A 106,027-nucleotide genomic window follows, 5' to 3' on the forward strand; every position below is an offset into this window, starting at 1 on the left:
CCCACCCGTCGCTCGCGACGGCGGCATCTGCCAGACACTTCCTGGCCCTGACTCAAGGTCTCATCCGAAAGGGCGGTTGTCACCGGAGCAAAAAAGTCACCTTGCGGATGTAGTCCTGGCCTGCGTGGTCACGTGGCGGGCCGCGCGTACGGCGAGGTCGCGGGCGCGGTCCACGTCGGCGCTCACCAGGCGGCCCCCGCGCTTGACGATCCGCCCGCCGACCAGCACCGTGTCCACGGCGGCGGTGCCGGCCGCCGTGACGACCGCGGCGACCGGGTCGTGCACGGGCGCGAGGCCGGGGGCTCCGGCGTCCAGGATCACGATGTCGGCCTGCTTGCCGGGGCGCAGCGAGCCGATCCTGCGGTCCATCCCGATCGCGGCCGCGCCCTCGATCGTCGCCATGCCGAGCACGTCGGACGCGGTGAGCTCCGGCGCCGCCTGCCCGGCGCGTCCGGCGGCGAACGCCGCGCGCATCACCGAGAACATGTCGCCGGGGACGTCGGTGACCGTGTCCACGCCGAGTCCCGTCGCGATGCCGAACGAGCTCAGCCTGCCGGTCTCGGGGTGGCCGTGCCCCATCTGCGACTCCACCGCCGGGGCCACCGAGGCGGTGCCGCCGCTGCCGGCGACCAGCTTCAGCGACTCGTCCGGGATGCCGTTGCAGTGCACGAACAGCACGTCGGGGCCGAGCAGGCCGGCGTCGTGCAGCCGTTCGACCGGGCCCGCGCCGGTGGCGTGCAGACTGATGCGCAGGCCGAGGTCGCGGGCGAGTGCCCAGTCGGCCCGCGCCGCCTCGACCGAGCCGTAGACCGGGCCCCAGGCGGCCAAGGCGGGGGTGACCAGGCCGTCGTCGGACGGCAGGAGCGCCGAGCGGACCCGCCGCACCTCGTCCTCGGTGCGGTCGGCGTCGCCCGTTCCCCGATGGGCGTACCCGAAGACCGCCCGTACGCCGGACTCGCTCAAGGCCTCCACGGCCGCGTCGGTGTGGCCGGGGGTGAGCTGGATGTGCGACCAGTCGTAGACGGTGGTGACACCGGCGTCGAGCGCCTCGATCGCGCCCCAGAGGTTGGCGGCGTACACGTCCTCCGCGCGGAACGCCGGGGTGAGGGTGCCGAGGACGAGGTCGAGGTAGGCGCCGAGCGTCGCGTCGGCCGCGATGCCGCGCAGCACGCTCTGCCAGACATGACGGTGGGTGTCCACGAAGCCGGGGAGCACGATGCCGCCCCTTGCGTCGATGATCTCGGTGCCCTTCGCCGGGTCGTCCGGCCGCGGGCCCACCGACACGATGACGCCGTCCTCGACGACGACGGCCGCGTCCGGCACGACGTGCGGACGCGGTTCCGTGTCGACGACGGTGCCGTTGACGATGATCGTTTTCATGGGAGAACCTCTTTTGAGAATGCTTTTGCTAAAGCTTTTCAAAAAGCTATCAGGGTGAGGGACTAGGCTCAACCCCATGCGACAGCGGGACCGGGTCGACGAGATGATCGACGGGTGGCGGGCCGAACTGCCGGAGGCGGCCACCGTCCAGTTGGAGATCGTCAAGCGCGTCAGCCGGCTCAAGGCCCGCATCGAGGAGGTCACGCAGGCGGTGCTCGGCCGTCACGGCCTGACGTACGCGGAGTTCGACGTGCTCGCCACCCTCCGCAGGGCCGGCCGGCCGTACCGGCTCAAGCCGAGCAGGCTCGCCTCCCACCTGATGCTCACGACCGGGGGGACGAGCAACATCCTGCAGCGGCTGGTCGCCGCGGGGCTGGTGGAGCGGGAGCCCGATCCGGCGGACGGGCGCAGCTCCTGGGTCCGGCTCACGCCGCTCGGCGTCGAGAAGGCCGAGGAGCTGTCGCTGGCCACGACAGAGATGCACCGGGAACTGCTGGCCGACGTGCCGGAACCGGCCGCGCGTGCCCTGGCCGACCAGCTCAGGGACGTCCTGCTCGCGCTGGGCGACCGCGCCTGCCCCTGACCCGCCGGTGGCGTTCCCGGGCGGTACGGGCCCTCGCGATCCGGCGCACCGGAGCCGGGCCTAAGGTGCTTGTCATGCCGCGCAACCTCATCGTGTCCGGGGGAGTGGCCCACGACTTCCCGGCCACCTCGGCCGCCCTCGCGGACGTGCTCGCCGAGATCGGCGTCGAGTCGGAGATCACCGAGGACGTCTCCGGGGCCCTGGCCGCGCCTCCGCCGGACGGCCTGATCACCGTCAACGCGTTCCGATGGAGGATGGACGGCGGCGACTTCGCGGAGGAGCGGGACCGCTGGCGTTTCGAGACGCCGGACTCCGTCAGGCGGACGGTGCTCGATCACCTCGCGAGGGGCGGCGGGCTGCTGGCCGTGCACACCGCCTCGCTGTGCTTCGACGACTGGCCCGAGTGGGCCGAGATCCTGGGCGGCGCCTGGAGGTGGGGCCGGTCGTACCACCCTCCGATCGGCCCGGCCAAGATCCGGCTCGGCGACGGTCACCCGATCGTCGACGGCCTGAGCGGCTTCGAGGTGACCGACGAGGTCTACACCGACCTCGACGTCCTGCCCGGCGTGGAGCCGCTGGCGTACTGCGGAGACCAGCCGCTGTTGTGGGCGCGAACCGTGGCGGGCGGCAGAGTCGTGTACGACGCGCTCGGCCACGACACCCGGTCGTACGAGAACCCGGTGCGCCGCGCCCTGCTCCGGCGGGCGGCGCGGTGGCTCCTGGCGGACTGACTCCCTACGCGCCGGGGATGTTGCGCAGCGCCTCGCGGCGGCTCAGCCCGCTGATGCCCTGGTGCTTCACGTAACGGAGCACCTCCTGCGGGTTGGTCTTCGCGTACTCCCGCAGCGCCCAGCCGATCGCCTTACGGGCGAAGAAGTCGGTGTCCGACAGGCTCGGCTCGATGCAGGCGTAGAGCAGATGGACGTCGGTGCTGTCCTTGAAGGAGTTCTGGCACAGGATGGCGGTGCGCCGCTTCCACAGGTCAGGGTCGTGCGCCCACTCCAGCACCATGCGGCGCATGCTCTCGGGATACAGCCGCAGCAGCGTGCCGATCCGGTGCACGGCGATGTCGTCCACCAGGTCCCACCACGCCCCGGTGACGATCATCTCCTCGTACATGGGGATCGTGTAGAGCGTCTGCCAGGACCGGTAGAAGCGGTGCGCGGACAGCTCGATGGCGGCGTAGCGCTCCTCGCGGTATTCCGCCTCGCGCCACAGCGCCAGCACCGCTCTGCGCCACTCGGGGGCGCTGTCGAGCCGGTGCTCGGCGAAGACCTTGCGCAGCGCGGCCCGCCGCGGCACGGCCGTCACCCCGAGGAAGGGCATCTCCGACTTCATGTACGAACGCATGCCCTCGGCGCGCGCGGGGTCGGCCAGCTCGGTCAGCGCGAGCCGTACGGCCTTGAGTAGCGTCATGACGGCTGGCTCGCCCGCTCGCCGGTCGCCAGGCCGTCGAACAGCAGCTTGACGAAGTGGTCGGCCAGGGCGTCGGTGTCGAGCCTGCCGCCGGGGCGGAACCAGCGCACGGTCACCCAGATCGTGTCGCGGATCATCCGGTAGGTGAGCTTGGGATCGACGTCGGGGCGGAACTGGCCGGCCGCCTGGCCGCTCGTGATCTGCTCCACCCACATGCGCTCGACCTCGTCCTCGGCCCGCACCAGGTAGTCGAACCGGTCGCCGGGCAGCGAGCGCAGATAGTTCCAGTCGTTCTGCATGACGGTGATGGCCGCCCGGTGGTCCTCCAGCGTGCCGAAGCCGATGCGGACCATCTCCGCCAGGATCGAGCGCGGGTCGGGGTGCGTGCCCAGCGCCGCGCGGTAGCGGGTGATCAGATCCTCGAGGAAGGTGCGCAGCACCTCGTCGACGATCGTCTCCTTGGAGTCGAAGTGGTGGTAGAGGCTGCCGGACAGGATGCCGGCCTCCAGCGCGATCTCCCGGACGGTGGTGGCCTGGAAGCCCTTGCGTGCGAACAACTCGGCGGCGAGCTTGACGAGGTGGTCGCGCCGTTCGGACGCCGAACCCGCCGTCCCCCGCTTCGCCTTGACCGGCGCGGCCGTGCCGCCGGAGTCCTTACGCTGGTTCACGGCTCCCATTATGGCCGTCGAGCAAGAGCTTGTTCACATTCTCGCCTCGCCCGACCTTCCCGCATGGATCGGATCGGTAGGGCAGGATCGAACTCATGGCGAAAATGGGGTATCCGTTCACCTTGGGGGTGGCGTCAGGCGAGCCGTTACCCGACGGCGTGATCCTGTGGACCCGTCTGGCCCCCGAGCCACTGCATCCGACACAGCCCGGCGGCATGCCCAACCGGGCGATGAGCGTACGGTGGGAGCTCGCCGAGGACGAGGCGTTCACGAAGGTGATCCAGTCGGGCGCCGCGCCCGCGCAGCCGGATTGGGCGCACAGCGTGCACGTGCGGGTCTCCGGGCTGCGGCCCGCGGCCGACTACTTCTACCGCTTCTCCATCGAGGGGCACGTCAGCCCGGTGGGCCGCACCAGGACCGCGCCCGGCGCGGACTCGACCGCCCCCGTCCGGTTCTGCTTCGTCTCCTGCCAGCGTTACGAGCACGGCTACTTCACCGCGCTGCGCCACCTCGCCGCCGAGCGCCCCGACCTGGTCCTCCACCTCGGCGACTACATCTACGAGTACGGCAAGCCGAAGAACCCCAAGCCGGGCCGCTGGGTACGCCCGCTCGAGTCGACGGCCGAGTGCACGACGCTCGGCGCCTACCGCAACCGCTACGCCCGCTACAAGATGGACCCGGACCTGCAGGCCGCCCACGCCGCCGCGCCGTGGGTCGCCATCCCCGACGACCACGAGGTCCGCGACAACTGGGCGGGCGCGCTGCCCGGCGACGGCGGCAGCCCCGCCGCCTTCCTCAAGCGCAGGACCGCCGCGTTCAAGGCCTACTACGAGCACCAGCCGCTGCGCGTCCACCCGTCCGGCTCCGCCCTGCAGAACTACCGTCGGCGGCCGTACGGCCGGGTGGCCGACTTCATGCTCGCCGACACCCGCCAGTATCGCGAGGGGCGCGACATGCTCGGCGCCGAGCAGGAGAAGTGGCTGAAGGACCGGCTGCACGGATCGACGGCCCGGTGGAAGGTGCTCGCGCAGGCGGTCTTCTTCTCCCGGCGCACGTTCCCCCTCGAACCCGTCAGCGCCGACGCCTGGGACGGCTACCCGGACTCGCGCGCCCGCGTGCTCGCCGCCGCCCCCGACGGGCTGGTCGTGCTGAGCGGCGACGTGCACAGCGCGTACGCCTGCGACGTGCGGGCGGACTGGGCGGATCCGGCCTCCCGCGCCCTCGGGGTCGAGTTCGTCGGGCCGTCGGTGACGAGCATGCCGGGCATCACCGACGCCAGCGGAATCCTCTCGCTGAACCCACACATCGCGTTCTTCGACAGCCGCCACGGCTACGTGTCCTGCGTGGCGGACATGGAGAACTTCCGCGCGGACTACCGGGCCGTGGCCTTCGTCGACCGTCCCGGCGCGCCGCTGACGACCATCGCCGGCTTCGAGGTGAAGGAGAACAGGCTCCACCGCACGGACGTGTGATCGGGGCGACAACCGAGGTCTGCCCCCTAGCAAATAGGAAACTTTCCTATTAGATTGCGGGGCATGCCTGAGCGATGCCCTGCGGGCGCAGCATGAAGCGAAGCCCTGACCTGCTCCGTCTGGCCGACACGGTCCTGTTGCCCGGCTTCATCGGGACCACCGCTCCCGACTGGGTGCGGCGGCGGCTCGCCTGCGGGCTCGCCGGTGTGGTGCTGTTCTCCCGGAACGTCGACACCCCCGCCCAGCTCGCCGCGCTCACCTCGGCCCTGCGCGCGGACAATCCCGAGATCCTGATCGGCATCGACGAGGAGGCGGGGGAGGTGACGAGGCTGGAGGCCCGCACGGGCAGCTCGCGGCCGGGCAACTACGCCCTCGGCGTCGTGGACGACGTGGAGCTGACTGAGCGGGTGGCCCGCGACATCGGGCGCGACCTGCGGGCGGCGGGGGTGAACATCGACTTCGCCCCGGCCGCCGACGTCAACTCCAATCCGGACAACCCGGTCATCGGCCTGCGGTCCTTCGGCGCCGATCCAGTGCTCGTCGCGCGGCACACGGCCGCCTGGATCCGCGGCCTGCAGTCCACCGGCGTGGCGGCCTGCGCCAAGCACTTCCCCGGGCACGGCGACACGTCGGTCGACTCCCACCACGGCGTGCCGCGCGTCACGGCCTCCCGCGACGAGCTGGCCGAGGTCGAGCTGGAGCCGTTCCGGGTGGCCATCGGCGAGGGCGTGCGCTCGATCATGACCGGCCACCTGCTGGTCACGGCGTACGACGAGGAACTGCCCGCGACGCTCAGTCCCCGCGTCCTCACCGGCCTGCTGCGGGAGGAGCTGGGCTTCGACGGCCTCGTCGTCACCGACGGCATCGAGATGGCCGCCGTCTCGGGCCGGTACGGCCTGGGCGGCGCGAGCGCGATGGCGGTGGCGGCCGGGGCCGACGCGGTCTGCGTGGGCGGGGAGAACGCCGACGAGGCGACCTACGAGCACATCCGCGACGCGGTGGCGGACGCGGTGACCGAGGGCAGGCTGCCGGAGGAGCGGCTCGCCGACGCCGCCACGCGGGTGCGCGCACTGACCGCATGGCAGGCCCAGGCCCCGCCCGTGGACGACGTACGGGACGAGGTCGGGCTGGTCGCCGCCCGCCGGGCCGTACGGGTGACCCGGCGCGGCGCGGGCGGCCTGCTGCCGCTGGCCGCCGCCCCGCACGTGCTGGAGCTGGCGCCGGAGACCAGCCTCGCGATCGACAAGGGCATGCCGTGGGGTGCGGGGGAGCCGCTGAGCAAGCTGCTGCCCGGCACCACGGTCGCCCGGCTGCGGCAGGACGACGTCCACAACGAGGTCGCCGGCACGGTGCTGCGCCAGGCCGCCGACCGGCCGCTCGTGATCGTGGTGCGGGACGCCCACCGGCACCCGTGGCAGACGGACCTGCTGGAGCGCCTGCTGGCCGCCCGGCCGGACGGCGTCGTGGTCGAGATGGGGCTGCCGGGCCGCAGGGACCTGGGCGCGGTGCACATCGCCACGCACGGCGCCGCCCGAGTCTGCGGTCAGGCGGCGGCCGAGGTGCTCGCCGGCCTCGCCTGACACTGCCCATAGCATTGGTCACTGCTGACATGCGAACGGGAGCGTAATGAAGGTCGCCTACGTCACCACGGACCATCCTGCCGCCGAGCAGGACGACGAGCGGGAGATCGCCCTCACCGCCTGGCTCGGGGCCGGCATCGAGGGCTCGCCGGTGAACTGGAAGGATCCCCGCGTCGACTGGTCGGACTTCGACGCGGCCGTGGTCCGCTCCCCCTGGGACTACATCCTGCACCGTGACGAGTTCGTCGCCTGGGCGCACCGGGTGGAGTCGGCGACGCGGTTGTTCAACCCGGCGAGGGTGATCGAGTGGAACACCGACAAGACCTACCTGCGCACGCTCGGTGTGCCCACCGTCCCCACCCACTGGGCGGAGCCGGGCACTGACCTGCCCGAATGGGACGAGTACGTGGTGAAGCCCGCCATCTCGGCGGGGGCGCGCGACACCATCCGCACCGCGGACCGGACCGCCGCCCAGAGCCACGCGGTGACGCTGCTCGCCGCGGGCCGCACGGTCATGGTGCAGCCGTACATCCCGTCGGTCGAGCAGGAGGGGGAGCTGTCGCTGCTGTACTTCGGCGGCCAGTTCAGCCACGCCGTACGGCGGCACCCGATGCTCACCGGGGTGGCGGAGACCGCGGACAACCGCGCCACGCTGCGCGACCCGGACGACGACCAGTTCGCCCTCGCCGAGCGGGTCCTGGCCGCCGTGCCGGAGACCCTGCTGTACGCCCGGGTGGACCTGGTGCGGATGCCGGACGGCGAGCCGGTCCTGATCGAGCTGGAGCTCACCGAGCCCTACCTGTTCCTGCGGGAGGAACTGGCCGCGCCCGACCTGTTCGCCGAGACCCTCGCCGAGATGCTCAAGGGCTGAGCGGGCCCGCCCCTCCCGCGGCGTCCAGCGCCAGCCGTACGGCGTCGGCCGGATCGGCGGCGGCCACCGGACCGGGCACGGGACGGCCCTCGGCGTCGAGGACCCGCCACCCGCCAAGGGCGATCACGGGCGTGCCGCCCCGCTGGGCGAGCGCCAGCTCGGAAAGCGTGCCCCAGGAGCCGCCGACGACGACCACCGCGTCGGCGGCCCGCACGATCAGCGCGTTGCGGGCCTCGCCCAGGCCGGTGGGCAGGGCCACGGTGAGGTCCGGGCTCGCCCCGGCGCGGTCCCGGCCGGACAGGACGCCGACCACGACGCCTCCGGCCTCCCGCGCGCCCGCCGCCGCGGCGGCCATCACCCCGCCGTACCCGCCGCACAGCACGACCGCGCCGCGCTCGGCAAGCAGGCGGCCCACGGCGCGGGCCGCCTCGGCCTCCTGCGGAGTGCACTCGCCCGGCCCGCACACCGCCACCTGCCACATGCGCATGAATCTAGGCGGAGATGCCTCCGTCGACCGGGATCACGGCGCCGGTCAGGTAGGAGCCCGCGCGGGAGGCCAGGAAAACGGCCGCGCCGGCCATGTCGTCGGGCCTGCCGATGCGGCCCAGCGGGACGTTGTTCTCGATCGCGCCGCGCATCTGGGGGTCGTCGAGCGCGAAGGCCATCATCTTCGACTCGAACGGCCCGGGCGCGATCGCGTTGACCGTGATCGACTCCGGGGCGAGCTGGCGGGCCAGATGCCGGGTCAGCATGTGGACGCCCGCCTTGGCCGCCGAGTACGCGTAGTTCTCCATGAACGGCACCCGGAGCCCGTCGATCGACCCCACGTTGATCACGCGGGCCGGGTCGTCGGGCGACGCGGCGGCGCGCAGCAGGGGCAGGAAGCGGCGGGTGAGGAAGAAGACGCCCTTGACGTTGATGTTCCAGAGCTTGTCGAACGCGTGCTCCGGATACTCCTCCAGCGGCGCGCCCCAGCTCGCCCCGGCGTTGTTGACGAGCACGTCGAGCCGGCTCTCCCGCTCCGACACCGCCTGCGCCAGCGTCTCGACGCCGTCGGGGGTGGACAGGTCCGCCTGGACGGCGTGGCAGCCCAGCTCGGCGGCCGTGGCCTCCAGCTCGTCCTTCTTCCGCGAGGAGATGTAGACGGTGGCGCCCGCGTCGAGGAACCCTCGCGCGATCATCTTCCCGATGCCCCGGGACCCGCCCGTGACGACGACCGTCTTGCCTTCCACCGAGAACAGAGTCATACGGGCAGCATACCGACCGGTCGGTTCCCGCGTCAGGCCCGGAAGCCTCCGTACGCTCCGCGGAAGAACACCAGCGGGCCGCCGTCGTCGTGGCGGTCGAGCCCGGTGACCCGGGCGACGACGATCACGTGGTCGCCGGCCGGGTGCTCCGCGTCCACGGTGCAGTCGATCCAGGCGAGCGCGCCGTCCAGCACGGGCGCGCCGCCGGGGGACAGGGCCCACGACAGCCCGCCGAACTTGTCCCCGCCCTTCGCGGCGAGCTGATCGCACACCTGCCGCTGGTGGTCGGCGAGCACGTTGACGCACAGGGCGGTCGCGGCCCTCAGCCGCGGCCAGCTCGTGCTGTCCCGCGAGACGCAGAACGACACCAGCGGCGGATCGAGGCTCACGGACGTGAAGGAGTTGACGGCCAGGCCGCACGGCTCCCCGGTCTCCGGGGCGATCGCGGTGACGGCCACGACGCCGGTGGCGTACCTGCCGAGGACGTTCCTGAAGTGCTGGGGATTGACGGCCGGAATCCTCCTGGCGCCGTCAGGGCCGACCCTCCGGGACACAGGGATGCTCATCGCACGTGCCTCCTCGGTCGCCTCCCCATGAAGTCAAGGAGGGCCGGAGCCGATGCATTCCCTGTGCGTGCCTAACGGTGGCGCGTCCTGGCGGGCGTGGGGGACCCGCCAGGACGCGCTCCGCCCCGGCGCGAGACCTCGACCCCGGCGAGGGTTGGGGTCGAGACCTCGTTCATTCGCACGGAGTCCGTGGGGAGCGGCCCTTCTCGACCGGCCGCTCCGGCGTGCGGTGGTACCGCGTGCTCGGGCATGTCACGCCGTTCCCGCACAAGGCGGTCATGTCGGTGGATACCGACAGCTCTGACATGTCGTTCCCGTCGCTCTGATAGGTCTGGGTCTGGGCCGGGGGCTCGCGCCAGGGCGACTTCGGCGTTCTCGCACCGACCGCCCTCACGTGCCCACCTCCATTGGATGGATTTGTACCAACGTTTGGATAATGCGCGGCTGGGTGGGCTCTGGTCAAGGGGTTGTTTCCCAGTAGACCGAGATCCTCTAGATTTGTTGGAACAAAAGGGTGGATTGAGGAAAGATGGCACGATCGTCGCTCTACCAGCAGGTGGCCGCGGAAGTACGCAGGGCCATCTACGCGGGCGAACTCGCGCCAGGCGACCAGATTCCGACCGAGGCCGACCTCATGGAGGCGCACGGCGTCAGCCGCAACACCGTACGGCTGGCCCTGGGTGAGCTGGAGAACGAGGGTCTCATCCTGCGGATGCGCCGGCGTGGAACGTTCGTACGCGAGCGCCGTCCGCTCCTCATGCGCCCCCAGGACGAGTTCCTCCCGTACGACCAGGAGGGGCGGCGGTTCGACACGTTCGTCCACGCCGTCCGCTCCGAGGGCCGTACGGCGGACCAGAGGATCGAGGTCTCGATCGTCGAGCCGCCCGAGGACGTGGCCACCCGCCTCGCCCTCGCCGACGGCGCCCTGGCCGTCGTGCGCCGCCGGCTGCGCTTCGTGGACGGCCAGCCGTACAACACCTTGGACTCCTACTTCCCCCTGGAGATCGTGGGGGACTCCGAGATCGCCCGGCCCGGCGACATCACGCGCGGGGCCAACCGGGTGCTGGAGGAGTTGGGCCATCTCCAGGTCCGTGTGATCGACGACCTCTCGGCTCGCATGCCGACCTCTGACGAGTCGTCACGGCTCCAGCTGGAGCCCGGCACTCCGGTCGTCGTCCACACCCGGGTCGGCTACGACGCCGACGACACGCCCGTCCGCGTCGCCGTGTCCGTGCTGCCCGCCGACAAGCATCTGATCCGATACGAGCTGGAACGTCATTGACGAGGCCCGGACGCCCCCTGGCCTGAGCGGGCGTCCCCGGCCGCCGGGCCCTCCTCCGGAGGGCCGCTCCCGCGATTCCCATCCTGACCCCGCCAGGGGACCGCGCCGCACCCGCGCGCCCTAGCGTGGCCCGCCGTCTCCGGACGGACGCTGTACGGCATCCAGCCGTCACTCTTAGTGATCAAATCGCCGCCGTCGGCACGAAAGGAATCAGGCATGCCCGCGAACACCCTGGATCTTGTTACGGAACTCACGCTGCGTCGCGCCACCCCGGCCGACCTGGAGGGGGTCCTCGCCCTGCTGACGCGCACCGCCGGGTGGCTGAACGGTCTCGGCGTGCGGCAGTGGCCCGCCGGGGGCTTCCCCGCCGAGCGCATCGAACCGCTGATCGGTGAGGGCGTCATGTACCTCCTGGACGCCGGCTCCCCGCTGCCGGCCGCGACGATCGCGGTGGACGGCCATGCCGACCCGGAGTTCTGGACCCCCGCCGACCGCCCCGGCGACGCGCTCTACGTCCACAAGCTCGCTGTGAACAGGACCTGCTCTGGCCAGGGCCTGGGGGAGGTGCTGCTCGACTGGGCCGCCCTGCGGGCCGTCGCTCACGACCGGCCGTACCTGCGGCTGGACTGCGCCAAGGACAACGCCCGCCTGCAGTCGTACTACCGGAAGGCGGGCTTCCGGCACGTCCGCACAATCGACCTGCCGCACCGGGCCTCCGGCGCGCTGTTCGAGCGGGATGCCAGCGCCGTGATCCCGGCCGCGTTGTCCTATAACCGCACGCCGGCGGTGCCGGCCCAGCGCTCGGGACATGCGACGCAAGCCTGGAAAGTTCTTGACATCACCTCGCACAACGAGTTGATCGAGTGCTGAACAGGGCGGATGCCGTGAGGCGCCGCAAAGGGACCGGATACTGTTCACTTCATGACGGGATCCCTCCTTGAAGTGATCGCGCTCGACGTGCGTGACGCCGTGGCCGCCGAGGAGGGCGGAGCGGACCGCCTGGAAGTCGTGTCCGACATGGGCGCGGGCGGGCTCACCCCCTCGGCGGACCTCGTCGCCGCGATCGCGCGCGAGTGCGGGCTGCCGCAGATGGTCATGCTCCGCTGCAACGCCGGGTTCACCGTGACCCCGGAGGAGCTCGACCGGCTGCGCGGCCATGTCAAGGAACTCGCCGAGGCCGGTGCGGCGGGCTTCGTCTTCGGCTTCCTGTCCGGGGACGGGTCGGTCGACAGGGAGGCGACGGACGCGCTGATCCACGCGGTCTCGCCGCTGCCCTGGACCTTCCACCGCGCCGTGGACAACGCCGCCGACGTCCGGGCCGCCTGGCGTGCCGTACGGCTGCTGCCGAACCTGGCGACCGTCCTCACGTCCGGCTCGCCCGAGGGCGTCGGCAGCGGCCTCGGGGTGTTACGCGCGCGGGCCGAGGCGGGGGACGCCTCGCTCGTGCTCGCCGGCGGCGGTCTGCGCGAGGAGCACGTGCCGGTGCTGCTCGACTACGGCATTCGCGCCTTCCATGTGGGCACCGCCGTCCGGGGCTCGTGGCGGGAGCCGGTCGACCCGGACCTCGTCAGGCGCTGGCGCGGCATCGTGGACCGGCCCTGACCGCCCCACTCCGGCCAGCCGGCCCACGCTGAGACTCAGGCGCGGCGGCGGGCGACCAGGACGGCGTCGCGGCTCGTGACCTCGCGGCCCTCCGGGTCCACGGCGGTGCGCGGCCGGGCCTCGGCCGCCGCGACCTCCCACTCGGCCGGATCGAGCGACGCCGCGACCTCCTCGGCGGTGAACATCATCTGCGGGAAGTGCATCTGCCGGACCCTGGTCAGCAGATCGGACGGGTGGTGCCCGACGATCAGCAGGGTGCCGCCCGGGGCCACAGCGGCCGCCAGCCGGGCGAACAGCGTCCGCCTGGCCTCATCCGGCAGGTGCATGTACTGCGCGGACACCAGGTCGTACGCGCCCTCGGGAACCGCGTGGTCGCGCAGGTCCGCGCGCACCCACTCGGTGCGGTCCGCGACGTCCGCGCCCGCGTCGGCGGCGTGGGCGGCGGCCCGCTCCAGCGCCGTGGCGGAGATGTCGACTCCCGTCACCCGCCAGCCCCTTGCCGCGAGCCAGACGGCGTCGGCACCCTCGCCGCTGCCGACGTCGAGAGCCCGGCCCGCAGGCAGCGCCGCGGCCTCGGCGACGAGCTGCGGATTCGGGCGGCCGCTCCAGATCGCCGGCCGGGAACGGTAGCGCTCCTCCCAGGCGGCCTCCTCGAACAACGTGCGCATCTCGTCCCGGTAGGCCGCGACGGCCTCCCGGGTCTCCTCGGCGATGAGATCCATGTTGATCGCCGCCCCCGCCGCCAGGCCCGCGGCGGCGGACGCGATCACGACGGCGCGCACGTCCGTCACGTTCCCCGCCACATAGACACCGGGCACGGCGGTCGCGCCGGTCGGCTCCGCGGCGATCCCGGTCCCCGCCGGGTGGCCGCCGAGCTCCACCTCGACCGGCTTGAGCCCGAGCGATTCCAGCACCCCGGACCGGGCGGCGAGCGGCACGCCGACGACGAGCGCGTCGAGCGCGACGACCTCGCCGGAGGCAAGCCGCACCCCGCTGAGCGCGTCGCCGGTCACCTCGATCCCCGTGACGGGGCCGTCGGCGACCGGAATCCTGCGCGCGGCGAGCCGCTCGGCCTCCTCCTCCGACGGCGCGGGGCGGTGGTGGGTCAGGAACACCACGTCCTCGCTCCACTGCCGCCACAGCAGGGCCTGCTCGACGGCGAGCGGCCCGGTGGCCAGCACGCCGATGCGCCGGTCGCGGACCTCCCACCCGTGGCAGTACGGGCAGTGCAGCACGTCGCGGCCCCACCGCTCGGCCAGGCCCGGCACGCCGGGCAACTCGTCCACGGCCCCGGTCGCCACCAGCAGCCGGCGGGCCCGGACGGCACGGCCGCCGTCCAGCGTCACGAGGAAGTCGTCCCCGTCCCGGACGGCCGCCTCGGCCCGCCCGGCGACGACCTCGCCGCCGTAACCGATCACTTCCTCGCGCCCGGCCGCCCGCAGTTCCGCGGGCGGCGTGCCGTCCAGGCCCAGGTAGTTGTGCATGTGCGCGGCCGGCGCGTTGCGCGGCTCTCCCGCGTCCACCACCAGGACCGACCGCCGGGCCCGCGCCAGCGCCAGGGCGCCGCTGAGCCCCGCGGCGCCGCCGCCCACCACGACCACGTCGTACTTCTTCTCGTCCACCTCTGCCTCCCGTGTCGACATCTGCTGTCGGCGTCTGCTGTCGGCGTTTGCCGTCGACGTGGGGCAACAGTGCGGCACGGGCGGCGGAAGTGGCAAGGAACCTTGCCGATGTGGCAAATCTCAGCAGAGGGCGCGGTCGGCCCGCGCCAGGGCGGCGACCAGAGTCTTGATCGTCGCGGGCTCGTCCAGCACGCCCCCGGCGGCCTCGCGACGTTCCTGCCAGGCGCGCACCCGGTCGGCGTACTTCTCGTAGCAGGCGAGGTGGAACGCGTATGCGGTCGTGAAGCGGCTCACGAGGTGCGAGGGGTGCATGTCCCAGCCCTGGTAGAAGCCGTGCGCCAGCGAGTGCGACACCAGTGCCGAGTGCCTGCGCAGCAGGGCGTGCACGTCGGCCGCCGCGTCCGAGGCCGGAGCCGCGGCCAGCGAGCCGTCCGACAGCTCCACCCCCGTTCCCGACAGCGCCGTCTGCATGACGTGCCGCGCGTGGTCGCAGGCCGGGTGGTCGAGCCGCTGCTCGTCCGGCGGCAGCCCGAGCGCCGCCGTGTAGTCGAACACGCCGAAGTGGGCGGCCGCCAGCCGGCCGCCCAGCGAGGGCACCAGGCCGGCCGACCGCTGGAGCATGAGCACGGTCTGCGGGGCCTCCACCTGCATCTCGAAGCGCAGCGTGCCGGGGGCCAGGCGCAACGCGTGCTCCAGCGCCTCCAGGCAGCGGGCGAACTGCCGCAGGTAGTCCTCCATCAGGACCTTGGGGAAGGTCACCGTGAACCCGTCGGGGAGCCTGCCGGCCCGTCGTACGACCCCGGTCAGGAACCCGTCGAGCGTGCGCACCGAGCGCAGGGGGTCGCCGTCGGCGAACGACTTCACCCGCAGCCCCCACCTGCGGGGCAGCGTGCCCGCCTCGTGCATCGCGGCCACGGCCGCCGCCGCCGACTCGGCGTGCCCGTCCTCCTCCTCGGGGGAGCGCAGGCCGTAGCCGTCCTCGAAGTCGATCCGCAGGTCCTCGATCGGCTCGGCGTGCAGCTTCCTGCGTACGCGGTCGTGCACGGGCTGGGCCAGCTCGGGGTCGAGCTCGAACAGCGCGGCCAGCTCGGTGGGGGTGAACAGGAGCCGGTGGAGGAGGTCGGTGGCCGCGTGCCGCCACTGCTGGACGATCTCCGCCGTCACCCGGTCCGCGGGCACGTACACGGTGTGCACCGGCTGCCACGCGGGCTCCCGGACGGGAAACCGGGCGAGCTGCTCGTCATGGGCGCCGGCGAAGCCGTCGAGCGGCCCGTCGAACAGTCCGTCTGGGCCGGTCAGCGTCGTCTCCATGGGGACGATCCTCGCAGACGCCCCCGCCACGAAGATGTCATCACGCAACGTCGCTGCGCGACCACGTTCGGTTGGCTATTCTTTTCCTCGAACAACCGATCGAACGGGTGGGCGAATCGGTGGAGACAAAGAAACGGCCCCCTGTCGGGGGCCGTAGAGCCCGGGGACGTAGCCGCGGGCGCGGTGACTCCATGTTAGGAGATGATGGCGGTGCGCGACAACCCCGTTCCTCACGTCCTGCGTGTCGGGGTCTACGTCGACGGGTTCAACCTCTATTACGGACTGCGCTCCTTGCGGGGACGCCGCTACCTCTGGCTCGATCTCCACGCGTTGGCGTGCCGGCTGCTGAGGACCGGGCAGACGCTGACGGCCGTCCGCTACTTCACCGCCCCCATCCGGGGCGACGCTCGTGCCCTCGCCCGCCAGCAGACCTATCAGGCGGCCCTGGAGAGCCTGGGAGTCGAGGTGGTGCTCGGGCGGTTCCAGGAGCAGCGGGCCTCCTGCCGGGCCTGCGGCGTCTCCTGGCGGACCTACGAGGAGAAGCAGTCCGACGTCGCGCTGGCCGCCGCGATGGTCGGCGACGTCGCCCTCGACCGGGTCGACATGGTGCTGCTGCTGTCGGCCGACTCCGACCTGTGCGCGGCAATCGAGGCGGTGCGCCAGGTGGACGCCCGGCGCGGCGGCAAGACCCGGGTCGTCACCGTCTTCCCGCCCGGCAGACGGTCGGACGGCCTGCGCCTCGCGAGCGACGCCTGGTTTCCTCTCGGCGAGGCGCTCATCCGGCAGGCGCAACTGCCCGACCTCGTGCCCGGCCGCGACGGAGCGCGCTACCACCGGCCCGTCCACTGGTCCTGACCACGCCGTCGCTCAGAACGCGACCCTTAGGACGCGACCTCAACGAGCCGTGTCAGGACGCACCGTCCGGCCGGCCGAGCCGGCCGCACGCGCCCAGCATCGCGTCCCTGCCCACCAGCTTCACCCGCTCGCCCCTCCTGAGGCTGCCGGCCAGCGCGGCCTCCGCGGCCTCGATCGCGAGCCAGTCCTCGTACATCACGGGGCTCAGCCCGCGCGCGGCGAGCAGGTCGTCCAGCCGGGCGGTAGCCGTTCCCGGCACCGCCTCGGCGAGCAGCGTGCGCACGGTCTCGGCGGCGTCGGACTTGTTGGTCCCGATCACGCCCGTCGGCCCCCGCTTGAGCCAGCCCGCGACGTACTGCCGGTCGGTCACCTTGCCGGCGACGTTCGGCACCGTCATCGACTCCGCGTCGAACGGCACCCCGGGCAGCGCCACGCTCTGGTAGCCCACCGAGCGCATCACCATGTCCGCCGGGATCGTCTCGAAGTCGCCGGTCCCTACGACCCGCCCGTTCTCCAGCCGGGTCCGCTCCAGCCGTACCCCCTCGACCCGGGACACGCCGAGGATCTCCACGGGGCGCAGCCAGAAGCGCACCTCCAGACGACGGGGCCGGTCGGCCGGCTTGCGCTCCGACCACGACCGCAGCACGTCCACGTTGCCCCTGACCTGGCGCGACAGCGTGGTCAAATCATCGACCGCGATCTCTCCGGGGAAGGTGAGGACGTCGGCGTTCAGCAGCTCGCCGAGCTCCCGCAGCTCCTTCAGGGTGAACTTCGCGTGCTCGGGACCGCGCCGGCCGACCATGTGGATCCGCTTCACCTTGGAGGCGGCCAGCCGGTCGAGCACCTCCTCGGGCACGTCCGTGCCGCGCAGCTCGTCGGCCGTCTTGGCCATGATCCGCACCACGTCCACGGCGACGTTGCCGACGCCGATGACGACGACATCCTCCGCGTCGAGGGAGAACGCGTCCGGCGGGACGTCGGGGTGGCCGCAGTACCAGTTGACGAAGTCGGTCGCCGCGACGCTGCCCGGCAGGTCCTCACCCGGGACCCCGAGGTGCCTGTCGACCATCGCCCCCGTGCAGTAGACGACCGCGTCGTAGCAGGACAGCAGGTCGTCCGCCGAAAGATCGGCGCCCAGCTCGACGCCGCCCAGGAAGCGCACCCCGGGGGTCTCCAGCACCCTGCGCAGGTAGCCGGCGATCGACTTGATCGACGTGTGGTCGGGCGCCACGCCGTACCGGACGAGCCCGTACGGCGTCGGCAGGCGTTCGAGGACGTCCACCTCGACCGGGTCGCGCGACTGCTTGACCAGTGCCTCGGCCGTGTAGATGCCGGCCGGGCCCGACCCGACGATCGCGACGCGCAGTGTCACCATGGCCTCCAGCAGCGGCGGACTCGCGACGGGCGGCGTCCGCGGACGCTCCCTATCAGTGATTCTTTATCACCGCCGGTCGCCCTGCCAATGCAACGCCGTGCCGCGCACACCGGATTGTCATCCGTCTTGTGATGATTCGCGGGGTTGCGGCGACCAGCCGGCCACGATCAAAGTGATGCCCGTGGGCAGTGGGGCTAAAAGACGGGGAAACCCGCGGACGAGAAGGCCGGGCGGTGGCACCCTCCCTGACATGAGGGGACTCCGCGGGGGGCGGGACGAGCCCGGGGCCTCACCGGCCACGGCGCACGGCCCGCAGAACGGTCAAGAGGACGGCGACACGCCGTCACACGGCTCCGGGCCGGACGGGCTCAGGTACGAGGCGCTGGGGCGGGTCATGGCCGCCTTATCCGGTGAGGCGGAGACGTTGGAGGCGTGCCGCGACCTCACATGGTGGCGGGGCACCGACCGCTCCTGGCACATCGAGTGGCGCGACGGCCCGTACGCGGCCGAGGTGGCGGCGCTGCTCCTGGACCGGATCGGCGAGCCGGGCCAGGACGCCGTGCGGGCCGCGCCCGCGGGCCCGGCGACCACGTCGACGGCGATGCTGAACGTGATGGGCGTGACCTTCGTGCTGCGGGCCATCGACCCGTTCGGCATGGATCGGCTGCGGACAAGGCCCGGACTGTGGCGGCTGTCCGCGGCGCTGGACGGCCCGGCCGGCCCCGTCGGCACGGGCGGGAGGTCCCGTCAGCACTGGGAGGAACTGCTCGGCGGCTGATGCCGGCGGCCTGTATCGGCTCGCCCGTCGTTTACGTGAGGCGGTGGGGCCCCCGGAGTCGATAGCCTTGGGGGCACATCGTCTTCGTCTCGTCCCTCCGGTCGTCTCCGAGGGTCCGCGAGGAGATCCGCATCGCACCCCCGAGGGGACGCCGCGGACGAGACCTCTCACGAGCAAGGAGTAGCCGTGCTGCTGCGTATGTCGACCCTGTTCCTGCGCACCCTGCGTGAGGATCCGGCGGACGCGGAAGTGCCGAGCCACAAGCTGCTCGTCCGCGCCGGCTACATCCGCCGCGTCGCGCCCGGCATCTACTCCTGGCTGCCACTCGGCAAGATCGTGCTGGAGAACGTCGCGCGGGTCGTGCGCGAGGAGATGGACCGGATGGGCGCGCAGGAAGTGCTGTTCCCCGCGCTGCTGCCCCGGGACTTCTACGAGCCCACGGGCCGCTGGACCGAGTACGGCGACACGCTGTTCCGGCTGAAGGACCGCAAGGGCGCCGACTATCTCCTCGGGCCGACCCACGAGGAGATGTTCACCGACATGGTGAAGGGGGAGTACTCCTCCTACAAGGACTATCCCGTCACCCTGTACCAGATCCAGACGAAGTACCGCGACGAGGCTCGGCCCCGGGCGGGCATCCTGCGGGGCCGCGAGTTCGTCATGAAGGACTCCTACTCCTTCGACCTCGACGACGACGGCCTGAAGCGGTCCTACGAGATGCACCGCGAGGCGTACATCCGCATCTTCGAGCGTCTCGGCATCGACTACAAGATCTGCTTCGCGATGTCGGGAGCGATGGGCGGGTCGGCCTCCGAGGAGTTCCTCGCCCCCTGCCCGACCGGTGAGGACACCTTCGTGGCCTGCCACAACTGCGGATACGCGGCCAACGCCGAGGCGGTCGTCACGCCCGCGCCGCCCGCCGTGACCGCCGCGCAGCCGCCCATGAAGGTGCTCGACACGCCCGACACCCCGACGATCGAGTCGCTCGTCGCGTACGTCAACGAGAACCACGGCCTCGGCATCACCGCCGCGGACACGCTGAAGAACCTCGTCGTGAAGGTCCGCACGCCGGGCTCCGACGAGGTCAAGACGGTGATCGTCGGCGTGCCCGGCGACCGCGAGGTCGACTTCAAGCGGCTTGAGGCGGCGCTCTCACCCGGCGTGCCGGAGATCTTCGAGGCCGAGGACTTCGCCCGCCACCCCGGCCTGGTGCGCGGCTATATCGGCCCGCAGGTGCTCAGGGACCTGGGGATCACCTACCTGGTCGATCCCCGCGTGGTCGAGGGCTCCGCCTGGGTGACGGGCGCCAACGAGCCGGGCAAGCACGCCGCGCACGTGGTCGCGGGCCGCGACTTCCAGCCGGACGGCACCATCGAGGCCGCCGAGGTGCGGGCGGGCGACGCCTGCCCCCGCTGCGCGCATCCGCTGTCGATCGACCGTGGCATCGAGATCGGCCACATCTTCCAGCTCGGCCGCAAGTACGCCGACGCCGCCCAGCTCGACGCGCTCGGGCCCGACGGCAAGCCCATCCGCATCACCATGGGCTCGTACGGCGTGGGCGTGTCCCGGGCGGTGGCCGTGCTCGCCGAGCAGCGGCACGACGAGCTGGGCCTGGTGTGGCCCAGGGAGGTGGCTCCCGCGGACGTGCACATCGTCGGCACCGGCAAGGAGAACCAGATCGAGGTCGCGACCACGCTCGCCGAGACCCTTGAGGCGCGGGGGCTGCGCGTGCTCGTGGACGACCGCCCCGGCGTGTCGCCCGGCGTCAAGTTCAAGGACTCCGAGCTGCTCGGCCTGCCCACCGTGCTGATCGTCGGCCGGGGCCTGGCCAACGGCGTGGTCGAGCTGCGCGACCGGGTCACCGGGACCAAGGAGGAGATCCCGCTGGACGAGGCCGTCGAGCGGGTGCTCGCCGCCTGCCGGGCCTGATCGCCGGACACCCCGATCCACCACACGGCGCCGCCGTCCCCTCGCGCACAGCGCATATGCACAGCGCACAGCACACGCGGGGGGCGGCGGCGCCGCCTTGTCTCGCCGGACGCCGTCGCGGGCCGCGCCGCCTACTGGCCGTCCTCGCCGGACGGCTCCGGCTGGGCCTCCTGCCCGGGCGCGCCTCCGGACCCGGCCGGTCCGGAGGAGGCCGCCGGCGCGGACTCGGCCCCCTGCGCGGGGACGTCGACGTCGGCGCCGTCCCGGCCCATGCCCGGGAACGGGTCGCCGATCTTCGGCTGCCAGCCGTACGCCCGGGTCGCGCACTCCTGCGCGGCCAGCGCGGCGATCCGCCGCAGCGCCGGGTCGCGATCGGCGGCGAGCTCCAGGTAGGCGGTGGTCACCCGCTGCTCCACCAGCAAAGCGAGGCGCACCGCGTCGGCCGGTCCGCGCACCTCGAAGGGCAGGCGGTAGGTGGGGCCCGGCTCGGCGGGCGTGCCGCCCCGCTGGGAGATGAGCGCCCGGAGCTGGTCGCGCCGCGCCCGATGGGCGTCGAACCCCGCGGTGGCGCGCCTGAGCAGCGCGCCGCTCGTCTTCCCGCCGATCACCCCGTACGCGTACACGGCGGCGTGCTCGGCGGACAGGGCCCGTCCGAGCGCGTCGCCGACCGGCGCCCCGGCAGGCGCTCGGGCGGGCTCGGCTGAGGTCTCAGTCACGCACCCTCCCCAGGGCGACGACATGGACGGCCTCGCACGCGCCGATGCTCGCGAGGAGCTGGGAGAGCGCGGGGGAGGCCATGGCCATCTGCGCGGGACGCCCCGACGCCGCGTGCCGTTCGGCGTCCCTGAGCGCCTCGACCGAGGCCGCGGACGGGCTCTGCGGCGAAGGAGCGGAGGACGAGGGCGGCGGCGTGGAGATCGCGGGGAACGTTCCCGCGCCGCCCCCGGCGGGCAGGAGCGCGCGCAGGGCCTGCAGATGGGCCGCGTGACGCCGGCGGAACGGCTCCAGCGCGGCGGCCCGGGCGGGCTGGGCGGCGACCGCGCGCCCGTAGAGCGAGACCAGCTCTTCCTTGCCCGCGATGAGAGAGGTGAGCAGCACGGTCTGCGGATCCGGGGAGGCCGGAGCGGCCGGTTTCTCCGGAGTCGAGGAGCAGCCGGCCGCGGCCAGACCGGCCGCGGCGGCGGAGCCCAGCAACGCACGTCTCGTCACTCGTGCCCCGCCGCTGTGTCTCACGACACAGCATCGTACGGCGCGGCGCGCACTGGTCATCGCCCGTGACCATGATGATCGTGCACGTGTCGGACCGCCGCCCGGGTGTGGCGATGTTTCCACCTCCCGGTGTCGATAGGCTGTTGGCACATCGGGCTTGGGCACTACGGTCACAGCCACATGGTCATAGGGAGGTCGGCATGGGCAGCGACGCTCGACGCGGCCGCCTGGTTGAGCTGCTCGGCCCTGTGGTCGCCGCCGAGGGCTTCGACCTGGAGGACGTCACGGTCACCCCGGCGGGCCGCCGGCGGCTGGTGCGCGTCGTGGTGGACCGGGACGGCGGCGTGAGCCTGGACGACGTGGCCGACGTGAGCCAGTCCGTCTCCAAGCGGCTGGACGAGGTGGACGTCCTCGGCGGCAGCGCGTACGTCCTCGAGGTCACCTCTCCCGGAATCGACAGGCCGCTCACCGAGCCGCGCCACTGGCGCCGGGCGCGCGGGCGGCTGGTGAAGGCGGAGCTGCGTGACGGCACCTCCGTGGAGGGCCGGGTGGCCGAGGCCGACGAGACCGGTGTGGAGCTGGACGGCGCGCGCCGCATCGCGTACGGCGAGCTGGTGCGCGGCCGGGTGCAGGTCGAGTTCAACCGGCGCGACGCCGGGCTCGACGACGAACTTGATGAGGGCCTCGATGTCGACGAGGACATCGCCGACGCCGACGACGAGGGCTAGGGGGAGCCTTGTGGACATTGACATGAGCGTCCTGCGCAGCCTGGAGCGGGAGAAGGACATCTCCTTCGACCTGGTCGTCAAGGCGATCGAGGACGCGTTGCTGATCGCGTACTTCCGCACGGAGGGCGCGGCGCAGAAGGCGCGGGCCGAGCTGGACCGCGACACGGGCCATGTGATCATCTGGGCCGCCGAGCTGGACGAGAACGGCGAGGTCGTGCGGGAGTACGACGACACCCCGTCGAACTTCAGCAGGATCGCCGCCACCACGGCCAAGCAGGTGATCCTGCAGCAGCTGCGCGACGCCGAGGACGAGGTCAACTTCGGCGAGTTCGCCAGCCGCGAGGGCGAGCTGGTCGCGGGCGTCATCCAGCAGGGCAAGGACCCGCGGGTGGTGCTGGTCGACCTCGGCAAGATCGAGGCGATCCTGCCGCACAACGAGCAGGTCCCCGGCGAGGAGTACGCGCACGGCGAGCGCATCCGCTGCTACGTGGTGCAGGTGAAGAAGGGACCCAAGGGGCCGTCGGTCACCCTGTCGCGCACGCACCCCAACCTCGTGAAGAAGCTCTTCGCGCTGGAGGTGCCGGAGATCGCCGACGGGACCGTGGAGATCGCGGCCATCGCGCGCGAGGCCGGCCACCGCACGAAGATCGCGGTGCGGTCGCGCAAGCCCGGCGTCAACGCCAAGGGCGCCTGCATCGGCCCGATGGGCTCGCGCGTGCGCAACGTCATGACGGAGCTGCACGGCGAGAAGATCGACATCATCGACTGGTCGGAGGATCCGGCCGAGTTCGTCGGGAATGCCCTGTCGCCGGCGCGTGTTTCCCGTGTCGAGGTGGTCGACGCCGACAGCCGCACCGCGCGGGTGATCGTGCCCGACTACCAGTTGTCCCTGGCGATCGGCAAGGAGGGCCAGAACGCCCGCCTCGCCAACCGTCTGACGGGCTGGCGGATCGACATCCGGCCGGACACCGAGCAGGCACCTGCTGATCCCGCTGATGCGTCGGCAAGGTAAGCTGGAATATGGTTACCAGGCAGCCCCGCTGAGAACGTGTGTGGGCTGCCGGGTTCGCACGGTAAAGTCCGAGTTGCTCCGCCTGGTCGTGGTCGAGGGCGTGATCGTCCCCGATACGCGAGGACGGCTCCCGGGACGTGGTGCCTCGTTGCATCCGTCCCCGCGCTGTCTGGAGCTCGCTGAGCGTCGCCGGGCGTTCCCACGCGCGTTCCGCGCGGAGGGACCGCTTGACACGTCGCTCTTGCAAGCTCACTTGGAGGGGTTGACGCCGGGGCGGTCCGGGTGAATGGTTACCGCTGGCCCTCGGTATCGGCTCCGGGAGCCAGGGCACGAAATTGTCATGTAGGACGCCGAGTTGATGGGCGGAGTCAGATTGCTATGAGCGCCTGATGAGCACGCGGCGATGAGTACGTTCAGGTAGCGACGGTCCGGCGGCACTGCGAGCCTCCCGGGCCGAGTTAGGGAGTGCAGTGGCGAAGGTCCGGGTATACGAACTCGCCAAGGAGTTCGGAGTCGAGAGCAAGGTCGTCATGGCCAAGCTCACCGAAATGGGCGAGTTCGTGAGGTCGGCGTCCTCAACAATAGAGGCGCCGGTCGTCCGCAAACTGACCGAGGCGTTCAAGGGTGACGTCTCCAAGGGCGGGGGGAAGCCCGCCCGTCCGGCGCAGCCGAAGCCTGCGCCGAGGCCGGCAGAGAGCCAGGCCAACGGGGGCGCCCCTCAGGCGCCCGTTTCCCAGTCCACCGGCGCGGTGGCCAAGCCGGGCCCGAAGCCCGGACCGCGGCCCGCTCCGCGTCCGGTTCCGATGCCTCACCCGCCGGTAGCACAGCCGGACGCGGCGCGCCCCGAGGCCGCCCGTCCGCAGGCGCCTCGCCCGGAGGGGCCGCGTCCCGCGGCCGCCGGTCCGAGGCAGGGTGCCCCCGGTGCCGGTGGGCCCAAGCCGGGTCCCAGGCCGGCTCCGGCTCCGCGCCCGGGTGGCGCACCCGCCGGTCCCGGCGCGCCCACAGGCGGCGCTCCGCGTCCCGGTGGGCCGAAGCCGGGTCCGCGCGGCCCGCGTCCCGGCAACAACCCGTTCTCCTCGACCGCCAGCGGCATGGGCCAGCGCCCCGCGCGGCCCGGCGGCCGTGACGGCGGTCGTCCCGACCGCGGGGACCGTCCCGACCGTGGTGACGGCGCCCCTCGCGAGCCGCGTCGTGACGGCGCGCGCGACGGGGGCATGCCGCGTCCGCCGGGCGCGCGTTCCGGCGCTCCGGGCGCCGGCGGTCCGCGTCCCGGACCCGCGGGTCCGCGTCCCGGGCCGGGCATGGGCGGTCCGCGTCCGGGTCCCGGCGCCGGTGGTCCGCGTCCCGGTGGTCCGCGTCCGAACCCGATGATGATGCCGCAGGGCCGTCCGGCCGCGCCGGGCGGCGGTGGTCCGCGTCCCGGTGGCGGCGGCGGTCGTCCCGGTGGTCCCGGCGGCGGTGGCCGTCCGGGCGGCGGCGGCGGTCGTCCCGGTGGTTTCGGCGGTCCGCGTCCCGGCGCCACGGGTGCCGGTCGTCCCGGTGGTCCCGGCGGCGGTCCCGGTGGTGGTGGCGGCGGTGGTTTCGCCGGTCGTCCCGGTGGTGGCGGCGGTCGTGGTCGCGGTGGCGGCACGGCGGGCGCGTTCGGGCGTCCGGGCGGGCGTCCGGCCCGTGGCCGCAAGTCCAAGCGCCAGAGGCGCCAGGAGTTCGACAACATGCAGGCCCCGGCGATCGGCGGCGTGCAGGTTCCGCGTGGCGGCGGCCAGACGATCCGCCTCCCGCGTGGTGCGTCCCTGTCGGACTTCGCCGACCGGATCGGCGCCAACCCCGCCTCGCTCGTGCAGATCATGCTGCACCTCGGCGAGATGGTGACGGCGACCCAGTCGGTCAACGAGGAGACGCTTCAGCTTCTCGGCGCCGAGCTGGACTACGAAATCCAGGTCGTCAGCCCGGAGGAGGAGGACCGCGAGCTCCTCGAGTCCTTCAAGATCGAGTTCGGCGAGGACGAGGGCGACGAGGCCGACCTCGCGCCGCGCCCGCCGGTCGTGACCGTCATGGGTCACGTCGACCACGGTAAGACGAAGCTGCTCGACGCGATCCGCCACACCAACGTGGTGGCCCGCGAGGCCGGCGGCATCACCCAGCACATCGGCGCCTACCAGGTGGCGACGACGCACGAGGGCGAGCACCGGAAGATCACCTTCATCGACACCCCGGGTCACGAGGCGTTCACCGCCATGCGTGCCCGTGGTGCGCAGGCCACCGACATCGCGGTGCTGGTGGTCGCGGCCGACGACGGTGTGAAGCCGCAGACCATCGAGGCGCTGAACCACGCCCAGGCGGCGAACGTCCCGGTCGTGGTGGCGGTCAACAAGATCGACAAGGAGGGCGCGGACCCGACCAAGGTACGGGCCCAGCTCACCGAGTACGGCCTGGTGGCCGAGGAGTTCGGTGGCTCCACCCTGTTCGTGGACATCTCGGCCAAGCAGGGCATCGGCATCGAGAACCTTCTCGAGGCCATCCTGCTGACCGCGGACGCCGAGCTCGACCTGCGGGCCAACCCGGAGATGGACGCCCAGGGACTCGCGATCGAGGCGCACCTCGACAAGGGCCGCGGCCCGGTGGCGACCGTGCTCGTGCAGCGCGGCACGCTGCGGGTGGGCGACTCGATCGTCTGTGGCGAGGCCTTCGGCCGCGTCCGCGCCATGCTGGACGACAGCGGCGAGACGGTCGAGGAGGCCGACCCGTCGCGTCCGGTCCTGGTCCTCGGTCTGACGGCCGTCCCGCGTGCCGGTGACAACTTCATCGTCGTCACCGACGACCGCATGGCCCGCCAGATCGCCCAGCAGCGGGCGGCCAGGCAGCGGATCGCCGACATGGCGAAGTCCGGTCGCCGCCGCACTCTCGAGGAGCTGTTCAAGGACCTCGAGAAGGGCCAGGTCGACGAGCTCAAGCTCATCATCAAGGGTGACGTCTCCGGTTCCGTGGAGGCCCTGGAGGACGCGCTGCTCAAGATCGACGTCGGCGAGGAGGTGCGCCTGCGGGTGCTCCACCGCGCGGTCGGCGCCATCACCGAGCACGACGTCAACCTGGCGATGGGCGACGACAACGCCGTCATCATCGGCTTCAACGTGCGTCCCGAGGTGCGGGCGCGCGACCTGGCCGAGCGCGAGGGCGTGGACATCCGGTACTACTCGGTCATCTACCAGGCGATCGAGGAGATCGAGGCGGCCCTCAAGGGCATGCTCAAGCCGGAGTTCGAGGAGGTCAGGACCGGCACCGCGGAGATCCGCGAGGTCTTCAAGGTTCCGAAGATCGGCAATGTCGCCGGTTCGATCGTCCGCTCGGGCGTCATCACCCGCAACAGCAAGGCCCGGCTCATCCGCGACGGCGTCGTGGTGGCCGACAACCTCACCGTCTCGTCGCTGCGTCGCTTCAAGGACGACGCGACCGAGGTCCGCGAGGGCTTCGAGTGCGGTATCGGTATCGGCTACAGCGACATCAAGGTCGAGGACGTCATCGAGACGTTCGAGATGCAGGAGAAGCCGCGCGTCTGACGCGCCGTCCCGCCGCCCCCGCCACGCGCGGGGGCGGCGGCCGGACGTCCGTGACGTGGTGACGACCCATGTTCATCGGTGCTCTTACTCTTGACATCCTGCTCGGCGACGTCCGTTCGCTGAAGCAGAAGCGCTCGGTGGTCCGGCCGATCGTCGCCGAGATCCAGCGCAAGTATCCCGCCGTCGCCGTCGCCGAGGCGGGCCACCTCGACCTGCACCGGCGCGCCGAGATCGGCATCGCCGTGGTGTCGGCGTCCGCGGCCAACTGCGACGAGGTGCTCGACGCCTGCGAACGCCTGGTCGCCTACCATCCCGAGATCGAGCTGCTGTCCGCGCGGCGGCGGCTCTTCAACGACCACGAGGAATAGACGGCCGGGGCCCGCGCGTCAGCCGTACAGATACGAGGGAGCGTGAGCATGGACGCAGCGCGTGCCAGGAAGCTGGCCGATCGCATCCAGCAGGTGGTCGCGGAGATGCTGGAGCGGCGGATCAAGGATCCGCGGCTGGGGTTCGTGACGGTGACCGACACCCGGGTCACCGCGGACCTGAGCGACGCGACCGTCTACTACACGGTTTTCGGCTCCGAGGCGGAGCGCGCCGACACGGCCGCCGCCCTGGAGAGCGCGAAGGGCATCATCCGCTCCGAGGTCGGCCGGCAGACCGGCCTGCGGCACACCCCCGGCCTCACGTTCGTGCACGACCCGCTCCCGGACAGCGCCCGCCACATGAACGACCTGTTCGAGCTGGCGAAGGCCAAGGACGAGGAGATCGCCCGCCAGGCGGAGGGCGCGAAGTTCGCCGGGGACGCCGATCCCTACCGCTTCGAGGAGGACCTCGACGCCGAGGCGGCCGAGGAGGAGGGCGAGGACGAGCCCACCGGCCGCGCGGAACACCCCGCCCGGTGACCACCAACGAAAGCGCCGCCGGCGAGGCGGACTGGCGGCGTGCGACCGAACTGATCCGCTCCGCCGGCACGCTGGCGCTCGCCTGTCACGTGTCCCCGGACGGGGACGCCCTCGGCTCGATGCTGGGACTCGGGCTGGCGCTCGCGGGCACCGGCAGAAGGGTCGTCGCGTCCTTCGGCGACCGCGTGTTCGCCGTGCCCCGGCTGCTGCGGTTCCTGCCCGGGCAGCACCTGCTGGTGGAGCCCTCGGCCTACCCCGCCGAGCCCGATCTGATGATCACCTTCGACGCCTCCACGATGGAGCGGCTGGGCCTGCTCGCGCCCCACGCGGGCAAGGCCGGCGAACTCGTCGTGATCGACCACCACGTGTCGAACACCCGCTTCGGGACGGTCCACCTCGTGGATCCCGGCGCGGCCTCGACCACGATGGTCGTCGAGGAGCTCATCAACCGCCTCGGCCTCCCGATCGACCGGGAGGTCGCCACCTGCCTGTACGCGGGACTGGTGACCGACACCGGCTCCTTCCGGCACTCCATCACCACCCCGGCCGCGCACGCCATGGCCGGCCGGCTGCTGGCCACGGGGCTGCGCCCGGAGGAGATCGCCAGGGACCTGTGGGACCGCTCGCCCTTCGCGTACCTGCGGGTGCTCGGCACGGCGCTCGGGCGGGCCACCCTGGAACCGGACGCCGTGGGCGGCCTGGGGCTGGTGTGGACCTACGTGAGCCGCGCCGACCGCGCCGCGGAGGGCCTGCCGTACGAAGAGGTGGAAGGCATGATCGACGTCGTGCGCCGGGTCGACGAGGCGGAGGTCGCGGTCGTGCTCAAGGAGGACGACGAGGGCGGCTGGAACGTCTCGACCCGGTCGAAGGGCGCGGTGGACGTGGCCCGTGCCTGCGCCGCGCTCGGCGGCGGCGGCCACATGCGTGCCGCCGGGTTCTCCTCGGCGCTGTCCGTGGGGGACACGATGGCCGCCCTGCGTCCCCTCCTCGCTCCGGAAGGGAGCCGGTCATGAGCACGACGGCCAAGGCGAGAAGGACGCCGCCGCCGAGCGGCCTGATCATCGTGGACAAGCCGGCCGACTGGACGTCGCACGACGTGGTCGGCAAGATGCGCGGCATCGCGGGCACCCGCAAGGTCGGCCACGCGGGCACGCTCGATCCGATGGCCACCGGCGTGCTGGTGATCGGGGTGGAGAAGGCGACCCGCCTCCTCGGGCACCTCGCGCTGACCGAGAAGGTCTACGAGGCGACGATCCGCCTCGGCGTGACGACGAACACCGACGACGCCGAGGGCGAGGTGGTCGCCACCACCTCCGCCGGGCACGTGGCCGACGAACAGGTGCACAAGGGCGTCGCCGCGCTGACGGGCGAGATCATGCAGGTGCCGCCGCAGGTGAGCGCCATCAAGGTCGACGGGCAGCGGGCCTACAAGCTGGCCCGCGCCGGCGAGGAGGTGGCGCTGGCCGCCCGGCCCGTCACGATCCACGCGTTCGAGGTGGGGGAGATCCGGCGCACTCCGGAGACGGTGGACCTGGACGCCGTGATCACCTGCTCCAGCGGCACCTACATCCGGGCGCTGGCCCGGGACCTCGGCGCGTCGCTCGGCGTCGGCGGCCATCTCACCCGGCTGCGCCGCACCCGGGTCGGGCCGTACGGCATCGAGGCGGCGCGTACCATCGAGGACCTCGCCCGGGAATGCGTGATCATGTCCATGGCCGACGCGGTGTCGGCGGCCTTCCCCCGCAGGGACGTGGGCGAGGACGAGGCGCGGCTGGTCGCCCACGGCGGGCGGCTGCGCGCGGCGGGCCTCGGGCCGGGCCCGATCGGGGTCTTCGGGCCGGACGGCGCGCTGCTCGCGCTCGCCGAGGAGCGCGGCGGGACGGCGAGGCCGCTGGTGGTCTTCGTCTCCTGACGCCGGGGGCTGGTGCCCCGGCACCCCCCGGGGCATGGCAGTCTTGTCTACTGCGCGGTTCCCAGGCGAGGCGATTCAGCCGCCTCGCCGACGGCACGGCATTCGGACACAGAAGCGAGGTCGAGGTGCAGAGCTGGCACGGGCTGGACGAGGTCCCGAAAGACTGGGGCAGGTCCGTCGTCACGATCGGCGTGTTCGACGGCGTGCATCTCGGTCACCAGCAGATGGTGGCCCGCGCGGTCGGCATGGCCCGCGATCTGGGGCTGCCCGCCGTGGCGGTGACCTTCGACCCGCACCCGGACGAGGTGGTGCGGTCCGGCAACCACCCGCCGCGGCTCAGCACCACCGACCGCAGGGTCGAGCTGCTCCACGCGCTGGGCGTCGACGCGGTGTGCGTGCTGCCGTTCACGCTCGAGTTCTCCCGGATGTCGCCGGACGAGTTCGTCCAGACGGCTCTGGTCGACCGGCTGCACGCGGCGGGGGTCGTGGTGGGGGAGAACTTCCGCTTCGGTCACAAGGCGTCGGGCGACCTGGAGACCCTGCGGACGCTGGGGGAGAAGTACGACTTCACCGCCGAGGGCGTGCCCCTGGTCAGCGACGGCGACGCCATCTCCTCCACGGTGATCAGGGAGCGGCTGGCCGCGGGTGACGTCGCCGGTGCGGCCGTCCTGCTGGGCCGCCCCCACCGTGTGGAGGGCGTGGTGGTCCGCGGCCACCAGCGCGGGCGGGCGCTCGGCTTCCCCACCGCCAACGTCGAGTCGCCGCCGCACACCGCCATCCCCGCCGAGGGCGTCTACGCGGGGTGGCTGCAGTGCACCCAGAGCCCCTCGCCGTACGAGGGGGAGCGCTGGCCGGCCGCCATCTCGATCGGGACCAATCCCACGTTCGACGGGGTGGAGCGCACGGTCGAGGCGTACGCGCTGGACCGCGACGACCTGGACCTGTACGGCGCGCACGTGGCCGTGGACTTCGGCGAGCGGCTGCGCGAGACGCTCAGGTTCGACTCGATCGAGGCGCTGATCGAGCAGATGCACGACGACGTGGCCCGGGCCCGCGATTTCACCTCCTGAACCCGCCTCGCCTGAACGTGCTGCGTGGCGCGTCGTGACAGCGTGTGTCCGACGAGCTGGTAGGGTTGTATGTCAGCCATGTTCAGGTGGTGTTGAGCCACCCGGCTGTCCTGTCACGGCGACTGTGGGCACGCACGGTCGTTCGCGGGATGGGAATCGTTGCGCGTGCCATTTCACCAGAATGGAGAAGCAGTGTCGCTTGACGCCGCTACCACCAAGTCCATCATCGGCGAGTACGGCACCAGCGAGGGTGACACCGGGTCGCCGGAGGTCCAGATCGCGCTTCTGAGCAAGCGGATCAGCGACCTCACCGAGCACCTCAAGACCCACAAGCACGACCACCACAGCCGTCGTGGTCTGCTCCTGCTGGTGGGCCGCCGGCGCCGGCTGCTGAAGTACCTGCAGGCCAAGGACATCACCCGCTACCGCTCGCTCATTGAGCGGCTGGGCCTTCGCCGATAAGGTGAGGAAGGAGCGGCGATTCTTCGCCGCTCCTTTTCCATAACCGGCCACAATGGAACCGGCCCAGCGGGCCGAGTGAGACAGCCGAGTGGCCGAGACAACTGAATAGCCGAGACACAGTGCCCCGCGTCCGCAAGCAAGCCGCAGCGCGATCCCGCGGCGTGAGAGGGCCGGTCCTCGGTAGTGGCCCCCGGTAGGCACGGCGACAGCCGTGCGGACGGACCGGGCGCTTCGATCGAAGACCGGCACTGCACCTGAACGGGGAGCCCGGCGAAAGAGGACGCGGGAGACCGACCCGAAGAGGAGGTCCCCCGTGGAGGGTGTCCACAGCACAGAGGCCGTTATCGACAACGGTCCCTTTGGCACGCGCACGATCAGGTTCGAGACCGGGCGGCTGGCCCGGCAGGCGGCGGGCAGCGCCGTCGCGTACCTGGACGACGAGACGATGATCTTGTCGGCGACCACCGCGTCCAAGCATCCCAAGGAGAACCTCGACTTCTTCCCGCTGACGGTGGACGTCGAGGAGCGGATGTACGCGGCCGGCCGCATTCCCGGCTCGTTCTTCCGCCGCGAGGGCAGGCCGTCCGAGGACGCGATCCTGACCTGCCGCCTGATCGACCGGCCGCTGCGCCCGTCGTTCGTGAAGGGCCTGCGCAACGAGATCCAGATCGTCGCGACGATCATGGCCCTGCATCCCGAGCACCTGTACGACGTGGTCGCGATCAACGCCGCGAGCATGTCCACGCAGCTCGCCGGGCTGCCGTTCTCCGGCCCGATCGGCGGCGTGCGCGTCGCGCTGATCGACGGCCAGTGGGTGGCGTTCCCGACCCACACCGAGCTCGAGCGCGCCACGTTCGACATGGTCGTCGCCGGGCGCGTCCTGGCCGACGGCGACGTCGCGATCATGATGGTCGAGGCCGAGTCGACCCGCGACACGCTCAAGCTGGTCGCCGACGGCGCGGTCGCCCCGACCGAGGAGGCCGTGGCCCAGGGCCTGGAGGCCGCCAAGCCGTTCATCAAGGTGCTCTGCGAGGCCCAGTCGAAGCTGGCCGAGGTCGCCGCCAAGCCGACCGCCGAGTATCCGATCTTCCTCGACTACCAGGACGACGCCCTGGAGGCCGTGACCGCCGCCGTCAAGAGCGAGCTGGCCTCGGCGCTGACGATCGCGGGCAAGCAGGAGCGCGAGCTGGAGATCGAGCGCGTCAAGGTGCTGGCGGCGGAGAAGCTGCTGCCCGACTTCGAGGGCCGTGAGAAGGAGATCGGCGCCGCGTTCCGGTCGCTCACCAAGAAGCTGATGCGCGAGCGCGTCATCAGCGAGGGCGTCCGCATCGACGGCCGTGGCCCGAAGGACATCCGGCAGCTCAACGCCGAGGTCCACGTGGTGCCCCGGGTGCACGGGTCGGCCCTGTTCGAGCGGGGCGAGACGCAGATCCTCGGCATCACGACGCTGAACATGCTGCGCATGGAGCAGATGATCGACACGCTCAATCCCGAGCGGACCAAGCGCTACATGCACAACTACAACTTCCCGCCGTACTCCACGGGTGAGACGGGCCGCGTCGGCTCGCCGAAGCGCCGCGAGATCGGCCACGGCGCGCTGGCCGAGCGGGCGCTCATCCCCGTGCTGCCGTCGCGCGAGGAGTTCCCGTACGCCATCCGCCAGGTGTCGGAGGCGCTCGGGTCGAACGGCTCGACCTCGATGGGGTCGGTCTGCGCCTCCACGATGGCCCTGCTCGACGCGGGCGTCCCGCTCAAGGAGATGGTCGCCGGCATCGCGATGGGTCTCATCGGCGAGGGCGAGACCTTCGTCACGCTGACCGACATCCTCGGCGCCGAGGACGCCATGGGCGACATGGACTTCAAGGTCGCCGGCACCAAGGACCTGATCACCGCGCTCCAGCTCGACACCAAGCTGGACGGCATCCCGGCCCACGTGCTCGCCGCCGCGCTGAAGCAGGCGAGGGGCGCCCGGCTGGCGATCCTCGACGTGATGCAGGAGGCCATCGACTCCCCGGCGGAGATGAACCCGACCGCGCCGCGCATCATCACGATCAAGGTCCCGGTCGACAAGATCGGCGAGGTCATCGGCCCCAAGGGCAAGATGATCAACCAGATCCAGGACGACACGGGCGCCGAGATCACCATCGAGGACGACGGCACGATCTACATCGGCGCCACCGACGGCCCGTCCGCCGAGGCGGCCCGTACGCTGATCAACGGCATCGCGAACCCGCACATGCCGGAGGTCGGCGAGCGTTACCTGGGCACGGTCGTCAAGATCGCCGCCTTCGGCGCCTTCGTCTCGCTGCTGCCGGGCAAGGACGGTCTGCTGCACGTCTCGCAGATCCGCAAGCTGCACGGCGGCCGCCGGATCGAGAACGTCGAGGACGTCATGAACGTCGGCGAGAAGATCCAGGTGGAGATCGCCGAGATCGACTCGCGCGGCAAGCTCTCTCTGGTCCCGGTCGAGGTGGTCGAGAAGGAGGCCGCGGAGAAGGACGCCGCCGCCGAGAACGGCGAGGCCGCGCCCGCTCCGGCCGAGTCCGCCGCCGCGCCGGGGGATGAGGAGCAGCCGCGGGCTCCGCGCCGGAGCCGCAGCCGCACCCGGGGCGGCCGGGACGAGCGCAACTCGTGACGACCGAGACACTGTTCCCGGGCAAGGACGGCGCGGGGGTCATCCGCCGCACCGTCCTGCCCGGCGGCCTTCGGGTCGTGACCGAGACGATGCCGACCGTGCGCAGCGTGGCGGTCGGCCTGTGGGTGGGCATCGGTTCACGCGACGAGGCCCCCGAGCACATGGGGGCCACCCACTTCCTGGAGCACCTGCTCTTCAAGGGCACGCCCACGCGCGACGCCATGGAGATCTCGGCGTCCATCGAGGGCATCGGCGGTGAGATCAACGCGTTCACCGCCAAGGAGTACACCTGCTACTACGCCCGGGTGCTCGACGAGGACCTGCCGCTGGCGATCGACGTGCTCGCCGACGTGGTGACCTCTTCGCTGATCACCGAGGAGGACGTGGAGTCGGAGCGCGGCGTGATCCTGGAGGAGATCGCCATGCACGACGACGACCCCTCCGACGTGGTGCACGAGCAGTTCTCCGCCGAGCTGTACGGCGACACGCCGATCGGCCGCCCGATCCTCGGCAACGAGGACTCGATCAACGCGCTCACCCGTGACCGCATCCGCGAGTACTACCAGCGGTTCTACGTCCCCCCGCGCACCGTCGTGTCGGTGGCGGGCAACGTGGACCACGAGCGGGTGGTCGCGCTGGTCGCGGCGGCGTACGAGCGGGCGGGCGCGCTGGGCGGCTCCGCCGCGCCCGCGCTCCCGCGCATCGGGGGCCCGGGCGTGGACGTCAGGACCGGCGTCCGCGTGGTCGACCGGCCCACCGAGCAGGCCAACCTGGTCCTCGGCATGACCGCCTTCGACCGCAACGACGACCGGCGCTTCGCCCTCGGCGTCCTGAACGCGGCGCTCGGCGGCGGCATGTCGTCGCGCCTGTTCCAGGAGATCCGGGAGAAGCGCGGCCTGGCCTACAGCGCCTACAGCTACACCTCGCAGTACGCCGACACCGGCCAGTTCGGCATCTACGTGGGCTGCCTGCCCTCGAAGGTGGACGACGTGCTGAAGATCTGCCGTGACGAGGTGGCCAGGGTCGTGGCCGAGGGGATCAGCCCCGACGAGATCGCCCGTGGCAAGGGCCAGATGCGCGGCGGGCTGGTTCTCGGCCTTGAGGACACCGGCTCGCGCATGTCCAGGATCGGCAAGAGCGAGCTCGTGTACGAGCGGCTCATGACGGTCGACGAAGTGCTCGGGCGGATCGAGGCGGTCACCCCCGAGGAGATCGCCGCGGTCGCGGAGGACATCCTCAACCGGCCGCTGACTCTCGCCGTGATCGGGCCCTACTCCGACAAGGACTTCGGCTCCGCCATCGCCTGACCGTGCCGTACCAGGCCGCGCCGGTGCCCTTCCGACCGGCGCGGCCTCGTCGTTTCATCCCCTACGGCTCTCGCCCCGGGCGGCGCCTCCCGCCGCGCGGGAATCGGCCGCGTCGGACCGCTCCTCGCCGTCCCGCCTCCCGCCGTCACGTATAGCCTTGGGCGCGTGATTAAGGTCGGTGTTCTGGGCGCCCGCGGGCGCGTGGGTGTGGAAGTGTGCAAGGCCGTCGCGGCGGCCGATGACCTGGAGCTCGTGGCGGAGGTCGACAAGGACGATCCGCTCGACGCGCTGACCGGCGCCGAGGTGGTGGTGGACTTCACCCACCCCGACGTCGTGATGGGCAACCTCGAGTGGTGCATCTCCCACGGCATCCACACGGTCGTGGGCACGACCGGTTTCGACGCCGGACGACTGGAGACCCTGCGAGGCTGGCTGGCCGCCAACCCGGGCACGAACTCGCTCATCGCCCCCAACTTCGGCATCGCGGCCGTGCTGATGATGCACTTCGCCGCGCAGGCGGCCAAGCACTTCGAGTCTGTCGAGATCGTCGAACTGCACCACCCGCACAAGGCCGACGCCCCCTCGGGCACCGCCCGCCGTACGGCGGAGCTGGTGGCCCGGGCGCGGCGCGAGGCGGGGCTCGGCCCCTCTCCCGACGCGACCACCACCGCGCTCGACGGCGCCAGGGGCGCGGACGTCGACGGCGTCCACGTGCACGCCGTACGGCTCGCCGGGCTGATCGCCCACCAGGAGGTCATCCTGGGCGGTGAGGGGGAGACCCTCACGATCCGGCACGACACGATGAACCGGGCGTCGTTCACGCCGGGCGTCCTGCTGGGCGTTCGCCGTGTCCAGGAGCTCGACGGCCTCACCGTGGGCCTGGAGCGCCTTCTCGACCTGCAGTAGTCGCGCCGCCCGCCCGGCCTGTCCTCATCGGGGACAGGCCCAGGAGGCCTCTCGCCACCTCCCGCCGCCCCGCGTACGCCCGGGTCACCGGGGCGGCGGGGTGGAGCGCATTCTGATCTTGATGTCGCCGTCGCCGTGACGTGCGACGTCCTTCAGGCCCAGCCGGCGATAGAGGGCGTGGGCGCGGTGGTTGACCGTCAGCACGTCCAGGAGCAGGTCCTGACCCCGCCGATGCGCCTCGTCCAGCAGCGCGGTGATGAGGCGGGTACCGATGCCGCGGCCCTGATAGGCGGGGTCGATCTCGATACGGCCCAGGTAGATCTCGGTGGGACGATAGTCGACGCTCAACATGCCGGCATCGACGCCGTCGACGGTGACGATCCGCGTGCCGCCGGGATCGAACCCGCGCTCGTGATGGCCCCGCTGGTCCTGCTCGTCCCAACCCCAGATCGCCGCGACGTACTCGCCCAGGGCGGCCTTGTGCAGCCGGAAGCAGAACTCGCTGTCGGCCGGTGTCGCCGGCCGTAACCCTACGACGGTCATACGACCTCCCTACCGGATCGCTGGAGGCTTCGCGACCGATGCCGGCCCCGTGAGCCCAGGCGAGACCCGGCGGCAACGTCACCCCCCCGCGAAGGGTCAGCGCGGCTCGACGGTGACGTCCACCTCGGCGAACATGCCGAGCAGATCGTCCAGGGTGGTGGCCGGGCCCCAGGAGCGCAGGTCGTACGCGGGCCGGTCGTAGCCGGGGAAGCCCTCGATGTCGGTGACGAACCGCCCGTCGAGGTGATAGGCGCAACCCGGCGGCTGATCCGGCTGATCGTGGGGCCGGTGGAACAGCGCCGCACCGGCCCACTCGTGCCGCAGGCTGCGGTCGTACCGAGCCCAGAGGTTGCGCCGGGAGGGCCGCCCCGCATGCCAGAGGTCGTAGATCTCGCGGGCACCGTCGGGGAACGGCTCGTCGAAACCGCCGTCGAGGATGATGTCGAGGAGCCCGCTGTCCAGCCGGGAGGGGGTCACTCCGGTGACGACGGAGGACACCGCGCGGGCGGCCAGTGCATCTCCGGCAGGATCCGCAGGCGCCCCCGCAGCTCGACGTCCACCAGGCCGTGCCCCTCTGAAGAGGGCCGGTGGCCCAGCACCTCCACGTCGAACAGCTCCTCCGAGCAGGAGCAGCCAATGTCGTAGCGCTGACAGCCGCGGGGCGGGGGCCGCTGCGGATCGTGCACCGGATCGAGCATGACGGTCGGCAGCCAGGCCCCACCGGGTCCGTCGTGAGGAGCCGGCGCCGCGTCCAGGGCCTCCCGCAGGGGACCGGCCGGGTCGCAGCCGAGCAGCGTGAAGCGCTCCGGCTCCGGGAGCGGCTCGGGTGCGACGAACAACCCGTCGATGTCGGCGCAGACCCCCATCGCGACGTCCGGGTCGCCCGGGTCGCCCGTGTACTCGTCGACCAGCAGCCACCGCAGTGGTAGGTGCCGGTTCCAGGTCCACACGTGGTCCATCCGGGATCCGGACGTGGTCAGAACAGGGCCAGGCCGAGGGTGAACAGGGCGCCGAAGACGAGTTGCAGGCGGCCGGTCTGCTGGAGCGTCGCGATGAGCGCGGGACCGGTCGCCCCCGAACGGACCGTCCTTATCGGGCCCACCACGAGGGGGAGCGCCAGCACGGTCAGCGCAGCGAAGGGCCGCACCGGCACCAGGGCGAGCGCGAACACGAAGGGCAGCACCAGGGTCGCCGAATAGGCCAGGCGCGTGCGGCTGTCACCCAGCACGACGGCGAGCGTCCGCTTGCCGGAGGGGCCGTCGGTCACGATGTCGCGGAGGTTGTTGACCATGAGGAGCGCGCAGGCGAGCAGCCCCACGGGCACGGCGGCGGCCAGCGAGAGCCAGGTCAGCCGCTCCACCTGGACGTACGTCGTCCCGGCGACGGCCACGATGCCGAAGAACACGAAGACCGAGATCTCCCCGAGGGCGCGGTAGCCGTACGGGCGGGAGCCTCCGGTGTAGAACCAGGCCGCGAGGATGGAGGCGAGGCCGACGAGCAGCAGCCACCACGCCTGGGTCGCCACCACCAGGACGAGCCCGGCGACCGCGGCGGCGAGGAAGCAGCCGAGAGCGGCGGCGAGCACCTGTTTCGGGGCCGCGACGCCCGAGCCGACGAGCCGCAGGGGCCCCACGCGGTCCTTGTCGGTGCCCTTGACGCCGTCGCTGTAGTCGTTGGCGTAGTTGACCCCGACCTGCAGCGCCAGCGCGACGAACAGCGCGAGCAGCGCGCGCCACCAGTTCGCGCCGTCCTCCGCGACGGCGGCTCCGGTGCCGACGGCGACCGGGACGACGGCGGCGGGCAGCGTACGGGGGCGTGCGCCCGCTAACCAATGAGCTGGGGTGGCCACGTGACTCCCTTTTCCTACCTGTGCGTAGCCGGTGAAGGCGTACCTAGTTTGGCCAATCCCCCATCTTCTCGTGACAGCGGGGTTGGCGGAGGCGACGCCGCCGGGGGCGGAAGCCGTACGGACGGGCAGGAGAAGGAGGTGAGTCAGCTGATGTCGGTGGTGAGGCGGATCATCCTGATCGGGCGGCCCATGTCGAGAACGCGCTCGGCCTCGTCCTCGCCCCAGCCGGCCGACTCCAGGAAGCCGATCATCGGGTGGTTGTCGGCGAAGACCCAGGTGACGACCGTGTTGTAGCCGTCCTCGCGCAGGTGGTCGACTGTCGCGTTGAGCAGCCTGCTGCCGTGTCCGCGCCTGATGTGGTTGGGATCGACGAGCAACGTCATCAACTCGGCCGTCGTGGCCGGGTGCAGGTCGGGGTCCTCGGCGGGTCCGTGCGACGCCAGCCCCACGACCCGGTCGGAGGCACGCTGCGCCGCGGTCGCCAGGATGCCGCCGGGGCCGAGCGCGGTGAACGCGTCGGTGTCGGGCACCACCCGCTCGACGGCGACGAGCAGACGGTGGCGGGGCGTGGGCGGCGAGAGGATCGCCTCCTCCCACTGGCGGCGCCACATCTTCTCCGCCGCCGGCCCCGTCATCTGCTCCAACGGGATCGGTGGCAGGAAGTCGCGATAAACCGCCTTCCACGCCCGGATCTGGGTGCTGGTCACCGCGTCGACGTCTTCGAGGCGGGCAGCTCTAACACCCATTCGGCGGGCTCCTTTCTTAGCGTGTAACACCGTACTGGTCAGGAGGGCCTCGGCGTACCTTCCGCCTGGCGTCGTGCCCGATATGCCCGGGTTTTTGTGCGGTTTCCGCAGACGCGCATAGAGCACCAGGAGCGAGACCGGTTTTTCGAGGAGTCGATGAACGCCCATTGACAGGTGCTCTCGGCGCAGACCTTCAGCCGTGCCCAGGTGCCGTCGGCGTGGGCGGCCGGGATCAGCGCGGCCAGCCGCGCGAGCCCGCCCGCCACTCCGGACCCCACGGGCTCGAGCGCCGGCGTCCCCGCCGTAAGCGTCACGCGCACCGGCAGTCCCGCCAGGGCCGCGTCCAGTCCCTCCGGAACCTCGTACGGACCCCCGTCGTGGTTGCCGCGCAGCGCGGCCCGCAGTCCTTCGCGCAGCTGGGTCGCCGTCGCGAGGTCCTCGTCGGCGGCGCGGTCGTCGTCGCCGATCAGCCCTCGTTCGCGCAGCCAGACAGACAGCTCGGCCGGCGAGGCCAGCTCGTCGGCGTCTCCCTCGACGTCGTAGGTGTTCACGAAGTCGCGGAGCAGCTCCGCCGGGCCCGTCATGATCGATCACCCCTCGTGACCACTGTACGACAGTCGGAGGTCGTGAAATAACAACACCACCGCAAGCGTTTCACTGGTGTTTGCTATTCCGGGGAGGATCCCATGCGCGTCAGCTACCTGGCCTATCTCGCACTGCGGAACAAGGAGCGTCGCGAGCGCCTGTCGGAGGAGTACCGGCGGGAGGGGCGTCGGCGGGAGGGACACCGATGACCCCGGGGGTCTAGAGACCGAGCCGCCGCACCGCGGTCCGCCAGTTCTTGGCGATGGCCTGCTGCGCCTTGGCGAGCGGCACCTCGCCGTGGCACACGGCCCTCCACAGCGTGAGCTCGACCGCGTCCTTGGCGGCCGGGGTCCTGCCCTTGCCCGCCAGAACCGGCTGAGGCCATAGGTTCTTCGCGCTCTTGGGCGAACCGCCCAGGGACAGCGGGATGAGGTGGTCCTCCTTGTAGTGAGACGGCTTCCTGTCCGCGTAGCCGTACTGGGCGATCTGCGTGAGGCGCAGGGCGCCGGCGTAGCTCGCCGGAGGCGCGACCTTCCTGCTGTAGCCGGGGGTGCAGATCGTCGACTTGATCGTCTTCTGGGTGACGGCGGGGTTGCGCGTCCCCGGCTGGCACTTCGGGTCCGGCAGCGGCAGGTACTTCTGGGAGCACTTCTGATGCGACGGCTTCGGGGTCGGCTTGGCCGTCGGCTTCGGCGTCGGTTTCGGTGTGGTGCCGCCGGAGGAGCCGGCCGGCTTCCAGCGCCAGTAGGAGCCGTCCTGCACGCATCGGTAGGAGACGCCGCTCTGCGAGGTTCCGTTCCTGCCGTGGGCCGCCGCCGGGCAGAACGCGCCGGGCGTGACGCACTCCCAGTGGTCCCCGACCTGGCGGTAGCAGCCCGCCGACACGGAGGCTGTCCCGGCGGAGGCGGCCTCGGCGGCCAACGGGACGACGAGCAGGCCGGCTGACGCGAGCACGGCGCATAACGCGGTCAACAGAGAGCGGACGCGCACGGTGTCTCCTCTGTGAGGGGGTTGAAGGGCGACAGAGAAGAGACGGTTCAACCGGGGCAAAGGTTCACTGGTGGGACTGATGTGGCTGATGGGACAGAGCCGGGGCGAGGCGGCGGATCCCCTCTTCCAGCTCGGCCAGGCCGGTCGCGGCCGTGTGGGTCAGGCGCAGCCGCGGTCCCGGGGGCTCGGAGGGGTAGTAGATGCGCCCCGGGCTCACCAGCACGCCCCGTGCCTGCGCCGCCTCCACGACCTCCGCCTCGTCGGCGCCGGGCGGCAGCCTCACCCAGACGTGCAGGCCGCCGGACGGCACCAGGTGCACCTCGGCGGCGGGCGCGTGGCGGGCGAGCCCCGCCAGCAGCGTGGCCTGCCGCACGCCGAGCTCCTGCCGGACGGTGCCGAGGTGGCGCCGCCAGGCCGTGGAGCCCACGAACTCGGCGGCCGTCTCCTGCAGGGGCCGGGCGACGAAGAACGACTCCACCACCTGGCAGGCCCGCAGCCGGTGCGCGGCCGGGCCCCGCGCGGTCAGGCCCGCCACCCGCAGACTGGGTGAAGTGATCTTGCTCAGCGACAGGATGTGGACCACCGTGCCGTGGGTGTCCATGGTCACCATGGGCGGCGGAACGGGTCCCGTCGTCAGATATCGCGCGTAGTCGTCCTCGATCACGAACGCCCCCGCAGCCCGGGCGACCGCGAGCACCTGCTCCCTGCGCTCGCGGGTCAGCGTCGCCCCCGTGGGGTTCTGCAGCGTCGGCTGGCAGTAGAACACCCGCGCCCCCGTCATCGCGAAGGCCTCCGCCAGCAGGTCGGGCCGCACGCCGTCCCGGTCGAGCGGCACCGCGCTCGCCCGCAGCCCGGCCGCCTTGGCCGCCGCGAGCGCCCCCGGATAGGTGGGGGTCTCCATGAGGATCGGCGAGCCGGGCGCCGCCAGCGCGCGGAACGCGAGGGTGAGCGCCGACTGGCCACCGCTCACCACGAGCACGTCGTTCTGCGTCACCGCGCCGCCGACCTCGGCGGCGAACCACCGGCGCAGCTCCGGCAGGCCGTTCAGCGGGGGCATGCTCCACGCCTCCGGCCGGCGTACGGCCCTCGCGGCCGCCGCGGCCAGCGCGTTCACCGGGCGCAGTTCGGGGTTGAGATAGCCGCCCGTGAGCGGCACGACGCCGTCGGGGGGCTGGGCCAGCAGGCTCGCCGTCGCCGAGTCGTCCACCACCCGGTCGCCCAGGGCCACGGTCTGCCACGACAAGTCGGGCGTCTCGGCGACCGGCCGCCTGGCCGGGGCCACGAACACGCCCGCGCCGGGGCGGGTGACGACCCGGCCCTCCGCCGCGAGCTGGGCGATCGCCCGCGAGACGGTCACCGGGCCCACGCCGTGGCGGCGCATGATCTCCCTGCTGGACGGCAGCCGTTCGCCCGGCCGCGACCGCTCCGTCTCCTCCCGGAGCATCGCGGCGAGCCGGGCGATACTGCTATCGTCATTCATGAAAATCGACAATAGCGCTATCGACATCCTCCCGATAGCGGAGGCCCCGCACCGTTCGGCCTGGCGGGGCAGCCTCCTGGCCGGCGTGGGGGTCCTGTCGTTCTCGGGGTCGTTTCCGGGCACCGTGTTCGCGATGCGGGGATTCGATCCGTACCTCGTCGCGATCGGGCGTGCCGCGCTCGCGGCGCTCGTCGCGGTGATCTGTCTCAAGGCCGCCGGGGCTCCGCTGCTGCCGCCCCGCGCCCACCTGCGGTCGTACGCGTTGATTTCGCTGGGCGTGGTCCTCGGCTTCCCGCTGTTCAGCGGCCTGGCCCTGGACGGCGGTGCGAGCACGGCCCACTCCGCCGTCGTCATCGGCCTGCTCCCCGCCGCCACGGCCGCGTTCGCCGTGCTGAGGGCGGGGGAGCGGCCGAGACCCCTGTTCTGGGCGGCCTGCGCGGCGGGCGCGTTGTCGATCACCGTGTTCACGCTGACCCGGGGCACGGGCCGCCTCGCCGGGGCCGACGTGCTGCTCGTGCTCGCCCTGCTGTCGGCCGCCGTCGGCTACACCGAGGGCGGGCGTCTGGCCAGGGAGACACCGGGCTGGCGCGTCATCTCGTACGCCCTGGTGCTCTCGGCCCCGCTCACCGTGCCCGTGACCGCGGTGCTGGCGGTCGCCACGCCCATGGAGCCCTCGGCCGAGTCGCTGGCCGGGTTCGCGTACGTCGGGCTGGTGTCGATGTTCCTCGGCTTCATCCCGTGGTACGCCGGGCTCGCGATGGGCGGGATCGCCCGTGCCGGGCAGATCCAGCTCGCGCAGCCGCTGCTCACGCTGGTGTGGGCCTGGCTGCTGCTCGGCGAGGAGATCGGCGCCGCGACGATCGCGGCGGCCCTGGCCGTGCTCGTCTGCGTGGCGGCCACACAAGGCAGCCGGAGGGCCGCATGACACAGGCCAGCCGCCGGCGGCGCGGTGTGGGCACTTGATTGATATGACGGCTCGGCGCAGGATGGGGCTGACGGTGTTACAAGGTGAGGCGGGTCACACACACGCGGGATGGTGAGGCGATGTCGGACGTCGTGGTTCCTGAGGGTGGTTTCTGGCCGGCGCCCGAGATTCCGCAGCCCAACATCTACCCGATGGAGTGGCGGGTGGAGACCGAGAAGCTCGCGGCCATCTACGAGAAGTCCAAGCGCATGGTCTGGAACCCCGCCGACCTGCCGTGGGACACGCTCGACCCCCGGGAGTTCACGGCCGAGCAACGGCTGGGGATCATGTACTGGTTCTCCGTGCTGGCCAACTTCGACGCCTCGGGCCCGGCCGTCTTCGCCCGCGCCACGATCCAGGCCTTCGAGAAGCACGAGGAGGATCCCGTACGCAAGTGCTTCTTCTCGATCACCCGTGACGAGATGAACCACGAGGAGTGCTGCCAGCGCGCCATCGCCCGACTCTGGCCCGGCGGCCCGCTCGACTGGCAGCCCTCCACCGACCTGGAGCGGGCGGCGCACAACAACATCGGCTGGCTCTACCACAACGGCGGGCGCTACTGGAACGGCTACAACACGGCCGTGGGCAAGTATTCGCTCGCCGTGCTGTTCACGAGCTTCATGATGGGGGAGATGGCGGCCTCGACGCTGTTCCGGGGGATGGCCTCCGGCACCGACCACCCCCTGTTCTCGGACATGTTCCACAAGATCGGCCGGGACGAGTCGCGGCACCTCCAGATCTGCATGACGATCCTGGAGAACGAGTGGCCCGGGCTCACCGACGACGTACGCGGCCTGATCACGCGTCAGCTGCGTGCCGGGTTCGTGTTCCTGTCGATGATCCTGTGGGAGCCGCCCGAGGGCTTCTGGGAGCTCCCGCCGTACTTCCTGCACAACCATCGCGTGCTGATGGACCACGCGCGGGAGGGCGGCCTCGGCGTGCTGTCGTACGAGGAGCAGGCCGGCAACTGGCGGCTGGCGATGGCCCGTGTACGCGCGATCGTCGAGCGGTGGGGGATCGAGTTCCCCGCGATCCCCGAACTCGACATCGACGGCGTGGACGTCGACGTGATCGACCCGGAGGACATCATCCCGGTGTTCTGACGTGTGATGTCGCGACACGCAGCGCCGCGATCAGCGCGACGACGGCGGGGTGACCGCCGGCGCCGCGCCGGAAGGCCACGCGGGTGCGGCGGCGCATCGACAGCGCGGTCAGCGTGACGTCCTCGGGCGGGTCGGCGGCTCCCAGCTCCGGCACGAGCGCCACGCCCTGGCCGACGGCGACCATCGCCAGGACCGTGGCGAAGTCGTCGATGTGGTGGCGTACGCGAGGGGAGAATCCGGCCGCCTGGCAGGCGCGCACGGTCATCGCGTGGCAGAGCGTGCCCGGAGTGGAGGCGATCCACGGCTCCTCGCGGCAGGCGAGGAGCCTGGCCGCGTCGCCCTCTCCACTGACCGGGCGGATGGTGGCCAGGTACATGGGTTCGTCGAGGAGGGGGACGGCGTCCAGTGCGAGGTCGGGCTCGGCCGGGACGAAATCGTACTCGTGGACCAGGGCGACATCGAGTTCGCCGGCGCGCAGGCGCGGCGCGACCTCGGCCGGGTCGACCTCGTCCACCATCGGATCCAGGCCCTGGTGGCTGCGGGCGAGCGCCGCCAGTGCCGAGGGGAGGATGGCGCGGGTCGCGGTGGGAAAGGCGCCGATCCGCACGGTCCCGGACAAGTCCCCCCTGGCCGCGGCGAGCTCCGCCGCCGCCTGCTCCAGCCGTTCGAGCACGGCCTCCGCGTGCCGCACCAGCGCCACCCCGGCGGGGGTGAGCGCCACCCGGCGTCCGGTGCGCTCCAGCAGGGCGACCCCCGCTTCGCGCTCCAGCGCGGCGAGCTGCTGGGAGACGGCCGAGGGGGTGAACGTCAGCGCCTCGGCCACCGCCGCGATCGTGCCCCGGTAGGCGAGCTCACGAAGCAGGCGAAGCCTGCGGACGTCAAGCATCGGAGCGGCCGGAGCCGGTGACATCGAGCATCAGTTCACCTTAACGGTTTCGACAGAAACGCGAACTGGACCTTCACGGTTGCTCGCCGGAAGGATCGCGGTATGACTCTTTCCGGCGTTCATGTCCCATTGATCACTCCCTTCGCCGAGGACGGCGAGATCGCGTTCGACGCGCTCGAAGACCTGGCCCGCAGCGTGCTCGACGACGGCGCGTCCGGGCTCGTCGCGCTCGGCACCACCGCGGAGGTCGCCACGCTGACGGAGGAGGAGCGGCGCGCGGTGATCGAGGTCTGCTGCCGGGTCTGCCGTGAGCGGGGCGCCACGCTCACCGTCGGTGCGGGATCGGCCGACACGCGGAGCACGGCCGAGGCACTGCGCGCGCTCAAGGGGGAGGCGGACGCGGCGCTGGTGACGGTTCCGGCGTTCGTCCGCCCGTCCGAGGCCGGCGTGCTCGCCCACTTCACCGCGCTGGCCGAGCAGACCCCGGTGCCGCTGATCGTCTACAACATCCCGTATCGGACCGGGCAGCAGGTGGGCGCGGCCACGCTGCGGCGGCTGGGCGAGCTGCCCATGGTGGCCGGGGTCAAGCACGCGGTCGGCGGCGTCGACCTCGACACGGTCGCCCTGCTCGCCGACCCGCCGGCGGACTTCGCGGTGCTCGCCGGGGACGACCCGTTCCTGTCCACGCTGCTCGCGCTGGGGGCGCCCGGCGGCATCCTCGCCTCCGCCCACCTGCGCACCGGCGAGTTCGCCGAGCTCGTCCAGGCGTGGCGGGCCGGAGACGTCGAGCACGCCCGCGCCCTCGGTCACCGGCTGTCGCTCATGTCGGCGGCCATGTTCGCCGAGCCCAACCCGACCGTGCTGAAGGGCGTCCTGCACGCGCGGGGCCGCATCCCCACCGCCGCCGTACGGCTTCCGCTCGTCCCGGCGAGTCAGGCGTCGATCGAGGCGGCCCTGCGGATGCTCTGACGTCCGGTCCCTTGGAGATAATCCGCATACGGACGAATTGGTAGCCTGGACGCATGACCGCCATGGCGCCCTCGCGTGACGAGCCCGACCTGTCCTTCCTGCTCGACCACAGCAGCCACGTGCTGCGAACGCAGATGGCGGCGGCCCTCGCCGAGATCGGCCTCACGGCGCGTATGCACTGCGTGCTCGTCCATGCTCTGCAGGAGGAGCGCACGCAGATCCAGCTCGCCGAGCTGGGCGACATGGACAAGACCACGATGGTGGTCACCCTCGACGCCCTGGAGCAGGCCGGTCTCGCCGAGCGCCGCCCGTCCAGCACCGACCGGCGCGCCCGGATCGTCGCGGTCACAGAGAAGGGCGCGCAGGTGGCGAAGCGGAGCCAGGAGATCGTCGACGGGGTCCACCGGGCCGCCCTCGGATCGCTGCCCGAGGAGGAGGCGGAGGTGCTCGTGCGCGCGCTCAACCGGCTGGTCACGGGGCACCTGGCCACGGCGGTCGAGGCGCCGCAGCCGGTGAGGCGGGCGCGTCAGCGCGGATGATCGATCCATAGGGGATCGTCTACAAAAAAACTATCTGCTACGGTTCTTCTGTTCCTATGAACAGGAGGCGACCCCATGTCGCGGATATCCCGATCCCGTCTGCTCGTGCTGGGCGTGCTGTCCGCCACGATGCTGATGACGGTGCTCGACGGCAGCATCGTGACCGTGGCCATGCCCGCTATCCAGCGGGACCTCGGCTTCGCGCCCGCCGAGCTGAGCTGGACCGTCAACGCCTACCTCATCGCGTACGGCGGACTGCTCCTGCTGGCCGGCCGGCTGGGCGACCTGATCGGCCGCCGGGCCATGTTCCTGGCGGGCAACGCCGTCTTCGTCGCCGCGTCCCTGCTGGCCGGAGCCGCCACCGGCCCGGGGATGCTGATCGGCGCCCGGTTCCTCCAGGGCGTCGGCAGCGCCATGGCGTCGGCGGTCGTGCTCGGCATCCTGGTGACGACCTTCACCGACGCGGGGGAGCGGGCGAAGGCCATCGGCGTCTTCAGCTTCACCGGCGCCGCGGGAGCGTCGCTGGGCCAGGTCATCGGCGGGGTCCTCACCGACGCGCTGGGCTGGAACTACATCTTCTTCATCAACGTGCCGATCGGCGTGGTCACGATCGTGCTGGCGCTCCGGGCGCTGCCGGCCGACCGAGGGCTCGGCGTGTCGGCGGGCGCGGACGCCGTGGGCGCCCTGCTGGTCACGGCCGGACTCATGCTGGGCATCTACGCAGTGGTCCAGATCGAGCGGTATGGTCCGCGCTCCCTGTGGTTCGGCGCGGTGTCGCTCGTGCTGCTGGCCGCGTTCCTCGTCCGGCAGGCGACCGCCCGCACCCCGCTCATGCCGCTGCGGATCCTCCGCTCGCGCGCCGTCGCCGGGGCCAACCTGGTGCAGGTCCTGACGCTGGGCGCGATGTTCGCCTTCCAGGTCGTCGTGGCGCTGTTCATGCAGCAGGTGCTCCTGTATGGCGCGCTCGACACCGGGCTGGCCATGCTCCCCGCGGCGCTGTCCATCGCGGGGGTGTCGCTGTTCGCGTCCCCGCGGCTGAGCACCCGCTTCGGCGCGCGTGCCGTGCTGCTGGGGGGCCTGGTGCTGCTGATCGGCGCGATGGCCTGGCTCACCCGCGTCCCCGTCGACGCCCGTTACGTCACTGATCTGCTCCCCGTGATGGTGCTCATCATGGGCGGGGGACTGGTGCTCCCGGCGCTGACCACGCTCGGCATGTCCGACGCCCGCTCCGACGACGCGGGCCTGGTCTCGGGGGTCTTCAACACCACCCAGCAGGTCGGGATGGCGGCCGGCGTCGCGCTGCTGTCCACGGTCGCCGCCTCCCGTACGGAGGGGTTGCTGGCGGGCGGGGCGAGCGAGGCGGTCGCGCTGACGGGCGGCTACCGGCTGGCCTTCACGGTCTCTCTCGCCCTGCTGGCCGGCGCCCTCGTGGTCGCGTACGTCGTCCTGCGGCGGCGCAGCGCCCAACACCGGGCGGGCGCGGAGCAGGCGGTGGAGCCCCAGCCCGAGCGGGTCTGAGGGCCGCCGCCGCGGCCCAGGGCCCTGTGACCCCAACGAAAGGGCATCCGGCTGTCACCGGCCGCAGGCCGTGCGGCGTCCTCTCCCGTGCGACCAGTGTCCACGGAGGCGGCGATGCGTGTTCCCTCGCAGGCCATGCCCGCACCTGCGGTGCGGGTGAGGATCCGCGCCCGCCTCCGGCACTGGCTCGCCCGGCCGGTGAGTGACGGTGACCGCGCCCCCGCGCGACCGGCTTCCGCAGGCGGCGCGTTCGTCGCCGGTCCGTCCCCCGACCACGGAGCCACAGTGGATTCCCAGACCTTTCTCGTCCTCGCCGGGGCCTTCTTCGGCGTCTGGCTCGTCTTCGACTACGTACGCAACTACCTGTCCAAATGCCCCAAGTGCAAGGGAAGCGGCACGCTTAAGGCCACCTGGTGGTCCGGGCGGTACCGGCCCTGCCCGCGCTGCGGCCGCAAGGGAGAGGTCCCGCACGCCTTCGGCCCCAAGAGCTGAGCCGTAGGGCTTGGGAAACATCGCTTTCCGGATGATCTATTGTCAGGCTGTTCCTGACGTCCTAGCCTTGGGGTGGGCGTCAGGTACAGCCTGACACGTTATCCCCTTGGAGGCGACATGCCGGCTCCTTCTCTGGCGGAACAGGACATCCGCTGCTCGTTCTGCTCGAAGTCCAAGACCGAAGTGGCCAAGCTGATCGCCGGCCCCGGCGTCTACATCTGCAATGAGTGTGTCGGGCTCTGCGCCGAGATCCTGGCGGCGGAGTCCGTCGGGACTCCGGAGATCTCCTACACCGAGAGCATGACCGTCGAGCAGATCCTGGAGCTCCTTCCGCGCGTCGCCGAGGTGGGCGCGCAGGTCGAGGACAGCCTGCGGGTCTGGGTGCAGCGGGCGCGCGACCGGGGCGCCACCTGGGCCAGGATCGGCGCCGCGCTCGGCATGACCCGGCAGTCCGCCTGGGAGCGGTTCTCCGGCGAGGAGTGACGCCCGCTCAGGCGGATTGTCGGCGCTGCCTGTCATCCTGGCCCGCATGACGACGACCGACCCCTTGGCTCCGTTCCAGTGGCTGAACGTGTCCGAGTCCGACGGCGGCGGCCACGTGGGCGTCCTCGAGGCCGGCGAGTGGTGCGTGGCCATCGAACCCTTCGGCTGGATGGTCACGCTCCACGAGGTGCTGCCCAGGCTGTCGCGAGGTTGCGAGGTGGTGGCGGTCACCCGGCACGACTACGCCGCCGAGCACAGCTTCGAGTACGCGATCGACGGCACGATCGTCACCGGGTATCGACCGCGGCACCCGTATGAGCGTTACGGCTCCGATCCCGACCGGCTCAACGGCTTCATGCGCGAGTTGGGCATGGGGCCGGACAGGCCGGAGAGCGAGGCCGCGTGGGACGCCGCCTGGGAGGACAACTGCCCCACCGTCGTGCCGAGGGGTTTCGCCCTGGCGGCCAGGATCACCGGGGTGCCGTTCACACAGGACATGCTCGGCCGCCCGATGCTCGTGGGGCCCATCGTGGATCCTTTCGAGGACGTCGACGGCGCGTGACCGGCTCCCGGCCGACCGCTGGAATGTCGGAGGTACGCGTGTGCGGCGGTCCCTGCCGCGCCCGTCAGGATCCCGGCGGTGGTTCGAGGCTGATGCCGAGCTGGGAGTAGAGCTCCAGCTGGTCGTAGTAGTCCCGATCCGTGGTGATCTTTCCGTGCTCGACCGCGCAGGCACAACTGCCCCGCACCGTTATGCGACGGCCCGTCGGGGCCGCCACCCGGCCGCCCGGAAGCAGGAGCGGGCCCCTGTGCGTGCCGGTCATCGTGTACTCGGTGAAGGCGGGGTCCACGCAGGGGGCCTTGTACCAGGGGGTGTAGCAGATGTCGGGGAAGACCTTGCAGAGGCCCTCATAGATCCAGGCGATCTGCTCACGGCCTTCCGCGACGCCCGCGGGGCTGACGTACACGGCGTCGGGCGCGTAGCAGTCCAGCACGTCGTAGAGGTCGTGGTGGTTGATCGCCGTGAAGAGTCTGTCCTTGAGTTCTCGAGCGCTCGACATCGTCCAGGCCATCTCCTCGACGCTTCGGCATCAGGCGGGCGCCGGGGGGCTACCACCCAATCTAACAAGGGCTTCGTTACCGGGTCTTTCGGCTGGGTTGACGCTCGCGCTGATGGCTTAATCTGCAATGTCTGTGTCGTTGACGCCACGAAGCCCTGGTCGCAAGCATGGAGGGCATGCAGCGGCGCGTGGTCATCGTCATCTTCGACGGCTTCCAGATGTTCGACCTCGCCGGACCGGCCGACGTCTTCAGCACGGCGAACCTGCTCGTGCCCGAGGCCGGCTACCGGCTTGAGGTGACGGCCGTGCGCGCCGGAGCCGTACCGGCGCACAACGGGATCGCGACCCTCGCGGAGACCGCGCTGGGCGAGGTCGAGGGGGCGATGGACACGCTGCTGGTCGTGGGCGGGCTGTCGGTGCCGGAGCACCTGCGCGATCGTGAGCTGGTCGCGGGCATCACCCGGCTGGCCGACGGGGCCCGGCGCGTCGCCTCCGTCTGCAACGGGAGCTTCCTCCTCGCCGAGGCCGGGCTACTCGACGGCAGGCGCGCGACCACCCACTGGCTGGTCGCGGGCGAACTCGCCGACCGCTACCCGGACGTCGAGGTGGACGCCGATCCCATCTACATCCGCGACGGGAACGTCTGGACCTCGGCCGGGGTCAGCTCGGGAGTGGATCTCGCCCTGGCGCTCGTGGCCGACGACCACGGCCACACGCTCGCCCGGAACGTCGCCCGCGGGCTCGTGGTGTACCTGCACAGGCCGGGTGGGCAGAGCCAGTTCAGCGCCCCCATGCGGGCCGCCGTCCCGCGTGCCGAGCCGCTGCGCGAGATCCAGGCGTTCATCGACGCCAACCCGGCCGAGGACCTGAGCGTGCCCGCGCTCGCCCGGCGGGCCGGGATGAGCGAGCGGCACTTCTCCCGCGTCTTCACCGAGCAGACCGGGGTCTCACCCGGCAGGTACGTCGAACGCAGCAGGGCCGACGCCGCCCGGCGGCTGCTGGAGACCACCGGCCACCCCCTGGACCGGGTGGCCAGGGAGTCGGGGCTCGGCGTTCCCGGGACCCTCTATCGGGTCTTCCGCCGCCATTGGCGTGTCTCACCAGGCGACTACCGCCGCCGGTTCCGATCGAAGGAAGGCAGCAGATCATGAACATCGCGATCCCCCTCTATCCCCGGTTCACCGCGCTCGACGCCGTCGGGCCTTACACGGTGCTCGCCTTCGCGCCGGGCTGCACGGTCACGTTCGTCGCGGCCGAGCCCGGGCCCGTGCTCGACGACCGGGGGAGCCTGAGTCTCGCGGCCACCGCGTCGTACGGCGACCTGCCCGCGCCGGACGTGGTCGTCGTGCCGGGAGGACCCGGGACGATCGAGGCGCTGTCCGACACGGAGTTGCTCGGCTGGATCGCGCGGGCCCACGAGGGCGCCCGGTGGACGACCTCGGTGTGCAGCGGCTCGTTCCTGCTGGGCGCGGCGGGGCTGCTGAAGGGCCGCAGGGCGACGACCCACTGGGGATGGCTCGACCAGCTCGCCGGATTCGGCGCCGAGCCGGTCAGCGAACGCGTGGTGATCGACGGCAAGGTCGTGACGGCGGCGGGTGTGTCCTCCGGCATCGACATGGCCCTGACGCTGCTCGCCGAGATGCGCGACGAGGAGACGGCGCAGGCCGTGCAGCTCGCGATCGAGTACGACCCGCGGCCGCCCTTCGCCGCCGGCAACCCGAAGACCGCTCCGGCGGGCCTGAGCGACAAGGCGATGGCCCTCATCGGCTGAGCCGTTCCATCCGGCGGGCTTCGGACAGGCGCCTCCTGATGATGGTCTCGACCACGACCAGGTTGACGATCCAGCCCAGCGTCTGGCCGATCGGGATCAGCGAGGTCGCGAGCTCTCCCATCGATCCCGGGTCGGCTCCGCGGAAAGGGATCTGGACCAGCAGGAGCAGGGGCACGAGGACGCGCGCGGTGACGGCGAGGAACGTCAGGGCGTAGTTGCGCATCATCCAGTCGCGGTGACTGTCGAAGTCGCGCCGGCGGGCGGCCCGATACGCGAGGCCACCGGTGATCAGCCACAGGACGGCCGCGGTCGTGAGGCCGATCTGCGTCATGAGTCGGCCCGACCACAGCGCGACCGGGATCGTGGCCGCCGCGGACGGCAGCACCCCGGCGAGGAGATAGACCCGGCCGAGGGTCCGGTGGATCCGCCCGCGCGCCCGCACCGCGGGCATGAACTGCAGGGAGCCGAGTACGAGCGCCACCGCGGCGGTCCAGATATGACCGACCAGAACGTAGTAGTGCAGGCTGTCACGCACATCGAGGCGGCTGTCGTCTGCGTCAAGGCCCAGGTAGGGATAGACGAGCACCGAGGTGGCGACAACCGCCACGATCAACAGCAGCCAAGCCGTACGTCTCCGCATGACCGCAGCCTGGCAGGCGCGATCTGCCCCCGGCGTCCACCCCCGGGTGGCTGTACGCGTACGCAATTTGACGTACGGGCTGTGTCGTTGAAAGGTGCCACCGTGTGATGGGCCTCGTCAGGCGACTCCCCTCATGCCCGAGGAAGCGCGGAGGGGGATTGGGGAGTCGCCCGACGTGCGTGGCTACGCGTCGAGGCCCTCGCTCTTGGCGATCACATGAGCGACCTTGTCGGAGAACTCCTCCCGCCAGGCCTTCTGCTGCCGGACCTCGTCGAGTACGACGGAGAACGCGGAGCGGAACTCCTCCAACGTCTCGCGCATCTCCTCCTGTCCGGCCCGGAGGTCGGCTGTGGTGGTGCGGAGCTCTTCCTGCCCCGCGCGGAGGTCGGCTGTGGTGGCGCGGAGCTCTTCCTGCCCCGCGCGCAGGTCGGTCGTGATGGTGAGGAGCTCTTCCTGCCCCGCGCGCAGGTCGGTCGTGATGGTGAGGAGCTCTTCCTGCCCCTTCCGCAGCTCGTGCTGACCCGTGCGCAGATCGCTCATCTGCTCACCGCACTTGATCAGCATGGCGTTCTGCAGTCGGACATCGCTCCTGATGCCGGTGATTTCCCGCTCTATGGCGTTGATGCGTTCCTCGGTCTGTGGCATGCCCGACAGGATAGGGACGTCGGAGCGATCACGCACAGTGAAATAACGATCTCTCTGTGTCCGAGTCTTGCGGCTGTCCTTCCGATCGGTACGCGCCAGGACGTTCAGACGGATGTGAACTGCCATGAGACGGCGGTCAGGCGCGGTACGGCATCCGGGTTCGCGAACTGCGCGAAGGCGGGACGGCTCAGGTCGAGGCGGTTGGCCGCGCAGCCGGGACAGAGGTCTCTGATCGGCACCTGGATGCTCTTGCCGCCGTAAGTGATCAGCACTGCCTGCTTGCAGAGCGCCAGACACGCGCGCGGAGGACCTGAGCATCATCTATCGCTGCGACGGCGTCGGGGTAGCGCGAGCTCACGGTAGACATCGCGGCGGTTCCGCGTTCGCCTCGGCGAGCAAGCTGTGGATAGGTCAGCTTCCCGGCCAGTCCTCTTGGGGGGATACATAAGTGCCGCGATGCGGGACGGTGAACACCCATCCCTGCTTGCGAAGGAAATCCACGGCGTTGCGGGCGGTGGCCTTGGCGACGCCGTACTGCTTCATCAGTGCCTTCTCCGGCGGGATGCGCCGATTGGGCACGAGATCTCCGCTGCGGATCTGCTCCAGGATCTCGGCCGCTATGCGTTGGTAGACCGGCGTCCTTTCGGCTGACCGTGGAGTGCCCGGCTGGCCGACAAATGTTCCTTCGCCCTGGACGGTGTAGACGAGGCCCTGCTCGCGAAGTTCCCGGGTGACGCGTCGCGCCGTCAGTCGGGCGATGCCGTATTCGGCTTCCAGTTCCGTCTCACTCGGGACGGCGTCACCCGGCTCCAGCTCCCCGTGATCGATCTGCTCACGGATGATCTCGGCGATCTGTTTGTAGATCGGCACCGGACCCTCGCGATCAATCATGAGGGAATGATAGACGAAACCGGACGTCCATCTACAAAGCAGACAACATCTGCCGCAATGTATAGGAGCAGTAGACCGCTATAGCTAATATGGTCTACGGGCCGTCAAATGGGCCGTCAGGCGCGATCCGGCGCCAGGCGGTGTCGGTGACGATCACGTGGTCGAGGAAGCGGAGGCCGACGGTGTCGGCGGCCTCGTGGAGGCGGGCCGTGACCTCGACGTCGGCGGGGCTGGGGTCGAGCGATCCGCTCGGGTGGTTGTGGGCGAGGCCGAAGGCGGCCCCGCCGGAGAGGAGGACGGTCGTGACGATGTCGCGGACGGGCGCGGGGGTGTGGTCGCTGCCGCCCTCGGTGACCACGGTCCGGCGCAGCACGGCGCCGCGGCCGTCGCACACGACCACGACGAGCCGCTCGCGCGGCTGTCCGTGCAGCAGGGGAGCGGCAGCCGAAGCGATGTCGGCCGAGCAGGTGATCCGGCTTCGCTCCGGCTCCGCCTGGGCCCGCCGCACGAGGTGGAACGCGGCCGCCACGCGGGCGGCCTTGGCGGGGCCCACGCCGGGGACGGCGAGCAGCCGGTGGGCCTCGGAGCGGGCCAGCTCCCCGAGATCGCCGCAGTGGGCGATGAGCTGGGAGGCGAGTTCGACGGCGCTCACGCCCCTGCTGCCCGAGCCCAGCAGCAGGGCGAGCAACTCCCTGTCGGCGAGTGCGGCGGCTCCCGACGCCAGCAGCCGCTCACGCGGCTGGTCGGCCAGGGGCATGTCCTTGACGCGCATCGGCACCTCCGGATGGGGGATCCGGATCGGTTGTACCAGTGGGCACCGACAGTCAGAGGAGGCTGGGAATGCCGTAGACCAGCCGGAATCTGTCGCCGGGCACCACGGCGTCGCTGGTCTCGACCGGGCGCTCGCCGGCCCAGTAGGTGCGCTCGATCTGGAGCACCTGGACGCCGGCGGGCAGCTCGAGCAGGTCGCTCTCGGTCGGCTGGGGAACACGGATGAGCACGGTCTCGCTGATCTCGGTGACCGGCAGGCCGCTCGCCGCGAGCCGGAAGGCCGCGCTCCTGCGTTCGTACGTGCCCTCCTCGGGCGCCTGGCTCTGCCCGGGCTCGACCGGTTCGTACGAGGTGAGCAACTGCACCGGGCGGCCGTCCCCGCGGAAGACGTAGCGGGTTCTGATCACCGGGCTGCATTCCCCGACGCGCAGGCGGCGGGCGATGTCGGGAGGGGCGTCGGCGAGCTCGCTGCGCCAGCTCCAGCTGGGTTGTCGCCCGCCCGCCTGCATGTCGCTCGCGAAGGCGGCGTGCGGTTCGGGGAGGCGGCTGCGGTGGAGCGGGAGCAGGATCGGTTTCTCCCGCACCCGGTGCCCGGAGCCCACCCGGCCGATGATGAGGCCCTCCTGGGCGAGCACGCGCAGCGCGTGGCGGGCGGCCGTCTCTCCGACGCTGTACTTCCGGGTGATCTGGTGCCGCGAGGGGATCGGTGCGCCAGGAGGGAGCGTGCCGTCGACGATCTGGCGGCGAATGTCCTCGACTACGCGCAGGTAGACCGGATCAGAGTTTGCCATCAATCCATCCCTGAGGGGGTGACGGGTCCTCCAAATCTTGGCGTATCCGTCGGGCGACCGAGAGTGACGGGGATGGCCTGTGACTCCAACTTTGCCTGGTGAAAGGGCTGCTAATGGGTGATTGTGCCGCTAAGCGGCCAGGTGCTGATATTCCCCTCCCGGCGCCCTATCACGGTATCCATGCCAGCCCTCCGCGGGACGGGCACCAGAGGCTCAACTGGATGAAGCCCACCAACCGCAGCGATCGCGTACGGGTACGCCGCCACACGTGTGAGTGCAAGGCGACGATCTACGAGCTGTGCGCTGCGGGCGGGCTGTTGTTCATCCGGCGGACGACACGGGGCAAGGAGGTGGAGATCCGCGAGACCGAGCGGCTCGTCGCCACGCGCATGGAGGAGCTGTGGGTGAGGCTCCTCTCGGGCGAGGTCCACTGATCTACCCGCGTTTCCGCCGAGTCCTGTCATCTCCCCCCGAAGACCACCGAGGGGGTGCAGGCACCGCCGTTCGCGGCCTTCCGGAAAAAGTTCGCAGTGGTGTGTAACGTCCGCGTAAGACGCGGCGATTCTCGGTTAGAGGTCGCTGATGTGTGTACCCCCGAGCACATATCGGCGGCCTCTTCCGCTGTCGGCACCGCCTGCGGGGCGGTACTGGACATAACGGGGTGGCGAGGTCCATCACTCCTGCGGATCCGGGTACCGTTCGGTCTATGGCATCGCCTACTGGAACCTCCGACGCCCCCTTCGGCCGCACGCTGACCGCGATGGTCACACCGTTCACTTCTGACGGCGCCGTCGACTACGAGGGCGTCCAGCGGCTCGCGGCCTATCTCGTGGACGAGCAGCGCAACGACGGCCTGATCGTCAGCGGCACCACAGGGGAGTCCCCCACCACCTCCGACGAGGAGAAGGACCGGATCCTCCGCGCGGTCGTCGAGGCCGTGGGCGACCGGGCCACCGTCGTGGCCGGCGCCGGCACCAACGACACGCGGCACAGCGTCGAGCTGGCCGAGGCCGCCGAGCGCGCCGGTGCGCACGGTCTCCTGGTGGTGACCCCTTACTACAACAAACCGCCGCAGGAGGGCCTGCTCCGGCACTTCACGGCCGTCGCCGACGTGACCGGCCTGCCGGTGATGCTGTACGACATCCCGGGCCGCGCCGGGGTTCCGATCGCGATCGAGACCCTGTTCCGGCTGGCCGAGCACCCGCGCATCGCCGCCGTCAAGGACGCCAAGGGCGACCTGTTCGCGGGCTCGCAGGTGATGGCCTCCACTGACCTCGTGTTCTACTCGGGCGACGACCTGCTGAACCTGCCGTGGCTCTCCGTCGGCGCGGCCGGGTACGTCAGCGTGGTGGGCCACGTGGTGGGCGCCGAGCTGGCCTCGATGGTCGACTCCTACCGGTCCGGTGATGTCGAGAACGCACTGGCCGTCCACCGGCAGCTCCTTCCGGTGGTCTCGGCGATCATGACGCGCACCCAGGGGGCGATCATGGTCAAGGCGGCGTTGAAGCTGGTGGGTCAGGACGCGGGATACGTCCGGCCGCCGCTCGTGGACGCCACGGAGGGGCAGATCGCAGCGCTTCGTGAGGACCTCATCACGGGGGGCCTCAAGCTTGTGGATTAGATCAACAGATGGAGCCGAATGAGCGACTTGACCAGAAGGAACGAAGATAGGGAACTGCGTGTGAGCGCGCACGGCGAGCGGCTCGGGGCGGAGGGCGCGGAATGAGTCATCCGCATCCCGAACTCGGGTCCCCTCCCGCGCTGCCGGAAAACGGCCTGCGCATCGTCGCGCTGGGCGGCCTCGGCGAGATCGGCCGCAACATGGCGGTGTTCGAGTACGACGGCCGCCTGCTCGTGGTGGACTGCGGCGTGCTGTTCCCCGAGCCCGACCAGCCGGGCGTCGATCTCATCCTGCCCGACTTCGACTACATACGAGGGCGGCTCGACGACATCGAGGCGCTCGTGCTCACGCACGCCCACGAGGACCACATCGGTGCGGTGCCGTACCTGCTGCGGGAGCGGCGCGACATCCCGGTCGTCGGCTCGCGGCTGACGCTCGGGCTCATCGAGAGCAAGCTGACCGAGCACCGGATGCAGCCGGTCAAGGTCGAGGTGATCGAGGGCGAGCGGCGCACGTTCGGACCGTTCGAGTGCGAGTTCGTCTCGGTCAACCACTCGATCCCCGACGCGCTGGCCGTGGCGATCCGCACCCCGGCGGGCCTCGTCCTGCACACCGGCGACTTCAAGATGGACCAGCTCCCGCTGGACGGGCGGCTGACCGACCTCGGGGCGTTCGCCCGCCTCGGGGCCGAGGGCGTCGACCTGCTGATGTCCGACTCCACCAACTCGGAGGTGCCGGGCTTCGTCACCAGCGAGCGGGAGATCGCGCCGGTCATCGACGACGTCTTCCGCAGCGCGACCAAGCGGATCATCGTGGCGAGCTTCGCCTCGCACATCCACCGCGTCCAGCAGATCATGGACGCGGCCGAGAAGCACGGCCGCAAGGTCGCGCTCATCGGCAGGTCGATGGTGCGCAACATGGGCGTGGCACGCGAACTGGGCTACCTGAAGGTGCCCGGCGGCCTGCTCGTGGACTCCCGGGAGATCGAGGAGTGGCCGCCGGAGGACGTGGTGCTGATCTGCACCGGCTCCCAGGGCGAGCCGATGGCGGCGCTGTCGCGCATGGCCAACCGCGACCACCCGATCAGGATCGCCGAGGGCGACACCGTCCTGCTCGCCTCGTCGCTCGTGCCGGGCAACGAGACGGCGGTCAGCAAGGTCATCAACGGCCTCAACCGCTGGGGCGCGCGGGTGATCCACAAGGGCAACGCGCGGGTGCACGTCTCCGGCCACGCCGCCGCGGGCGAGCTGCTGTACGTGCTCAACCTCACCAAGCCGTCCAACTTCATGCCCGTGCACGGGGAGTGGCGGCACCTGCGGGCGCACGCCGGGCTCGCCGAGCTGACCGGCGTTCCCCGGGAGAACATCGTGATCGCCGAGGACGGCGTGGTCGTGGACCTCGTCGACGGCCAGGCGAGGATCACCGGCGCGGTCCCGTGCGGGTACGTCTTCGTCGACGGCACCTCGGTGGGCGACATCACCGATGTGGCGCTCAAGGACCGGCGGATCCTGGGCGACGAGGGGTTCATCTCCATCGTCGTCGTGGTGGACTCCACCACCGGGAAGCTCACCGGCGGACCGGAGATCACCGCGCGCGGCTCGGGTATCGACCCCGACGCGTTCGACGCGGTCGTCCCGCAGATCGAGGCCGCGCTGCAGGAGGTCGCCGCGTCCGGAGTGGCGGACGAGATGCAGATCCGCCGGACCATCAGACGCACGGTGGGGCGCTGGGTGAGCGACACCTACCGCCGCCGCCCGATGATCATCCCGGTGGTCGTCGAGGTCTGACCGGTAATCCCGTTGTACTCGGAGACGGGCGTGGCGTAGCGTCCCGCCCGTGTCCGAGGTGAGGATCATCTACCGCAAGTACGGCGGGTCGCTGCACTGGCACCAGTACGCGCGGGTGCTGGGCGAGGACGAGCACGGCGTCTGGACCGGCTGTCCCGGGGGCACCACCGGCCGCCGGGGGAGCGAGCCGCCTGTGGTCTGGCCGGACCCTTTCGTGATGCTGTTCCCCCGGAACGCGTGGTGGACGGCCACGTTCAACGCCCGGCCGAACAGGTGCGCGATCTACTGTGACGTCACCACGGTGCCCGTCTGCGGCGACGGCCGGATCACGATGGCCGACCTCGACCTCGACGTGCTGCGGATGCGCGACGGCCGGCTGATCCTGGACGACGAGGACGAGTTCGCCGTCCACCAGGTGCGGTACGCGTACCCGGAGGAGATCGTCCGCCAGGCGGAGCGGTCCGCCGCCTGGCTGATGAAGGCCGTCGGCGGCCGGACCGGCCCCTTCGGTGGTGCCCACGACCGCTGGATGTCCCTCGTGACGTGATCGGCCTCGTCCGGCGGGCGCCCACGGCGTGGGCGGGGACGCCCAAGGCGTTAGCGGCCTGCGCCTCAGCGGGCCGTGACCACGCCCTCGGCGGGCTCCTGCCCGCCGGTCTCCTCTTCCCCGGTCTCCTCTTCTCCGGTCTCAGGGATCACCTTGGGCACGCCGCGCAGCGCGAACGGCACGGCGACCGCGAGCACGAGCAGGATGGCCGCGCCGGTCAGCACGGTGACGTGGATGCCCTCGACGAACGCCTGACGGGCAGCCCGGACGACGGCCCCCGCGGCGTCGCCCGGGAGCGTGGCGGCGACCTTGAGTGCGCCCGCGAGCGTGTCGCGGGCCTCGGCCGCGGGTCCGCCGGGCAGGCCGGGCGGAAGCACCAGGCCGTTCCGGTAGACGCTGGTCAGCACGGTGCCGAGCACGGCGATGCCGAGCGCGCCGCCCATCTCGTGGGCGGTCTCCGAGATCGCGCTCGCCGCCCCGGCCCGCTCCTTGGGCACCGAGGCGAGCAGCGTGTCGCCGGTCACCGCGAACATGAAGCCCATCCCGACGCCCTGGATGATCATGGCGACCAGCATGTAGAGATAGGGCGTCTCCATATCGATCCGGCTGAACAGGATGAACCCGATCGCGGTCAGCACCAGCCCGAGGCTGACGACCGGCCCGCGGCCCCACCGGTGCACGAGCACTCCGGACAGCGCGCCGCCGACGCCCCCGGCGAGGCCGCCCGGCATGCCGGCGAGCCCGGCGGTCAGCGGCGACCAGCCCATGACGAGCTGGAAGTACTGCGCGAAGACCACCGACATGGCGAGCATCGCGAAGACCGCGATCAGCTCGGCGCCGACCGTGGCCACGAACGCGCGCCGCCGGAACAGCGCCACGTCGATCAGCGGTTCGGCCAGCCGGGTCTGCCTGCGGACGAACACGACCAGCGCGGCGACCGCGATCACCGCTGCGGCGATCACGGACGGCTGGGTGATGCCTCCGCTCGTGGCCTCCTTCATCGCGTAGATCAGGCCGAGCACGCCCACGGCGGACAGCGGGACGCTGAGGAGGTCGAGCCTGCCGGGGCGGGGGTTGCGCGACTCGGGCAGCACGACGAACCCGGCGACCAGGACGGCCGCGACGACGGGCACATTGATCAGGAAGACCGAGCCCCACCAGAAGTGGTCGAGCAGCAGGCCGCCGACGATGGGCCCGAGGGCGAACCCGACCGCGCCCACGCTGCTCCAGATGCCGACCGCGGTGGTCCGCTCCTTCGGGTCGGGGAACACGTTGCGGACCAGCGACAGCGTCGAGGGCATGATCGTCGCGCCGGCCACGCCGAGGAGCGCGCGGGCGGCGATCAGCAGCGGGGCGTTCGGCGCGTACGCCGTCAGCACCGAGGTCGCGCCGAAGGCGGCCAGGCCGACGAGCAGCAGCCGCCTGCGCCCGATCCGGTCGCCGAGGTTGCCCATGGTCACGAGCAGCGCGGCCAGCGCGAAGCCGTAGATGTCGGCGATCCACAGCAGCTGGGTGGCCGAGGGCGCCAGGTCCTCGCCGAGCTTCGGCAGGGCGAGGTGCAGCACGGTGAGGTCGAGGGACAGCAGGAGCATGGCCAGGCAGGCGACGACCAGCGTGCCCCACTTGCGGGAGGTGTCGTTCATGGCCGTCAGCGTGCGCCGGGGCGCTGACGGATCACCCACCGAGCGCTGACAGGTGCCCTTCGATGACCGTCAGCGCCGCCGTCTCCGTGCCCTCCGCGATGCCCCCTGCGAGACCCCCTGCGAGACCCTGCGTGACCGGCACTCGCTGCCGGGTGAACGCCTCGGCCTCGGCGTACGCCCGGTCGAAGGCGTCGTCGCCGAGGGCGGTCCGGCAGCGCGCCTCGATCCGGGCGACGTCCGGGTCGCGGGCGGCGGGAGCCCCGCGCAGCGCGGCGCCGACGCCCAGCAGCCAGGCGGCCCGCTCGGGGGCCTCCTCCAGCACCGCGACGCCGGCGACGCCCTCCGCGACCGCGGCGCTCATGGTGAGGCTGCGGGTGCCGAGGCCGGTGGTGAGGGCACGGCGGTGCCACGCCAGTGCCTCGGCGGCCTCGCCCGACATCTGCGCGGCCCAGCCGAGCGCGAGGTAGACGTGCGAGCGCGTCTCCTCGGCGTTGAACCACTCGGCCGTGCATTCCGCCAGGGCCGTCTCGTACCACCGCCGGGCCTCGGGCAGGTCACCGCCGAGCCGGGCGAGCTCGCCGAGCCCGAGGAGCGCCGTCGCGAGGGTCTCCGGGGCGCCCGTACGCCGGGACAGCTCGGCGGCCCGCTCGAAGTCGGCCCTCGCGGAGTCCGTGTCTCCGGAACGCATCCGGGCCCAGGCACGCCGGCAGAGGGTCTCGGCGAGGTCCGCCGTGGCGCCCAGCCGCTCGGCCAGGTCGAGCGCCTCGTTGGTCAGCGCCTCGACCCGTTCGAGATGTCCCCGCCGGTCGGCGACGTCCGCCATCGCGGACAACACCATCACCCGGAGCCACACGTCCCCGGTGGCGCGGGCGTCCCGGAGCGCGCCGGTGAGCTCCTGCTCGGCCTCGTCGAGCCGGCCGTCGAACGTCTTGAGATAGGAGAGGCTGAACCGGCTGAGTATCCGCGTCCACGAGTCGCGGTCGAGCGCCCGGAACAGGTCCTCCAGCCGGTGGAGCTCCTCCCTGGCGGGAGGACCGCTGATCATCGCGTGCAGCACGAGGAGGAACGGCTGGCGGGGCGGCATGGGCAGCGTGTAGGTCCGGCGGGCGGCCTCGGCCACCAGCGCGTCGACGACGGGGCCGCTCGTCCCGCCCCAGGCGACGAGGCAGGCGCACACGACGTGCTCCTCCTCCAGCCCCTCCGGTGGTGTGGCGCCGGTTCCGACCAGCAGTTCGGCGGCCAGCCGGGCGGCCTCGCCGCGCAGCCCGCGCAGCAGCCAGTAGCCGGCCGTGGCCGACAGCAGCCGCAGCGCGGGCGGCACGTCACCAGCGCGTACGGCGCGGCGCAGCGCGGCCTGCAGGTTGTCGCGCTCGCCGTCCAGCCGGCGCAGCCACTCGATCTGGCCGGGCCCGCGCAGGTGCGGGTCGGCCGTCACGGCCAGGTCGAGCAGGTACGCGAGGTGGGCCTGCCGCGTGGGCTCGCTCTCGCCGGCCTCGGCGAGCCGTTCGGCGCAGAACGCCCGGATCGTCGCCAGCATCCGGTAGCGGTCGTCCACCACCTCGACGAGGGACTTGTCCACCAGGGAGGCGAGCACGCCGTCGGTGTCGGGCAGGCCGCACACCCGTTCGGCCGCCTCCAGCGTCGCGCCGCCCGCGAAGACCGTCAGGCGTCGCGCGAGCGAGCGCTCCGGCTCGTCGAGCAGGTCCCAGCTCCACTCGACGACCGCGCGCAGCGTCCGGTGGCGCGGCTGCGCCGTACGGCTGCCGCGCGACAGCAGCGCGAAGCGCGGGGCGTCGCCCTCCGCCGCGGGGTCGCCGTCGTCGCTGCCCAGCCGGGCCGCGATCTGAGCCAGGGGCAGCGAACGCAGCCGCGCGGCGGCCAGCTCGACGGCGAGGGGCAGCCCGTCCAGCGCCCGGCAGATCCGCAGCACATGCTCGATGTCGCCGGGGCCGAAGGCGATGCCGGGCCGTACGGCGGCCGCCCGTTCGGCGAACAGCCGTACGGCCGGGTAGGCGAGCGCGTCCTCGACGGCGGGCTCACTGCCGGGCGGTGGGACCCGCAGCGGGGGAACCGGGCACAGGCGCTCGCCGGTGATCCCGAGCGCCTCCCGGCCCGTGGCCAGCACGCGCAGGGCGGGGCACGCCGCGAGCAGCCGGTCGGCGAGCCGGGCGGCCTCGTCCACGACGTGCTCGCAGTTGTCGAGCACGAGCAGCACCGGCCGCAGGGTGAGGGCGGACACCAGGCGGGCGACGGGATCGGCGGCGCCCTGCCGCGTCCCGGGAACGGGGATGGCCACGGCGGTCTCACGCAGCCCGAGCGCGCCGAGCACGGCCTGCGGCACGTCGGCGCCGTCGGTGAGCGGGGCCAGTTCCACGAGGCAGACCTCGCCCGGCCACCGGGCGGCCGCCTCGACCGCCAGCCGAGTCTTCCCGGTGCCGCCCGGGCCGGTGAGCGTCACCAGCCGGGCCTCGGCGAGCAGCGCGCCGATGCGCTCCAGCTCGTCGTCGCGGCCCACGAGGGAGGTGAGCGGGACGGGCCGCCCGCCGGGCGCGGCGGAGGCGGGAGCGAGGGACGGATCGGAGCGCAGCACCGCGAGGTGGATCGCCGCCAGCTCGGCCGACGGGTCGGCGCCCAGTTCGTCGGCGAGGACCCGCCGGGCGTCGTCGTAGACGGCCAGTGCCTCCGCGGGGCGGCCCGCCGCGTACAGCGCGCGCATGAGCTGCGCGCGCGAGCGCTCCCGCAGCGGGTGCGCCGCGACGCGTTCCTGCAGCTCGGGCAGCAGGTCGCGGTGCCGTCCGAGGGCGAGGCACGCATCGGCGAGGTCCTCGGCCGCCGACAGGCGCAGCTCCTCCAGCCGGGCCGCCTGGGCGGGCGCGAACGGCGCGTCGGGCACGTCCGCGAGCGCCGGGCCGCGCCACAGCGCGAGGGCCTGGTCGAGCAGGCCGGCGGCCCGGGCGGGGTCGCCCGCGTCGAGCGCGCGCCGTCCCTCGGCCGCCAGCCGTTCGAAGCGCGGCGCGTCCACCTCGTCCGGGTCCACCGCGAGCCGGTAGCCGGCCGGTTCCCGTACGATCAGGTCGCCCAGGTCGCCCAGGCTGGCGAGGTGCTGGCGCAGCCGCGACACCTGGGCCTGCAGGGCGTTGGTCGCCCCGGCGGGCGGCTCGGCGCCGTAGAGGCCGTCGATCAGGCGGTCGATGGTGACGACCCGCCCCGCGTTGAGGAGCAGCAGGCCGAGCAGCGCCCGCAGGCCCGGCCCGCCGACCGGGACCGTACGGTCGCCGCCGGGCCGCGCCTCCGTCGGGCCGAGGATGCCGAACCGCATGCCCATGATTGTCCCGCATCGTGCGGCGCTGTGTGGAGCGGTGTGTGGTGTGGAGCAGCGCCGAGCGGTGCGCTCAGCGGCGGACGGCCTCCGTGACGGCCCTCAGCCGGGCGGCTGAGGCGAGGCCGCCGTGATACCAGTGGATCTCGGCGGCGCCGGCGGCCGTGTAGGCCTCGGCCAGGAACGACAGCGCCGCGCCGTCCGCCGGGCGCGGGGGCAGGGCCAGCACGTACGCGCCCACCCGGGGACCGAGCCGGCTCAGGGCGCGCAGCCCGGCCTCGTCCACCTCGGGGGAGTTCCAGCAGTTGCCGACGAGCAGGTCGACGTCCACCCCCTCGGGCACGGTCGCGAACGGGCCGGTCGCCCACGGGTCGGCGCTGGCGTGCAGGGCGATCCTCAGGCCGGGCCGCACCGCCCTGGCCTCGGCCAGCAGCAGGTCGCGCAGTTCGCCCGCGAGCCCGGTGCGCAGGTCGCGCAGCGCTCCGGCCAGGTCGCCGAGCGCGTCCTCGACCGAGCCCGGCGCGCCGTCGACGGCCGCCCGCACCCGGGCGCGGACCTCGGCGACGTCGAGCCCGGCCGCCTCGTAGCGGCGTGCGCAGGCCGCGCAGAAGCACAGGGACAGCAGCGCTATCTGCGCGGGCGACCAGTCCGCGCCGTCGGTCTTCTCGTGGTGGCCGCCGTGCCGGAAGCCGAGCGCGCCGCACGCCTCCAGGATCAGCGCGTCGGGGTCGCCCGCCTCGACGACCTCGTGGACCAGCGTGCGGCAGTAGTCGCGCACGTCGGCCGCCGCCGGGCACAGCGCGTACGGGTAGGGCTCGCCGAAGGCGTTGGTGACGACCAGGTCGGGGTTGGCCGAGCCGAGCATCGTGTTGTGGGTCAGCACGGTCCACGCCTGGACCGGCAGGCCGGCGGCGCGCAGGGCGTCCCTCGCCTCCCCGAACGGGTCGGGGGAGTCCATCCACGACGGCGTGCCGGGCACGAGCCGTGAGCCCTTCCACGCCTCCTCGCGTACGGGCACGTAGCAGGCCGCGTGCCGTGCGTCGACCAGCCGGTGCGCCGGATGAAAAGGGGTCGCGGAGCGGGTGGTGTGGTAGGAGGCGGCGAGCGCCACCGCGTCGACGCCGAGCGCCTTGAGGCGTGCGGCGGCGCCGGGATCGCCGACGATGTCCCAGGGGTAGGCGTAGATGACGTTCACCAGCGTGGCCTCCGAGCGGAGAAGGACGGGTCGACGGACCGCATGTACGTCGTGTCGTCGCGGGAGCGGACCCCGCACTTCTCATACTGCTCGTTCATGATTGCGAGGGCGTCGCGGTCGAGTTCCACTCCGAGCCCCGGGCCTTCCGGCACCGGGACCGCCCCGTCCACGAACCGCAGCGCGCCTTCACCGCCCGAAGACGGAACGACCACGTCCTGGCCGTCCTGCCAGGGAGTGTGGGTGTCGCAGGCGTGGGTGACCGACGGGGTGGCGGCGGCCAGGTGGGTCATCGCGGCGAGGCTGATCCCGAGGTGGGAGTTGCTGTGCATGGACAGCTCGATGCCGAAGGTCTCGCACAGCGTGGCGATGTGCGACGAGCGGACCAGACCGCCCCAATAGTGGTGATCGGTCAGCAGCACCCCGATGGCGTTGCGCCGGACGGCCTCGGGCAGGTGCTCGGGGGTCACCACGCACATGTTCGTGGCGAGCGGCATGGGCACCTCGGCTGCGACCCGCGCCATGGCCTCGATGCCCTCGGCCGGGTCCTCCAGGTATTCCAGCACGCCGTCGAGCTCGCGGCCCACCCGGATCGAGGTCTCCACGCTCCAGACGGCGTTGGGGTCGAGGCGCAGCGGGTGCTCGGGGAACGCCTCACGCAGCGCATGGATCGCCTCGACCTCCTGCTCGGGCGGGAACACCCCGCCCTTGAGCTTGATCGAGCGGAAGCCGTACCGGCCGATCAGCAGCCGGGCCTGCTCGACCACCCCCTCGGGGTCGAGTGCGGCGCCGAACCCGTCCTCCGGCGCGCCCGGGTGGCCCGCCCACTTGTAGAACAGGTAGGCGCTGTACGGCACGGCGTCGCGCACCCTGCCGCCGAGCAGGTCCACGACGGGCCGGCCCACCGCCTTGCCGCGGATGTCCAGGCACGCCACCTCGAAGGGGGAGAAGATCCGGTCGACGGTCTTGGCCCGGGAGGAGGTGCCGGTCAGGCCGTGCAGGTCGGTGACGACGTCGGCGCCGACGAGGCCGGCCACGGTGGCGTACATCGCGTTGTGGCCGTAGACGTCGTGGCCGATCAGCGCCTCGGCGGCGGCACGCACCCGCACGAGGTGGTCGAGGTCGCCGTAGGTCTCCCCGAGGCCGGTCAGTCCCTCGTCGGTGAGGACCTCGACGATCGTGCGCAGCGCCCACGGCTCGTGGACGCCGGCGGCGTTGAGCAGCGGCGGGTCGCGGAAGGCGACCGGCGTGACGTTGATCTCGCGAATCCTCATCCCACGATCTCCAGACCGGCCGCGATCAGCCGCTCCAGCCGGGCCACGTGCTCGGGGGCCGCGTCGACCAGCGGCGGGCGCACCCGGCCCACGTCGAGGCCGCGCAGCGTGACGCCCGCCTTGACGAGCGAGACGGCGTAGCCGGGCACGAGGTCGCGCAGCTCGACCAGGGGGCGGTAGAAGCCGGCGAGCAGGCGCCGCACGAGGTCGTCGTCCCCCGCGGTCACGGCCTTGTGGAAGGCCAGCGCCACCTCGGGGAGGAAGCAGAACACGGCGGAGGAGTACAGGCTCACGCCGATCCCCCGGTAGGCGGGCACGGTCATCTCGGCCGTCGGCAGCCCGTTGAAGAAGGTGAAGTCACGGTCGGTCGCCTCCCTGACGGCGAGCACGATCCGCTGCATGGCGTCGATGTCGCCCAGGCCGTCCTTGAACCCCACGACGTTGGGGATCTCGGTCAGCGCCACCGCGGCGGCGGGGGTGAAGCGGGCGTTGGCCCGCTGGTAGACGATGATCGGCAGGTCGGCGGACGCCGCGACCTCGCGGACGTAGCGGACCAGCCCCTCGGCGGGGGCGCTGACCAGGTAGGGCGGCAGCAGCAGCAGGCCGTCGGCGCCCGCGTCGGCGGCCCTGCGCGCGCACTCGCGGGCGAACGGGAGCGGACCGCCGGCGCCGGACAGGACGGGAACCCGCCCGTCCGCCGACTCGACCGCGATCCGCACAACCCGCGCGTACTCGTCGATGCCCAGGGCGTTGAACTCGCCGGTGCCGCAGGCGGCGAACACCCCGCCCGCGCCCTCGGTCACCCCTCGGTTCACGTGCTTGGCCAGCACGTCCTCGGCCAGCTCACCGTCCGCGCCGAACGGTGTGACCGGAAAGAAGAGAACGCCGTCGAGATGCATCCGCCCACCCCCTCGCTGTCCATATATATGGACAAAGTTCGTCAATATGTTCACGAAGCTAGCCGGGTGATCCGACGAAAGTCAACTTCGCCCGCCTGTGGCCGCACCGCTGGTCAGCCCCCGCATGAGCTGCCGCCGGAAGGCCCGGAGCGCCATGGACGAGGGCCGCCGGCGGGCGAGTGCCGGCGGTGAGTGTGGGGCCCGCAATTGTGTGTCCTTGCTAGCAAGACCGTAGAAATTGACATCAGTTGCGTCAAGAAGAGATCTCGGGTCAGATTTGTGAACTATGCCCGTACTTGTGAACGATTGGGGTTGCTGCGAGACTGGCGCCGTTCGGCATTGACATGGTCCGTACGTCGCTTGGACGCTCACGGAGCGCCGCGCACCGGCGCGGGCACCCGATCCCCCACACCGGGGCCGCGCTCCATGCAGGGCCGATCCGACAGGAGGCACATGCGAATTCTCATGACCGGCGCGGCGGGCGGCGTCGGCACCCTGCTGCGACCACGGCTGGCCAGGGAGGGGCGCGTGCTGCGCCTGCTCGACGTCGTCCCGCTGGAGGCCGGGCCGGGCGAGGAGGCGGTGACCGCCGACATCACCGACCCCGAGGCGATGGAGGCGGCGATGGACGGCGTCGACGCGGTGCTGCATCTGGGCGGCCACAGCGTCGAACAGCCGTGGGCGGACATCCTCCAGGTCAACATCAACGGCACCTACGTGGTGCTGGAGGCCGCGAGGCGGACCGGCGTGCGCCACGTCGTGCTGGCCAGCAGCAACCACGCGGTCGGGTTCTTCCCGCGCGGCGAGGACGAGGCGCCCGACTACCTGTTCCCGCGCCCGGACACCTTCTACGGCGTGAGCAAGGTGACCAAGGAGGCGCTCGGCTCGCTCTACCACGACCGCTACGGCATGCACGTGACCTGCCTGCGCATCGGCTCGTGCTTCGAGCGGCCCAGGGACGTGCGCATGCTGTCGACCTGGCTGTCCCCGGACGACTGCGCGCGGCTGGTCGAGGCGTCGCTGGCGGCCGGCGGCTTCCACGTGGTGTGGGGCGTGTCCGCCAACACGCGCCGCTGGTGGTCGCTGGAGGAGGGCCGGGTCATCGGCTACGAGCCCAAGGACGACGCGGAAATGTACGCCGATAAGCTGATCGCCGAGTACGGCGAGCCCGATCCCGGGAAGTCGCCGCACTCGCTGGTCGGCGGGGCCTTCTGCGGTCCCCGCTACGACGTCGAGAACCTAACGACGGGGGGATGAGGTGACCGGCCAGATGAACGATTCCGTCCAGGCGGCGGTCGAGCGGGCCGCGGCGGCGGGCGAGGCGTGGCGGGCGACGCCCCCGGCCGAGCGTGCCACCGTGCTCGAAGGCGTCTCCGACGCCCTGCTCAAGCACGCCGAGGAGCTGTGGCCGGCCGCCGCGGAGGAGACCCGGCTGCCGGAGGCGCGGCTGCGCGGCGAGATCGCCCGCACGGCCGCGCAGTTCCGGCTGTTCGCCGACGTCCTGCGGGACGGCGGCTGGGTCGAGGCGGTGATCGACCACACCGACCCCGGAGCCATCCCGCCGCGGCCCGATCTGCGCCGGATGAACCACCCGCTCGGCGTCGTGGCCGTCTTCTCGGCCAGCAACTTCCCCTTCGCGTTCTCGGTGGCGGGCGGCGACACGGTGTCGGCGCTCGCGGCCGGCTGCCCGGTCGTGGTCAAGGCCCACGAGGGGCATCCCCGCACCTCCGACCTGACCGCCTCCGTCGTACGGCAGGCCCTGCCCGACCCCGACCTGCTCGGGCTCGTGCACGGGTTCGAGGCGGGGGCTCCGCTGGTGAAGCACCCGCTCGTCACGGCGGTCGGCTTCACCGGCTCGCTCGCGGGCGGCACGGCCATCCAGAAGCTGATCGACGAGCGGCCCGACCCCATCCCGTTCTACGGTGAGCTGGGCAGCGTCAATCCGGTCGTCGTGCTGCCCTCGGCCGACCCCGCCGAGGTGGCCTCCGGGTTCGCGGCCTCGCTGACCCTCGGCGTGGGGCAGTTCTGCACCAACCCCGGCCTCGTGTTCGTCCCGGCGGAGGGCGGGTTCGAGCAGGCTGTCGCCGAGGCGGTCGGCGCGACCAGCGGCGGGCCCATGCTGACCGACAAGATCCGTGAGGGCTACCTGCGCGCGTCCGGCCGGCTGGCCGAGCGGCTCACCCTGCTGGCCGGCGGGAGCGCGGTGGACGGCATCACCCCGCAGGTCTTCGCCGCCGATCTGGAGGCGTTCGCGGACGGGCTGCCCGAGCTGGGGGAGGAGTGCTTCGGTCCGTCGGCGATCGTCGTGCGCTACCGCGATGCCGCCGACCTGCCCGCCGTGCTGCGCCGGCTGCCCGGGTCGCTGACCGCGACCGTCCACGCGGCCGGGCCGGAGGAGGCCCGCGATCTCGTGCCGGCCCTGCGCCGCCTGGCGGGGCGGCTCATCTGGAACGGCTGGCCCACGGGCGTCGCCGTCTGCTGGGCGATGCACCACGGCGGCCCCTGGCCCGCCTCCACGGCTCCGGCGCACACCTCGGTCGGCGCGGCCGCGATCGGCCGCTGGACCACCCCCGTGTCCTACCAGGACTGGCCGGCGGACCTGCTGCCGCCGGAGCTGCGCGACGACAACCCCCTCGGCGTGCCGCAACGTGTGGACGGCAGCCTGCGCGTCTGACACCACCGCGCCCGTTTCCCGCGGCGCCCGTTTCCAGGGTGCCCGTTTCCGCGCCGCTCCCGTTCCCGGGGAGCGGCGCGGGCCTGTGTGATCCCGCGCGCGACCTGCCCCGGCAGCCGGGGCGTCCGCTGGACGACGTGCTCGCCCGCCTGCTCGCCCGGACGCCCGCCCGAGGTGAAGGGCCGACGCCCCGATAGCCTGGATTTTCGGTGCGAGAATCGGGGGTCTCGCCGTGGCCGACGTGGTGGACCGATATACCAGCGCGTTCAACGCCCACGATCTGGGCGCGATCATGGACTGCTACTGCTCCAAGCCCGCCATGGTGGGGCCGGGCGGCCCGGTGGAGGGACGCTCGGAGATAGCGTCCTATTACACCCGGACCTGGCAGGCGTTCCCCGACATGCACGTCACGGTGCTGCGGAAGGCCGTGGACGGCGAGGCCACGGCGGTCACCGCGGTGGCGACCGGCAGGCACACCGGGCCGTTCGCGCTCACCACGGGCGAGGTGCTCCAGGGCGCCGGGCGGTACATCAGCGTGCGGTGCTGCTGGTTCTTCGCCCTGCAGGACGGCCTGATCGTCGACCAGCAGGTCTTCTTCGACCAGCTGGAGCTGTATCTCCAGCTCGGGCTGCCGCTGTCCCGCGTCGGCCCGCCGCCATAGGGTGCGCGCGGCCCCTGTGCGCGGAGGGGCCGCGCACAGGGGCCGCGCGCCGCCGGCCGTCAGTGGATCTCGCCGGCCCCGGCGTGCCGGGAGACCTCCCTGCGCACGGTCTCGGCGGGGTCGATCCCCGTGTGCAGTGTCGGGGTCCAGCCCGCGTCGGCGCCGAGGTCGGGGTCGTTCTTCGCGTTGTAGGCGGCGACCAGGTCGATGGGCCGCTCCTTGCCGCCGACCCGCAGCAGGTTGCCCTTGGCCGTCAGCGTCGTGCCGCCCCAGTTGTAGAGCAGGTCGGCCGGGTCCACGCTCCGGCTCAGCCGGAAGTAGTTGTTCTCGGCGTGAATCTGGGACTCCACGCCCACGCCCAGCGCGTACTCGAAGGGCCCGGCGTCGGGCACCTGGTAGTAGTTGTTGTAGACGTGCACCTTGCCGAACCGCACGCGGGGCAGCCGCTGCAGGTTGCCGGAGAACGCGTTGTGGTGCACGGTGACGCTGAGCTTGCCCCGGTCGGTCGCGGGGTTGTTGGTCGAGCCGATCAGCATGGTCTTGTCGTGGTCGGAGAACGCATTCCACGACACGGTCGCGAAGTCGGAGCCGTTGGTGATGTCCGCCTGCCCGTCGTGCACCTGGTAGGGCCGGCCGAAGTAGACCGGCTGGTTCGCGTCGGGGTTGTCCCCGTCGGTGAACGTGTTGTGGTCGATCCAGACGTGGGTCGAGCCGGTGACCGAGATGTTGTCGTAGAGGGAGTTCCAGTTGCCCTCGTCGCCGTCGGTGGGGTCCCACTGGGGGAAGCAGTCGGCCGCGTCCTCGAAGCGGATGTTGCGGATGATGACGTTGTCGGCCTTATCCACGTGCAGGTTGATGTGCCGGATCGTCGCTCCCGGCAGGCCCACGATGGTGGTGCCGGACGGCACCTTCAGTTTGATGTACGCCGTCTGCGCCGCGGCGGAGGCGGCCCGCGCGTCCTCCATGGGCCCGGACGGCTCGGTGTCGCGTCCCCACACCGCCGGGTCGTACGCCGCGAGGTAACCGGCGAGCGTGTAGCCGTCGGCGGCGAAGTCCGCGCAGGTCTTGTCGACGTCGATGACGCCCTTGACGTAGATGATGCGGGGGCCGGGGGAGGCGAGCGCCGCGGCCAGGCCGGCGCGGTCGGTGACCACGTGGATGTTCGACGCGGGGGCCGCCGCGCCGCCGGTGGTTCCCGTGCCGGCCGAGGCCCAGCCGTCGCCCGCGGGCAGCGTCTGCCGCCCGAGATCGGCCGGCTTCGCGGCGGGCGGGGTGACCGCTCCCGCGGGGGCCGCTCCCAGCACGGGGACGGCGGCCGTGATCGCGAAGGCGGCCGACAGGAGTAGGGATCTTCCGGGCATGACTGTCTCCGTTCCGCGGTCGCTCCCCCGAGACGAGTCCGTACGCGGCGTTCAGGCCGGATCGGGCGACCGCTCCAGTTCTTCGAGAAGGGCGAGACCGCGGTCGATCAGCGCGGCGAGCCTGTCGAGGTGCTCGGGGCTGGGATCGGACAGCGGCCGGCGGACGGGTCCCACGTCCAGACCACGCAGGCGAACGCCCGCCTTGACGAGCGAGACGGCATACCCCGGGCCCTCGCTGCGGAGGCCGGCCAGGGGACGGTAGAAGCCCTCGATCAGACGGTTCGCGACGTCGTCGCGGCCGTCCCGCAGCGCCCGGTAGCAGGCGAGCGCGAGGCCGGGGAGGAAACAGAAGACGGCAGAGGAGTAGCGGACCACCCCGAGGTCCCGGTAGCCGGGCTGGGACAGCTCCGCCGTCGGCAGGCCGTTGAAGTAGAGCATTTCCGGCGGGGCGGCCTCGATGATCCGGCGCATGAGACCGAGGTCGCCGTAGCCGTCCTTGAGCCCGATGACGCCCGGGTGCCGCGCGAGCGCCGCGACCGTCTCCGGCTCGAAGACGGCGTTGTCCCGCTGGTAGAGGATGATCGGCAGCCGGGTGCCCTCCGCGATCGCCTCGTAGTGGCGGCGCAGGCCGTCCTGGCCCGCCTGCACGAGGTACGGCGGCAGCGCGAGCAGGGCCGAGGCCCCGCCGTCCTCGGCCGCCCTGGCGAACTCCACGGCCATCGCGGTGCCGTAGCCGGTCCCGGCGACCACCGGGACGCGCCCGGCCGCCTCCTCGACCGCCGCGGCGACGCAGGCGGCGTAGTCGCGCAGGCTGAGCGCGGGGAACTCACCGGTGCCGCAGCAGGCGAACACCGCGCCGCACCCCGCCTCGACGCCCTGACGCACATGCCGGCGGAACACCTCGAGGTCGAGCCGTTCCTCCTCGTCGCAGGGCGTGACCGGGAAGAACAGCAGGCCGTCGAACGTCACCGGCTTCCTCCGTCATCCATCTGAACGCAATTCATATTCATGAACACCGGGACCGTACGGCGCGCGGCGGCGTGCGGTCAAGACACGCACCCCGAGAGAGCGAATGTTTCGAATGTGACACGGGTCCTTGACAGGACTGCGGCCCGAATATCACCGTTGATCCGTCCACGTTTGTGAACTACGTTCAGGAATATGTCTTGAACTCGGTTCGGGGAATAGTCGCAGAGGAGATGCGCCGGTGACGACGATGCGCCGCAGGGCCGTGCCGTACCTGCTGATCTCGCCGACAGTCGCGCTCATCGCCGCGTTTCTCGTCTACCCGATCGCCAGCGTCGCGTACTACAGCCTGCAGCACCGCAACCTCACCCGGCCATGGGCGGACGGCTTCGCCGGGCTCGACAACTTCCGGCAGATGCTGTTCGAGGACGAGGTCTTCTGGCACAGCCTGGGATTCACCGCCAAATGGGTGGTCGCCGAGATCGGCCTCCAGCTGATCCTCGGGCTGGGTCTGGCCCTCATCGTCAATGAAAGTTTCATCGGCAGGGGGCTCGCCCGGTCGCTCGTCTTCTCGCCCTGGGCCGTCTCCGGGGTGCTGACGACGGGCATCTGGATCCTGCTCTACACGCCGAGCACCGGGGTGCTGCGCTTCCTCGGGCAGCCCGAGGCGGCGGTCCTCGGCAACCCCGACACGGTCTTCCCGGCCGTGGTGGTGACCGAGTTGTGGCGCGGCGTGCCGTTCTTCGCGATCCTCCTGCTCGCCGGCCTGCAGGGCATCCCCGGCGAGCTCTACGAGGCGGCGGCGGTGGACGGCGCCGGGCGGATCAGGCGCTTCCTCCACGTCACGCTGCCGCACCTGCGGGACGCGATCGTGCTGGCCACGCTGCTGCGCGGAGTCTGGGAGTTCAACAACGTCGACCTGCTCTACACGCTCACCGGCGGCGGCCCGGCGCAGGTCACGACCACGCTGCCGCTGTACGTCGCGCAGCGGGCCGTCGACTCCAAGGACTTCGGGTACGGCTCGGCGCTGACGATGGCGGGCTTCGTGATCCTGCTGTTCTGCTCCATCCTCTACCTCCGGCTCAGCCGGTTCGGCGAGGAACGATGAAGAGGCGAGGGGTTTCGCAATGAGCGCCGACGTCATGATCCGACCGGGCACGCGAGTGGTGCCCGACGGGGCCCGCCGGCGGAAGAGGCGCGATCCCGGCCGGGTGCTGAGGCTCTACGTCCCCCTCGGGATGTACCTGGTCTTCACCCTCGTGCCGTTCTACTGGATGCTCGTGTTCGCCCTGCGGCCGGCCGGATCGACCGACCCGGTGCCGTGGCCGATCACGTTCGAGCACTTCGAGACCGTCTGGAACGACATCGGCTACGCGGTGTTCTTCAAGAACAGCGTGATCGTCGGGGTCTGGTCGCTGCTGGTCACCACGGTCATCGCGGTCATGGGCGGGTACGCGCTGTCGCGCTACCGGTTCCGCGGCCGGGGCCTGTTCATGGTCGTGCTGCTGTGCACCCAGTTCATCCCCGGCGCGATGATGCTGATCCCGCTGTTCTCGATCTTCAAGTCGCTCAGCCTGATCAACAGCCTGGCCGGCCTCGTCGTCGCCGACACCGTCTTCAACCTGCCCCTGTCGATCATCTTGATGAGCGGGTTCATCTCGGCCGTGCCGTTCACGGTCGAGGAGGCCGCGATGGTCGACGGCTGCACCCGGTTCCGCGGCTTCCTCGCGATCGTGCTGCCGCAGCTGCGGCCCGGTCTGATCGCCGTGGGGTCGTTCGCCTTCATTCACACGTGGAACAACTTCCTGTTCGCGCTGATGTTCGTCAGCAAACAGGACAGCTTCACGATCCCCGTCGGGCTCAGCTACACGATCGGGGAGTACAGCGCCGACTTCGGGGCCCTGGCGGCCGGGGGCGTCGTCGCCGCCCTGCCGGTGGTCTGCGTGTTCGCAGTGGTCCAGCGCTATCTCGTGCACGGCATCAGCGCCGGCGCGGTCAAGGGATAGCACCCCCCAGAGAACTGTCGAGAGCAGCCTGTCCTAAGCAGGAGGAACCATGAAGATGAAAGTGGCCTGGGCGGCGCTCGCCGTTCTCGCCGTCACCGCTACCGGGTGTGGGTCGGACTCGGGTTCCGGCGAGGGCTCCGGCAAGACGACCATCACGTTCTGGGACAACAACGGGGGCGCCCGCACTCCGATCTACCAGGAGCTGATCAAGCGGTTCGAGGCGGCCAACCCCTCGATCCGCGTCGAGTACGTCGGCGTCCCGATCGCCTCCGTCCAGCAGAAGTACGACACCGCCGTCGCGGGCGGGGACACCCCCGACGTCGGCGGCGTCACCACGTCGTACCTGGCCAACCTGACCGGCCAGCAGGCGCTGGAGCCGGCGGACGAGTGGCTCGCCAAGAGCTCGGTGAACGGCAAGCTGGCCACCTCGATGCTCGACTCGGTCCGCGAGACCGTGCCCGACGGCAAGCTCTACCTGGTGCCGGGCACCTCCAACATGGACGTGGTGTGGTACCTGAAGGACAAGCTCCAGCAGGCGCCGGACACCTGGGACGAGTTCTTCACGGACGCCGACGAGCTGACCAAGAAGCCCGACGAGTACGGCTACACCATCCGCGGCGGCGCCGGCTCGATCTTCCAGATCCTGGCCGAGATGTACTCCTACTCGGGAGTGACCGAATTCTTCGACGCATCGGGCAAGAGCACGGTCAACGACCCGAAGAACGTCGAGTTCCTCACCAAGATGGCCGGACTGTACAAGAAGGACACCCCCGAGGCCGACGTCACCAACGACTTCCCGAAGATGGTCGCCGCGTTCGGCACCGGGAAGATCGCGATGATGCACCACAACCTGGGCTCCTACAACGACCACGTCAAGGCGCACGGCAAGGACAAGATCGGCGCCTTCGCGCTGCCGACCGGTCCCGGCGGCAAGCGGACCATCGTCGCCAACCCCGTGGACGGCTTCGCGGTGTTCAAGAGCAGCGAGCACAAGGACGCCGCCTGGAAGTTCGTGGAGTTCCTGGTCTCCCACGACAGCAACAGCTACTGGAACCAGCAGACGGGCCAGATTCCGGCCAACACCGAGGCGCAGGGCGACTCCTGGGTGCAGGGCCTGGAGCACCTGAAGACGGCCGTCGACACGCTGAACGACCCGAACACCCAGGTCGTGTCGCCGCCCTACTACCTGCCCCAGTTCTCCTCCATCACCAAGGCCGACACCGAGCCCCTCTTCCAGAAGGTGCTGCTCGGCCAGATGAAGCCCCAGGAGTTCCTCGACACCCTGGCGCAGAAGCTGACCGACGCCCAGGCCGAATGGAAGAAGGCGACCGGCGGCTGACGATCGGCGCCGCGTCCCGGGACCGGGCCGGTGCGTCCCTGACCGCGCACCGGCCCTCCGGCCCCTCCCCACCGAGAGAGAGGAAGAGTCCATGGCGGTCGTCGAACGCGTCATCGTCACGGTCTTCACCACGGTCACCCGGTCCGTGGTGGACGGGCACGGTCACCGGCATCCCGGCCCGCCCCGGGAGGTGCGGGAGGCGCTGCTGGCCGTCACCGACAGCGACGGCGCGACCGGATACTGCCTGGCGGCGCCGGACACCGTCAGGGAGGCGGTGATCACGGGCCACATCGGGCCGGCGCTGATCGGTCAGGACAGCCTCGACCGGGAGCGGTTGTGGCACCGCGTCGCCCGCCGGCAGCGGGGCGCCCAGGGCAACCTGTCCGACCGGGCGCTCAGCGCTGCCGACCAGGCTCTATGGGACCTCGCCGGGCGCAAGCTCGGCCTTCCGGTCTGGAAGCTCCTCGGCGGCGCCCGCTCCGAGGTGCCCGCCTACGCGAGCACGATGTGCGGCGACGACATCCCCGGCGGCCTGGCCACCCCCGACGACTACGCCGCCTTCGCCAAGGAACTCGTCTCCCGCGGCTACCGCGGGATCAAGGTGCACACCTGGATGCCGCCCATGCCGTACGGCGTGGACCGCGACATCGAGGCGTGCGCCGCGGTGCGGGAGGCGGTCGGCCCCGACGTCGCCCTCATGCTCGACAGCAACCACTGGTACTCCCGCTCCGAGGCCCTGGCCCTCGGCCGGGCCCTCGACGAGCTGAACTTCGCGTGGTACGAGGAGCCGATGGAGGAGGCGTCGGTGCAGTCGTACCGATGGCTCGCCGACCAGCTCAGGACGCCGATCCTCGGGCCGGAGACCTCCTGGGGCAAGCACATGGCGCGGGCGGAGTGGGTGGCCGCGGGGGCCTGCGACATCCTCAGGGTCGGCGTGGTCGGCTCCGGGGGGATCATCCCGGCGATCAAGGCGGTCCACCTGGCCGAGTCGTTCGGCATGGACTGCGAGATCCACGGCAACGGCTCCGGCGCCCTGGCCGTGATCGGCGCCACCCTCTGCGGGCGGTGGTACGAGCGGGGGCTGCTGCACCCGCACTCGGACTACGACACGCCCGCCCCGCACCTGCGGTCGATCGTCGACCCGCTCGCCGACGGGAAGGTGCGGATGCCGGACACTCCCGGACTGGGGGATGATCTGGATATGGACTACATCGCCTCCCGGACGGTCGCCTCCTGGGGAACCGGCTCACAATAGGAGGCGGACAGGCGGGTCAGGGAGGTACACATGGCGGAACCCGTGCCGCACGTGAAGTCGGCACTCCGGACGGTCGAGCTGCTCGACTTCTTCGCGCAGTATCCCGGGCTGCACAGCCTCACCGACCTACAGGGCAAGCTGGGCTACCCCAAGAGCAGCCTGCACGCGCTGCTGCGCACGCTGGTCGACCTCGGCTGGATCGAGACCGACGTCACCGGCACGCTCTACCGGATCGGGATGCGGGCTCTGCTGGTAGGGGCGACGTACATCGACGGCGACCCGGTGGTCCAGCTCGCGCACGACGCGCTGGACTGGCTGGCCGAGGTCACGGGCGAGACGGTGCACCTCGCCCGTCTCGATCATTTCGACATCGTGTATCTCGCCACGCGCGCCTCGCGGCACTACCTGCGGCCGTTCTCGCGGGTGGGCCGCCGCCTGCCGGCGAGCACCACGTCGCTCGGCAAGGCGATCCTGGCGAGCAGGGACGACGACGAGGTGCGCGCGATACTGCCCGCCGAGCTGCCCTCGCTGACGGCCCACACGATCGTGGACGCCGAGGAGCTGCTGGTCGACCTGCACCGGGTGCGCAAGCAGGGCTACGCGGTGGACCGCGAGGAGAACACCGAGGGGCTGCGATGCTTCGGCGTCGCGCTGCACATCAGCGACCCGCCGCGCGACGCCATCAGCTGCTCGGTGCCGATCCCGCGCCTCACACCCGAGCGGGAGAAGGAAATCGCCTCCTGCCTTCTGGAGGCCCGCGAGCGCATCGAGCGCTCCGCCATGCGGCAGCGCCGCGCGTACTGACGCGCCCACGGCGCCCCGCACGCATATGCGTGCGGGGCGCCCGCATATAGAACAAATCTAGAATTCGTCCGGGCGTGGCGATTCTTTGTGGCCGACCGGCTCGGCGTACCGTCCCGCACGTACTCTTCCCGGTCTTCGGCGTATTCGCCAAAAGACATTGACCGACAGCAATTCGCATTGATAAGTTCCCGGTATCGTGATCGTCTCCTCCGGCCGATGGAGGTCGGCTTGCGATTGCCGAGGGTGAAGGCCGAGCATCGGCCCTACAGAATCGGGCGGGACAGGATTCGCATCGGCGGATCCATCTATGGAATCGCCGCGGAGATATCGGATCCGCATGGTCACGCGTGGGCCGCGCTGTCGGCGATGGACGGAACCCGCGCGCCCGCCGACGTCGCCGCTCATCTGTGCGGCCTGTTTCCCGGCCTGACGAGAGTGGACGCGGCCGGCGTGGTGGACCTGCTGCTGGGATCGGGTTATCTGGAGGACGCGGCGGCCCCGCCGCCGAGCGATCTCAGCGCGGCGGAGACGGAGCGGTATTCGCGCAACAGGGCGTTCTTCCGCTGGGTGGATCTCGTTCCCCGGGCGCACGGCTGGGAGGCGCAGGTCGCGCTGAAGCGCGCCCGCGTGCTGGTCCTGGGGCTCGGCGGCACCGGCAGTCACGCCGCCTGGGCGCTGGCCGCCGCTGGGGTCGGCAGGATCCATTGCGTCGACCGCGACGTGGTCGAGTTGTCGAATCTCACCAGGCAGGCGCTGTTCACCGAGGCGGACATCGGGAAACCGAAGGCCGACGTGGTGGCGGGCCGCCTCAGGGAGATCAATTCGGACCTTGACGCGACGGGGGAGACCCGCGCCGTCAAGAGCAGGGCGGACCTGTCCGCGCTGCTGACCGGTTTCGACGCGCTCGCCCTGTGCGCCGACGAACCTCGCGGCCGGGACAGCATCCGGATCTGGGCCAACCGGGCATGCCTGATGGCCGGGGTGCCCTGGGCGGTCGGCGGCTACCGCGGTCCCCTCGTCAGCGTGGGGGTCTTCACCGCCGACGGGCCCTGTTACGAATGCCTCACCGCCGCGATCGAGGCGACGCTGACGCCGGGGGTCCGCGTCGACCTCGGCGGGCCGGGGGTGCTGGCGCCGTCCGCCGGTATTTCCGGTCACCTCACCGCGCAGGCCGTCATCTCGATGGTGGCCGGAATTCCGGTGACCCTGCGCAGTCACGTCACCGGAATAAATCTGATCGCGCCAGAACAGCATGTGTACACGCTCCATGAGGCTTCGCCGGAATGCGCCGGCTGCGCGTTGCGGCGAAAAGGAGGGCAAGAATCCGCTATTGACGCCTGATATGTCGCGGCCTACTGTCGTGAGTTATCGCGACGAAAGGGGGTGGAAATGGAGCGACAGGAGCCGGCGGTGCAGGATTCCGCCGAGACCGAGGACGTGGCCGGGAAGATTTCGTTCCGGCTGCTTGACAAGATCGAGACCACGCAGTCGTACAGCGGAAACTCGAATAGCTGACCGGCGATGGTCCGGATAGGTGATTTCCGAGTCGCCGTCCGGGCCATTGTCTTGCGAGAACGAATGACGGTGAGGAATGAAAATACCCCGACCGGAGGCCGTGCCGGGCACGACGCTGCCCATGCGGGAGTACGCGGCGGACTTCCTGGAGGTCTTCCACCACGTCGACGGTGTGATCTGGAAGCTGGAGCGCGCCCAGACGTTCGACGAGGGGGAGAACCCGAGCTGGAACGCCATGCGTGCGGGAGACTGGCGGCGGTCGCTCGAGTTGCTGGAGGCGGCACGGGAGACGATCGCCGCGGATCTTCCCGCCCGGGGGGAACTGCGCCGCCTGCGGGTCGTCGAGACACCGCTCACCGCGTACCTGCAATGGGAGCTGCACCTTCTCGCCCTGCGCATGCGCCTGGGAGAGCGCGGCAGGGTTCTGGACGCCGGTGAACTGACGGGCATCGAGAGGGACGGCCCCCTTCCGGAACTGGTCATCTTTCCCGGAAGGCACATGTACCACGTGCACTACGACGACGGGGGCGCGTGTGCCGGCGCGCGCCGGATAGACGACGCCGACGTGGTGGCCGCGTGGGGTTCGGTCGTCTCCTCGCTGTACGAGCGAGGTGAGGACCTGCTGGCCTACGTGGACAAGCGGGTCGTCCCGCTTCCGCCGCCCCGGATGGGCACAGAAGCGCGATGACGGACGTCCGGCTGCGCCCTCTCGGCTTCCGCGAGGACGAGGACGGATGGATCGTCGGCCGCGTCGAGACGGGTGTCTGCATCGCGGTTCCCCACGCGGGGAAACGGGCGATCGAACTGCTCGGCAGCGGGCGGACGATCCTCGCGACACGCGAAGAGCTCAAGGCCGAGCTCGGAGTCGAGCTCGACGTGTCCGGATTCGTGCACGACCTGGCGGCCGTGGGGATGGTGGCCTCGATCGGTGATCGGGTCTTCGCCGACACCGGCACTCCCGCACCTTCGCTTCCCTGGATCACGAAGGGGATGGTGCGATGGACCCTGAGCCCCCTGCTGCACTGCCTGATGGGCCTGCTCGTACTCGGCGGAGTCGTCGCCGCGGCGCTGCGCCCCGACGTCGTTCCCCGGTGGCGTTCCCTGCTCTGGAGCGACCACGGAACAGTGGTTCTGCTGAGTGAGATCGCCCTGGTGGCCGTGCTGGTCTCACTCCACGAGTTCGCCCACCTCCTCACCGCGCGGGCCGCGGGCGTCCCCGGCCGCATCCGGGTGGACACGCGCCTCCAGTTCCTGGCCGCGCAGACCGACGTCTCCGGCATCTGGCTCGCCGAGCGGCGGATCCGCCTGACCGTCTATCTCGCGGGGATGGCGGTGGACGCGAGCGTTCTCGCCGGCTGCCTGCTGACGATGGCGCTGTCCGGCGGCAACACGCTGCTGTCCGTCATCGCTCTCACCGAGATGACGGGGCTGGCGTTGCAGTTCTTCATCTTCATGCGCACCGACCTGTACTTCCTGGTGCAGGACCTGGCCCGCTGCCGCAACCTCTACGCCGACGCGACCGCCTTCCTCCTGCATCTGCTTCGCCGGGCCGCCCGAATGCCCACCGCGGCACCGCTCGCCGGGATCGAGCCCCGGCAGCGCCGGTTCGTCCGGATCTACAGCGTGCTTCTCGTCGCCGGAACGGGGCTCTGCCTCGGGGTCTTCCTCCTGATCTCCGTCCCGTTCACGGTCGCGCTGGTCGCCCGGTCCCTCGGCGTGCTCCTGCGCCACGACAACCACCACGACGACCACCACGACGGCCTGGTCGACGCCGTCGACGCCCTGCTGACGCTGGGGGTCGTCGTCGCCTACCAGGGTGTCTGGGTGAGGGCGTGGACCCGCCGGCACGGGCCACGCGTACGGAGTTTCATCGCGAGACTGGCGCGCCCGGCCCGTTCCGCCGGCCTTCCGGGTTTCTCCCCGCCTCGCGACTGACTCCGGCGTCCCGCCACCCGTACCGCTGCCGGACCCACCGGTCGAAAGCGAGGGTCGTCAGGCTCGGTTCGTGAGCGGGGTCAGCTGGTGGATGTCGTGCCGGGCGCGCAGCGCCGCGATCTCGGCCTGGTCCGGCGGCCCCGAGGTAAGCATCCGGGTGAGCTCCCGCAGGTATGTCTCGTGACCCGCCGGGGTCACGACGAACAGCATCCGGGCCGGCTCACTGCCGGGGTTGAAGAACGCGTGGGGGCATCCGGCCGGCACGTGCATGAAGCTCCCGGGCCCGCCCCGCAGCACCTCGGCGCCGGTCTCCGACCGCCAGGAACGCCAGTCGGGGCCGGCCTCGGCGGCCGGATGGAAGGCGAGGAGGTCGAGTTCGCCGTCGATGACGTAGAACATCTCCTCCGCCTCGTGATGCAGATGCGCCCCGACGTCGAAACCGGGGGCGACCACGGCCTCGAAGACCGACCACCCCGCCGTCTGCTCCGCGCCGACCTTCAGCGTCATCGCCTGAATCGTGTCGCCGCCTCCCGGCGGCAGCAGCCGTCCATCGGTCATGTCCGTGAACCTCACGCTTTCCAGCCGGTGGCACGCAGCCACGTCTCCAAGGTCATCAGGCCCGGGTGCTCGGAGCGAAGGGCCCGCGGATCGACCTGCGCGGGCGGCTGCTCCTCGAAGAACTCGAACATCCGGGCCACCCACTCGTCGAATGCGCGCACCTGCTCGATGGGCGTCTGTTCGAAGCGGGCCGGCAGGCCGCACACCCGGCCGAACGTGGCGGCGATCTCGAGCGGGGTGAGCTCGTCGGCGCCCAGGTCGACGGTGCGGCCGAGGAACCGGCCGGGGCGCTCGAAGGCGAGGGCGGCGAACACCCCGATGTCGTCGACGCCGATCAGCTGCATCGGCGTGCCGGGCTGCGCGGGGAGCCGCACGACCAGCGTGCCGTCCTCCAGGACCGGCCGGTTGTAGGTGCTGAAGTTCTCCATGAAGGAGACCGGGCGCAGGATCGTCGCCGGCAGCCCGAGCGCGTGGATCTCGCGCTCGATCCGTGCCTTGCTCTCGATGTGGGGGATTCCGGAAGGGTGGTCCGTGCCGGGGACCGAGCTGTACACGAGGTGTCCCGTGCCGATCTCGGCCGCCAGCCGGGCCACCGTCAGGCCCCGCCGCTCCTCGGCGGCGGCGCCCTCGACCGTGATCTTCGGGCCCTGCATCATGGTCAGCGCCAGGAAGACCCCGTCCACGCCCCGCATCGCGCGGCGCAGCGACCCCTCGTCGTCGAGGTCGCCCACGACGAGTTCCGCCCCCGACTCCTCCAGAGCCCGCGCGGCGGAACCGCCCGGGTCGCGCACCAGGGCGCGTACGCTCCGGCCCCGGGCGAGCAGTTGGCGCGCGGTCGCGCCGCCCTGCCGGCCCGTGGCGCCGACCACCAGTACGGGATCGCTCATGGCGCCTACCTCCGTGGCACACTCGCGGTGTGAAGGATCATGGACGTCACGATAACGAGACGGCGTCCGGCGGTCCTGGCACTCGTGCTGCCAGTCACGGGCCCGGCCGCCGCGCCAGGGCGTCGAGCCGCAGGGCCGAGCTCGGCGCGTTCCTCCGCGCCCGGCGGGCTCGCCTGCGTCCGGCCGACGTCGGCCTGCCGGAAGGCGATCCGGCCCTGCGCCGCACCCCCGGCCTGCGCCGTGAGGAGATCGCCGAGCTCTCGGGTGTCGGCGTCACCTGGTACACCTACCTGGAACAGGGACGGGACATCTCGGCGTCGGCGCAGGTGATCGACGCGCTGGCCCGTGCGCTGCTGCTCGATCCCGACGAACACCGCCACCTGCGGGACCTGGCCGGGCTGGCCCCGCCGGACACGCCGTCCGGGGAGGGGGAACCCCGGGACCGGTTGCGGCGCCTGGTGGACGCCGCCGCCCCGAACGCCGCCTCCGTGTACGACGCGCGCTTGGACTATCTGGCTTGGAACACCCCCTACGCCCTGCTCCGCCACGATCCGCTGACGCTGCCGCCGGGCAGGCGGAACCTGCTGTGGATGATGTTCACCGACGCCGGCAACCGCGCCCGGATGGTCCATTGGGAACCCGCCGCTCGCGCTCTGATCAGCCAGTTCCGCGCCGCGATGGGACACCGGCAGGGGGACCCCGCCTTCACGACGCTGGTGACGGAGCTGAGCGAGGTCAGCCCGGAGTTCCGGGAGTGGTGGGCGGACTACCCGGTCCGCCGGTTCAGGCCCGCGACGGTCGCGATCGACCACCCCGAGATCGGGCGGGTGGACCTGGAGATGTTCCAGCTGCGCCCGGCGGAGCACCCCGATCTCCTGCTGGTGCTGCAGGTGCCGGCGGGCGAAGACGGTCGCAGGCGGGTGAGCGCGCTCCTCGACGGACAGGGGGACCCCAGCGCCCCGGAGGGCGGAACCCCAAGAGGCGGCGCCCCGGAGACGGGTGTCTCGTCGGGCGGGCTCCCGGCGCGCCGCCCCGGTAATCGCCCGCATCCGGGGTAACTTCGGCATCATGGCCACCCGTACGTCCGGACAGGGGTCCGGCAAGCGCCCCGCGTCGCGCTCCGGATCCCGTACGGCTTCATCGAAGCGATCCCCGGCCGGTTCCCGAGGGAGGGCGGCGCCCAGGCCCGCGCCCAAGCGGCCGGTCGCCACCGGCCAGGACCCGATCAGCTGGTTCTTCCTCGTGATCGGCAAGCTCGTCATCGGCATGTGGATGCTGCTGGCGAACGGCGTGGGAGCGGCGGCCCGGGCACTCGGGCAGGGAGCCCGCGACCTCGACCCCATGCACCGCCGCGACGGCCAGGGGCTGTCGGTGCTCGCGGGCGCCATCGTGCTCGCCGCCCTGACGTGGCGGGACACCAAGACGGGGTTCGCCTCGTTCGTCGACGCCGTGGTGCGCGGCACGGTGGGATCGCTCGCCTGGGCGGTGCCCGTGCTGCTCGCGCTGCTCGCCTGGCGGTTGCTGCGCCACCCCGACCAGAACGCCGAGACCGGCAGGATGGGCATCGGCTGGACCGCGATGCTGGCCGGGATCCTCGGGATCGTGCACGTCGCCCACGGCACGCCGTACCCCTCCGGAGGGCCCAACGACGGCATGGACAACGTGTCGGCGGCGGGCGGCATGATCGGCTTCATCGTCTCGGCTCCGCCGTCGAGCATCCTCCCGGCGTTCATCACGATCCCGCTGCTGCTGATGCTGTCCGGCTTCGGCCTGCTGGTGATCACCGCGACCCCGGTCCACCGCATCCCCGAGCGTCTCGCCGAGATCCAGCACATGCTCTTCCAGCGGCCGGACGAGACCGGGGAGCCCCGCAAGGCCCCCGGGTCGGCCAAGAAGCGCACGCGCAAGCAGCAGGGCGGCGGGCGCGGGGCGCCCGAGGGTGGCGACACCGTCAAGCCGTACGACACGCCCGTGCTGTCGGAGAAGGACCACTCGCCGGAGATCGTCCCCGGCCTCATGGACGACCTCGTGGAGTCCGCCGAGCCGACCGAGCCGGAGATACCCAAACCGGCGCCCCAGCCTCCGCTGCCGACGCCCGCGCCGCGCAAGGTGGAGCAGCTCGTCCTGTCCAGCCAGGAGGGGCCGTACACGCTGCCGGACCTCACGATGCTGCGGCCGGGGAGCGCGCCCAAGCAGGAGACCAAGGGCAACCGGACGGTCGTGAACGCGCTGACCAGCGTGCTGGAGCAGTTCGCCATCGACGCGCAGGTCGTCGGCTTCACCCGGGGTCCGACGGTGACCAGGTACGAGATCGAGCTGGGCCCGGCCGTCAAGGTCGAGAAGGTCACCGCGCTCACCAAGAACATCGCCTACGCCGTCAAGTCCGCGGACGTCCGGATCCTGTCTCCCATTCCGGGCAAGTCGGCGATCGGCGTCGAGATCCCCAACGTCGACAAGGACCTCGTGTCGCTCGGCGACGTGCTGCGCTCGCAGGTGGCCCAGGCCGACCACCACCCGATGATCGTCGGGCTCGGCAAGGACGTCGAGGGCCGCACCATCGTGGCCAACCTGGCCAAGATGCCGCACATCCTCATCGCCGGCGCCACCGGCGCGGGCAAGTCGACCTGCATCAACGGCCTGATCTCCTCGATCCTCATGCGGGCCACGCCCGACGAGGTCCGCATGGTGCTCGTCGACCCCAAGCGGGTCGAGCTCAGCGCGTACGAGGGGATCCCGCACCTCATCACGCCCATCATCACCAACCCGAAGAAGGCCGCCGAGGCCCTCGAATGGGTGGTGGGCGAGATGGACCGGCGGTACGACGACCTGGCGGCCAGCGGCTTCCGGCACGTGGACGACTTCAACAAGGCCGTGCGCGCGGGCAAGCTGGTGCCGCCCCCGGGCAGCGAGCGCGTCTACCAGCCGTACCCCTACCTGCTGGTGATCGTGGACGAGCTGGCCGACCTGATGATGGTCGCGCCGCGCGACGTGGAGGACTCGATCGTCCGCATCACGCAGCTCGCCCGGGCCGCCGGCATCCACCTGGTCATCGCCACCCAGCGGCCGTCCGTGGATGTCGTGACCGGCCTGATCAAGGCGAACGTGCCCTCGCGGCTGGCGTTCGCGACCTCCTCGCTCGCCGACTCGCGGGTCATCCTCGACCAGCCCGGAGCCGAGAAGCTGGTCGGCCAGGGCGACGCGCTGTTCCTGCCGATGGGCGCGAGCAAGCCGATGCGGCTGCAGAACGCCTTCATCTCCGAGAAGGAGATCGCGGAGGTCGTCGGCCACTGCAAGGTCCAGATGCAGGCCGAGTATCGGGAGGACGTCGCCGCGCCCGCCGCCGCGAAGCGGGAGATCGACGAAGAGATCGGCGACGACCTCGACCTGCTGATCCAGGCCGCCGAGCTGATCGTGTCGACCCAGTTCGGCTCCACGTCGATGCTCCAGCGCAAGCTGCGCGTGGGCTTCGCCAAGGCCGGACGGCTGATGGACCTGCTGGAGAGCCGCAACGTGGTCGGCCCGAGCGAGGGGTCCAAGGCCCGGGAGGTGCTGGTCAAGCCCGACGACCTGCCCGGCCTGCTCGCCGACCTGCGCGGCGGCGAGTAGCCGCCGGGCCTCGCCGAGCGTCCGCACGGCCTGACCTCAGCGGCTTGCCACCCGGTGGGCGGCGGTGGCGAGCAGCAGGGCCGCGTGCGCGCCGGGATCGGTCACCGGGTGGCCCAGCAGCGTCTCGATGCGCTGCAGCCGCTGGTAGAACGTCTGCCGGCCGAGGTGCAGCGCGGCGGCCGCCCGGGTCGCGCTGCACCCGTGCAGCAGGAAGACCTCCAGCGTGCCGACGAGGTCGGTCCGGTGGGCCGTGTCCCAGTCCACCAGCGGGCCGATGGTGCGCCGTACGAGCTCGGCGGCGTGCCGGGCGTCGGCGTGGCGGGTGAGCTCCAGTTCGAGGGCGAGCGCGCGGGTGGTGACGAGCCGGGCGTCCCGCCGCAGCCCGAGCGCGGCCCGCGCGTCCCGCAGCGAACCGCCCAGCTCGGCCAGGCCGGTCGCGGCGTGCCCCACGGCGACTCTGAGCTGGGGGGTGTGCAGCCGCCGCAGCGCCTCCTCCAGCGCCTGGGCGGCCGCACCGGCGGCGTCGGCCACGGCCACCGGCACCGCGAGGGTGCCGAGCACCAGCCGGCCCACCCGCCCGCGCAGGGCGGTCGTGTGCAGGATGTGCGCGGCCCGGTCGAGCACGGCGAGCGCGGCCGCCGTCTCCAGGGCGTCCACGGCCACGCCCACCAGCAGGTGGCCGGGCCCGGTGGGCAGGCCCGCCATGACCGCCCGTACGCCGGGGTCGGCCTCGGCCGTGCCCTCGATGAGGTCCCGCAGCAGCGCGGACGTCTGGCGGTCGCGCTCGCTCGGCGGACTGCCCGTCCTGAGCATGGCGAGGGCGAGGGCGACGGCCGTCCGCTCCAGCGCGATCGCCAGGTCGTCGGCGGGCAGCGCCGAACCGGGGCCGGCCACCAGCCGCCCCCAGGGATGGCCGTGGAGGGTGACCGGTGACTCGCAGACCGCACGCTCAGCCGCGCGCCAGGCGTCCCGGTCGCTGCCCACGCCGTGGGCGGCGACCAGCGCGCCGCTGGCGGACAGCAGCATCAGCGGGGCCCCCACGACCTCGGCTCCGGTCGCCAGCACCCCGGCGACCCCGGCGCCGGCGATGAGCGCCTCGTTGAGGGCGCGGGTGGCCGAGTCGCCCACCCGCAGCCGCCGGCTCGCGTAGTCGACGATCAACGTGTTGACGTGCTCGGTGATCCGGATGAACGGGACGACCGCGTGCAGGGCGATGAACGGCAGCTCCTGCCTGCGGGCCTCCTCCACCAGCTCGCGAGGCGTCTCGGGGAACGTGCGGCCGAGTTCGAGGGCGACCCCGGCCACGCCCCTGGCGGCGATCTCCCGCAGGTAGTGCCGCCGCGCCCCCGCGTCGGTGCCGGCCAGGCCGAGCCCGGTCGTCAGCAGCAGCTCGCCGCCGGTGAGCAGTGGGCCGATCTCGTAGATCTCGCTGGAGTGCACCCATCGGACCACCCGGTCGAGCGCGGTCTCCCCGGCGAGGACCTCCGGCCGGGCCTCTCGCAGCACCTCGAAGGACAGCAGCTCGCGCAGGGTCAGAGGCATCGGTGCACCCCTATACGGATTGTCCGTTAAGGGTCGTCATAGTACGGACGTTTCGTCCGTTCCCGAAGGCCCGGCGTGGAGGGATAGTGAGCGCATGACAAGCGACGCCGCCATGCTCAGCGTGGCCCTGGAAGAGGCCAGGAAGGGGTTCGCCGAAGGCGGCGTGCCTGTCGGCGCGGCCCTGTTCGGCCCGGACGGCCGCCTGCTGGGGCGCGGGCGCAACCGCCGGGTCCAGGACGGCGACCCCTCGGTGCACGGGGAGACCGCCGCCTTCCGCGACGCGGGCCGCCAGCCCTCCTACCGCGGGACCACCATGGTGACCACCCTGTCGCCCTGCTGGTACTGCAGCGGCCTGATCCGGCAGTTCCGCATCCCGCGCCTGGTCGTCGGCGAGTGCCGCACGTTCATGGGCGCGCACGAGTGGCTCGCCGAGGCCGGGGTGGAGGTCGTCGTGCTCGACGATCCCGAGTGCGCCGGGCTCATGACGGCCTTCATCGCGGCCAACCCGGCCGTCTGGAACGAGGACATCGGAGATGAGGCATGAATTCGGTTCCCGTCGTCGACCTGACTCCCTGGTTCTCCGGTGAGGCGGACGGCCGGGCGCGGGTGGCCGCCCAGGTCGACGCCGCGCTGCGCGAGATCGGCTTCCTGCTGGTCACCGGGCACGGCGTGCCGGCCGCGCTGCGCGAGGACGTGCGCGCCGCGGCCCGGCGGTTCTTCGCCCTGCCCGCCGAGGTGAAGCAGCGGTACGCGGCCGTCGTGGGGGAGCGGGGCTGGCTGCCGCCGGGCGTCGAGGCCAACGGCTACGCCGAGGGCACGCCCACCCCGCCTGACCTCAAGGAGACCTTCGCCGTGGGCGCCGACCAGCCGATCGGCGTCCCGGAGATCGACGCCGAGTGGTTCCTCGCCAACGTCTGGCCGTCCGAGGTGCCCGAACTCCAGGTGCTGCTCACCCGCTACCTGGCGGAGATGCGCTCGCTGGCCGGCGAACTCCTGGTGGTCTGCGCGGCCGCTCTGGGGATCGAGGAGGACTTCTTCGCCTCCCGGGCCGACCACCCGTCGTACACGATGAACATCAACCGCTACCCGCCGCTGTCGCAGGTGGGCGAGCCGGAGGCGGGGCAGTTCCGGATCGGGCCGCACACCGACTTCGGCACCGTGACCGTGCTCGACCGGCAACGGGGCGTCGGCGGCCTGCAGGTCTACACGCTCGACGGCGAGTGGATCGACGCGCCGTTCGTGCCGGACTCGTTCACGATCAACATCGGCGATCTGCTGGCCCGCTGGACGGGCGACCGCTGGCGCTCCACCCGGCACCGGGTGCTCCCGCCCGACCCGTCGGCGCCGGACGAGGAGCTGATCTCGCTCATCTACTTCTACGAGTGCAATCCCCTGGCCGAGGTGGAGTCGCTCGGCCCCCCGATCGGCCGGGTCTCCTACGAGCCCGTGCGCGCGTCCGACTACCTCCTCGAGAAGCTGAGGGCGATCTCCGTATGACAGTTCTGGAACCCCCCGAAGTCGCCGTACGCGAGGGCCGGTACGGCGACAAGGTCGCCGCGATCGAGCCTGGCGGCATCGAGTTCATCCCCCTCTCCGAGCGCCACGGCAGGCCCCGGCAGCTCTTCTGGACGTGGACCTCGCCCAACCTGGAGTTCGCCACGATCTTCCTCGGGGTCCTCGCCGTGGCGGCGTTCGGGCTCGGCTTCTGGCAGGCCGTGCTCGCCGTCGTCGTGGGCAGCGGCCTCGGGGCCCTCACCCACGGCGTGCTGTCGGCCAGGGGCGTGAGCGCGGGGCTGCCGCAGATGGTGCTCGGCAGGCTGCCGTTCGGCTATTGGGGCAACGTCATCCCTTCGGCGTTCAACTCCGTCGCCGCCGGAATCGGCTGGTTCGCGGTCAACAGCGTGAGCGGCGCGCTCGCGCTGAACACGCTGACCGGTCTGCCGGGCTGGGCCTGCCTGCTGATCGTCGTCGCGGTCATGGTGGCGCTCGGTTTCTTCGGCCACAACCTCGTGCAGGCCTTCGAGAAGTACGCGTTCCCGGTCCTCGCGGTGATCTTCGCGGTCACCTCCGTGATCATCCTGTCGAAGGCCCAGCCGGGCTACGCGGGCAGCGGGGGAGGGCTGGGCGGCTTCCTGCTCACCGTGGGCGCCACGTTCGGCTACGCGGCCGGCTGGAACCCGTACGCCGCCGACTACACGCGGTACCTGCCGCAGGACGCGAGCAGGCGGGCCACCGGTCTGTCGGCGGGCCTCGGCGTGTTCGTGTCGTGCGTGCTGCTGGAGGTCGTCGGCGCGGCATCCGTGACGATCGGGGGCGGCGACGCCCTCGGGCAGCCCACCTCGGCGTTCACCGGCCACCTGCCCGCGCTCGTGGCGAACCTGACGCTGCTCGCGATCGCCCTCGGGGCCGTGTCGGCCAACGCGCTCAACGTCTACTCGGGCGCGATGTCGCTGCTCGCCCTCGGCGTACGGCTGCCGCTGACGATGCGGCGTGCCATCGTCGCGCTGGCCTGCGGCGTGATCGGCTTCGTGGTGGCGCTGTCGGGCCTGGAGGACGCCGGGCACAAGTATGAGGCGTTCCTGCTGGTCATCGCGTACTGGATCGGCCCCTGGCTGGGCGTGGTGCTGACGGACATGCTGCTGCGGCGCGGCCAGGACATCCGCGCGCTCGAACCGCTCATGTTCGACCGGCGGCACGCCAACTGGGCCGGGCCCGTCGCGATGGTCGCGGGGGTCGTCCTGTCGGTCTGGCTGTTCTCCAACCAGGAGCAGTACGTCGGCCTGGTGCCGCGGAGCGTGCCCCAGGTGGGGGACATCGCGTTCGAGGCCGGGTTCCTCATCTCCGCCGGGCTCTATCTCGCGCTGAAGCCCCTGCGGCGCTGACAGCCCCTGGCCGCTCCCGTGTGCACTCTCCGTGCACATTTGGCACACCCCCGGGTACCCATCGTAGCCAGTTACTGATTGAATGTGACTAACTACGCATTGTGGGGCGAGCTGCAAGCTCGGACAGGGGGGCCTGACCAATGAGCGTTGGTGCTGTTTTGGCCGAAGCCCGTGAGCGCGCCGGGCTGACCGTGCGTCAGCTCGGCGAGCGCACGCGGATCCGCGAGACCGTGATCGAACGCTTCGAGCGCGACGACTTCTCGGTGGGCGACTTCTACGCGCGCGGGCACATCCGGACCATCGCCTCCGACCTCGGCCTGGACCCGGACGAGATCCTGCGGCAGTACGAGCAGGAGAACGCCGACATCGCGTCACCGGTCAAGGCCTCGGCGGTGTTCAGGGGCGACGTGGGGGAGAGGGCCCGCAGGGCCCCGAGCTGGACGAAGGCCGTCGCGGTCGCCCTGGCCATCGTCGCGGTCGTCGTCATCGCGCGGATGATCGGGAGCTCCGGTGAGAAGGCGGGCCCGACGGCCGCCCAGCTCCCGGTGACCGCGCCGCACGCGCACGCGCGTCACGAGAAGGGCCACGAGAAGAAGACCGTCGAGGAGGCCCTCGCGCCCGGCGTCGTGGTGGTGAAGGTCACCGCGCGCAAGCCGTCCTACCTCAACGTGAGGGACGCCAAGGGCAAGGAGATCTTCCAGGGGACGGTGCCCGAGGGGAAGACCACGACCTATTCGGCCAAGGACCGCATGCGGGTGACCATCGGCGACGCGGGGGCGGTGCGGCTGGAGGTCAACGGAAGGGACCTCGGCACGCCCGGCAAGGACGGTCAGATGATCCGGCGGACCTTCGAGGCGGGCGGCCCGAGTCCCCGTTAATCGCCGACTGCCGATACCGTAGTTCGCATCATGTCTTCTCGCCGAACCGTATCGCTGATCACGCTGGGCTGCGCCCGCAACGAGGTCGACTCCGAGGAGCTGGCCGCGCGGCTGGAGGCCGCCGGCTGGCACACCGATGACGACGATCCCGACGTCGTCGTCGTCAACACGTGCGGCTTCATCGATTCGGCGAAGAAGGACTCCATCGACACCCTCCTCGCCGCGGCCGACTCGGGCGCGAAGGTGGTGGCGGCGGGCTGCATGGCCGAGCGGTATGGCGCGCAGCTCGCCGACGCCCTGCCCGAGGCGACCGTCATCTCCTTCGACGACTACGCCGAGATCGGGGACCGTCTCGACGACGTCATCGCGGGCCGGTCGCTGGTCCCGCACTCGCCGCGGGACCGCCGCACGCTCCTGCCGATCACGCCGGTGGAGCGCTCGGCCGCGCGTGCCCACATTCCCGGTCACGCCCAGGAGGACCCGCTGCCGGAGGGCGTCGCCCCCGCCAGCGGCCCGCGCATGCTGCGCAAGCGGCTCGGCTCGGGACCGGTGGCCTCGCTGAAGCTCGCGTCGGGCTGCGACCGGCGCTGCACGTTCTGCGCCATCCCGGCCTTCCGCGGCTCGTACGTCTCGCGCCGCCCGGAGGACCTGCTCGCCGAGGCCGCCTGGCTGGCCGGGCAGGGGGTCAGGGAGCTCGTGCTGGTCAGCGAGAACTCCACGTCGTACGGCAAGGACCTGGGCGACCTGCGCGCGCTGGAGAAGCTGCTGCCGCCGCTGGCCGCGACCGAGGGCATCGAGCGCGTGCGGGTCAGCTACCTGCAGCCCGCCGAGCTGCGGCCCGGGCTGCTCGACGTGATCGCCTCCACGGAGGGGGTCGCACCCTACTTCGACCTGTCCTTCCAGCACGCCAGCGGAACCGTGCTGCGGCGGATGCGGCGCTTCGGCGACCCCAAGCGGTTTCTCGACCTGCTCGCGCAGATCCGCGACCGCGCGCCCGAGGCGGGCGTCAGGTCCAACTTCATCGTGGGGTTCCCGGGGGAGACCCAGGAGGAGTTCGACGAGCTGGTGGACTTCCTGGAGAAGGCCAGGCTGGACGTCATCGGCGTCTTCGGCTACTCCGACGAGGAGGGCACCGACGCGTACGGCTTCGACGGCAAGCTCGACCAGGACGTGATCGACGAGCGGGTCGCGACGCTGACCGAGCTCGCCGAGGAGCTGACCGCCCAGCGGGCCGAGGAGCGCATCGGCACCGAGCTGGAGGTCCTGATCGAGGAGGACCTCGGCGACGGCGGCTACGAGGGCCGGGCGGCGCACCAGGGCCCCGAGGTGGACGGCGCCGTAACGGTGCAGGGAATCGGCCTGGTCCCCGGCCAGATCGTCCAGGCGGTCGCCGTCGACTCCGAGGGGGTCGACCTCATCGCCCGGATCAAGGCAGGCACATGACGGAGCGCGGTGAGCCGCCGATGGACGTGGCGGGGCCGGGAGGGATGACCCCGGAGCCCGCGGCGCCGCCGGTCGCCGCCGTGCCCGCCGCACCGGTGGCGACTCCGGCGCCCGTCCCGCGTGTCCCGCAGACGGGGGCCGGCCTCTCCGGGGAGCCGGGCTCCGGGGCCGTGATCGACGGTCGTACGGCGCCCGAGCCGTCGCCCGCCGGCGTGGCCGGAGAGGGCGTCAGCGCCGGAGAGGACGCCGGAGAAGGCGCCGGAGAGGGTGCGGTGCGCCGGGTCAGCACCTGGAACATCGCGAACGTCCTGACCATCGCCCGGCTGGCGATCGTCCCCGTCTTCACCGCCTTCCTGTTCGTCGAAGGGGAGGGCTGGCGCCTGGCGGCCCTCGGCGTCTTCCTGCTCGCCTCCCTCACCGACCAGCTCGACGGCTGGCTCGCCAGGAAGTACGCGCTGATCACCGACTTCGGGAAGATCGCCGACCCGATCGCGGACAAGGCGCTGATCGGCGCCGCGCTGCTCAGCCTGTCGTACCTCGGCGAGATCCCGTGGTGGATCACCGTGGTGATCATCGCCCGCGAGGCGGGGGTGACGCTGCTGCGCTTCCTCGTGATCCGGCACGGGGTTATCCCGGCCAGTTACGGGGGCAAGGTGAAGACCGTGTTGCAGATCGTGGCCATCGCGCTCTACATCGTGCCGGGGGTGCCCGGCGTCATCAGGTGGGTGGCCATGGGTCTCGCCCTGGTGGTCACGGTCGGGACCGGCGCCGACTACGTGGTGCGGGCGGTGCGGCTGCGGCAGGTGGCGAGGAGCGCGCGAAGCTGATGATGGGCGTGGCGAGCGAGGTGCTGTCCCTGCTGGTGCGCCAGGGTGCGACCGTCGCCGTGGCGGAGTCGCTCACGGGCGGCCTGATCGGGGCCGCGATGACCGGTCCGATGGGGGCCTCGGCCGCCTTCAGGGGCGGGGTGATCGCCTACGCCACGGACCTCAAGGCGAGCCTCCTCGACGTGCCGTCCGACCTCCTGGAACGAGAGGGAGCGGTGCATCCCGGCGTGGCCGCGGCCATGGCCGCCGGCGTGCGCAAGCTCGCGAACTCCGACTACGGCCTGGCGGTGACCGGGGTCGCCGGCCCCGATCCCCAGGACGGGAAGCCGGTCGGCACGGTCCACATCGCCCTGGCGGGACCGGGAGAGGGGCTCTGGCACCGCGACCTGCGCTTGACCGGAGACAGGGACGGGATCAGAACTGCCACCTGTCAGGAGGCGTTGAGGCTGCTGGAAGGTGTGCTGAAGGCAAATTTGGGGGAACATTCGTGGTGATTACCGCGTTACGTCCCCAGCGAACATGCTCGCCTCGGTCTGCCGCGGTGTCGCCCTCTACAGGTACGGTGGAGCTGTGAGTGAGGTCCGTGAGCCAACGGCGAGGAGCAAGACAGGCGCACGCCCGGCGAAGGGGCCGAGCGAACCCATGATGACGGCGAGGCGTATGTACGAAGGGCAGATGAAGAAGGGGCGACATGAGCCCACCGCGAGAGGCGTCGTGAAGGCGCCCCCCTTGGGGAGGGAGCGACAGATGATCCTGCTGCGTCAGCTGCTCGGTGACGTACTGCGGCGGCTGAGGGTGCGGCAGAATCGCACCCTTCGCGAGGTCTCCACTCTGGCGCGTGTCTCACTCGGCTATCTGTCCGAGGTCGAGCGCGGTCAGAAGGAAGCCTCCTCCGAGCTGCTCGCCTCGATCTGCGGCGCGCTCGGGGTGCCGTTGTCCCAGGTGCTGCGCGAAGTGTCCGATCAGTTCGCGCTGGCCGAACTGCAGGCCGCCCCCGTGCTGGCAGATGTGCCCGAGCACGAGCGCCTGCCCATCCCTGAGACCGTCCCCTCGGGGCCGGATTTCGAGGGTTTCCCCGAAGTCAAGGACATGGTCGCCGCCTAGGCGGCGCCTCGACGCCCCGCCGCGCCGGCGGACGGCGTCTCCGTGACTTCGCCCGACCGTCCCCGCAGGCCCCATAAGACACGGCCCGACAGGACACGCCCGGCATGAAGGCCAGGCGTGGCCCCCGCGCCCGCAGTCCGGGTCGACCCGGACCCGGGTGCCCGTCCCGATCCCACGGGTGGGCGCCTGGCCCCCGCAGGCCCGTCTCCGATTCGTGCGGCCCGTTCCTGACGCGCCGATCCGGCCCCGTTTCCGTTTCGTGCGGTCCGTTCCCCGACATACCCATCCTGGCCCGCCCGTTTCCGAATATGTGCGGCCCGTTCCTAACGCGCCCGTGCTGGCCCGCCCGTTCCCGAATATGTGCGGCCCGTCCCTGACGCGCCCGTCCGGCCCGTTTCCGTTTCGTGCGGCCCGTTCTCGACGCGCCCGTCCGGCCCGCTTTCGCCGGGGTCGCGTTCGCCACTCCGGCTCTGCGGCGCCTTCCGCCGCGCTCCCGCGGCGTCCTCACGTTCCTCGGCCTCGCGGCCTCGTTCGCGGCCGGCGTCCGCGGCGCGCCGTCGCTTCCGGCCGCATCACGAGGCCGGAATCACGAGGCTGGGATCACGACGCCTGGATCTCGACCACCCTGCCGTCCGGGTCGGTCATGAGGTGCCGGCCGGGCTCCAACGGCGGCTCGGCGGTGGCGCTGTCCACCTGGAGACCGAGCCGTACGGATCCGGTTCTGCGCTCGGCGGTCGCCGGGTACACCTCGAACACGGTGCCGTCGGCGAGGACGGCGGCGTAGTGCCGCGGGCCCTGGCCGTGCTGCTCCGGAGTGAACTCGACGCCGAGGGCGCCGTAGAACTCGCGGCACTCCTCCAGCCGATCGGTGTACAGGACGAGCAGCATGACGCGGGCGGCGGTGGGCGGCACGGGGTCCCCTTTGTGTGTGCGTACCGCCCTATTGTCGGTTCTCAGTCGCGCTGGCAGGCGGGGCACCAGTAGATCAGCCGCTCGGCGGGCTGCGGTCCCATCTCTCCGCCGCTGATCGGGCCGCCGCAGCGGCGGCACGGGCGGCGTGCCCTGCCGTAGACGAGCAGCGACCGCCCGGGGCGCGGATCGCCCGTCGTCACCGGGAGCGGCGCGTCCTTGCTCGCGTCCATCAGTCGATGGGCGACGGTCACGAGCGCCTCCAGTTCGTCCGGCGGAATCGACCCCACCGGACGCCACGGCGACATCCGCGCGGCATACAGCGTCTCGGCCCGCCAGATCGTGCCGATGCCCGCGAGGTCGCGCTGGTCGAGCAGCGCCTCCCCGATCGACCGCTGCGGGGCGCGCAGCAGGTTTCGCACGGCGAGGGCGGGGTCCCAATCCGGCCCGAGCAGGTCCGGGCCGAGATGTCCCACGACCCGCTCCTCACGGTCGGTCGGCACGAGGTCGACCATCCCCAGCCGTGTGCCGACCGCCTGCCACTGGATGTTGGCGAGGATCAGCCGGACCACGTCGCCCCTCGGCGCCGGACGTCCCGCCGGGCCCACGCGCCAGCTTCCCTCCATGCGCAGGTGGGTGTGGACCGTGAGCCCGCCCTCCACCCGGGTCAGGAGGTGCTTGCCGCGCGAGAGCGTCGTCAGCACGGTCCGGCCGCGCAGATCGGCCGTGGCGTACCGGGGCACGCGGAAGTCGCTGCGGGTCAGCCTCCGGCCGTCGAGGGCCTGCCTGAGCCGCTTGGCAGTCCGATAGACGGCGTCACCCTCCGGCACGGCTCTCCTCCCGCGAGGATCGGGTACGGGCGGCTCACACGGGCATGTGCGAGTCCCAGGCCGCCGGGTCGGCGGCGAGTTCGGTCACCCGGGGCGGCAGCTCGCCCTTGGCGATCTGCTCCAGGTTGACCGCTTCGAGGATGGCCCGCTCACTCGCCCGCAGCGCGATCCACACCTGCTGCAGCGCCTGGGCGGCGCCCTGGTATCCGACGTGCTCAGGCCGCTCGCCCCGCACGTTGGCCAGTGGCCCGTCCACCGCGCGGATCACATCGGCGAGCGAGATCTGACTGGCCGGCCGTGCCAGGACATAGCCTCCCTCTGGGCCCCGCTGCCCGCGCACCAGTCCGGCGCGGCGCATCTGCAGCAGGATGTTCTCCAGATATTTGGGGGGCATCTCCTGCTCCTTGGCCAGCTCGCCCACCGTGGTGGGTCCCTCACCCGCCGCGGCGAGTTCGGCGGCGGCACGGAGGGCGTAGTCGACACGGGCAGAAAGTCGCATGTAGTCGATTATCCCGCCTGGTTGGCATCGGTAGGACGCCCGCCCGCCCATCACGGGCCGGCCGGGCCGTGATTCGCCGGACACGGCTCAATCCAGCCGGAGCCGTACGACGAGCGGGAGGTGGTCGGAGAACGGCACCCGGGGCGCGTCGGCCGCCACCGCGGTGAGCCCGTCCGAGATCAGCACGTGGTCGATGCGCCGCACGGGGGCGTCGGCGGGGGAGGTCGGCGGGTCGCCGAGCGCCCGCAGCGGGTCGGACAGGCCCGCGGCCTCCAGTACGCGCATCTGGGGGTCGGACGGCGTCGTGTTGAGATCTCCTGCCACGATCACGGGCCGGGGAGCGGCCACACCGGTGCCGGACGTGCGGGAGGTCGCGGCGAGGCGACCGGCGATCGCCGCCACCTCGGGCGCCTGCCCGCGCGGCTCCTGGAGATGGGTGTTCACGATGCCCACCTCGTGGTCGCCGACCTTCAGCACGATCGACTGTGCCTGGGCGCCGGTCGGATATCCGTGCCGTCCCAGCCGGGTCGAACCGATCTCGGCGACGGGAAGGTTCGTGAGCAGCGCGTCGCCCCAGAGGCGGTCCGCGGCGGGGGCGAAGTAGTAGCGCATGCCCAGGCCGCGGGCGACCCTCGCCAGGTCGTCGTGCCCGCCGTTCAGCAGCCAGCCCCGGTCCACCTCGCTCATCAGCATCACGTCGGGACGCCGCGTCGCCGCCCACGCGGCGATGCGGTCGAGGTCGAGCCGCCCGCCGAGCCCGAAACCCATCCGGATGTTGTACGCCACGAGGGTGAACTCGTTCCCGGTGATCGCTTTCGTCGCGGGCGGCGACTGCCAGGTGAGGAGGCCGGTCAGGAGGGCGGGCGGCAACGCGATCAACAGCCATCGGCGCGGCGCCCGGCGCGCAGTCTGTGCGTCGATCCCGGCGGTTCGGTGCCGCCGGCCCGCGCGCACGGCCACGACGGCGACCAGGACGGCCAGGGCCACCGGGACCAGCGCATTGGGGAAGCCCAGATCCGTGTCGAAGGCCGCGTAGTAGAGGAACGCCCCGACCAGGAACACGAGCATCCCGCCCAGCGCCGCGACGCCCGCGCGCCCGCCTGTGCTCTGCGCGGCGGTGCCCGCCTGTCGTCCGGCGGCGCCGGCGCAGGCCCCGAGGGCGACCGTCGTCACGAGGGCCGGCAGGCCCTGCACGCCGATCTCGGCCGCCGCCACCCCGGCGACGAGGAAGAGCCCGGCCGCCAAGTCCCACGACGCCCACCGGCTCCGCCGCGTCCTCACGCCCCACGATGTCGTCCAGGCACAGACGACGGCGGCGCACAGCGCGACGACCTGGAGCACGACCGCCAGGGCGGTGAAGGGTGCGCCGTGCTGCCCGCTGTGCTGCCCGGTGTCCTGCGCGAGCACGGCCGGACCGCCGCAGTACATGCCCGCGAGCAGGAGCATCGGGCCGAAGGCGAACCACACGGCCGCCGGGGCGGGGACGGGCGACGCGGGCGAGAGCCGTACGGACCAGAGGAAGGCGGCGCAAAGCACGACGACGGCGATCCAGGGGAGCGGGCCGTCCCGCCAGACGAGGTCCATCCGGTCGAGGGCCAGATGGAGGATCGACGAACCGGCCAGGCCGCCGATCAGCCCGGCCGGGACCCACGTGCCGGCGGTCGTCCGCGCGCAGCCGTAGAGGAAGACCAGGCCCGCCGTGACCCCGGCGGAGGCGAGCAGGAGCTGGGGCGTGCCTCCGTCCGCCGCCTGAAGGCAGAGCCGGGCCGCGGCGAGCGCCACCGCACCCACCGCCCCGACGATCCGGGGCGACGCGAGCCGCGCCGCGGGGACGGCGGCGAACGGCAGGACGAACCACAGCGCGGCGTACATCCCCATGCTCTCGGGGGCGGTCTCGCCCGCCCTGCCGTACAGGGTGATGAGGGACGGCAGGAACACCCGCACCACGTCGAACAGGAGCATGACGCCCGTCACGAGCATGACCAGCGGCCAGGAGGGAGCGGAAAGTCCGCGGGCCGGTGGGGTGTGCGGTTGCCTGGCTGTCTCGGTCATGGCGCTCCCTTCGGACTCATATGAGCCATCCTCACGAAAGATGGGAGCGTTACCAATACGTTCGACCTGGGCCGTTCCCCGCACTTGTCGGCTCGCTAAGCTTGCTGGAAACCTTGTTGTTCATTCACGGGCGCAATGGCCGAAGCGCCGCCGGGGGCCGAGCGCACCGGAGGGGCGTGGGTGGGCGCACCGACGGCGAGCCGGAGACTTCAGACGATGGGAAGCAGGAGCATGGAGCGACGTCCTGGCGTGCCCCGGCTGCTCCGGGAGATCAACGACCGGGCCGCCCTGGAACTGCTGCTCGCTTCGGGTCCCCTGACCCGCGGCCAGATCGGGGAGCTCACCGGCCTGTCCAAGGTCACCGCGTCCCAGACGCTGGCGCGGCTGGAGGAGCGCGGCCTGGTGGAGGTCGTCGGGGAGCAGGCGGGCAACCGGGGGCCCAACGCCGCGTTGTACGGCGTGATCGCCTCCTGCGCGTACGTCGCGGGGCTCGAGGTCGGCCCCGACCGGGTGTCGGCGGCGATCGCCGACATCAACGGCGACGTGGTGGCCGAGGTGACGGCCTCCCCCGAGGGGCAGGACGACCCGGTGTCGCTGGTGCACGCGGCCGTGGTGAAGGCGTGCAGGAGCGCCAAGGTGGCGCTGTCGCGGCTGCGCGGCGTGGTCATCGGCACGCCCGGCGTCGTCGACCCCCGCACCGGGGACGTGCGGTTCTCCTTCGACCTGCCGCAATGGCACGAGGGCATCCACGAGGCGCTCGCACGCGACCTGCGCAGGGACGTCACGATCGAGAACGACGTCAACCTCGCCGCGATCGCCGAACGCGCGAAGGGGTCCGCCCAGGAGGTGGACGACTTCGTGCTCGTCTGGGTCGGCCGCGGCATCGGCCTGGCCGTCGTGCTGGGCGGACGGCTGCACCGGGGCCGGTCGGGCAGCGCGGGGGAGATCGGCTACCTCCCGGTGCCCGGGGTGCCGCTCGCCGACGACGTCAGGGCGGTGCCCGGGCGCCTGCCGTCCCTCGGTGGCGGCCTGCAGTCGCTGGTCAGCTCCGAGGCCGTCACCGAACTGGCCCGCGGGCACGGGTTCGCCGGGGACACCGCCGCCGACTGCGTGACCGCGGCCGTGGCGGCCGGGGCCGCGGGCGAGCCGCTGCTCGACGAGGTCGCCTCGCGGCTCGCCCTCGGCGTGGCGTCCGTGTGCGTGGTGCTCGACCCCGGCCTCGTGGTCCTGGCCGGGGAGGTCTGCCGGGCCGGTGGGGCGGCGCTGACCACCCGGGTGGAAGAGGCGGTCGCCCGCATCTGCCCGGTCCCTCCGCAGGTCGTCACGGGCCAGGTGGAGGGCAACCCGGTGTTGCGCGGCGCCGTCCTCGCCGCGCTCGACCAGGCCCGCGAGGAGATCTTCACGGCATAGGGACTGCTCCCAGCCGAAGCCCCGATACGGACGTGTGACGGTGTCGCCGTTACGAACCGTCCATGGAGTGGCCCGTCATCCCACTCATGCCCGACATCCCACCCATCGAATGCCCCGACATGTCGTCCATGGAGGGGTTCGGCGTCCCACTCATCGAGTGCTCCGGCATGTCGTCCATGGAGTGGCCCGGCACGTTCCCGTTCGCGTCGGCCACCATGAACATCCCGGCCATTCCCATGTCGGAGTGGCTTTGTACGTGGCAGTGGTACATCCACATTCCGGGTCCGACGAGTTCGCCGGCGATTATTTGGAAGCCGAACGATTCGGCGGGTCCTGTGGTTTTGGTGTCGATGATTCGGCTTTGGTCTTGTGGGTCTTTGAGCATGCCGGTGCGGTTGTCGGCCCAGCGGTGTCCGTGGATGTGGAAGGTGTGGAAGAGGTTGCCGTGGGCGATGACGATGAATTCGACGCGTTCGCCGAGTTTGGCGGTGTAGTCGGGGGCTTGGGTGAGGTTGTTGGTTTTCATGTCGTTGAAGACGACGGTGAAGGTTTTGTCGGGGAGGATGTCGCCGGTGCGGCGTACGACTAGTGGTCCGTAGAGTCCGAGGAGGATGCCGCCGGTGCCGTGGTCGGTGCCGACGACGTGGTCGTGGTAGTGCCAGTAGCCGGCGCTGCCGGGGGCGATGGTGCCGTCTGGGCGGGTGGTGGGGGTGTGGGTGCGCCAGGTGTAGACGTAGCGGCCTCCGGGTTCGACCACGCTGTCGTTCATTCGGGTGCCGTCGCTGGTCGTTTGGTAGTCGACTCCGTGTACGTGCAGGCTGGCGGTCACGTTGGAGTTGTTGACCAGTTCGATTTCGAGGGTTTCGCCCTCGATCATCTCGATGAGGGGGCCGGGGATCGTGGGCTTGCCGGGCTCCAGGCCGTAGCCCATCTGGCCGTCGGGCAGCTTTTCCACGTAGAGGGTGATGCGGCGCAGGTCGCCGGGCTCGCCCGCGGTTTTGGCGGTGGTGGCGGTGGTGGTGCCGCTGGGTTCTGCGGTGGCCTGGCTCGCCACGGCGAAGGGGGCGATCGCGGCGGCTGCGGCCGCGGTGGTGGTGAAGGCGCGCCGGGAGAGCAGGCGTCGCGTCACATCACTGCTTTTCTCGGTCATGGTTCCCAATCGGTGACGGCGCTCGCCCGGGGGCGGCGAGCTGGGGGTGGTCCGTGATGCCGGCGGCGAGCCGGCCATGCCGATCCGGAGATCCGCACAGGGAAGAAGGAATTTCGAAGCCGGGTCAGCCGCAGCTGATCGCGTTGTAGGAGACCTCGTAGGACGTGGTGACCTCCTTGCCGTTGATGGACGAGGTGCCCGTAACAGTGGCCTTGCCGGCGCCGATCTGCGTGGCCCGCGCGTTGAAGGACTGGTACGCCTGCTTGCCCGGGGCCACGTCCGCCACGGTCTTGGTGCCGTACGGGGTGGTCAGCGTGACGGTCGCCGGCACGTTGCCGTCGTTGACCGCCGTGACCGCGACGTACACCGACGTGCCCACGCAACGGGACGACGCGGTAACGGTCAGCGGCACCTTCTCATCCGCGGTGTCGGTCACCTTGAACACTCCGGCCATTCCCGCGTCGGAGTGGCTTTGTACGTGGCAGTGGTACATCCACATTCCGGGTCCGACGTATTCGCCGGCGATTATTTGGAAGCCGAAGGATTCGGCGGGTCCTGTGGTTTTGGTGTCGATGATTCGGCTTTGGTCTTGTGGGTCTTTGAGCATGCCGGTGCGGTTGTCGGCCCAGCGGTGTCCGTGGATGTGGAAGGTGTGGAAGAGGTTGCCGTGGGCGATGACGATGAATTCGACGCGTTCGCCGAGTTTGGCGGTGTAGTCGGGGGCTTGGGTGAGGTTGTTGGTTTTCATGTCGTTGAAGACGACGGTGAAGGTTTTGTCGGGGAGGATGTCGCCGGTGCGGCGTACGACTAGTGGTCCGTAGAGTCCGAGGAGGATGCCGCCGGTGCCGTGGTCGGTGCCGACGACGTGGTCGTGGTAGTGCCAGTAGCCGGCGCTGCCGGGGGCGATGGTGCCGTCTGGGCGGGTGGTGGGGGCGTGGGTGCGCCAGGTGTAGACGTAGCGGCCTCCGGGTTCGACCACGCTGTCGTTCATTCGGGTGCCGTCGCTGGTCGTTTGGTAGTCGACTCCGTGTACGTGCAGGCTGGCGGTCACGTTGGAGTTGTTGACCAGTTCGATTTCGAGGGTTTCGCCCTCGATCATCTCGATGAGGGGGCCGGGGATCGTGGGCTTGCCGGGCTCCAGGCCGTAGCCCATCTGGCCGTCGGGCAGCTTTTCCACGTAGAGGGTGATGCGGCGCAGGTCGCCGGGCTCGCCCGCGGTTTTGGCGGTGGTGGCGGTGGTGGTGCCGCTGGGTTCTGCGGTGGCCTGGCTCGCCGCGGCGAAGGGGGCGATCGCGGCGGCTGCGGCCGCGGTGGTGGTGAAGGCGCGCCGGGAGAGCAGGCGTCGCGTCACATCACTGCTTTTCTCGGTCATGGTTCCCAATCGGTGACGGCGCTCGCCCGGGGGCGGCGAGCTGGGGGTGGTCCGTGATGCCGGCGGCGAGCCGGCCATGCCGATCCGGAGGACTTTGTACAGGTGTGAGGGCACTTCCGTCGATGCGTAGGGGTCTTTAGCTGGTTTCTTCAGTAAGTATGGTAACGAACGAGTTAACTTTGTCATAGTTGTGGACTAAATGCGGCCAGACTGTTACGTTTCCAAGCGTCTGAGAAGTGGTCACCAGTCTCTGAAGGGATGTAGGACGTCACGGCACCGCTGCCGTCCACCTGAAACGATCGATCGGCGCAGGGACGAGGAGATCGACAAGGTCGGCGCCACGTCCGACACCGGCGAGCCCGGTGACCACTGCTGCTGATCAGTAGTTCTTCCGAAGGTTGCTGTTGCCCCCCCTACAACCGAAGGAGCGGACGATGGGCCGAAGAGACCTCTTCGCACACCCCGGCCACCCGCCTGGCACCGCGTCGTGATCATAAGGGAGACGCCGCCCTGACTCTGGGCGTGGCAACGCCGCCCGTCATGGCCGCCCGACCTACCACCGCTCCGGGGCCGGCATCGCCTGGCCGAGTTCCGCGACGCCCGTGTGCGCGAGCTCTCCCGCCCGGCACGGCTCGGAGTGACGTCGGCCGAAGCGCGATGTCCGACGGCCGAGGCATCAGATCATGAGAGGTACACGGTAAATGCGCATCAGTTCTTTCTCGGGCTTCCTCAGCTATGTGCGGAAGGCGCTCAGAAGTCCTGCCACATTCGGACGCATGGCCCTGGTGATGGTGGCAGTGGCACTGCCGACGGTGTGGCTGTCGGGAGTCGGGGCCGCGGCACAGGACCAGGGCCAGCAGGCCGGCCAGGCGGCGGAGCAGACGCTTGTCTGGACCGCGGACAACGGCTACACGGCGTACAAGTCCGCGCCGACGACGGCGACGGCCGGCCTCGTGACGATCGTCTTCGAGACCAACGCGTCGACCGGCAATACCTTCGGGATGACGCACACGCTGACGTTCGACGACGACAGCCCCGGCTACAACCACGACGTCAACATCAACATCATGGCCAGCCCCTTCGACACGAGCGGGGGCAGGCACGAGGTTCAGGTGAACCTCACCCCCGGAACGTACCGCTACTACTGCGAGATCCCCGGTCACGCGGGAATGGTCGGCGAGCTCGTGGTCACAAGCCCCGAACCCACCGACACGACGCCGCCGCAGGTGTCGGCGTCGGTGTCGGGTGAGCAGAACGCCGACGGCGACTACGTCAGTTCCGCGGCGGTGACCGTCTCGGCCACCGACGCCGAGTCCGGGGTGGACC

The 106,027-nt window shown here is 71.5% G+C and carries 105 protein-coding genes; 62 read left to right on the plus strand and 43 right to left on the minus strand.

Annotation, left to right across the window (positions count from 1 at the left end; translation table 11 throughout):
* Positions 1-96: 96 nt before the first annotated feature.
* A complete protein-coding gene (locus ACIBK1_RS27700; RefSeq protein ID WP_396738649.1) occupies positions 97-1,380 on the minus strand; it encodes an amidohydrolase family protein in 1,284 nt (427 codons plus the stop codon).
* 76 nt (positions 1,381-1,456) lie between these two features.
* Between ACIBK1_RS27700 and ACIBK1_RS27705 the strand changes: the two genes are divergently transcribed.
* Positions 1,457-1,963 carry a MarR family winged helix-turn-helix transcriptional regulator gene (locus ACIBK1_RS27705; RefSeq protein WP_396738651.1) on the plus strand — a complete coding sequence of 169 codons (507 nt, stop codon included), beginning with the start codon at positions 1,457-1,459 and terminating at the stop codon, positions 1,961-1,963.
* Positions 1,964-2,037: 74 nt separating this feature from the next.
* The gene (locus tag ACIBK1_RS27710) at positions 2,038-2,694 is read left to right on the plus strand and encodes a ThuA domain-containing protein (RefSeq protein ID WP_396738653.1); all 657 of its coding nucleotides are present in this window, start codon (positions 2,038-2,040) and stop codon (positions 2,692-2,694) included.
* Between the two features lie 4 nt (positions 2,695-2,698).
* On the opposite strand, the gene ACIBK1_RS27715 is transcribed toward ACIBK1_RS27710, so the two are convergent.
* Positions 2,699-3,379, minus strand: coding sequence for a DNA alkylation repair protein (locus ACIBK1_RS27715; protein WP_030510742.1), 681 nt, complete (start codon positions 3,377-3,379; stop codon positions 2,699-2,701).
* On the minus strand, positions 3,376-4,056 hold the full coding sequence (locus ACIBK1_RS27720; protein ID WP_036408200.1) for a TetR/AcrR family transcriptional regulator: 681 nt from the start codon (positions 4,054-4,056) through the stop codon (positions 3,376-3,378). Before ACIBK1_RS27720 ends, ACIBK1_RS27715 begins: the two co-directional genes overlap by 4 nt.
* 86 nt (positions 4,057-4,142) lie before the next feature.
* Here ACIBK1_RS27720 and ACIBK1_RS27725 point away from each other — a divergent pair, with 86 nt between their 5' ends.
* The 3 genes from ACIBK1_RS27725 (at position 4,143) to ACIBK1_RS27735 (ending at position 7,970) form a co-directional block, all read left to right on the plus strand.
* Complete coding sequence (locus ACIBK1_RS27725; protein ID WP_396720708.1) at positions 4,143-5,519, plus strand: alkaline phosphatase D family protein; 1,377 nt, start codon at positions 4,143-4,145, stop codon at positions 5,517-5,519.
* Positions 5,520-5,611: 92 nt separating this feature from the next.
* On the plus strand, positions 5,612-7,099 hold the full coding sequence (locus ACIBK1_RS27730; protein WP_396738655.1) for a glycoside hydrolase family 3 protein: 1,488 nt from the start codon (positions 5,612-5,614) through the stop codon (positions 7,097-7,099).
* A gap of 46 nt (positions 7,100-7,145) precedes the next feature.
* Positions 7,146-7,970 carry a RimK family alpha-L-glutamate ligase gene (locus ACIBK1_RS27735; protein WP_396738657.1) on the plus strand — a complete coding sequence of 275 codons (825 nt, stop codon included), beginning with the start codon at positions 7,146-7,148 and terminating at the stop codon, positions 7,968-7,970.
* Here ACIBK1_RS27735 and ACIBK1_RS27740 read toward each other — a convergent pair.
* Genes ACIBK1_RS27740 through ACIBK1_RS27750 form a run of 3 tightly spaced genes read right to left on the minus strand, consistent with a single transcriptional unit; the run spans position 7,960 to position 9,783 of the window.
* Positions 7,960-8,451 carry a TIGR00725 family protein gene (locus tag ACIBK1_RS27740; RefSeq protein WP_051762257.1) on the minus strand — a complete coding sequence of 164 codons (492 nt, stop codon included), beginning with the start codon at positions 8,449-8,451 and terminating at the stop codon, positions 7,960-7,962. The two genes, ACIBK1_RS27735 and ACIBK1_RS27740, sit on opposite strands and share 11 nt — an antisense overlap.
* A gap of 10 nt (positions 8,452-8,461) precedes the next feature.
* Positions 8,462-9,217 (minus strand): SDR family oxidoreductase, encoded by a 756-nt coding sequence (locus tag ACIBK1_RS27745; RefSeq protein WP_396738659.1) that lies wholly within the window; start codon positions 9,215-9,217, stop codon positions 8,462-8,464.
* Between the two features lie 32 nt (positions 9,218-9,249).
* Positions 9,250-9,783: a flavin reductase family protein gene (locus tag ACIBK1_RS27750; protein ID WP_030510735.1), complete on the minus strand. Its 534-nt coding sequence runs from the start codon at positions 9,781-9,783 to the stop codon at positions 9,250-9,252.
* A gap of 529 nt (positions 9,784-10,312) precedes the next feature.
* Here ACIBK1_RS27750 and ACIBK1_RS27755 point away from each other — a divergent pair.
* The 3 genes from ACIBK1_RS27755 to ACIBK1_RS27765 all read left to right on the plus strand — a co-directional run bounded on the left by ACIBK1_RS27755 (position 10,313) and on the right by ACIBK1_RS27765 (position 12,667).
* Positions 10,313-11,065, plus strand: a complete 753-nt coding sequence (locus tag ACIBK1_RS27755) for a GntR family transcriptional regulator (RefSeq protein WP_030510734.1) — start codon at positions 10,313-10,315, stop codon at positions 11,063-11,065.
* Between the two features lie 216 nt (positions 11,066-11,281).
* A complete protein-coding gene (locus ACIBK1_RS27760) occupies positions 11,282-11,935 on the plus strand; it encodes a GNAT family N-acetyltransferase (protein ID WP_396738661.1) in 654 nt (217 codons plus the stop codon).
* A gap of 51 nt (positions 11,936-11,986) precedes the next feature.
* On the plus strand, positions 11,987-12,667 hold the full coding sequence (locus ACIBK1_RS27765) for a copper homeostasis protein CutC (RefSeq protein WP_030510732.1): 681 nt from the start codon (positions 11,987-11,989) through the stop codon (positions 12,665-12,667).
* A gap of 35 nt (positions 12,668-12,702) precedes the next feature.
* Here ACIBK1_RS27765 and ACIBK1_RS27770 read toward each other — a convergent pair whose 3' ends face one another.
* A complete protein-coding gene (locus ACIBK1_RS27770; RefSeq protein ID WP_396738663.1) occupies positions 12,703-14,289 on the minus strand; it encodes an FAD-dependent oxidoreductase in 1,587 nt (528 codons plus the stop codon).
* 120 nt (positions 14,290-14,409) lie between these two features.
* Complete coding sequence (locus ACIBK1_RS27775; RefSeq protein ID WP_396738665.1) at positions 14,410-15,600, minus strand: DUF6986 family protein; 1,191 nt, start codon at positions 15,598-15,600, stop codon at positions 14,410-14,412.
* A 210-nt stretch (positions 15,601-15,810) separates the two neighbouring features.
* On the opposite strand from ACIBK1_RS27775, the gene ACIBK1_RS27780 reads away from it, so the two are divergent.
* Positions 15,811-16,455: an NYN domain-containing protein gene (locus tag ACIBK1_RS27780; protein WP_159454889.1), complete on the plus strand. Its 645-nt coding sequence runs from the start codon at positions 15,811-15,813 to the stop codon at positions 16,453-16,455.
* 52 nt (positions 16,456-16,507) lie between these two features.
* On the opposite strand, the gene ACIBK1_RS27785 is transcribed toward ACIBK1_RS27780, so the two are convergent.
* On the minus strand, positions 16,508-17,830 hold the full coding sequence (locus tag ACIBK1_RS27785; protein WP_030510728.1) for an FAD-dependent oxidoreductase: 1,323 nt from the start codon (positions 17,828-17,830) through the stop codon (positions 16,508-16,510).
* Between the two features lie 250 nt (positions 17,831-18,080).
* Between ACIBK1_RS27785 and ACIBK1_RS27790 the strand changes: the two genes are divergently transcribed.
* Together ACIBK1_RS27790 and ACIBK1_RS27795 are read left to right on the plus strand one after the other, a co-directional pair.
* Positions 18,081-18,608 (plus strand): hypothetical protein, encoded by a 528-nt coding sequence (locus tag ACIBK1_RS27790; protein WP_197042820.1) that lies wholly within the window; start codon positions 18,081-18,083, stop codon positions 18,606-18,608.
* Positions 18,609-18,794: 186 nt separating this feature from the next.
* Entirely contained in the window at positions 18,795-20,537 is a 1,743-nt protein-coding gene (locus tag ACIBK1_RS27795; protein ID WP_396738668.1) for a proline--tRNA ligase, read from the plus strand.
* A gap of 131 nt (positions 20,538-20,668) precedes the next feature.
* Here ACIBK1_RS27795 and ACIBK1_RS27800 read toward each other — a convergent pair whose 3' ends face one another.
* Both ACIBK1_RS27800 and ACIBK1_RS27805 read right to left on the minus strand, forming a co-directional pair.
* Complete coding sequence (locus tag ACIBK1_RS27800; RefSeq protein ID WP_396738670.1) at positions 20,669-21,253, minus strand: ferritin-like domain-containing protein; 585 nt, start codon at positions 21,251-21,253, stop codon at positions 20,669-20,671.
* A complete protein-coding gene (locus ACIBK1_RS27805) occupies positions 21,246-21,770 on the minus strand; it encodes a hypothetical protein (protein WP_396738672.1) in 525 nt (174 codons plus the stop codon). The genes ACIBK1_RS27800 and ACIBK1_RS27805 overlap by 8 nt, the downstream gene beginning before the upstream one ends.
* A gap of 176 nt (positions 21,771-21,946) precedes the next feature.
* On the opposite strand from ACIBK1_RS27805, the gene rimP reads away from it, so the two are divergent.
* From rimP to dapB, 13 genes are all read left to right on the plus strand, one after another.
* Complete coding sequence (rimP, locus tag ACIBK1_RS27810; protein WP_363537541.1) at positions 21,947-22,474, plus strand: ribosome maturation factor RimP; 528 nt, start codon at positions 21,947-21,949, stop codon at positions 22,472-22,474.
* A gap of 22 nt (positions 22,475-22,496) precedes the next feature.
* Positions 22,497-23,486, plus strand: a complete 990-nt coding sequence (gene nusA / locus ACIBK1_RS27815; protein ID WP_204053599.1) for a transcription termination factor NusA — start codon at positions 22,497-22,499, stop codon at positions 23,484-23,486.
* Entirely contained in the window at positions 23,470-23,772 is a 303-nt protein-coding gene (locus tag ACIBK1_RS27820) for a YlxR family protein (protein WP_076441002.1), read from the plus strand. Before nusA ends, ACIBK1_RS27820 begins: the two co-directional genes overlap by 17 nt.
* 184 nt (positions 23,773-23,956) lie before the next feature.
* Positions 23,957-27,040 (plus strand): translation initiation factor IF-2, encoded by a 3,084-nt coding sequence (gene infB / locus ACIBK1_RS27825; RefSeq protein WP_076441000.1) that lies wholly within the window; start codon positions 23,957-23,959, stop codon positions 27,038-27,040.
* A 68-nt stretch (positions 27,041-27,108) separates the two neighbouring features.
* Positions 27,109-27,408 carry a DUF503 domain-containing protein gene (locus tag ACIBK1_RS27830; RefSeq protein WP_030510720.1) on the plus strand — a complete coding sequence of 100 codons (300 nt, stop codon included), beginning with the start codon at positions 27,109-27,111 and terminating at the stop codon, positions 27,406-27,408.
* Positions 27,409-27,456: 48 nt separating this feature from the next.
* Complete coding sequence (gene rbfA, locus ACIBK1_RS27835; RefSeq protein WP_030510719.1) at positions 27,457-27,945, plus strand: 30S ribosome-binding factor RbfA; 489 nt, start codon at positions 27,457-27,459, stop codon at positions 27,943-27,945.
* Entirely contained in the window at positions 27,942-28,958 is a 1,017-nt protein-coding gene (locus tag ACIBK1_RS27840; RefSeq protein ID WP_036408190.1) for a DHH family phosphoesterase, read from the plus strand. The genes rbfA and ACIBK1_RS27840 overlap by 4 nt, the downstream gene beginning before the upstream one ends.
* Positions 28,955-29,857, plus strand: coding sequence for a tRNA pseudouridine(55) synthase TruB (gene truB / locus ACIBK1_RS27845; protein WP_396738675.1), 903 nt, complete (start codon positions 28,955-28,957; stop codon positions 29,855-29,857). Before ACIBK1_RS27840 ends, truB begins: the two co-directional genes overlap by 4 nt.
* Before the next feature lie 125 nt (positions 29,858-29,982).
* Complete coding sequence (locus ACIBK1_RS27850; RefSeq protein WP_396738677.1) at positions 29,983-30,927, plus strand: bifunctional riboflavin kinase/FAD synthetase; 945 nt, start codon at positions 29,983-29,985, stop codon at positions 30,925-30,927.
* Between the two features lie 192 nt (positions 30,928-31,119).
* The gene (gene rpsO / locus ACIBK1_RS27855; RefSeq protein WP_030510715.1) at positions 31,120-31,389 is read left to right on the plus strand and encodes a 30S ribosomal protein S15; all 270 of its coding nucleotides are present in this window, start codon (positions 31,120-31,122) and stop codon (positions 31,387-31,389) included.
* 313 nt (positions 31,390-31,702) lie between these two features.
* Complete coding sequence (locus ACIBK1_RS27860; RefSeq protein ID WP_030510714.1) at positions 31,703-34,024, plus strand: polyribonucleotide nucleotidyltransferase; 2,322 nt, start codon at positions 31,703-31,705, stop codon at positions 34,022-34,024.
* Positions 34,021-35,331 (plus strand): M16 family metallopeptidase, encoded by a 1,311-nt coding sequence (locus ACIBK1_RS27865; RefSeq protein WP_396720745.1) that lies wholly within the window; start codon positions 34,021-34,023, stop codon positions 35,329-35,331. Before ACIBK1_RS27860 ends, ACIBK1_RS27865 begins: the two co-directional genes overlap by 4 nt.
* Positions 35,332-35,496: 165 nt before the next feature.
* Positions 35,497-36,237, plus strand: a complete 741-nt coding sequence (gene dapB / locus ACIBK1_RS27870; protein ID WP_030510712.1) for a 4-hydroxy-tetrahydrodipicolinate reductase — start codon at positions 35,497-35,499, stop codon at positions 36,235-36,237.
* An 84-nt stretch (positions 36,238-36,321) separates the two neighbouring features.
* Here the strand turns inward: dapB and ACIBK1_RS27875 are convergent, their stop codons facing one another.
* From ACIBK1_RS27875 to ACIBK1_RS27910, 8 genes are all read right to left on the minus strand, one after another.
* Positions 36,322-36,780 (minus strand): GNAT family N-acetyltransferase, encoded by a 459-nt coding sequence (locus ACIBK1_RS27875; RefSeq protein ID WP_396738679.1) that lies wholly within the window; start codon positions 36,778-36,780, stop codon positions 36,322-36,324.
* Positions 36,781-36,876: 96 nt separating this feature from the next.
* On the minus strand, positions 36,877-37,257 hold the full coding sequence (locus ACIBK1_RS27880) for a hypothetical protein (protein WP_396738681.1): 381 nt from the start codon (positions 37,255-37,257) through the stop codon (positions 36,877-36,879).
* Complete coding sequence (locus ACIBK1_RS27885; protein WP_396738683.1) at positions 37,254-37,739, minus strand: hypothetical protein; 486 nt, start codon at positions 37,737-37,739, stop codon at positions 37,254-37,256. The genes ACIBK1_RS27880 and ACIBK1_RS27885 overlap by 4 nt, the downstream gene beginning before the upstream one ends.
* A gap of 17 nt (positions 37,740-37,756) precedes the next feature.
* Complete coding sequence (locus ACIBK1_RS27890) at positions 37,757-38,629, minus strand: 1,4-dihydroxy-2-naphthoate polyprenyltransferase (protein ID WP_396738685.1); 873 nt, start codon at positions 38,627-38,629, stop codon at positions 37,757-37,759.
* A 143-nt stretch (positions 38,630-38,772) separates the two neighbouring features.
* On the minus strand, positions 38,773-39,375 hold the full coding sequence (locus ACIBK1_RS27895) for a GNAT family N-acetyltransferase (protein ID WP_030510708.1): 603 nt from the start codon (positions 39,373-39,375) through the stop codon (positions 38,773-38,775).
* 38 nt (positions 39,376-39,413) lie between these two features.
* Positions 39,414-39,959, minus strand: a complete 546-nt coding sequence (locus ACIBK1_RS27900) for a CGNR zinc finger domain-containing protein (protein ID WP_030510707.1) — start codon at positions 39,957-39,959, stop codon at positions 39,414-39,416.
* Between the two features lie 220 nt (positions 39,960-40,179).
* Positions 40,180-40,950 (minus strand): hypothetical protein, encoded by a 771-nt coding sequence (locus tag ACIBK1_RS27905; protein ID WP_396738687.1) that lies wholly within the window; start codon positions 40,948-40,950, stop codon positions 40,180-40,182.
* Positions 40,951-41,014: 64 nt separating this feature from the next.
* Positions 41,015-42,430 (minus strand): PLP-dependent aminotransferase family protein, encoded by a 1,416-nt coding sequence (locus ACIBK1_RS27910; RefSeq protein WP_396738689.1) that lies wholly within the window; start codon positions 42,428-42,430, stop codon positions 41,015-41,017.
* Between ACIBK1_RS27910 and ACIBK1_RS27915 the strand changes: the two genes are divergently transcribed.
* Both ACIBK1_RS27915 and ACIBK1_RS27920 read left to right on the plus strand, forming a co-directional pair.
* Complete coding sequence (locus tag ACIBK1_RS27915; protein WP_357317043.1) at positions 42,429-43,355, plus strand: DMT family transporter; 927 nt, start codon at positions 42,429-42,431, stop codon at positions 43,353-43,355. The genes ACIBK1_RS27910 and ACIBK1_RS27915 overlap by 2 nt on opposite strands.
* A gap of 119 nt (positions 43,356-43,474) precedes the next feature.
* Positions 43,475-44,497, plus strand: a complete 1,023-nt coding sequence (locus ACIBK1_RS27920) for a hypothetical protein (RefSeq protein WP_357317046.1) — start codon at positions 43,475-43,477, stop codon at positions 44,495-44,497.
* Here the strand turns inward: ACIBK1_RS27920 and ACIBK1_RS27925 are convergent.
* Positions 44,481-45,407, minus strand: a complete 927-nt coding sequence (locus ACIBK1_RS27925) for a LysR family transcriptional regulator (protein ID WP_357317049.1) — start codon at positions 45,405-45,407, stop codon at positions 44,481-44,483. The two genes, ACIBK1_RS27920 and ACIBK1_RS27925, sit on opposite strands and share 17 nt — an antisense overlap.
* A 78-nt stretch (positions 45,408-45,485) precedes the next feature.
* On the opposite strand from ACIBK1_RS27925, the gene dapA (ACIBK1_RS27930) reads away from it, so the two are divergent.
* The 6 genes from dapA (ACIBK1_RS27930) to ACIBK1_RS27955 all read left to right on the plus strand — a co-directional run bounded on the left by dapA (ACIBK1_RS27930) (position 45,486) and on the right by ACIBK1_RS27955 (position 49,946).
* Positions 45,486-46,352: a 4-hydroxy-tetrahydrodipicolinate synthase gene (gene dapA, locus ACIBK1_RS27930; RefSeq protein WP_396738692.1), complete on the plus strand. Its 867-nt coding sequence runs from the start codon at positions 45,486-45,488 to the stop codon at positions 46,350-46,352.
* A gap of 53 nt (positions 46,353-46,405) precedes the next feature.
* Entirely contained in the window at positions 46,406-46,891 is a 486-nt protein-coding gene (locus ACIBK1_RS27935; RefSeq protein WP_030510700.1) for a MarR family winged helix-turn-helix transcriptional regulator, read from the plus strand.
* 75 nt (positions 46,892-46,966) lie between these two features.
* Positions 46,967-48,409, plus strand: coding sequence for an MFS transporter (locus ACIBK1_RS27940; protein ID WP_396738694.1), 1,443 nt, complete (start codon positions 46,967-46,969; stop codon positions 48,407-48,409).
* A 114-nt stretch (positions 48,410-48,523) separates the two neighbouring features.
* Positions 48,524-48,901, plus strand: a complete 378-nt coding sequence (locus ACIBK1_RS27945) for a hypothetical protein (RefSeq protein WP_156081114.1) — start codon at positions 48,524-48,526, stop codon at positions 48,899-48,901.
* A 117-nt stretch (positions 48,902-49,018) separates the two neighbouring features.
* Positions 49,019-49,384 carry a ClpX C4-type zinc finger protein gene (locus ACIBK1_RS27950; protein ID WP_030510698.1) on the plus strand — a complete coding sequence of 122 codons (366 nt, stop codon included), beginning with the start codon at positions 49,019-49,021 and terminating at the stop codon, positions 49,382-49,384.
* A gap of 46 nt (positions 49,385-49,430) precedes the next feature.
* Positions 49,431-49,946, plus strand: coding sequence for a DUF6461 domain-containing protein (locus tag ACIBK1_RS27955; protein WP_081903859.1), 516 nt, complete (start codon positions 49,431-49,433; stop codon positions 49,944-49,946).
* 64 nt (positions 49,947-50,010) lie between these two features.
* On the opposite strand, the gene ACIBK1_RS27960 is transcribed toward ACIBK1_RS27955, so the two are convergent.
* A complete protein-coding gene (locus ACIBK1_RS27960; RefSeq protein ID WP_396738697.1) occupies positions 50,011-50,445 on the minus strand; it encodes an ester cyclase in 435 nt (144 codons plus the stop codon).
* A gap of 176 nt (positions 50,446-50,621) precedes the next feature.
* On the opposite strand from ACIBK1_RS27960, the gene ACIBK1_RS27965 reads away from it, so the two are divergent.
* Together ACIBK1_RS27965 and ACIBK1_RS27970 are read left to right on the plus strand one after the other, a co-directional pair.
* Positions 50,622-51,596 (plus strand): GlxA family transcriptional regulator, encoded by a 975-nt coding sequence (locus tag ACIBK1_RS27965; RefSeq protein WP_396738699.1) that lies wholly within the window; start codon positions 50,622-50,624, stop codon positions 51,594-51,596.
* A complete protein-coding gene (locus ACIBK1_RS27970; RefSeq protein ID WP_030510694.1) occupies positions 51,593-52,216 on the plus strand; it encodes a DJ-1/PfpI family protein in 624 nt (207 codons plus the stop codon). Before ACIBK1_RS27965 ends, ACIBK1_RS27970 begins: the two co-directional genes overlap by 4 nt.
* Here the strand turns inward: ACIBK1_RS27970 and ACIBK1_RS27975 are convergent.
* The 6 genes from ACIBK1_RS27975 to ACIBK1_RS28000 form a co-directional block, all read right to left on the minus strand.
* Entirely contained in the window at positions 52,206-52,856 is a 651-nt protein-coding gene (locus ACIBK1_RS27975; RefSeq protein WP_030510693.1) for a DUF2306 domain-containing protein, read from the minus strand. The two genes, ACIBK1_RS27970 and ACIBK1_RS27975, sit on opposite strands and share 11 nt — an antisense overlap.
* A gap of 183 nt (positions 52,857-53,039) precedes the next feature.
* Entirely contained in the window at positions 53,040-53,501 is a 462-nt protein-coding gene (locus tag ACIBK1_RS27980) for a hypothetical protein (RefSeq protein ID WP_396738701.1), read from the minus strand.
* Between the two features lie 104 nt (positions 53,502-53,605).
* Positions 53,606-53,773: an RlpA-like double-psi beta-barrel domain-containing protein gene (locus ACIBK1_RS27985; RefSeq protein ID WP_197042819.1), complete on the minus strand. Its 168-nt coding sequence runs from the start codon at positions 53,771-53,773 to the stop codon at positions 53,606-53,608.
* A gap of 139 nt (positions 53,774-53,912) precedes the next feature.
* A complete protein-coding gene (locus ACIBK1_RS27990) occupies positions 53,913-54,392 on the minus strand; it encodes a GntR family transcriptional regulator (protein ID WP_030510690.1) in 480 nt (159 codons plus the stop codon).
* A 94-nt stretch (positions 54,393-54,486) separates the two neighbouring features.
* Positions 54,487-55,164 carry a JAB domain-containing protein gene (locus ACIBK1_RS27995; RefSeq protein ID WP_030510689.1) on the minus strand — a complete coding sequence of 226 codons (678 nt, stop codon included), beginning with the start codon at positions 55,162-55,164 and terminating at the stop codon, positions 54,487-54,489.
* A 52-nt stretch (positions 55,165-55,216) separates the two neighbouring features.
* Positions 55,217-55,954 carry a GntR family transcriptional regulator gene (locus ACIBK1_RS28000; RefSeq protein WP_030510688.1) on the minus strand — a complete coding sequence of 246 codons (738 nt, stop codon included), beginning with the start codon at positions 55,952-55,954 and terminating at the stop codon, positions 55,217-55,219.
* Positions 55,955-56,175: 221 nt separating this feature from the next.
* On the opposite strand from ACIBK1_RS28000, the gene ACIBK1_RS28005 reads away from it, so the two are divergent.
* The 4 genes from ACIBK1_RS28005 (at position 56,176) to ACIBK1_RS28020 (ending at position 59,909) form a co-directional block, all read left to right on the plus strand.
* Positions 56,176-56,388, plus strand: a complete 213-nt coding sequence (locus ACIBK1_RS28005; RefSeq protein WP_231514081.1) for a hypothetical protein — start codon at positions 56,176-56,178, stop codon at positions 56,386-56,388.
* Between the two features lie 272 nt (positions 56,389-56,660).
* Positions 56,661-57,575 carry a 4-hydroxy-tetrahydrodipicolinate synthase gene (gene dapA / locus ACIBK1_RS28010; protein ID WP_396738705.1) on the plus strand — a complete coding sequence of 305 codons (915 nt, stop codon included), beginning with the start codon at positions 56,661-56,663 and terminating at the stop codon, positions 57,573-57,575.
* A gap of 101 nt (positions 57,576-57,676) precedes the next feature.
* On the plus strand, positions 57,677-59,362 hold the full coding sequence (locus tag ACIBK1_RS28015) for a ribonuclease J (protein ID WP_030510685.1): 1,686 nt from the start codon (positions 57,677-57,679) through the stop codon (positions 59,360-59,362).
* A 49-nt stretch (positions 59,363-59,411) separates the two neighbouring features.
* A complete protein-coding gene (locus ACIBK1_RS28020; protein ID WP_030510684.1) occupies positions 59,412-59,909 on the plus strand; it encodes a DUF402 domain-containing protein in 498 nt (165 codons plus the stop codon).
* A 65-nt stretch (positions 59,910-59,974) separates the two neighbouring features.
* Here the strand turns inward: ACIBK1_RS28020 and ACIBK1_RS28025 are convergent, their stop codons facing one another.
* The 5 genes from ACIBK1_RS28025 to ACIBK1_RS28045 all read right to left on the minus strand — a co-directional run bounded on the left by ACIBK1_RS28025 (position 59,975) and on the right by ACIBK1_RS28045 (position 68,236).
* The gene (locus ACIBK1_RS28025) at positions 59,975-61,552 is read right to left on the minus strand and encodes a DHA2 family efflux MFS transporter permease subunit (protein WP_396738707.1); all 1,578 of its coding nucleotides are present in this window, start codon (positions 61,550-61,552) and stop codon (positions 59,975-59,977) included.
* Positions 61,553-61,583: 31 nt separating this feature from the next.
* Complete coding sequence (locus ACIBK1_RS28030; protein WP_396738709.1) at positions 61,584-64,871, minus strand: BTAD domain-containing putative transcriptional regulator; 3,288 nt, start codon at positions 64,869-64,871, stop codon at positions 61,584-61,586.
* A gap of 73 nt (positions 64,872-64,944) precedes the next feature.
* The gene (locus ACIBK1_RS28035; RefSeq protein WP_396738711.1) at positions 64,945-66,066 is read right to left on the minus strand and encodes a hypothetical protein; all 1,122 of its coding nucleotides are present in this window, start codon (positions 66,064-66,066) and stop codon (positions 64,945-64,947) included.
* Complete coding sequence (locus ACIBK1_RS28040; protein ID WP_396738713.1) at positions 66,063-67,337, minus strand: glucarate dehydratase family protein; 1,275 nt, start codon at positions 67,335-67,337, stop codon at positions 66,063-66,065. Before ACIBK1_RS28040 ends, ACIBK1_RS28035 begins: the two co-directional genes overlap by 4 nt.
* Positions 67,334-68,236 (minus strand): 5-dehydro-4-deoxyglucarate dehydratase, encoded by a 903-nt coding sequence (locus tag ACIBK1_RS28045; RefSeq protein WP_363420639.1) that lies wholly within the window; start codon positions 68,234-68,236, stop codon positions 67,334-67,336. Before ACIBK1_RS28045 ends, ACIBK1_RS28040 begins: the two co-directional genes overlap by 4 nt.
* A gap of 453 nt (positions 68,237-68,689) precedes the next feature.
* Here ACIBK1_RS28045 and ACIBK1_RS28050 point away from each other — a divergent pair, with 453 nt between their 5' ends.
* The 3 genes from ACIBK1_RS28050 to ACIBK1_RS28060 all read left to right on the plus strand — a co-directional run bounded on the left by ACIBK1_RS28050 (position 68,690) and on the right by ACIBK1_RS28060 (position 71,571).
* A complete protein-coding gene (locus ACIBK1_RS28050; protein WP_396738715.1) occupies positions 68,690-69,493 on the plus strand; it encodes an NAD-dependent epimerase/dehydratase family protein in 804 nt (267 codons plus the stop codon).
* Positions 69,494-69,506: 13 nt separating this feature from the next.
* Entirely contained in the window at positions 69,507-70,910 is a 1,404-nt protein-coding gene (locus ACIBK1_RS28055) for an aldehyde dehydrogenase (NADP(+)) (protein WP_396738717.1), read from the plus strand.
* 232 nt (positions 70,911-71,142) lie between these two features.
* Entirely contained in the window at positions 71,143-71,571 is a 429-nt protein-coding gene (locus ACIBK1_RS28060) for an ester cyclase (RefSeq protein WP_396738719.1), read from the plus strand.
* Positions 71,572-71,630: 59 nt separating this feature from the next.
* On the opposite strand, the gene ACIBK1_RS28065 is transcribed toward ACIBK1_RS28060, so the two are convergent.
* Positions 71,631-72,932: a polysaccharide lyase family 1 protein gene (locus ACIBK1_RS28065; RefSeq protein ID WP_396738721.1), complete on the minus strand. Its 1,302-nt coding sequence runs from the start codon at positions 72,930-72,932 to the stop codon at positions 71,631-71,633.
* 51 nt (positions 72,933-72,983) lie between these two features.
* Positions 72,984-73,901 (minus strand): 5-dehydro-4-deoxyglucarate dehydratase, encoded by a 918-nt coding sequence (locus tag ACIBK1_RS28070; RefSeq protein WP_396738723.1) that lies wholly within the window; start codon positions 73,899-73,901, stop codon positions 72,984-72,986.
* 247 nt (positions 73,902-74,148) lie between these two features.
* Between ACIBK1_RS28070 and ACIBK1_RS28075 the strand changes: the two genes are divergently transcribed.
* The 9 genes from ACIBK1_RS28075 to ACIBK1_RS28115 all read left to right on the plus strand — a co-directional run bounded on the left by ACIBK1_RS28075 (position 74,149) and on the right by ACIBK1_RS28115 (position 82,752).
* Positions 74,149-75,006 (plus strand): carbohydrate ABC transporter permease, encoded by an 858-nt coding sequence (locus tag ACIBK1_RS28075; RefSeq protein ID WP_030510673.1) that lies wholly within the window; start codon positions 74,149-74,151, stop codon positions 75,004-75,006.
* Positions 75,007-75,025: 19 nt separating this feature from the next.
* Positions 75,026-75,904 (plus strand): carbohydrate ABC transporter permease, encoded by an 879-nt coding sequence (locus ACIBK1_RS28080; protein WP_396738725.1) that lies wholly within the window; start codon positions 75,026-75,028, stop codon positions 75,902-75,904.
* Between the two features lie 49 nt (positions 75,905-75,953).
* Positions 75,954-77,243, plus strand: coding sequence for an ABC transporter substrate-binding protein (locus ACIBK1_RS28085; protein ID WP_396738727.1), 1,290 nt, complete (start codon positions 75,954-75,956; stop codon positions 77,241-77,243).
* 91 nt (positions 77,244-77,334) lie between these two features.
* Complete coding sequence (locus ACIBK1_RS28090) at positions 77,335-78,498, plus strand: enolase C-terminal domain-like protein (protein ID WP_396738729.1); 1,164 nt, start codon at positions 77,335-77,337, stop codon at positions 78,496-78,498.
* A gap of 30 nt (positions 78,499-78,528) precedes the next feature.
* Positions 78,529-79,302, plus strand: coding sequence for an IclR family transcriptional regulator (locus ACIBK1_RS28095; RefSeq protein WP_030510669.1), 774 nt, complete (start codon positions 78,529-78,531; stop codon positions 79,300-79,302).
* Between the two features lie 87 nt (positions 79,303-79,389).
* A complete protein-coding gene (locus ACIBK1_RS28100; protein WP_197042817.1) occupies positions 79,390-80,643 on the plus strand; it encodes a HesA/MoeB/ThiF family protein in 1,254 nt (417 codons plus the stop codon).
* A gap of 48 nt (positions 80,644-80,691) precedes the next feature.
* On the plus strand, positions 80,692-80,817 hold the full coding sequence (locus ACIBK1_RS28105) for a hypothetical protein (protein WP_269321814.1): 126 nt from the start codon (positions 80,692-80,694) through the stop codon (positions 80,815-80,817).
* A gap of 76 nt (positions 80,818-80,893) precedes the next feature.
* The gene (locus tag ACIBK1_RS28110; RefSeq protein ID WP_030510667.1) at positions 80,894-81,505 is read left to right on the plus strand and encodes a DUF6879 family protein; all 612 of its coding nucleotides are present in this window, start codon (positions 80,894-80,896) and stop codon (positions 81,503-81,505) included.
* Positions 81,502-82,752: a hypothetical protein gene (locus ACIBK1_RS28115; protein ID WP_396738732.1), complete on the plus strand. Its 1,251-nt coding sequence runs from the start codon at positions 81,502-81,504 to the stop codon at positions 82,750-82,752. Before ACIBK1_RS28110 ends, ACIBK1_RS28115 begins: the two co-directional genes overlap by 4 nt.
* 57 nt (positions 82,753-82,809) lie before the next feature.
* Here the strand turns inward: ACIBK1_RS28115 and ACIBK1_RS28120 are convergent, their stop codons facing one another.
* Both ACIBK1_RS28120 and ACIBK1_RS28125 read right to left on the minus strand, forming a co-directional pair.
* Entirely contained in the window at positions 82,810-83,310 is a 501-nt protein-coding gene (locus tag ACIBK1_RS28120; protein WP_030510665.1) for a cupin domain-containing protein, read from the minus strand.
* An 11-nt stretch (positions 83,311-83,321) separates the two neighbouring features.
* The gene (locus tag ACIBK1_RS28125) at positions 83,322-84,197 is read right to left on the minus strand and encodes an NmrA/HSCARG family protein (RefSeq protein WP_030510664.1); all 876 of its coding nucleotides are present in this window, start codon (positions 84,195-84,197) and stop codon (positions 83,322-83,324) included.
* Between the two features lie 29 nt (positions 84,198-84,226).
* Between ACIBK1_RS28125 and ACIBK1_RS28130 the strand changes: the two genes are divergently transcribed.
* Together ACIBK1_RS28130 and ACIBK1_RS28135 are read left to right on the plus strand one after the other, a co-directional pair.
* Complete coding sequence (locus tag ACIBK1_RS28130) at positions 84,227-85,255, plus strand: helix-turn-helix transcriptional regulator (protein WP_396738734.1); 1,029 nt, start codon at positions 84,227-84,229, stop codon at positions 85,253-85,255.
* Between the two features lie 10 nt (positions 85,256-85,265).
* A complete protein-coding gene (locus ACIBK1_RS28135) occupies positions 85,266-87,803 on the plus strand; it encodes a DNA translocase FtsK (RefSeq protein WP_396738736.1) in 2,538 nt (845 codons plus the stop codon).
* Between the two features lie 36 nt (positions 87,804-87,839).
* On the opposite strand, the gene ACIBK1_RS28140 is transcribed toward ACIBK1_RS28135, so the two are convergent.
* Positions 87,840-89,345: a PucR family transcriptional regulator gene (locus tag ACIBK1_RS28140; protein WP_076440916.1), complete on the minus strand. Its 1,506-nt coding sequence runs from the start codon at positions 89,343-89,345 to the stop codon at positions 87,840-87,842.
* 94 nt (positions 89,346-89,439) lie between these two features.
* On the opposite strand from ACIBK1_RS28140, the gene ACIBK1_RS28145 reads away from it, so the two are divergent.
* The 8 genes from ACIBK1_RS28145 to ACIBK1_RS28180 all read left to right on the plus strand — a co-directional run bounded on the left by ACIBK1_RS28145 (position 89,440) and on the right by ACIBK1_RS28180 (position 96,479).
* Entirely contained in the window at positions 89,440-89,889 is a 450-nt protein-coding gene (locus tag ACIBK1_RS28145; RefSeq protein ID WP_030510660.1) for a nucleoside deaminase, read from the plus strand.
* Positions 89,886-90,842, plus strand: coding sequence for an isopenicillin N synthase family dioxygenase (locus ACIBK1_RS28150; protein WP_030510659.1), 957 nt, complete (start codon positions 89,886-89,888; stop codon positions 90,840-90,842). The genes ACIBK1_RS28145 and ACIBK1_RS28150 overlap by 4 nt, the downstream gene beginning before the upstream one ends.
* Entirely contained in the window at positions 90,839-92,227 is a 1,389-nt protein-coding gene (locus ACIBK1_RS28155; RefSeq protein ID WP_030510658.1) for a purine-cytosine permease family protein, read from the plus strand. Before ACIBK1_RS28150 ends, ACIBK1_RS28155 begins: the two co-directional genes overlap by 4 nt.
* A gap of 158 nt (positions 92,228-92,385) precedes the next feature.
* Positions 92,386-93,105, plus strand: a complete 720-nt coding sequence (locus ACIBK1_RS28160) for a helix-turn-helix domain-containing protein (protein WP_051762242.1) — start codon at positions 92,386-92,388, stop codon at positions 93,103-93,105.
* Positions 93,106-93,135: 30 nt separating this feature from the next.
* Entirely contained in the window at positions 93,136-94,548 is a 1,413-nt protein-coding gene (rimO, locus tag ACIBK1_RS28165) for a 30S ribosomal protein S12 methylthiotransferase RimO (protein ID WP_030510656.1), read from the plus strand.
* On the plus strand, positions 94,545-95,375 hold the full coding sequence (gene pgsA, locus ACIBK1_RS28170; protein WP_396738739.1) for a CDP-diacylglycerol--glycerol-3-phosphate 3-phosphatidyltransferase: 831 nt from the start codon (positions 94,545-94,547) through the stop codon (positions 95,373-95,375). Before rimO ends, pgsA begins: the two co-directional genes overlap by 4 nt.
* A complete protein-coding gene (locus tag ACIBK1_RS28175; protein ID WP_030510654.1) occupies positions 95,375-95,869 on the plus strand; it encodes a CinA family protein in 495 nt (164 codons plus the stop codon). The genes pgsA and ACIBK1_RS28175 overlap by 1 nt, the downstream gene beginning before the upstream one ends.
* Before the next feature lie 253 nt (positions 95,870-96,122).
* The gene (locus tag ACIBK1_RS28180) at positions 96,123-96,479 is read left to right on the plus strand and encodes a helix-turn-helix domain-containing protein (protein ID WP_030510653.1); all 357 of its coding nucleotides are present in this window, start codon (positions 96,123-96,125) and stop codon (positions 96,477-96,479) included.
* A 600-nt stretch (positions 96,480-97,079) separates the two neighbouring features.
* Here the strand turns inward: ACIBK1_RS28180 and ACIBK1_RS28185 are convergent.
* The 4 genes from ACIBK1_RS28185 to ACIBK1_RS28200 all read right to left on the minus strand — a co-directional run bounded on the left by ACIBK1_RS28185 (position 97,080) and on the right by ACIBK1_RS28200 (position 100,769).
* Positions 97,080-97,367, minus strand: coding sequence for a VOC family protein (locus ACIBK1_RS28185; protein ID WP_030510652.1), 288 nt, complete (start codon positions 97,365-97,367; stop codon positions 97,080-97,082).
* A gap of 65 nt (positions 97,368-97,432) precedes the next feature.
* Positions 97,433-98,218: a DNA-formamidopyrimidine glycosylase family protein gene (locus ACIBK1_RS28190; RefSeq protein WP_030510651.1), complete on the minus strand. Its 786-nt coding sequence runs from the start codon at positions 98,216-98,218 to the stop codon at positions 97,433-97,435.
* A gap of 34 nt (positions 98,219-98,252) precedes the next feature.
* Positions 98,253-98,717, minus strand: coding sequence for an RrF2 family transcriptional regulator (locus ACIBK1_RS28195; protein WP_030510650.1), 465 nt, complete (start codon positions 98,715-98,717; stop codon positions 98,253-98,255).
* 87 nt (positions 98,718-98,804) lie between these two features.
* Entirely contained in the window at positions 98,805-100,769 is a 1,965-nt protein-coding gene (locus tag ACIBK1_RS28200; protein WP_396738741.1) for an endonuclease/exonuclease/phosphatase family protein, read from the minus strand.
* 231 nt (positions 100,770-101,000) lie between these two features.
* On the opposite strand from ACIBK1_RS28200, the gene ACIBK1_RS28205 reads away from it, so the two are divergent.
* Positions 101,001-102,179, plus strand: a complete 1,179-nt coding sequence (locus ACIBK1_RS28205) for an ROK family transcriptional regulator (RefSeq protein WP_030510648.1) — start codon at positions 101,001-101,003, stop codon at positions 102,177-102,179.
* Positions 102,180-102,228: 49 nt separating this feature from the next.
* Here ACIBK1_RS28205 and ACIBK1_RS28210 read toward each other — a convergent pair whose 3' ends face one another.
* Both ACIBK1_RS28210 and ACIBK1_RS28215 read right to left on the minus strand, forming a co-directional pair.
* Entirely contained in the window at positions 102,229-103,329 is a 1,101-nt protein-coding gene (locus tag ACIBK1_RS28210; RefSeq protein WP_396738744.1) for a multicopper oxidase domain-containing protein, read from the minus strand.
* Between the two features lie 124 nt (positions 103,330-103,453).
* Positions 103,454-104,701 carry a multicopper oxidase domain-containing protein gene (locus tag ACIBK1_RS28215; RefSeq protein ID WP_396738878.1) on the minus strand — a complete coding sequence of 416 codons (1,248 nt, stop codon included), beginning with the start codon at positions 104,699-104,701 and terminating at the stop codon, positions 103,454-103,456.
* A gap of 776 nt (positions 104,702-105,477) precedes the next feature.
* Here ACIBK1_RS28215 and ACIBK1_RS28220 point away from each other — a divergent pair.
* The coding region (locus ACIBK1_RS28220) for a cupredoxin domain-containing protein (protein WP_396738746.1) at positions 105,478-106,027 on the plus strand (550 nt) is incomplete at its 3' end.

The sequence above is a fragment of the Microbispora rosea genome (assembly GCF_044460045.1).
Taxonomy (GTDB): Bacteria; Actinomycetota; Actinomycetes; order Streptosporangiales; family Streptosporangiaceae; genus Microbispora; species Microbispora rosea.

Bases quoted from the DNA above. Each gene is read 5' to 3' on its own strand.
- ACIBK1_RS27700 (WP_396738649.1), bottom strand. From the start codon at position 1,380: ATGAAAACGATCATCGTCAACGGCACCGTCGTCGACACGGAACCGCGT.
- ACIBK1_RS27705 (WP_396738651.1), top strand. From the start codon at position 1,457: ATGCGACAGCGGGACCGGGTCGACGAGATGATCGACGGGTGGCGGGCC.
- ACIBK1_RS27710 (WP_396738653.1), top strand. From the start codon at position 2,038: ATGCCGCGCAACCTCATCGTGTCCGGGGGAGTGGCCCACGACTTCCCG.
- ACIBK1_RS27715 (WP_030510742.1), bottom strand. From the start codon at position 3,379: ATGACGCTACTCAAGGCCGTACGGCTCGCGCTGACCGAGCTGGCCGAC.
- ACIBK1_RS27720 (WP_036408200.1), bottom strand. From the start codon at position 4,056: ATGGGAGCCGTGAACCAGCGTAAGGACTCCGGCGGCACGGCCGCGCCG.
- ACIBK1_RS27725 (WP_396720708.1), top strand. From the start codon at position 4,143: ATGGCGAAAATGGGGTATCCGTTCACCTTGGGGGTGGCGTCAGGCGAG.
- ACIBK1_RS27730 (WP_396738655.1), top strand. From the start codon at position 5,612: ATGAAGCGAAGCCCTGACCTGCTCCGTCTGGCCGACACGGTCCTGTTG.
- ACIBK1_RS27735 (WP_396738657.1), top strand. From the start codon at position 7,146: ATGAAGGTCGCCTACGTCACCACGGACCATCCTGCCGCCGAGCAGGAC.
- ACIBK1_RS27740 (WP_051762257.1), bottom strand. From the start codon at position 8,451: ATGTGGCAGGTGGCGGTGTGCGGGCCGGGCGAGTGCACTCCGCAGGAG.
- ACIBK1_RS27745 (WP_396738659.1), bottom strand. From the start codon at position 9,217: ATGACTCTGTTCTCGGTGGAAGGCAAGACGGTCGTCGTCACGGGCGGG.
- ACIBK1_RS27750 (WP_030510735.1), bottom strand. From the start codon at position 9,783: ATGAGCATCCCTGTGTCCCGGAGGGTCGGCCCTGACGGCGCCAGGAGG.
- ACIBK1_RS27755 (WP_030510734.1), top strand. From the start codon at position 10,313: ATGGCACGATCGTCGCTCTACCAGCAGGTGGCCGCGGAAGTACGCAGG.
- ACIBK1_RS27760 (WP_396738661.1), top strand. From the start codon at position 11,282: ATGCCCGCGAACACCCTGGATCTTGTTACGGAACTCACGCTGCGTCGC.
- ACIBK1_RS27765 (WP_030510732.1), top strand. From the start codon at position 11,987: ATGACGGGATCCCTCCTTGAAGTGATCGCGCTCGACGTGCGTGACGCC.
- ACIBK1_RS27775 (WP_396738665.1), bottom strand. From the start codon at position 15,600: ATGGAGACGACGCTGACCGGCCCAGACGGACTGTTCGACGGGCCGCTC.
- ACIBK1_RS27785 (WP_030510728.1), bottom strand. From the start codon at position 17,830: ATGGTGACACTGCGCGTCGCGATCGTCGGGTCGGGCCCGGCCGGCATC.
- ACIBK1_RS27790 (WP_197042820.1), top strand. From the start codon at position 18,081: ATGAGGGGACTCCGCGGGGGGCGGGACGAGCCCGGGGCCTCACCGGCC.
- rimP (WP_363537541.1), top strand. From the start codon at position 21,947: ATGGGCAGCGACGCTCGACGCGGCCGCCTGGTTGAGCTGCTCGGCCCT.
- nusA (WP_204053599.1), top strand. From the start codon at position 22,497: ATGAGCGTCCTGCGCAGCCTGGAGCGGGAGAAGGACATCTCCTTCGAC.
- ACIBK1_RS27820 (WP_076441002.1), top strand. From the start codon at position 23,470: ATGCGTCGGCAAGGTAAGCTGGAATATGGTTACCAGGCAGCCCCGCTG.
- ACIBK1_RS27830 (WP_030510720.1), top strand. From the start codon at position 27,109: ATGTTCATCGGTGCTCTTACTCTTGACATCCTGCTCGGCGACGTCCGT.
- rbfA (WP_030510719.1), top strand. From the start codon at position 27,457: ATGGACGCAGCGCGTGCCAGGAAGCTGGCCGATCGCATCCAGCAGGTG.
- truB (WP_396738675.1), top strand. From the start codon at position 28,955: ATGAGCACGACGGCCAAGGCGAGAAGGACGCCGCCGCCGAGCGGCCTG.
- ACIBK1_RS27875 (WP_396738679.1), bottom strand. From the start codon at position 36,780: ATGACCGTCGTAGGGTTACGGCCGGCGACACCGGCCGACAGCGAGTTC.
- ACIBK1_RS27885 (WP_396738683.1), bottom strand. From the start codon at position 37,739: ATGGACCACGTGTGGACCTGGAACCGGCACCTACCACTGCGGTGGCTG.
- ACIBK1_RS27895 (WP_030510708.1), bottom strand. From the start codon at position 39,375: ATGGGTGTTAGAGCTGCCCGCCTCGAAGACGTCGACGCGGTGACCAGC.
- ACIBK1_RS27900 (WP_030510707.1), bottom strand. From the start codon at position 39,959: ATGACGGGCCCGGCGGAGCTGCTCCGCGACTTCGTGAACACCTACGAC.
- ACIBK1_RS27915 (WP_357317043.1), top strand. From the start codon at position 42,429: ATGAAAATCGACAATAGCGCTATCGACATCCTCCCGATAGCGGAGGCC.
- ACIBK1_RS27910 (WP_396738689.1), bottom strand. From the start codon at position 42,430: ATGAATGACGATAGCAGTATCGCCCGGCTCGCCGCGATGCTCCGGGAG.
- ACIBK1_RS27920 (WP_357317046.1), top strand. From the start codon at position 43,475: ATGTCGGACGTCGTGGTTCCTGAGGGTGGTTTCTGGCCGGCGCCCGAG.
- ACIBK1_RS27925 (WP_357317049.1), bottom strand. From the start codon at position 45,407: ATGTCACCGGCTCCGGCCGCTCCGATGCTTGACGTCCGCAGGCTTCGC.
- dapA (WP_396738692.1), top strand. From the start codon at position 45,486: ATGACTCTTTCCGGCGTTCATGTCCCATTGATCACTCCCTTCGCCGAG.
- ACIBK1_RS27935 (WP_030510700.1), top strand. From the start codon at position 46,406: ATGACCGCCATGGCGCCCTCGCGTGACGAGCCCGACCTGTCCTTCCTG.
- ACIBK1_RS27940 (WP_396738694.1), top strand. From the start codon at position 46,967: ATGTCGCGGATATCCCGATCCCGTCTGCTCGTGCTGGGCGTGCTGTCC.
- ACIBK1_RS27945 (WP_156081114.1), top strand. From the start codon at position 48,524: ATGCGTGTTCCCTCGCAGGCCATGCCCGCACCTGCGGTGCGGGTGAGG.
- ACIBK1_RS27950 (WP_030510698.1), top strand. From the start codon at position 49,019: ATGCCGGCTCCTTCTCTGGCGGAACAGGACATCCGCTGCTCGTTCTGC.
- ACIBK1_RS27955 (WP_081903859.1), top strand. From the start codon at position 49,431: ATGACGACGACCGACCCCTTGGCTCCGTTCCAGTGGCTGAACGTGTCC.
- ACIBK1_RS27960 (WP_396738697.1), bottom strand. From the start codon at position 50,445: ATGTCGAGCGCTCGAGAACTCAAGGACAGACTCTTCACGGCGATCAAC.
- ACIBK1_RS27965 (WP_396738699.1), top strand. From the start codon at position 50,622: ATGCAGCGGCGCGTGGTCATCGTCATCTTCGACGGCTTCCAGATGTTC.
- ACIBK1_RS27970 (WP_030510694.1), top strand. From the start codon at position 51,593: ATGAACATCGCGATCCCCCTCTATCCCCGGTTCACCGCGCTCGACGCC.
- ACIBK1_RS27975 (WP_030510693.1), bottom strand. From the start codon at position 52,856: ATGCGGAGACGTACGGCTTGGCTGCTGTTGATCGTGGCGGTTGTCGCC.
- ACIBK1_RS27980 (WP_396738701.1), bottom strand. From the start codon at position 53,501: ATGCCACAGACCGAGGAACGCATCAACGCCATAGAGCGGGAAATCACC.
- ACIBK1_RS27990 (WP_030510690.1), bottom strand. From the start codon at position 54,392: ATGATTGATCGCGAGGGTCCGGTGCCGATCTACAAACAGATCGCCGAG.
- ACIBK1_RS27995 (WP_030510689.1), bottom strand. From the start codon at position 55,164: ATGCGCGTCAAGGACATGCCCCTGGCCGACCAGCCGCGTGAGCGGCTG.
- ACIBK1_RS28000 (WP_030510688.1), bottom strand. From the start codon at position 55,954: ATGGCAAACTCTGATCCGGTCTACCTGCGCGTAGTCGAGGACATTCGC.
- ACIBK1_RS28005 (WP_231514081.1), top strand. From the start codon at position 56,176: ATGAAGCCCACCAACCGCAGCGATCGCGTACGGGTACGCCGCCACACG.
- dapA (WP_396738705.1), top strand. From the start codon at position 56,661: ATGGCATCGCCTACTGGAACCTCCGACGCCCCCTTCGGCCGCACGCTG.
- ACIBK1_RS28015 (WP_030510685.1), top strand. From the start codon at position 57,677: ATGAGTCATCCGCATCCCGAACTCGGGTCCCCTCCCGCGCTGCCGGAA.
- ACIBK1_RS28025 (WP_396738707.1), bottom strand. From the start codon at position 61,552: ATGAACGACACCTCCCGCAAGTGGGGCACGCTGGTCGTCGCCTGCCTG.
- ACIBK1_RS28030 (WP_396738709.1), bottom strand. From the start codon at position 64,871: ATGCGGTTCGGCATCCTCGGCCCGACGGAGGCGCGGCCCGGCGGCGAC.
- ACIBK1_RS28040 (WP_396738713.1), bottom strand. From the start codon at position 67,337: ATGAGGATTCGCGAGATCAACGTCACGCCGGTCGCCTTCCGCGACCCG.
- ACIBK1_RS28045 (WP_363420639.1), bottom strand. From the start codon at position 68,236: ATGCATCTCGACGGCGTTCTCTTCTTTCCGGTCACACCGTTCGGCGCG.
- ACIBK1_RS28050 (WP_396738715.1), top strand. From the start codon at position 68,690: ATGCGAATTCTCATGACCGGCGCGGCGGGCGGCGTCGGCACCCTGCTG.
- ACIBK1_RS28055 (WP_396738717.1), top strand. From the start codon at position 69,507: ATGAACGATTCCGTCCAGGCGGCGGTCGAGCGGGCCGCGGCGGCGGGC.
- ACIBK1_RS28065 (WP_396738721.1), bottom strand. From the start codon at position 72,932: ATGCCCGGAAGATCCCTACTCCTGTCGGCCGCCTTCGCGATCACGGCC.
- ACIBK1_RS28075 (WP_030510673.1), top strand. From the start codon at position 74,149: ATGCGCCGCAGGGCCGTGCCGTACCTGCTGATCTCGCCGACAGTCGCG.
- ACIBK1_RS28080 (WP_396738725.1), top strand. From the start codon at position 75,026: ATGAGCGCCGACGTCATGATCCGACCGGGCACGCGAGTGGTGCCCGAC.
- ACIBK1_RS28085 (WP_396738727.1), top strand. From the start codon at position 75,954: ATGAAGATGAAAGTGGCCTGGGCGGCGCTCGCCGTTCTCGCCGTCACC.
- ACIBK1_RS28090 (WP_396738729.1), top strand. From the start codon at position 77,335: ATGGCGGTCGTCGAACGCGTCATCGTCACGGTCTTCACCACGGTCACC.
- ACIBK1_RS28095 (WP_030510669.1), top strand. From the start codon at position 78,529: ATGGCGGAACCCGTGCCGCACGTGAAGTCGGCACTCCGGACGGTCGAG.
- ACIBK1_RS28105 (WP_269321814.1), top strand. From the start codon at position 80,692: ATGGAGCGACAGGAGCCGGCGGTGCAGGATTCCGCCGAGACCGAGGAC.
- ACIBK1_RS28110 (WP_030510667.1), top strand. From the start codon at position 80,894: ATGAAAATACCCCGACCGGAGGCCGTGCCGGGCACGACGCTGCCCATG.
- ACIBK1_RS28115 (WP_396738732.1), top strand. From the start codon at position 81,502: ATGACGGACGTCCGGCTGCGCCCTCTCGGCTTCCGCGAGGACGAGGAC.
- ACIBK1_RS28120 (WP_030510665.1), bottom strand. From the start codon at position 83,310: ATGACCGATGGACGGCTGCTGCCGCCGGGAGGCGGCGACACGATTCAG.
- ACIBK1_RS28125 (WP_030510664.1), bottom strand. From the start codon at position 84,197: ATGAGCGATCCCGTACTGGTGGTCGGCGCCACGGGCCGGCAGGGCGGC.
- ACIBK1_RS28135 (WP_396738736.1), top strand. From the start codon at position 85,266: ATGGCCACCCGTACGTCCGGACAGGGGTCCGGCAAGCGCCCCGCGTCG.
- ACIBK1_RS28140 (WP_076440916.1), bottom strand. From the start codon at position 89,345: ATGCCTCTGACCCTGCGCGAGCTGCTGTCCTTCGAGGTGCTGCGAGAG.
- ACIBK1_RS28145 (WP_030510660.1), top strand. From the start codon at position 89,440: ATGACAAGCGACGCCGCCATGCTCAGCGTGGCCCTGGAAGAGGCCAGG.
- ACIBK1_RS28150 (WP_030510659.1), top strand. From the start codon at position 89,886: ATGAATTCGGTTCCCGTCGTCGACCTGACTCCCTGGTTCTCCGGTGAG.
- ACIBK1_RS28155 (WP_030510658.1), top strand. From the start codon at position 90,839: ATGACAGTTCTGGAACCCCCCGAAGTCGCCGTACGCGAGGGCCGGTAC.
- rimO (WP_030510656.1), top strand. From the start codon at position 93,136: ATGTCTTCTCGCCGAACCGTATCGCTGATCACGCTGGGCTGCGCCCGC.
- pgsA (WP_396738739.1), top strand. From the start codon at position 94,545: ATGACGGAGCGCGGTGAGCCGCCGATGGACGTGGCGGGGCCGGGAGGG.
- ACIBK1_RS28175 (WP_030510654.1), top strand. From the start codon at position 95,375: ATGATGGGCGTGGCGAGCGAGGTGCTGTCCCTGCTGGTGCGCCAGGGT.
- ACIBK1_RS28180 (WP_030510653.1), top strand. From the start codon at position 96,123: ATGATCCTGCTGCGTCAGCTGCTCGGTGACGTACTGCGGCGGCTGAGG.
- ACIBK1_RS28185 (WP_030510652.1), bottom strand. From the start codon at position 97,367: ATGCTGCTCGTCCTGTACACCGATCGGCTGGAGGAGTGCCGCGAGTTC.
- ACIBK1_RS28195 (WP_030510650.1), bottom strand. From the start codon at position 98,717: ATGCGACTTTCTGCCCGTGTCGACTACGCCCTCCGTGCCGCCGCCGAA.
- ACIBK1_RS28200 (WP_396738741.1), bottom strand. From the start codon at position 100,769: ATGACCGAGACAGCCAGGCAACCGCACACCCCACCGGCCCGCGGACTT.
- ACIBK1_RS28205 (WP_030510648.1), top strand. From the start codon at position 101,001: ATGGAGCGACGTCCTGGCGTGCCCCGGCTGCTCCGGGAGATCAACGAC.
- ACIBK1_RS28210 (WP_396738744.1), bottom strand. From the start codon at position 103,329: ATGACCGAGAAAAGCAGTGATGTGACGCGACGCCTGCTCTCCCGGCGC.
- ACIBK1_RS28215 (WP_396738878.1), bottom strand. From the start codon at position 104,701: ATGACCGAGAAAAGCAGTGATGTGACGCGACGCCTGCTCTCCCGGCGC.